Below are 89,506 nucleotides of genomic sequence, written 5' to 3' on the forward strand. Positions count from 1 at the left end.
GATCGATACCTTTTCGATTTGCGAGCTGCGGGGCTGGCTTAGGATCGGACCGATTTCATCCGGCTGCAGCGCAACCCCTTTTTCGCGGGACGCCATTTTATTTTTACGGTCGTCCATAATGTAAACGCTTCCGTTTAAGTCCCCCAAAATATTTTCGATCAGATCCGTCAACGTCTTCTCTTTCACTTGAAACAACACGGTCCCGTAGGGGGCAGCGCTTTTGGCCGGGATTGGAAAAGAGTACGTCAGCATATTATGATGCTCGTTCTTGTTGAACGCAACTTGCTCCGCCGGCCGAACCTCCTCTGTCTCTGACGCATTCAGCATTTGAAAGAACCGTTCCGCCTGATCCTCCCGAAAAGCGTAAATGTCGTTCGTCAACACGCGCGGGGAATATGTCCCGGATGACGTGTAGATCAAATTTTCTCCTCGGTAGTACAGCAGCACCTCATCGGCGATAAGCGTATTCGCTTTGTATTTCCCGAGCTCCTGAATCGCTTCGAGCTCGTGATAACCGTTGCTTTTCAGCAGAAAAGGGGTCAGTCTCGTATCATAGGATATTTTGGCCGCCGTCTGCTCCATCCCTCTCATTTGCAGATCCAGCATGTCCTTCACCTGGTTCAGCTTATTCAGGTTAGACGCCTCGATCTCCTTCTGCAGATTCACGACCGCATTCTGGTACATCACCACCCCGAGAACGATCAAAGGCACGATAAAAACGAACGCATACGACAGCACATAGCGCAGGAAAACTTTAGATTTAGCGGTATCGAACAGATGCCTCATTCCGCCCCCTCCTTCTTTCCGCCATTCACCGGCTCGTTTCGTATCCCGATTATAGCACAGCAAAAGGATTTTTTTGTGCCGGAAGCGGGAAAGCCGTATGATCGCGTGATCAAACGGCTTCATCCCACTTCTTCCTATCTCTTCATGCCATATCGTCACATCTTATCCCGCCGAGCAGCCGAGCTGCCGAACACGCGCCGAATCGCTTCCAGGTAGCCGTACCCGTTCACGGTATCGGGCTCCAGATAGCTCCCCTCCGTCCACTCGTTCCAAGCGTTAATCGTCATGATCGGCGGATTCGTGCGGCCAAGCTCGAGAAAGCTTCTAGCCTGCAGAAGCGCCCGCTCGAACGCTTCGGGCGTATTTCCGCCGAGCATCGGCATGTACGGATAGCCCAGGTTGTCGTACCGGTCGGTTTGAATGGTCCGCGGGCTCGCATCCCATCCCATCGTAACGTTCGGGTAATACGGAAGTTCATAAGCATCCGTAAATTTCTCGTAGTCGGCGACATTTTTCTCTATATACGCCTCGTACGGGGTTACCGGGAATTCGGACATCCGTTGGTGGTGAATCCACACATAGGACGTTATGCTGTCGAAGCCGAGCTGATCCAGCAGCTCGTTCACATTAACGATCTCCTTCTCTCCGGGCAAAATTTGCTGCCCCCATACGACGGCATTAAGATGAAGCTCGCCAAGCCCCGCCGCTTTGACTCTTTCGCGGAAATCGTCGAGCGCCGCCCGAGTCTCCGTTACCCCGCCAAGCCCGCCGATCAGGCTCATGATTTCATAGATCGAAACGTACAAGCCTCCGTTCACCCTCCAATAGGAAGGATGCGTGAAGTACGTGCGAATCATATGCTCCGTCGCTTCCCGGAAAGCCCGTTCCGAAACGGTACCGGAAGCGAGCTTATTCGCAGGCCGGCTGCGCTGCGCGGGGTGAATGTCGACCCAATCGTGGTTGGCCCACATCAGCGAAAATTTCAGCTGCCCGTTATTGGCCGCGCCGAGAAACCCTTCGTCAAGCGCTCGCTGCAGGAAAGGACCGTCCTCGTACCAGTACCAGTCGAAAATAAAGCAATCTACGCCATGCTCGGCGGCAGTCGCTATTTTGCGGGCCATGACGTCCGGATCCGCCTCGTCCTCATAGCCCCAAAGCGGTACTTTGGGCTGCGCATGCCCTTCGAATCGCGGCGTGGCCGCCTTCGCCAGCTCCCATTCCGTCCAGCCCTCCCCATGCCATTTCGCGTTGCGGGAATCCTTGTGATAATTCGGAAAATAATAAACCGCCACTTCGCATGCTTTCGTCATCTGATTGCTCCTCGCTTAGCCCTCTTTTGTTATAATGAATCGAAGACAGGTCCATATAGGTGGATTATAGAGGATGGAAAAGCGCTGCAACATGGTTTGATTTACGATCTCGCTATAATAAAGCTGAGGAGATGACAGGATGTTCTACGCGCTCTCCACCCAAAACCGGCTGGATGTCAAATGGGCGGACAGGCATAAGGGCGATGCCATGTTTTACAGGACTCCCCACGCCAATCCTTATTATAATTTGATCATGGTTACGGAAGGTCCCGTGTACATGAGCGCCGTCGAGGGCAACATGACGCTGCAATCCGGGGAAATTATGCTGCTGGAGCCTTGGGAAGAGCATAGCGGCTGGAAGCCGATCGGCGAAAACAGCGGTTTTTTCTGGCTGCAGTTTGCGGCTGCACCGGCCCTGCCGCGGGTTACCGAATGGACGGAACAAGATATCGACCTCAGAAAAATCTTGGTCGGCAGCGATCTGAGAACCCGAGAGCTCGAGGAAGGCGACAGGCTGCTGCTGCCGAGGAGGTATTTGCCCGCCAAGCAATACGAGCTGCTCAGACTGTTGGAGCAAACCGTGCACGCGCTGAAACATCCGCAGGGTTATTTCCGCTTTCGCGCTTCGCTAGTGCTAGGGCAGTTTTTGGAGCTGCTCGCTGACGACTGGCTTCATCGCAACCATGCGCAAACGTCTCCTCCCGCCTCGTACCTGACTTACCGGAGGCTGCTCGTTCTACTGCACGAACGATTCAGCGACCCCGCCTTGAACAAAGCAGCCATGGAAAAAACACTGGACCGGAATGCCGAATACTTAAGTCATGTATTCCGGCAATTCGCAGGGATGACGATCGTGGAATACGTACAGCTCCTCCGTCTTCAGCTGGCCAAGCATCTGCTCCGCTCCAGCGGCAAGCCGATCCAGGACATCGCCCGCGAAGCCGGCTTCGCGGATCCGTTCTATTTCAGCCGCTTGTTCAAAAAAAGCGAACGGGTAACGCCGACGCAATACAGAGACGGAGCTCAGCCGGATAATCCGCAGCCATAGTCTTCGCCGCTCCGACGCACCGCACGCACACAGCTTTTCGCTGCATCTCGGCAATTCGCATACTTCAGTGCTCGCGAATACCCGGGAAATCTCTTTTAACGGCTAGGCCGCATCATATATTCAAATATGATCGGATTACACCGATATAAATAGTAATGTCTTATTCGGGAAAAGGCATGCCTCTTGCCCGGGACAGCGAATGTGCAAACCTACGATGGGGTGATGAGCGTGTCGGAAAAATTGCAGCAAATATTAGATACGATGGAAACATACCAGAAAGCGATGGCTGAGGAATCGATCATCGTCGTTACGGACCGGGAGAAATTCGTCGGTTACCTGCCGATGCGAGGAGTGGAAGTGAATATTCCGCTCGGCGCCCCTCTTACCGCCGTCAAAAATTCGATTACCGAAAAAGCGCTGCTCGAGGAGCGGACGTTTCAAGAGGAAAGAGGGCCGGAAACGTTCGGATTTCCGTATGTGGCTACGGCTACGCCGATCTGGGAAAACGGCAGCGTTGTCGGCGTTTTGACCATTTCGACCACCATCGAGAAAGCGAATGCGCTGCGCAGCATTTCGACGCAATTGGCGGCATCCGCCGAGGAAATGACGGCGACAACGGACCAGCTGTCCGTAGCCTCCTCCGAAATGGCGACGGAAGTCCACAAGCTGGCTGCCGATTCGATGAACATGCTGCAGGAAATCGACAAAATCCGGTCGGTGAGCCAAATCGTTAGAGACGTGTCGGATCAATCCCATCTCCTCGGCTTAAACGCCGCGATTGAAGCTGCACGCGCAGGCGAGCAAGGACGCGGTTTTTCCGTCGTCGCCAGCGAAATCCGCAAAATGGCCGAGCAAAGCAAAAACTCGGTCGCTGCGATCGACGGCGAGCTCGACCGTATCGAGCAAGCGATCAAGCAGATGAACAAATCGATCCAAGGCATTACCGCCAAATTCCAGGAGCACGCCGCAAGCATTCAGGAGCTGCAGGCCGCATTCGAGCATATCAGCGCAACGGCGGACGAAATTTTATCGGCGTCCACATCGGATAGGTAGCTTGTAGACAAACGAAAAACCTCCTTTCGCCAAGCTTAGCGGAACGGAGGTTTTTGTACTTTTTATCATTCGTGAATCCGCACGTCTATAATTCGCTGGAAGCTTCAGGTTAACGCCTTCAGAATCCGTCAAAAACCCGACGAAGTTCCTTTATCGCCCGTTACATTTCCTTTCGGTTTAACGCGGCCAACTCGTTAATGACCCGGATTAAATCTTCCGTCTGCTTTTCGGAAAATGTCGTAATTTCAAGGCTGTCCATTTCCCGTTCGAAATCCCGGAACCGAATCGTTATCCCGTTATTGGTATGGTTGTATTCTCCCCCATCGATGTCTTCCTTAAGAATATCGATAAATTTCTTCTTAAGGGGCACCAGGCTGTTCGCGTTCTGCTCGAATATCGAGACCTGCTCGGAGCTGATCGTGAGGAAGCCCTGAAAAGCGTATTCCCGGTACTTAAAAACCAGCAACCGAAAAATTTGCTCCGTTCCGGACATATGCCCGGCGCCGCCGCTTCCCGCTCCGATCCGCCCTGCGGCTCTAAGCCTCCCGGGAATGCCCCTCCCGCCAAGCTTGTTGTTGATTTGGTGAAGCAGCTTAATGACCTCGGCAAAACCGATTAAAAGCATGCCGGCAATGAAGCCGCCCATCCACCACGGGAGTGCGGCGAACATGACGAATCCGGAAAAAAACATGTTGGCGGTCGAGCCGACGACAATACCGATGCCGAAAGACAGGACTATGACAATAATGCCGATGACGAATAAAATAGATGCTACATGATTTTTATCCTCGTTCAAGCAGTGTCCTCTCCCTCCATTGTCTCGCACCAATGTTACCACATATACCCATATTATCCTATACTAGAGAGTGGGTCCGATCCGGAAGCTGTTCAAGCAGACGGCCGGCATACCGCCGGGCATATACGGAGCATGGGAGCAAAAGGACTCAGAACGGCTTCGCCAACATCAAATAAAGCACAGCCAGGGGGATGACGATGACAAGCGTGCCGAAAACATCCCAGGTCCGGGACGCTTTCCGGTACGCCGCCGTCAAAGCGCCGGCCGTTTCCGATACGGCCGTTTCCTTTATCATCTTCCGCTGCGCGGGAATCAAAACGGCCATCCAAATCAGTCCGCTCGCCACGAACAACGCTTCGGAAGCCGTCATCCAGTTTAGTTCGGTCAATGGATATCCTCTTCGCGACGCCATAATATGCCCGGTTGCGATCAGCATCACGACGCCGGGCAGCGTAAAAAAGTAGTCTGCCGTCATGACGTTTCGGGCCACACGGTGCAAATGGGCCAAATCTTTCCCTCGCTCCGCCGATACTTTCCAGAACGCGGCCGTTATGATGTTGCCAAGAAACAATACGGCGCCCAACACATGAAGAAACAACAGCATTTTCATCATTGCTCTCCCCTTTCGAATGAATCGAGCATGCGGATGCACTCCAGCATGGCGTCTCGTTGCCCCTTATGATATTGCAAGCCTACGGTCAAAGAGAGCAGCTGATGCTTCGGCATTTGCAGGCGATAAGCGTCATGCAGATTCTGTAGCTTCGCAAGCTTTGCCTCATGCTGCCCGATGCTTTGCTCCATCCAGTTCCGTAATTCGCCGTCCCCTGCCTTGTCTCCAAAAAACAGCCTCATGCAAATATCGGAACGAACGCTGTCCGCGTCTACCGGCTGCTCAAAATATTGCGCGAGAACCTCTCTTCCCGCATCCGTAATCGAAAACTCGTTCTTATTCGGCCGATCCTGCTGGACGATCGTTCGTTTTTCGATACACCCTTCCTTTTCCAGGTTTTTCAATGTCGGATAAACGCTCCCGTAGCTTCCGTCGAAAAAAAACGAAATGGCGCCTTCGAACTCTTTCTTGATTTCATATCCGGTCATCGGCCGCTTGCTAAGAAGGGCGAGCGCGACATATTTGGCCTGCAGCTGCATGTTCGGAGCCCCTTTCGATTCGATTCATATAATCATTATTTATATTCATAATGTTAATATAAAATTCCCATTATGTGCAACCATTATTTTGCAACGACAAAAAGCCCCGCGTCATGACGACACGGAAGCTTTGCCCGGCAATTTGTCCGTTTGAAACCTGCATGTTCAACCTGATACCGCCGCTCGGCTGTTGTCCGCCTTGTAATAATTTCATTTTCGTCAAATTTTGCAGAGCTGACCGTGATGGATGCGGGACGTTTCCACCTGAACTGTAGCGTGGCCAATGCCGAAGTCGTCTTCGAGCAAGTGCAAGGCCTGGTGCAAAATTTCCTGGCTGTCCGCCGCATCGTCGACCAGCAGGTGGCACGTCATAGCGACCATTCCCGAGGTGATCGTCCAAATGTGCAAATCGTGCACGTCCCGAACCCCTTGCAGCTGAACGAGCGAACGTTTGACTTCATCATGGTCGACATCGGCAGGCGTGCCTTCCATCAACACGTGGATTGAGGACGATAGCACGCCCCACGCCCCTTTCAAAATAAGCAGCGCGACAAGAACGCTGATGATCGGATCCGCCGCGTACCAGCCCGTCAGCATCATGACGAGGCCTGCCGCAATCGCGCCGACCGAGCCGAGGGCGTCCCCCAGCACGTGAAGATAGGCGCTTCTGACGTTGATGTTATTGTTAACATCGCCTTTGCGCGTAAGCTGCCAGGCACTGGCGAGATTGGCCAGCAGGCCGACTGCGGCGATCGCCATCATCGAGCCGCTTGCGACAGCCGGAGGCTCCATGAATCTTTGGACCGCCTCGTAAACGATAAAGCCGGCAATGGCGAAAAGCGTTACGGCATTAAACAGCGCCGCCAATATTTCGAAGCGATGATTGCCGTACGATTTGCGGGGCGTAGCGGCTTTGGCGGCCGCTATCATCGCCAGCAGGCTGAGCAGAAGAGAGCTTGCATCGCTCAGCATATGTCCGCTATCGGATAAAAGCGCAAGGCTGTTCGTCCAGAGGCCGCCGAAAAACTCCAGCACCATGACGACGCTCGTAATGGAAAGTGCTACGATCAGCCCTTTCTTGTTGCCGTCCCGCACGAAATCATGCGCATGATTATGGCCATGGTGACCGTGTGAATGGCCGTGTCCGCTGTGGCTGTGGCTGTGGCTATGATTATGGTTATCATGATTGCGGTTGCGATGATCGTTGACTATCTGATCGTTATTTCCCATGAGGGCATCCTCCTCGACGACTTGTTTCTAATGCAGCTGCATGACCCGGAAACAGCTTTTCAAATTATCATATGAGCAAATGTTCATATGTATATTATGGATTATTTTTGATCTTCTTGTCAATAACCAATCTTTTTTTATTATTCCCTTGGACGTTTTTTTCATCGTCATGGATTAGTTTGTTCGTTTACTGCCTACCCTATCGATGTTATACTACACTAAAATTCAATAATACATTTTGCAGAAATATGTCGAACTATCTCCTTAATCCTAAAAACTGCTATGAGTTGGAAGGTGTGATTGTGGAGACTCCAAAGGGCGAAACGATTATTCTGATTCCATCGCTTGAGCCGGATGAGAGGTTGTTAACGTATGTTCAGCAATTGCGACATTATGGACTGAGAAACATTATCATCGTGGACGACGGCTCCGGCGAGAAATACCAGCCGATTTTCCGGGAGCTCGGCAAGAACGGCTGCGTGCTGCTGCGGCATACGGAGAATAAGGGAAAGGGATCTGCACTAAAGACGGGCTTTCGGTACATTAAACGGCAGTTCGACGAGATAGCCTGCGTGATAACGGCAGATTCGGACGGACAGCACGCTGCGGAGGATGTATATCGGCTTGCCGAAGAAGCGAAACGCCGTCCCGGCGCGCTGCTTCTCGGAGTAAGAAACTTTAGCGAGGGGGGAATACCGCCCAAGTCCTTGCTCGGCAACCGGATTACCTCCTTTATTTTTGCCATGCTGTACGGCAAGCGGCTGTCGGATACCCAGACAGGGCTTCGCGCTTTCGGCCCGCAATTGCTTGCATTTATGCAAGATGTTCGAGGCTCCCGGTTCGAATACGAGCTGCAGATGCTTATTTCCTGTATCCGGTCGGGCATACCGATTCATACGCTGCCGATTCAAGTCATTTATGAAAACGGAAATGCGGGGACTCATTTCAAAGCGATCCGGGACAGCGCCCGGGTGATGAGTGTTCTATTCTCCAATTTCATGCAATTTATTTTCTCTTCGATTGCCGGTGCGGTAGTCGATTTAGGAATCGCATGGCTTTTGATCGATTTATTGCGGCCGATGTTGGGCCAACAAGACTATTTAAGGATTCTATTGGCGACGGTCATCGCGAGAATCATTTCCATTATGGTGAATTATTTGCTGAATAAGCACTTTGTATTCCGGCAAGAGGATAGCCGGGGAAGTTTATGGCGTTATTTGACGCTATGCGCGCTAGTGATATTACTTTCAAGCACAGGGGTTTATTTGATCCATACCATTTTCTTCATCAGCGAGAAAATAGCGAAACTCATCTGCGACGCCCTGCTGTTCCTGCTAAGTTTTCAGATGCAGCGGCGGTGGGTATTTGCAGCAAGGAGGCAGCGGCTATAGTGCAGAACGAAAAACGGCAAAATATTTTGTTTGTCGTCACGGTGATCCTGATGTCCGTTTATTTGCTTTGGCGTTTGATTTTTACGCTGCCGTGGGATCAGGGTGTTTTGAATATGGTTTTCGGCATCCTGCTGATTGCGGCTGAAACGGTAACCGTGCTGACTACCTTTGAATTGTTTTTTCAGAAGATGCAAAAGAAACGTACGCTTCTCGACTTCCCGAACGTTCCGCCGGAGCATTATCCGGACGTAGACGTATTCATTGCCACGCACAATGAACCGGTCGATCTATTGTATAAAACCGTCAATGCCTGTACGTTTATGGATTATCCGGACAAGCGGAAGGTTCATATTTATTTGTGCGACGACGGAGGGCGGCCCGAGGTAGAGGAGCTTGCCAAACAGTTTGGCGTCGGGTATCTTGGTTTTCCCGGAAACACGGAGGCCAAGTCCGGCAATCTGAATAATGCGCTGAACAAAACCGCTTCCCCGCTTATTGCAACCTTCGATGCCGACATGATTCCGCAGCATACCTTTTTGATGAAAACCGTTCCGTATTTCCTGCTCTCCGAGTTTATCAAGGACAACGGGGAATGGCGGCTTCGCAGAGAGGATGAACGGGACGACAAATTCAAGCTCGGTCTGGTTCAAACCCCTCAGAGCTTCTACAATCCGGATTTATTTCAATTTAACCTTTATGCGGAACAAGGCATTCCTAACGAGCAGGATTTCTTCTCAAGAGAGGTTAATATTTTGCGCAATGCCTCCAATTCGGTGGCTTATACAGGAAGCAACACGGTCATTTCCCGGAAGGTGATGGAGGAAATCGGCGGTTTCCCGCTGAGAACGATCACCGAGGATTTTGAAACGAGCATCCGTTTGCAGCAAGCGGGTTATATTACTTATGCAACCCAGGAGGTGCAGGCCGCAGGACTGACCACGACAACGGTCCCGAGCATGATTAAGCAGCGCATCCGCTGGGCAAGAGGCATTCTTCAAAGCTTGCAAAATACCCGCGCCATCATTTCCAAGAAACTTCCCTTCTGGTCGAGAATTACCTATTTAAGCAGCTTTTTGTACTGGTGGTCTTTTTTTAACCGGCTGATTTTCATTTTGGCCCCCATTTTATTTGCGCTATTCGATTTCCAGATTGTAAATACCGGCTTTATGGAAATTTTAATCTTTTGGCTTCCGGCCTATTTCTGCTACAGTATGTCGATGCGTTATCTATCCAGCAATATTCGAAACCAGCGCTGGAGTCAAATTATCGATACGATTTTTATGCCGTATCTGATTGTGCCTGTCTTCCTGGAAACCTTGGGCATCCGTGAAAAAACATTCAAGGTTACTAACAAAAACAAAGCCGCCGGCCGAAAATGGTTGACCTCCCTGTTGTATGCACTTCCGCATATCTTCCTTCTTCTTCTTTCGATTGCGGCGCTGGTACGGTTTGTGAGCGGCAAATACGGCTTGGCTCTTTTCTACAGCAGTATCATCGTTTTTTGGCTCGTTCATAATATGATTGCTTTATGTTATGCCCTGTTCTTCATGATCGGCCGCCGCGCATATCGCGAGACGGAGCGTATTCGGGCGCAAGAGGATGTAACGATCCGCAGCCAAGCTAACGATCTGCAATACAGTGCCCGGACCGTTGACGTATCGGAGCACGGCATTGCCCTGTATGTCGCACAACCCATGTACATGCCGCCGCAAACTACGCTCAATTTGACAGTGAAAAACGAGCGCTATGAGGCGAATCTCGATGCGGTCATCGTTTATGTGAAAAAGGACGGAGAAGGCTGGCGTTACTCGGCAACGGTTGAGCCGATCAACGAAACGGACAAACGCCAATACATGCAAATCATCTATGACCGGAAGCACTCTTTGCCCGAGCAGATGAATCTTTGGGATACGGCTTATGACGATATGATTCGTAATGTGAAAAGGCGCATTATCCAGCCGCTCTCGTATCAGAGAAAAATGCCGCGGATTTCGCTCGAATGTCCGGTCGTTTTTACAAATGGCGATAGCTGTACGCTGCGCAGCTTCAATTTCCTTTTCTTTTCCGCCTCCGGCTTCAAGGGCGATACGACGACCGGGACTTTTGTTACTTTTTATACGAAAAGTAATATTGAAGTCATTTTGCAGCATACGAGAAGAACTAGAGCCCGTCGTCACGAGCTGCTTCTCTCGGTCGTGAATATTGACGATATTGTGGAGCGCGGCCTTATCGATCAGATGCTGAAGGATTTGATCCATTCGCATTCCGAGAGCGCTTAAGAGGATTAGGAGAGATAAGAGATGCCGACCATCCTGCAACTTTTGACGGGAGCCCTGTTGTTATCCTCCTGTCTGGGTTATATGCTGCTTGTTAGAAAAGCATTGTCGCTGGACTGGGAGTTTATCCCCGTATTCGTGTTTTCATCTATAGCCTGCATTATTTTTTTGGGCGGTTTGGCGGGGCAGCTTTTTACGGTCAGCCTTGCCGTTATGATTTTGGGTCTGCTGGCGTTAGCTGCGATCGCGGTTCTCCGGGTGCGCCAAAGGGCTTATACATTTCGTTTTGCTTTTTCCGTCTACCTGTTTTCATTTTTGGCAGGAAGCCTTATTTTTCTTCTGCTTCTGTTTCAGAACAAATTGACACACTACGATAATTTTTCCCATTGGGCGATCGTGTTGAAGGTGATGTTAAGTACGGATGCTTTTCCGACGCCTTCTTCCAATCTCATTGATTTTAAAAATTATCCGCTCGGCGTCTCGTCCTTTCTTTATTATGTATGCCGTTTTGCGGGACATGCCGAGTCCATGATGTTATTCGCGCAAGGGCTGCTCATTTTTTCTTGTTTTTATGCCATGTTTGGCATCGTTTCCGAGAAGAAGCGTTTTCTTCTGTATGCTTTCCTTGGGTTGGGCCTTTCCGTTCTTTCTTTTTTTAATATGACGATCCGCATCACCAATCTGCTGGTCGACTTCTTGCTCCCGATTTATACGCTGGCAATCTTCGCGGTTGTTTATCGGTATCGAAACGAGATCAAACGGGCATGTATCGTCGTACTCCCGCTTGCGGGGCTGCTGACTGTGATGAAAAGCACCGGTATTATTTTTGCGGCAATCGGGTTGATCTTCTTGATCTACACATGGCTGACTCATTGGAGTAAGCCCGGCTGGAAACATGCGCTTGCCGTTGCCGGGATGCTCTGCGGCGCATTGCTGCCTTACTTCGGCTGGAGTTGGCGTATGGCGACCGTCTTTCAGGGGATAAAGAACAAATTCGACGTTTCTTCCTCCGGTCTTCAAAGTATGGAGGCGGGAAAAACCGCGGAGCAAATGCATGACATTATTTCGCTTTTTCTGAGGTCCAGCATCGATCTTACGACAAGGCCGGCGATCGGGATTGCCGTCTTCCATCTCGCAGCGATCGCCGCTTCCGTTTTTGCGGCTGTTGTGTTGAAGAAGAAATGGAACCTGTGGAAAGCGCTGATTGCCCTTGATATCGTTTTATTGTTGTATTATGCGGGGATTTTGGGGTTGTACCTCTACTCCATGCCGCTGGATGAGGCGATTTGGCTGGCAGGCTTTGAGCGTTATGTTTCGAGTATCGTGGTACTTTTTGCCGGCGGTCTGGCGCTTTGCGCTGCGGTGGATCTGGAGCGTTCCTTTCATTATAAAATCGGCGAAGTGCCCGACTATCGTTCCTTCAAAAACGTAAAAACGAAAGGCTTCTATCAAAAAGGAGTTATGGCCTGTGTGGCGATTGCCGCCACTTTGCTGCTATCGGAATATAACGGCATCTTTTCCATTGCAAAAAGCTACGAAACTACGCTTCCGTACAAAGTGCATTCGGTTACCGGCGACCGGTGGTACAAAAGCGGCGAAGAAGACAAAGCCAAGTATCTTTTTTACGCCTCGGACACCGATCAGCAGGTGACGAACTATTACATGCAATATATCGGGAAGTATTTCTTGTATGCCCCTAAGGTGGACGGGATTTGTTTGTTCTATGAGGACAACATGGATAATCTTTTGAGCGGCTACGATTATTTGGTCGTCGTGGAGAGCGATTCCGACGGGAAACGGTTGTTGAAAAAGCACTACGGCGTTGACATGCAGGAGGGCATCTATAAAATTACACGCTCCGGGGAGCAAGTCGTTCTTACTTGGCTTTGAGGTTATTATCGGATAAACAGCTTCACCGTCCTTTTAAGGACAAGCGCGTATACAGACATGTAGAGCCGCTTCCGCAATATACTTTGCTCATAAATTGAATAAGACTCTTGATTCACTCCCTTCCTGCTGGAAGGAAGAGCAAATCAAGAGTCTTTCGTAATCGAGCCTACGCTTCGCTTAATTCGATGATCGTATGAATATGCACCTTCGGAATCGTAAAGGCGATTCCGTCCTCGCGCCGCTCCACGGCGAGCGCTTCGTTCTCCGGCTGCACAACGGCCCGGCTAAGCGACTTGTCGCGGATGTGCACTCGGATATCATGCACCGGCGTGATATTCTCGATCGGGTTATAATAAGCCGTGCTTTTTTCTCCGGCATGGATGCTTTGGAAATTGATGATGTGCAAATACGTTTTACCGTTCTTGCGCATGACGTTCGTCTCGATATGCGTCGGCGCAGTTACTTCGGCATACTTCGTATAGTATTTGCCAAGCAGGTTAGTCACGATTCGCCGCACCCAAAAATGATTGGAATGCCAATACGAGCTAAATACCGGAGCGGCGATATAAAGTGCCGTTCCGTTTCCGAACTTGTTCGCGCTGATCCCCGGGAAGTCACTGACGTTGCCGCCCGGCGGAATCGGATGCCGGAAGGCGCGGTTAGGCGCCGGCACCGTAAGCGGCCATTGGATGCTGCTCAGCGTCTCGGCCGTCGTCGGCACCGTTTTGACGAATGGCGCTTCGACAAGCTGCGGGATGCGGGCGATGCCCTGCCACAATTCCTCGTGCTCGGTCAAATAGCCGAACTCGTAAGGCGAGCGCTCCAGGTAACGGACGCCCAGCAGGTTGGACAGCAGCAGATTTTGCCGCTCCTTGTTGAACGTCGCCGCTCCGGCCGCCAGCAAAAGCCCCCCGGCCGCCACGAACGCCTCGAGCCGCGAAACCGATTCCGCCGAAAGCTCGACCGTTTCGGGCAGAACGACGACGCGATAACCGCTCAAGTCCGGGAAATTGTCGTTATAATAAATATCGAATTGGTGATGGCCTTCGAGCAGCATTTTGGCTGCGCCGAACGTCGCCGCATCGTCTTTGTCGTGGTACCAGTTGTTCGTGTTGTTCGCGATCAGCGCCACTTCCCGAACGCTCTCGGCGCGGGTGCAAAACCGCTCGCGCTCCTCGACGAAACCGAACGCCTCGCCGATGATGTCGTAAACGCCCGCCTGCAGCGTGCCGTCAGGCAGCATCTGGTCGCCGATATTGATAATGCCGCCGTTCGCCATAATTGTTGCGAACTCATACTTCAGCTGCTCCGCCGTTTTGCAAGACATGAGTCCCCAGCCTTCGGTAAAACGCACCGTCATGATTTGGACGGGAACGTCCAGCGTACGCGCAAAACGAGCGCGTATCGAATGATTGTGGAACGAACCGGTAGCGGAAGGCTGCGATTCCCACAAGCCGTAATCGCTCGTCGCGTTGACGGAAGCGGGCTCTCCCATCCGCCATGCGCCGTTGCAATTAACGAGCACGTGCGGACGGATGCGTTTGATCGTCGAAGCGATCTCTTCCATGCAGCGCGCCGCCGAGTCGATACCGAAGCGAATGACGGTTTCGCGCTCGGTTTCGAGCAGCTCCGGCGTAAGCGCCCGGCCGTATTCCTCAGCGAATTTCTTTTTGCAGTATGAACAGAAGCAATAATGATTGTGCAAATACGGAATGTCCAGCAAATAACCGTCCATCTCGTACTTTTCCGTTATTTCCTTGATCTGCGGAATGACAAGCTCTTCGCGGTACGGGCTGTTGATGCACGGCAGCTCCCATACGGTTCCTTCCGCTCCGCGCACTTTGCCATGCTCGTCCACTTGATACCAGTCCGGATTGTCGAGCACGGCCTTCGCATCGGTTCCCAGCGAGTAATAAGCGATAACCTTGATGTCATGCTTATGCGCTTCCTCCAGCACCTCGCCGAAAAAATCCTCCTTCAGCCCGCTATGCTTATGCCCGACCGTGTTGTCGTAAAACGCGTTGCCGAAATGGCATTTGGTAAACACGCCGATGACGTTGACCTTCGCTTCGACGAATTGCGCGACGAACGACTTTGCGTCGAAGTTTTTGATCGCATCCCGCGGAAACTCGGGCATATGAAAATCGACGTGCACCTGCCGCATCCGGTCCCAAAACCAGCTATCTTTCTTCATCATTTACCTCCTGTTCAAAAGCTAGCAAAAGCCCAGCTTCAAATCTGTAAAACTTATGACAAACATTCCTGATTCACAGGCACGTAGAACGAAAACCAATGCTCAGGTCTGCACCTGATCGTGTACCGGACGCTTGTCGGCGTCATTCCGGTACGGAGAAGCCGCGCTAACTGGAAAACCTGCAGCTTATTTCGGCTTTAAAGCCTGACAAAGCGTTCTAACTGGAAAAACTACATGTAAATTTGGTCCTTTTTGCTTATTCGGGCATTTTCCGCAAAATTAACGGGAGTTTTTCCATTTAAATAGCTAAATCAACGAGATTCCCGAAAAATAACTGGAGTTTTTCCAGCTAGCAACAACCTTCACGCTTCGATAGCGCTGCAAACAGCGGCGCGCAGCTCCCCGCGCGCGGCTGTTTGCCTCATAACGGCGCCGGTCACCTTGCTTACCTCTCGACGCTTGCCCGCTTCTTCAAGCCGAGCCGCTCAAGCTGCTCCTCCGGCGCATCGAGCTCCAGCAGCTTGCTGACGAGCGCGCGCTGCATGTCGACAAGCTTGTCCGGCCGTTCCTCCGCCAAGTTGGCGTACTCGTTCGGGTCGGACCGCTTGTCGCTCAGCCAGGTCGGCGTTTGCCATGACGGGCAATCCACCGTACGCCGTCCGTTCTCGTAAGGACCGAGATCGTACGGAATGAATTTCGCTATGCTGTGGCCGTACCAATACAACGGCTTATTCTCAGGCACAGGCGATTGGTGCAAAATCCAATCCCCGTCCGTAATCGTTACGCTGCGCCCGAACATGCCGCAAATCGCATAACTGCGCGTCGTCGCGCCCGAATCGCGCAGCACCGGCAGCAAATCGACGCCGTGGCGCTCAGGCGGACAAGGACGTCCCGCAGCCCCAAGCACCGTCGGATAAATATCGACGAGCTGCACGAGCTGGCTGCGCCGTTCGCCTTGGCCGTACTGCGGATGCGCGACGATGAACGGAATATGTCCGCAAGCGTCGTGCTGATGCGTCTGCAGCTTGCCGATGCGGCCGTGGTCGCCGTTGTACGTGCCGTGGTCCGAGGTGAAAATAATCATCGTGTCGTCCCACAACCCAAGCTCGTCGAGCTTATCGAGCAGCTTGCCGAGCCATTTGTCGGTCAGCACGACCATCGCGGCATACCTTGCCTGCACATGGCGCAGCTGCTCTGGCGTAAAGTGATTGTCCCATTTGTCGTAAGGCACCATCGACTTCCAACCGTCCACATCGTACCCGCGAGGATCGAACATTTTAAGGATATCCTCGGGCGGATCCCAAGGCTCATGCGGGTCGAAGCAATCGATATGGAGGTAGAAATCCTTATGCGTCCGGTTCTTATCGAGCCAGTCGGCCGCTTGCGTAAATACCTGCGCGCAGAAGTAATCCTCTTCCGTCTTCCGCGTCAAATGCACGTTGCGGTGATGGCGCTCCACCTTATGATCCGCGTCGTCCGGACACGGAAACTCGACCGGGTCGGTTCGCCAGGCGTCGGCTTCATGGCCTCGCACAAACTCGAAGCCGGTGTAACCCATATGGTAGTTGCCCGCGCCCTGCTCCCACAGGTGAAAATGGTCGGTCACCATATAGCTGACCGGATATCCTTGCCGAAGCTGCCACGTCAGCGACTGATTCGGCGGACCCGACACCTGCCGCGGCAGGTCGAGATCGTTATCCTCAAGCGGGCCCCAGCCGCGCTCGAGAAATTCGTAACGTCCCGTATAAATATCCCGGCGGGCCGGCATGCAAGGCGTCGAACCGCCCCATGCGCGGTCGAAAGTCGTTCCCCGCTTCGCAAGCCTGTCCATATTCGGCGTCGGTACGACCCAATCCGGCTGCTCCGCGCTCATCACTTGATTGAGCGGCCGCCCATGGTGATAGGGTCCGCAATGATCGACACGCAGCGTGTCGCAAACGATAACGATGCTGTTCATCCGTTGTTTTCCCTCCCGGTCATGTTGATCCGCATAATAGCCCGTTTAAGCGACGCCCCCTGCCCGCTGCCGGCGAGCGGCGGCGGACAGGGGGCGTCGGAGCTGTTACGGCCTGCGGGCTGTCAGGTCTAGCGGTCAAACCCATTATTTTTTCGAACCGTATTGATTGTCTTTCGTCCAGTCGTTCGCTTTCATCTGATCGGCCATGTCTTTCTTCAGCGTATTTTGCATTTCGGTCGTGAACTTATCGATCGTCACCGAATTTTCAAGATACAGCTGGCCGATACGTACGAGATCCTCGTTCAGCTTTTTGCTGATATGAGCCGCGTAGAAGTTGACCAAAATCCGGTCGCCGACGAACTGGAAGCCTTTCAAGTGATCCGGCAGATTGACGTTGACGAGCGTAGTCGCCGTGTACATTTTGTTCCCCATGATCGTTGCGACTTCAGGCGAGGACAAATATTTGAGGAAGTCTACGGACGCCTCCAGCTTGTCCCCGGTTACCTTCTTCGGAATCGTAAATACCATGTCCGGATAGCCGCCCAGCTCGTAGAACTTCTCGGCCGCATTCGGATTTTCGTTCTTCGTCAAGTAAGGCAGCGCGAACGTGCCGTACTCGAATTTGCGCGCCTTCGAATCCTGGATCGTCTTCAGCTCGAAGTTGCCCGCCATCACCATCGCCACGTCGCCGCGGATAAACATCTCTTTGGCGGTGTCGCCGTTCATCCCGTTATAACCTTTGGCCCAGTACTGCGACCAGTCTTTGATGATCGGCATCATCGCGTTCCAATCCGCCGATTCCAGGTTGATGGCGCCTTGGTCGACCGCTCCCGCGATTTCGTTCAGCTCCAGCTGGCGGTTCGCATTCCAGTCGAACGATTTCACCTTCTCGGCGGACAGCTGATTCGTCATCAGGTTGACGACCCACAAGAGGTGGTTGTCGCCCGGCTTCGAGTTGGCAAAAGCGAACGGCGTCACGCCTGCCGCTTTCAGCTTTTTCTGGACATCGATGAATTCGGTCCATGTTTTCGGTATTTCCAGATTGTTTTTCTTGAACAGGTCTTGGTTATAAAAAACGCGGATCGCCAGCGTTTGCAGCGCGACTCCCGAAAGCTTGCCGGAGATCGGGTTTTTCATTTCGTTGAGAATAGTCGGCGTGAACGTGTCTTTCCATACTTTATTGTCCGTGTACGGATTCGGCTTGTCATATTCGCTCGTCAGGTCGACCAGCAGGTCCTTATTCAAGTCTTCATGCGTCCACGTATAACGGCTAGGCACGATTTCCGGGGCGGTGCCCCCGATCAAGCCTGTCGTCAGCCATGTGCGGAACGCGTCGCCGTCATTCGGTGTGTAGTCGAGTTTGATTTTGACGTTCGGCTTTTTCTTGGCGTAGCCGTCGACAATTTCCTGCCATACCGCTTTGATTTCTTCCTGCTTCGGCGTTTCTACGGCAAACGTCAGGTTGACCGTTTTATCGCCGCTTCCCGCCGCTCCGCTATCCGATTTGTTGTCCTCCGTTTTCGCCGTGCCGCAAGCGGCCAGCACGACGGATAATGCCATCGTCAGCGTCAAGCCTTTGGAGACAAATCCTTTTTTCTCATTGAACATGCGATAACACCCCTCTTGTATGATGGATAAAACAAGGCAAGCATCTATCCTACCCTTTCACGGCCCCCGATGTAATCCCGGAGATGAAAGGCTTGGTAGCAACCATGAACAAAGCCAAAAGCGGAATGGAAGAAATGATGTAACCCGCCAGCTTGACGCTGACGCCTTGATCCATATTGCCGGTTACGGTGCTGAGCGCGAGAATGACCGGTTTCACGCTGTCTCCGGTCGTCGATACGAGCGGCCAAATGTAGTTGTTCCAGCCGGACAGGAAGTTGATGATCGAAACCGTCGCGATGACCGGCATCGACAGCGGCAGCACGATCCGCCAAAAAATTTGCAGCTCTCCCGCCCCTTCCGTCTCGGCCGCTTCCAGCAGACTGCGCGGCAGCCCTTCGAAAAACGTCCGCATGAGGAACGTCGCCATCGAAGCGCCGAACGCCATCGGCGGAAAAATTTGACCCTGGTACGTATTCAGCATACCGAGCTTTTGCACGAGCAGAAACTGCGGGATGAGAATCAGAAAGCCGGGCACCATCATCAGCGAAAGGATGAGCATGAACAGCACGTTTTTGCCCGGATACGAGAACCGCATGAACGAATAACCCGCCAGCGAAGAGATGAACAGAACGCCGGCCACGATGCAGCTCGAGATGAAAATCGTATTTAAAATATAGGGCCCGGTCTGCTTGAAGGCGGACACGTAGTTGTCGAAATGAAGCGGAAAACCGATACCCCAGAAGTTTAAAATCATTTGCTCGGTATATTTGAAAGAACTGACGATCAGCATATAGAAAGGGAACAATGTCAGTCCGAGCAGTATGACAAGCACCGCGTAATGCGGTACGGCAGCCATCGTTTTGCGCATGGGAGTAGTCCCTCCTTTCTAATCGATCGTTTCGGTATTTTTGACGAACCGGTTGTTCGCCCAAGTGAGCAGCAGCAGGAACAGGAACAAGATCAGGCCGATTGCCGAAGCGTAGCCCATTTTACTATACGAGAAGCCTTGCAGGTACAAATATAGCGCCGGCGTCATCGTTGACTGGCCGGGACCGCCGTTCGTCAGGACGAGAATATTTTCGAAGCTTTGGATTTGCTGGATGATCGTCAGCACCATAACGAGCTTCATCTGGCTGCGCACGAGCGGCAGCTCCAAATGGATGAAACGCTGCCAAACGGTCATGCCGTCCAGCTTGGCCACCTCGAACAGCTCGCTCGAAATGCCCATGAGTCCGGCCAAATAAATCAGGAAGGTAATGCCGCCGATCCATGGAAAGTTGACGAAAATGACCGACCAAATCGCCGTTTTGCTCTCGCCTAACCAGGCATGCGTCCACGATTCGAGCCCGATCCGTTCAAGCAGCTCGTTCAGCACCCCGTAGTCCCCTGCGAAAATCCACTGCCACGTCAAATAGATGACGATGCTCGGAATGACGAGCGGAATGACGAACCAGAGCTTGAACACGTTTTGCAGCCTTTTGCCCTTGACGTGAAATACGAGCACCGCGGCAAGCAGCGGAACGGTCAACTGAATGATGACCCCGGATCCGGTAAAAATCAGGATGTTTTTAAGCGAAGCGTAAAACGTCTTGTCCTTGAACAATTCGACGAAATTGTCGAGTCCGATGAACGTTTTGACATTGGCGCCGTTCCATTCGTAAAATGACATGATCAGCGCCTGAAAAAATGGGATGTACTTGAATGTCGCTAGGACGGCAAACACCGGGAGCAGAAAAGCATAGCCCTTCCAATGTTTGCGAAAAATTCGTGATGCGGCCGCAGCCATGGCTTGACCCCCCGTCTATCGTTTTCGGTAACGTTGATTGTTATAGTTATTACTGTACGTGAAAACGTTTTACGTGACGAGGTGACATTCTTTGAAGCTAAGGGGGTACATTTTTTGACGCCCGGTATTGCTGGCTTCTTGCCGGCGTTTCGCGCGAAAAAATAAACGTTCATGCCCGCCGGGCTGCTGACTGCGGTGAACTTTTGCAGATTGTGAAGTCGTTTCTTTTGCGATATGTATTTTGAGAAACCGTAATTTAGCCCGTTCATCGGGTTCCTATAAGCCCGTTATAAATAGCCTGTCCGCTATAGGTTGCGAAAGGCGAACGTATGCTATACTTAAAGACACTTTCAACTAGTCGGAGGGGGAACGGACATGAATGTGCTCGTCGTGGACGACCAACGGCTGTCCCGCGCAGGCATCGTTAAAATGATCGAATGGGAGCGCCTCGGCTTGACTTTGGCAGGGGAGTCGGCGAACGGACGGGACGCGCTGGAGCGGATCGGGGACGTGGAGGCCGACATCGTCATTACCGACGTGCGCATGCCGGTCATGAGCGGACTCGAGCTGATCGAGAAGGCGAAGGAGCAGTATCCCGGCCTTTCGTACGTCGTTATAAGCGGCTACGACGATTACTCGTATGTGCGCAAATCGATTCAGCTGACCGTAGCCGATTATTTGCTGAAGCCGGTCGACCCGCAGGAGCTGAATGCGCTGCTGGAAAAAATCGTTCGGCGGCACGAGGAACAAAGTCTGCAGGCGGAGGCGGATTTGCGCAGGTGGCGCGAGCGGTTTTTTCATTTTTTGATTGAAGGCGTTTACGAGCAGGATGAAGCGCAGCTGCTGGAGGAATTCGCCGAAATCCGCTTTGCCGAGGCCGACAGCCGGTTCGTGGCGGCCGTGTTCGAAAGCGCGCTGGACAAGCAGGCGGTTTATGAAGCGCTCCGCCCGCTGGAGGCGCGAATGGCCGTCTGCGTGCTTCGCACGCGCGGCGTTTATGTGCTGCTGGCGGCGGCTCCGGCGCTGTCGGCGGACGAAGTCGCCGATATGCTGGGGCGGCTGGCGGCAGCGGGCGCTTATGCGGCGACGCCTGGCGGCGCTGGCGAGGACGGCAGGCTCCGCGAGGCTGCCGGCGAGAGCGCGAGCAGCAGTCCGACGACGGGGAGCGGCAGTGGCGCGACGGGAACGACGGACGGCGGGCTTCGCGAGGTTGCCGGCGAGGAAGCGAGCGGCAGTCCGGCGACGGGAACGGCTGGCGGCGGCGTTGTTTTGGCGACCGACGGAGAGCCGGCGCTGCGGCGGATCGGAGTCGGCACGGTGGCCCACGGCGTCGCCAGGGTACGCGAGTCGGTCGGCAAGGCGTTCGACGCCTACACGATCCTGACGAGCCGGCCGGCCGGCGGCGAAGTGGAGCCCGCCGCCACCTACGAGCGGCTCGAGTCGGAGGCGGCGAACCTCATCCCGCTCAGCGCGGCCTGGGAGCAGGAGTGGGCGCTCCATCTCCGCCAGGGCAACCGCGACGCGGCGCTCGGCAAGCTCGCCGATCTGCTGCGCGACGGCACGTCCGCCCATCCCGACGTCGCGGACAGCACGTACCATTACGTGCTGCTGCGCGGCGCTCGCGAGCTGTACGAATCCGGCCTCATCCGCGAGCCGGATTTCCTCGAGGCATGCCGCATTGCGCGTTCTTTGCCGGCGGTCGTATCGCCGGAGGAAAAGCAGCGGACGGTAACGGACTTTTTCCTCAGCCGCCTGAAGTCGCCCGAGGACGAGCAAGGTCTCGAGACGCGTCAAGCGGTGGAGAAAGCGCGGGCCTATATCGACGCGCATTTTTGCGAGACGATCAACCTGTCGGAGCTGGCCCAGCGCAGCTATATGAGTCCCGGCTACTTCAGCTCGCTGTTCCGCCAGTATACGGGCAGCAACTTTCTCGAATACGTCACGAACCTTCGCATCGAACGCGCCAAGGAGCTGCTGGCCGCCGATCCGGAACGCAAAATCGGAGACGTCGCGCTGCTTTGCGGTTATCAGGATATCAAATATTTTCGCAAGCTGTTCAAGCGCCATACCGGCATTACGCCGCTCAGCTTTAAGGAGGACGCGGCCCGGTGATCGGCAAAATCGTCCGCAGCGTCAGCCGCAGCATTCATCAGAAGCTGCTGCTCTCTTACTTCGTCGTTATTTTACTCCCGCTGCTCCTGATCGGCAGCATTTTGTTCGTCTCGATGCTGGCGATTACGGAGCGGCAAACGCTCGACAACCGGGCGCTCGAAATGAAGCTCGTATCGCAGCAGCTTCAAGCGTACACGGATCAGCTCGAGCTGTACTCGCGGGTCATCTACACCGGCGAGCTGCAGCAGTTGCTCAATGCCGGGCCGCCCGGCGACCCGATCGCTTTTACGCGCTGGAAAAGCGCCTTGTTTCAGCAGTTCGAGGAATGGTACGGGTATATGAATATCAAGGCGGCCATCCAAAATGTAACGATCGTGCTCCCCAACGGAACGGAGATCGCCAAGGAATCAATCTATCTGCCGGATACGCGGCTGGCGAACGAGCTCTGGTACCGGAACGCCGTATCACGGCAGGGCGAGGTCGTCATCGCCGGCCCTTTTGTCCGGCCTTTCGCGAACCCGCAAACGGTCGCTTCGCCCCATACGTTCTCGCTCGTCCGCAAAATCAACAATACGATTGGCAGCTCGGACCTCGGCGGCATCGTCGTCGATATCAATGTCATGGACATCGCCCGGCTCATGACAAGCTTGAATTTGCGCAACATGACCATCCTCAATGCGAACGATTCGGTCGTTTACACCGATCGCAAAGAGGAAATCGGACAAGTTTGGCCTCACGGGGCGAAGCTGCTAAGCGGAAAGCCCGGCTGGATCGACTTGGACGGAGAGCGGATGTTCGTGAACACGGCGGAGCTTCCGGCAACGGGCTGGCGCTTCGTCAGTCTTGACCCGCTCAGCTCGCTGTCCGCCTATTCCGTAGCCTTCCGCAACGTCACGGTAGGCGTCGGTCTTGTCGGCATGCTTATCGCACTCGTTATCTCGACCTTCATCGCCGGACGCATCACGAAGCCGCTGCGCACCCTGCAGCAGAACATGAAGCAGGTGCAGGCGGGGCGCTTCGATATCCGGCTGGACGTCACCCGTTCGGATGAAGTCGGCCAGCTGACGCAAAGCTTCAATCAGATGACCGACCGGGTCGAAACGCTGGTCAACGACGTTTACAAAGCCGAGATTATCCGCAAGGAAGCGCAGCTTAAGGCGCTGCATTCGCAGATTAACCCGCACTTTTTGTACAATACGCTCGACTCGATGAACGCCATCGCGGTGCTGGAGAACGTTCCTTTGCTGTCCCGGATGTCCCGAATGCTTGCGGATATGTTCCGCTACAGCATTTCGCAGGGCGAGCAGGTCGTTCCGCTGGGCGAGGAGCTGAACCAGGTGAAGCGGTACGTCGAAATTCAGCAGATTCGCTACGACTACAAGTTCAGCTTGTTTCTGTCGGTACCTGATAAGCTGCTGGATTACCGCATTCCGAAGCTCACGCTGCAGCCGATCGTAGAGAACGCCGTCTATCACGGTCTCGAAATGATTCCCGACGAAGGCATCATCGCTATAACCGCATACGAGACGGCTGAGGGAGTCGTCATCGAGGTGTTCGACAACGGCGGCGGCATGCCGGAGGAAGAGCTGAACCGTATCCGCCAAAGCATGCGGGAGCCGATCGACTATGCCGATCATCTCGGTCTCGCCAACGTGCTTGAGCGGTTGCAGCTGCATTACGGCGGCGAGTATGGCATTTCGCTTGACAGCATCCACGGCAGGGGTACGAACGTCGTTTACTGGCTGCCGAAGATGGCGTCGCCGGAGCGGAGCTCTTGACGGACGGTCTTTTGTTTGGCGGAGGTGCCCGCGTCATTGGAAACTATACCGTACGCTAGGTGCAAAACCCCGTGTGTTAAAGAAAACGGCAAATATCCCTAACCATCTCGTCGTAATGGTTAGGGATATTTGTGTTACACCGTATTAGAGGCTATCATGAACAGCTAAGCGCTTATCCGTTCGACTGCAGCTGGAAAACCGGGCGGTTTTCCCCCACGATCGTCCCGTTTCCGTTCGCAAAATGCTTCGGACAAAGCTTGTACAGACGCTCGATCGTATCCTTCCGGTCGTAGTTCAGCTGCTCCAAAATCGAAGCGACGATCATCGGCCATTTATCCTCAGAGCCGTCCATCACTTTGAGTGCGAACGCCATCCGTTCCTTGCGCAAGCCTACGCAGTAAACGCCTTTCGCTCCGCCCTTCGCGACGATGTTGTCGTCCATCAGCAGCGCCGAGCAGATCATATCCGTGCCCGATACCATCTCGAAATGCTCGTTCATAAGCGGCGTGATCTGTTCCACGGCTTTGCGCGTCGCCTCGTCGGCGATCAATTCCGGACGGGCCAGCTTCAAATACCCCTTCGCCAAATTAGACAGCGGAATCGCAAAAACCGGGAATCCGCAGCCATCGATACCGATATGAATTTGCTCGGCCGGCACTTCCGTCAGCATGGCCAGCGTTTCCAAAATCTCCTTTTGCACCGGATGATTCGGATCGGCGTAACCTTCCAGCGGATAGCCTTTACTTTTGCAATACGCCAAAATGCCGAGATGCTTGCCGGAGCAGTTGTGATATAGGCGACGCTCCTTCTGCCCTTCCGAAACTACTGCGTCCCGTGCTTTCGCGTTTAGCGGATAAGACGGACAGCAGACGAGATCGTCCTCCGTAACGCCGATTTTACCGAGCATCGACTCCAGCACCTCGACGTGAAACGACTCGCATCGGTGGGAAGCGGTTTGAATCGCCATCTCTTTGCCGGTAAAGCCGAATTTCTCCCCGGTATTGTAGCGGAACGAAGGAATGGCTTGAAACGGCTTCGCGGACGAACGCAAATAGGTCATATGATGCGGGTTTCCCGTTTGGTACTGCACCTCGCCGGAATACGAAACGACGCAAACATGTCCCCAATATTCGCACTCCACCAGCCCGCCCCGGCGTTCCTCGATTAACAGCTCGCTCTTGCTCATGATGTGATCCTCCCAGGTCGTTATTAAAAATACAAAGATAAACGACTTCGCCGTCCTAAACGCTTTCGAAGAAAGCGGCTTCGCAAGCATAAGCTAAGGACAGGCGCGTTTACCGCAGGTCTAGAGCCACTTCCACGACATACTTTCTGCCCTGAAATAACGTTATTTCATTCATCAGTGGTGCCGCGAAACGGCATCGAAGTCTGCCCTGAAATAACGTTATTTCATTCATCAGTGGTGCCGCGAAACGGCATCGAAGTCTGATAGACGGATAAAACGGTTTCGTTTCGCATTGCACGAACCCCGGCGCCCGGAGTTTCGCTGCAAGACGGCGGTCGGTCTACCGCATGCGTGCCGGCCCCGCCGGCTTACGCCTTCGCGACGATGCTTGCCGCCGCTTGCAGCCGTTCGGGATCGATCGTCTGCAGCGCGTCTCCTTGCAGCCGCACGCCGGTCCCCATATGCACTTCGCTTACGCCGGTTTCGCGAATGAACGATGCCAGCGTATCGACGTTCAGCCCGCTGCCTGCAAGCAGCGTAATCGACCGCTCTTTGCATAGCTTGTCCAATTTTTGGATTTGCACTACGGCATCCAAAGCGCTCGGTTTTCCGCCCGAGGTCAAAATACGGCGAATTTGCGGATACCCTCCGAGCACATGAAGAGCCGCTTCCTGGTCGGTCGCTTCGTCGAACGCGCGATGGAAGGTTACCGATAACCCTTCCGCTGCTTCCAAAAGACGCTTAAGTGCAGGCTCGTCGACTTCCCGTCCTGCCGTAAGCGTTCCGAGCACGATGCCCGCCGCTCCAAGCTTGCCGATTGCGCGAATATCCGCAAGCATCGTTTGGAGATCGTCTTCGTCATAGCAAAAAGAGTTCGCGTGCGGTCTCACCATAACGTGAACCGGTATACGAACGGCTCCCAATACGCGCTCGATAAGCCCTATGCTTGGCGTAACGCCGCCTTCCCGGATGCCCGAAATGAGCTCGATCCGGTGCGCGCCGTTCGCTTCGGCCAGCTTCGCGTCCGCGACGCTCGTTGCGATTACTTCCAGCAGCATAACGATTCCTTCTTTCCGGAGTGAATTTCCGCGGGCCCGGCCTTCACGCCGAACTGCCCGTTATAGCGTCATAAAATATATATGGCGTACGTTTAGCCTGCCTGCGCAGTCTTCCGCCGATCTACCTTGTGACGACTGCATTCTACCATAAGCGCGCATGAAATAAAAATGGAAAATCACAAAAAACGCAATCGGCCTCCCGATCGTCATGACGGGCGGTCATTGCGTTTCGAGGCCGGACTCTTTCTTTTGCGCCATCAAAGCGTCCAGATGATACGTGACGATGCGGGTAATATCGTCCGGCTTCACAAGCTCCGGGCGCATAACCCCATGAACGACGAGCCCGTCCACCAGCGCATGCAGCCGCATGGCTTCGAGCTTCGGATCGATGCCGGGCTTCGCCAGCTTCAGCTCGATCGCCGAGTCCACGATATGCCGGAAAAAGGCGAAAAGCGAATCGTGTACCTCATCGCTAAGCAAACGAAGCTTTGGATGCGCAAGCGAGTTTCCCGTAAAAGCAAGCCAAACCTCGCATTCGGCTAGCCGCTCTTCGTCCAGCGGGACCAACTCCCCGATAATCGTCTCCATATCGGTGCGGGGATCCCCGCTTAGTGCCATCCCCTTCATTCTTTTTGTGACCCGTTCGGAAACAAGCCGCATCGAAAAAGCAAGCAGCTCGGACTGCGTTACAAAATAGTGCCGCAGCGAGCCGAGCGACATCCCGGCTTCCTCTGCGACCCTGCGCACGGAAACTCCCTCCAGCCCATCGCGCCGTATGATGCGCCAAGCCGCTTCCGCAAGCTGTTCCCGACGTTGATCGTGATCTACAATTTTCGGCATGTTAATAGTTTAGCATGGATTGTTTTTTTAATACAGAAGTGCTAAAATAACTTCGATCTTTATAATACATTTGTATTATTAAAACTCTAATCCGGGACGCCCGAAGTTTCTCACTGAAGAAGCGACGCCCGCAACAAAGCATTTCTTAAGTTTCAAGCAACCCTTAGCACGTTGTCGCGCTGTTGGCGCTAGGTGACGACGCTGCCGTTTTTGCTGCACGATCAAGGTCCCGTCCACAAGGGAACTCTCTCCGTCGGCCCCGCTGGTCGCCCTAACGCCCTAAATCGTCTTTCTCAAGGAGTGTCGCTTATGATAACCGCATTTATAATCGGCTGTGAAATCGGGTTTTGGCTGTTCGTCATCGCCGGCCTCGTGTGCCGCTACCCGCTGCGCAAGAAACGGCTCGGCGCGCTGCTGTTGTTCTGTACACCGTTAGTCGATTTGATTCTCATCATCGCGACCGTCGCCGATTTGCGAAGCGGCGCCGTCGCCACAACGGTTCACGGCATCGCCGCGATCTACATCGGCGTCTCCGTCGCCTACGGGCACCGAATGATTCAATGGGCGGACGTCCGGTTCGCGCACCGTTTCGCCGGCGGCCCCAAGCCGCTCCCCAAGCCCAAGTACGGCTCGGAGCATGCAAGCTACGAGCGCCGCATGTGGCTTCTGCACCTTATCGCATGGGGGATCGGCTGCCTTGTTTTGTACGCCATGATCTTGATTGTAGGCGATGCAAGCCGAACCGAAAGCCTGATGGGCACGCTGCGGCTGTGGTCGGTCATCGTCGGCATCGACTTCCTCTACAGCTTCAGCTTCACGCTGTGGCCGCGAAAGGCAAAAGCGTAAAAAGACACTGCGAGCCGGCCGTTTTAATACTAAGATGAGGCAATAGTGCCCTATGCGTACCCGCATTTTGAATGCGGGTCCTTTCATGAAGAGGAAGAAAAAATATATATGGTTTTTCATATACACTCATCGAGAAGCCTGTATGGAGTAAATTGAATTCGGTTTTTCTTATACAGATGTCGAGAAACGTGCGTTTGAAGAAAATGTATTCAATTTTTCTTATATATTTATCGAGAAACCCGCTAATAGAGCCAAATATATGCGATTTTTCGTATTCATACATCGTAAACCAACGTATGGGCAAATGCAGGAGGGTTTTGTGAAAATCCGGTGCTGCTCTTTCAGCTGCGTTTGATATCCTTCCAAACTCTACTTTCAGCCCCCTATCCAGCCTATCGCTCCTTCTCGTAAATCAAAAAAAGAAGCCTCCCAACTCGCTCCGCTTGCACAGCGAGTTGGGGGCTTCTTTGAACTTTTCCGCACCGCGTGCGCCTCCCGGCGCGCGGTGCCATCGCGGCACGCGGTGCTCGGTCACACGTCGGCGGTCAAACCTCCTGCGTCAACTTGCGGCGACTGCGACGTCGCCGAATGCCGCCTGCCCCAATGGCTGCGAAGAGCTGCCCGTAGAACTCGCACCGCGCAGCTCACAGCTTCACGGCGCTGCATTGCATGCGGCTGCCGGCCGCATACAGCCGCCTTACACGGCAGCCGCAGCCTTCTCCGGAAGCGGTTCGCTCCGGAATTGATGCTCGTACAGCCGCGCATACAACGGGCAGCGCGCGAGCAGTTCGGCATGCCTCCCTTGGTCGACGACGCGCCCCGACTCGAGGACGACGATCCTATCCGCGTTCAGGATCGTCGAGAGCCGATGCGCGATCATTAGCGTCGTCCTCCCGGCGGCAAGCCTCGCGAGCGCTTCCTGCACGAGCTGCTCGCTCTCGCCGTCGAGCGCGCTCGTCGCTTCGTCAAGCAGCAGCACCGGCGCGTCCCAGAGCAGCGCGCGCGCTATGGCGAGCCGCTGCCGCTGGCCGCCGGACAGCTTGCCTCCGCGCTCGCCGACCTCCGTGTCGTAGCCTTCGGGCAGCGACATAATAAAATCATGCGCATTCGCATGTTTTGCCGCCGCAATGAGTTCCGTCTCCGCAGCTTCCGGCTTGGCGTACAGCAGATTATCCCGTATGCTGCCGCTGAACAAATACGTATCCTGCGGAACATAACCGAGCCGAGCGGTCAATTCGGAGCGTCCGATCGTTTTCACATCGCAGCCGTCCATTGCAACGTAACCCGACTCGGGCGTATAAAAGCCGAGAAGAAGGTGGAACAGCGTCGTTTTCCCGGCGCCGCTCGGACCGACTAACGCGACGGTTTGGCCAGCAGGCACGTCGAACGAGCAGTTGTCCAGCACCTGGGCCGAATCTGCGGACTCCCCGTAGCGAAAGCTTACCCGCTCGAAACGAATACCCTCGAGCAGCGGCTTCTGGCGTGTCCGCTGCGGGAGCTCGCCGGTTTCCGGCTTGGCGTCGAGCAGCTCGAATATTCGCTCCGACGCGGCCAGCGAGCGCTGCATCGCATTCCACACGCCCGACAGCCCGGACAAAGGCGAAACAAGCTGACGCAGCAGCATGACGAACCCCATCAATGTGCCGACGGTTAATTTGCCTTGCGCGATGAAAATCGAACCGACGCCAAGACTAAAAAGGAACAATGCCGTCCCGAAGGAAGAGCTGCCCGCTCTGTAAAAGCTGAAAGCCTTCGCTTCCTTCTGCTCCAGCTTATACAAGCGCTCCGTATCCCGCTCGTAGCGTTCCGCAAACTGCCGCCCAAGCGCGAACGTCCGCACGATCAGCTGTCCGGCGATCGTATCGGCGACAAAGCCGGTCAGCCGTCCAAGCTCGTTTTGCACCGTTCTGCCGTTCCGTCGCAGCCAGTTCCCCATCAGCGAGCCGGCCCCCAATGCGAGCGGACCAAGCAGCAAGCAAAGCAGGGCGAGCTGCCAATTGAGCGTAAACAAATAAACGAGCGCCATTCCCGCCATCAGCGGCATTTGAATGAGCGCCAGCAAGCTGTAGCCCATTGCGTTTTCCATCGCTTGAAGGTCGTTCGTCAGCCGCGACAGCAGATCGCCGGAATGCCGCTCCGAGTAGAAACGGACAGGCTGCTTCAACAAATGGCGGTAAACGTCGTTGCTCAGCATTTTCCTCACTTTATTCACGGTCATAGCTTGCAGGTATGAATTTGCGAAGATCGTCAGTCCGCTCACGGCCACGAACACTGCTCCGACCGCAAGCAGCAGCTTGAGCCGGCCCATGTCTGCGGCGACGGCAGCATCCGTAACGTGCATGATCAGCCAGGCAAAAAACAGCGAACTGCCTATGTCCAAGAATAAAATGAGGAACAGTGCCGCATACATCCAGCCATGCCGCTTCACATACGGGAGCAGCCGGAAAAGCGGACGATACGATTCGTATAAGCGAAGTATCGCCTTCACCTCCCGGCCCGATTATCCGAAGCTCTGCGTTTGGCAGGCCTCCATCGTTTGTAGGCGAGAACCAGCCGCAGCAGCCGCCACATCCGGGGGACGCGGACCGTCAATACGCCCCACATCCGCGGAAGCAGGCCTTCCATGCGAATCATCCGCCGCGGAGCCGTCCGTATGAGCGTCAGCTTGCCGATAATTTGCTGCGAACGAATCGGTTCGTCCGGAAATTTATTCGTATCGCCTTTGCACACGTAGTAATTTTCGCCCTGTTTGCTGTACTGCGATAAATAGCGATGACCGACAAGATGGCCATCCTTGGTAACGAACAGCAGCACGTCGCCTTTGCGGACGGTATCCGGCACTACGGGCTCGAAGCGGCAAAGATCGCCTTCACGGATCAAAGGATACATGCTGTCGCCGACCGAGGCAATTTCCAGAAACCCCTGCTTTCTGAGATGCTGGGACAAAAGCTGCGTCTCGATCGCTCTCGCTCTAGCCGGCATGCTCGATCAATTCGGCGATTTCCAGCTCCGCGAGGAATAGCTTGACATCCTGCAAAGCGATCTCTTCGCTGATGTCGTAGCGCTCCTGCAGCTTCCTGGCGAGCGACATCACGTCCCCGTCTTCCTTCAGCTCTGCCCAGATAAAGCCGCCCACCTCGTTCATTTTGGTCACCGTCAGCTTTGCGGTATTCATCACGATCCACTCCTCGCCGACCGCGACCGCTTCCATTTGCATCGTCCGTTTATACATGGTTGTTGTGTTCATATTCATGATATCTTCTCCCAGAACGTATTGTTTTTTTGAAAATGCAGCTCGTAAACGGGCACCGTCACTACCATTTCGCGCAGCATGCCGAGCACCTTGCTCGTTTCCTTCGCATCGTGCGCCCAGAAAAACACTTTATCCAGCAAATGCATGATGCCTTCCGACGAGCGGATTTGCTTGCGCTCCACCTGGCTCGACTGAATAAGCAGATGAATGCCGCCCAGCCGGCAGATGCGCCCCTCGTACATGGACATCAGCTCGCTTCGAAATGGCGAATCGTAAACGAGTATGCCGTCCGGCGTTATTTTGACCAGGGATGCTTCGTCGGATAAAAGCGGACGCGGAGCGGAAAGCTTGGCCACCGTCGACTTGCCCGCGCCGGATTGCCCTGCGAACAAATACGCCTGGCCGTCCTCAATGACGCATGACGAATGGATCATCAGCCCCCAGCCGATATGTACGATATACGCGCAATACAAATTCATAAAAGCATGCTTGAGAGAAAGCTCATTGTAAGCGACGATGTTCGCCGTCCGGTAAGAGGCGTCGGTTTCGATCCGGTAGTCAAGGCGGTTGTAGATGATGGTGCTGCCTTCTGTCGTAATCGTGACGGCATAATCCGGCGACGGTTCGCCATAGCCCAGCTCGGCATCCACGACGAGGTCGGCGGTCAGCACGCTTTCCGCGTCTGCCCGGCATTTCTCGAACATTTGATTGAGCGCTGCGACGATCGCTTCCGATTCGGTGCGGACGATCGCCGTGTGCTCGCCGATTTCCGTTTTGAGTATATGCATAATCGATATCCTCTTTCTTTATAGGTTCTTATATAGGACAGATTGAACGGTATGCGCGGCATCCGGGCATTTCCGTCCTCTGAGGTTTCTTTTTTCGGCTCGTGATTATAAAAAAAGGACGTTTCGTGCAGCAGGTGTCGGAGTGGACAAGGGACGCCCGGAAACATTCCATTTCGGACATCCCTCATGAGCCTATGATCGAAATTAGCTTCGCTATTACGCGGCGCTCCCGTCATGCGGAAACCAAGGAGCTTTGCGGTCCAGGCACTTCATCCATCCAATGTGTTTGGCCGGAAGTATTAACTCCAGAAATTCCCACCCGGTCCGCCGCCATCTCCGCCGCCGTTATCGTTGCCCGACGCCTTCGTTTCGAAGCTCACCTTCTGATGAGACAATACGCTAGGTGGTGCATATGGTTTTTTTGTCATTTCGTTCACCTCCGACTCTTGATTGAATGAGGACCACATGCCCATAATATGATACATATTGTATCGTGTCAAGCAGATAAAACAGAAAAATTAGACGTTTTGTATCGAATATTTTAAAAAGCACTCCTCTTTTTTTGCAATTTTTGGACTATTTCGACTTATCCGGCTCTCCCGAACGTCCGGGTGGTGCAGCAGAGCCTGACGGGTAATGGAGCTTTCTAAGCTTACGAGCATCGCTTTCAACATAAGGCGCGTGCCATACACCGCGCACTCTTATGTTTACTGTAATGCTGCCGGCACCATGTCATGATAGGTTGTTCTTCTCTAACAGCTGCCACAGCCGTTATTTCGATGAAATCGGGTGTTTTGAAACCCTCCTCGACTGATCGCGCAAAAAAGCTACCCTCCACACGGCCTCCCGTGTGAAAGATAGCTTCGCTTATCCGGCGGCGGCGTTCACCCGCAGCCCTTTATTTCGACCGCTCCGCGACGAAATCGGCCAGCAGCCGCGCGCCGTAGCCCGTCGGGCCTTCAACGACGTAGCCGCTCGTTGAGCCGGCATCCATCGGTCCGGCCATATCGACGTGCGCCCATTTCGTTCCGGCCTCGACAAAACGGCGCAGGAACAATGCAGCCGTAATCGCGCCGGCGTACGCGACGCCCGTAATGTTGCAGAGATCGGCGTATTGGCTTTTCAGCAGATCGTCGTACTCGTCTTCAAGCGGCATCGGCCATACGCGCTCCCCGCTCTTCAAGCCGAGGGTCTGCAATACGTCGGCCATATCGTCTGTTCCCCAAACGCCGGCCATTTTATTGCCCAGCGCGGATACGCATGCTCCCGTCAACGTAGCGATGTCGACGATTTGCTCGGCGCCGAGCTTGCATGCGCGAATCAAGGCGTCGGCGAGCACGAGCCGCCCTTCCGCATCCGTATTGCCGACTTGAACCGTCAGGCCGTTAGCGTAGCGGATCACTTCGCCTGGCAGCATGGATGCGCCGTCCGGCATGTTTTCGGCCGTCGCGACGAACACGACGACGTTCGCTTGCAGCTTGCTTTTCACAATGATGTCGAGCGCGCCGATTACGGCAGCCGAGCCGCCCATGTCGATGCGCATGTCGCTCAGATTGCGGCCCGACTTCAGGCTGATTCCGCCGGTATCGAACGTGATGCCCTTGCCGACAAGCGCGATAAGCGGCTTCGAAGGGTCGGAGCAATAACGCATCTCGATGAGCGCCGGCGGGTATTTGCTGCCTTTGCCGACGGCGATCAGGCCGTTCATTTGATGCTCCTCAAGCCGCTCCCCCTTGAACACGTCCACCTGGACCGGCGTATCCTTAAAACGCTCGATGACCCTTTCCACCATGTCCCCGGGACGAAGGAAGTTCGGCGGCTCGTTGCCGAGATCGCGGGCAAGCTTCGTACCCTCGGCGCGAATTGAGCCAAGAAGCAGCGCTTCTTCCAGCTCCTGCGAAGCCGTCAGCAGAAGCTCGACGGTTTCGGTGTGGCGCTGTTTTTTCTTCGACTTGTATTTATCGAACGCGTATGTCCCCAGCAGCCAGCCCTCGACCCAAGCTGTCGCGGCTTCCGCTTCGCTGATCTTGCTGCCGATTACTCCGGAGAGCATGCTGAAATCGATCGCCGCCGAAGCCGCCTGCTCCTTCTCGACCGCACGGCCCGCGACGCCTGCCGCAGCGCGGATTTGGTCGAGGCCCAGCTTCGCTTCGTCCCCCAGTCCGATCAGCAGCTTATGCGATTCGGACTCACGCCCGTAAAGCCATGTCAGCGCGCCTTTGTCGCCCGCATGCTCCTTCAGCTCGTAGCCGCCCAATTGCTTAACCGGCAAATTGCCTTTGCTTACCGCATATACCGTCACTTTCGCAGCGGATGTTGAAGTTAACGTAAATTTCATTTGGTCTCATTCCTTTTAGTCAAGATAAAGTCATGCCAACTCCCCTTAATCGTACCATATCGCGGCGGAAAGTTCATGCCGGACAAGACCGGCTGGACGTTCAGGCCCTTCTTCAAAATTTCTTCAGAATTCCTTTATTTTTTCCTTCGCTCATTCTGCAGAATGTTTCGATACGATAGTTGCATCGAGTCGAAGGGAGCGAGTCACCGCCATGATTAAATCTATGCAAGAGCAGCTGCTGTTTCTATATAAATTCATGCGTGCGCCGAGACAAATCGGCAGCGTCGCGCCGAGCTCCGCATTTCTGGCCAGGAAAATGCTTGAGCCCGTTCCTTGGAACCGGGTCAGGAGCGTCGCAGAGCTAGGGGCGGGAACCGGCGCCATAACCAAACATCTGGCTAAGACGCTTCATAAAGAAACGAAGGTGCTGTTATTCGAAAAAGACCATCAGCTGCGCGGTCAATTATCCGCCCGTTATAAAAACTTCGCCTGTTATGCCGACGCGTGCAGCATGGAGCCGGCCTTGCGGAGAGAAGGAATCGAAAGTCTCGATTGCATCCTGAGCGGACTTCCCTTTTTTAATTTTCCGCCGGAGCTGCGCGAGCAGCTGATGCACCAGATCGAAACGTCTCTGAAGCCGGGCGGCTTGTTCATCGCCTTCCAGTATTCGCAGCAGATGCGAAAGCGGCTCAGCCAACAATTCGAGATCGAACGCATTCATTTTGTCCCGCTCAACGTCCCGCCCGCTTTCGTATACGTCTGCCGTAAAAAGGGGGCTGCGGATGGACACTAAGAGCGACGCCCGGTCGAAGTTTGCCGCCTATTCCCCGCTGCTGTGGCTGCTTGCGATTCCGGTGTTGAACGTATTTTACGGACTGCTGAATAACGGCGGCGGCGATGTCGGCAATCTGATGACCGATTTGGACAATCTGATCCCTTTCGTCCCTGTGTTTATTATTCCTTATTTGATCTGGTATCCGTTCATATTCGGCATGTTCGTCGTCTTTTTCGCGAAGGATAGAACCGTCTACTACCGCAGCTTGATTGCCTTGTGCGCCGGGCTTATCTCCTGTTACCTAATTTATGCGGCGTATCAGACGACTGTGCCCAGACCTTTCTTGCACGACGCCGGCTGGCTGACCGGGCTTGTGAAGTTCGTCTACGCGACCGACAAACCGTTCAACTGCTTTCCGAGCATTCATGTCCTGACCAGCTATATCGTGCTGAAAGCATCGTACCGCTGCCGGTTCGGGCGATTGGCGCGAGCGGCGATTTTCACGGCTTCGTGGAGCATCATTATCTCCACTTTGTTCGTGAAGCAGCATGCGCTGCTCGACGTCGCCGCGGCCGTCATCCTGGCGGAAGCGCTTGTTTTCGCCGTGAAGCTAACCCGTTTCGATAAACGCAAAGCGCCAAAGGAGGCTCGCGCGCATGAACTATGAATGGCTGCTGTCGCTCCTTGAGCAATTCGGCTATGCGGCGTTATTTTTTGCGCTGTGGCTCGGTATCGTCGGTATGCCGATCCCCGACGAGGTCATCGTCATGACAGGCGGCGCCGTTACCGTCAACGCGCTTTTGCATCCGATTCCGGCCTTCGTTCTGACGTATTTGGGCGTCGTGTCCGGTTTATCGCTCGGTTACGTGCTCGGCCGGTACTTGGGAACACCCGTTTTGACGCGATTGCGCCGCAAGAAAAAAATGGAGAAATATTTGCATTTTTCGGAGACGCTTGTTCAAAAATATGGTAGTTTTGCAATAGGCATCAGTTATTTTTTTCCTATCGTCAGGCATGTCATGCCTTATGTGGTCGGCGTGCACAACATGTCCTTCAAACGGTACGCCCTTTTCTCCTATACGACCGGGCTGGTCTGGACGTTCCTCTTCTTCACCGTCGGACGTTACGCGGGCAATCATGTCGAAGAAATCGGCATGCTGCTTTACGAGTACGGCTTGCGTTTGCTCTGGCTGCCGTTCGTGCTTTTTGCCGTATGGGCGATAATCCGCTATTCTTACAAGGATAAACGGCTTCGCCGTTCTTAAGTAAAGGACTGGCGGGTTTACCGAGGTTTTAGCTGCTTTCGAACAATACAAACCTGGGAGTGATCCGGCTTGACCATTAACGTTCTCGTCGCCGACGACGATCCGGAAATCCGCGACGTCATTCGCATTTACCTGCAAAACGAAGGCTACCGCGTCCGGGAAGCGGAGGACGGCGTTCAAGCACTCGAGCTGCTGCGCCGCGAGCCGGTCGATTTAATCATTCTGGACGTCATGATGCCGAATATGGACGGGATCAGAGCTTGCTTCAAGATCAGGGAAATGACGAAAATCCCGATCATCATGCTCTCCGCCAAAAGCGAGGATATCGATAAAATTACGGGGCTTACGACCGGAGCGGACGATTATGTCGCCAAACCGTTCAATCCGCTGGAGCTTGTCGCAAGAGCAAAGGCGCAGCTTCGCAGGATGACGTTCGCCGGCACGGCCGAGCAGCAGGCCAAACCCTCCGATGACAACGTACTGGAAATCGACGATCTGGTCATCAATAAAAGCAAGCACCTCGTAACGGTACGCGGCCGGGAGGCGTCTCTGACGCCGATCGAGTTTGCCATACTTGAGCTGCTTGCAGCCCATCGCGGGCAAGTGTTTAATGTCGAGCAGATTTATAAGAACGTCTGGAAGGAAGACAAATTTTTATCCGACAATACGGTGATGGTCCACGTGCGCAACATTCGCGAGAAGATCGAAGACAATCCGCGCGAGCCGCGTTTGATCAAAACGGTTTGGGGAGTGGGATACAAAGTTGAATAGAGACTTCTTGTCCCTCTTGAACTGGAAGAAGAGCATCCGCCTGCGCCTGCTGGGATCGCTTCTGTTCAGCCTTATCGCCTCGTTTTTCGGGACGGCCTTGATCAACGAAAATTTGGGGTTTTCCATCGTCAATATGCTTTGGGGCATTTTATTGCCGGATATCATCCTGCCGAAGCTTGTCGGCGCGACCTTTTCCTTGCTCTCGTTTTTATTTTTCTTCTTGCTTATCTTTTTCTTCCTGATGCGACATATCGTCCGTCAAATGAGGACGCTCGCCGACGGCCTCATGGCGCTAGCCAAGGGAGATCTCGATTACCGCGTGCCTCTGTCCGGCCAAGACGAGCTGGGCGAGGTCGCGCAAAACATCAATTACATGGCCGAGCAGCTTCAGAGCATGATGAGAAGAGAGCGCCAGATCGAAACGTCCAAAATGGAGCTGATCACCCACGTATCCCATGATTTGCGGACGCCGCTCACGAGCATCATCGGTTATTTGAACCTGCTCAAAAACGACGATTATCAGGATCTCGACGAGCATAAACGGTATATCAACAACGCCTTCAACAAAACCCAGCAAATGAAAAAGCTGATCGACGATCTGTTCGAGTATACCCGTCTGACCAGCGGCGACGCCACCCTCTCCTTCCATAAAATCGACCTCGGCAGTCTGCTGGAGCAGATCATCACCGAGTTCGAGCCGATCGCTCAGGAGCTTTCCATTACGGTCAAAAGGGACTGGGAGCAAACGCCTTTCCCGGCCCATGTAGATGTCGAAAAACTGGTGCGGGCGATCGACAACCTGCTCATGAACGCGCTCAAGTTTTCCTTGAAGCCCGGCGACATTACGGTACGGCTTGCCGAGCGGGGCGATTGTATCGTGCTTGCGGTCGAAAACCGGGGAAAACCGATTACCGAGGACCAGGAGAAGCTTTTATTCGAGCGTTTCTATAAGGCGGAGCCTTCCAGGCGCGACCGCGACATGCCTTCGGGCGCAGGACTGGGCTTATCGATCGCCCGGTATATCGTCGAGCTGCATGGGGGAAAAATCGGGCTGAAGCATGCGAACGGACATTTCACCTTTTTTATCGAGCTGCCCAAAGCGGCGCAAATTACAAAGTACAATGGGAGCGATGATAAACTATGAATACGAACGCCTTGGAACGCAGCAAAATCCGGGATATCGCATTGGCCGAGGAGGGCCGGCTCAAAATCGAATGGGCAAACGCGCATATGCCCGTCCTGAATCGGATCAAGGAACGATTCGCAATCGAGCAGCCTTTTAAAGGATTAAAGGTTGCCATATCGCTTCATTTGGAAGCGAAAACCGCTTGCCTTGCGAAGGCCGTTCAAGCAGGCGGCGCGGAAGTGACGATTACCGGCAGCAACCCTTTGTCCACCCAAGACGACGTCTGTGCGGCACTCGTTGCGGACGGCATTACCGTCTTCGCCAAATATAATCCGGACCCTCGGGAGTATAAACGGCTGATGCTCGACACGATCGAAACGGAGCCGGATTTAATCATCGACGACGGCGGCGATTTGGTAGGCATTTTGCATGCGGAACGCCGCGATTTGCTTGGTAAGGTACGCGGCGGGGCAGAAGAAACGACGACGGGCATTTTGCGGTTGAAGGCGCTGGAAAAGGAAGGCCGGCTCACGTTTCCTATGATTGCGGTGAACGATGCGTTCTGCAAATATTTGTTCGACAACCGGTACGGGACGGGGCAGTCGGTCTGGGACGGGCTCAACCGGACGACCAATCTTGTCGCAGCGGGCAAAATCGTCGTCGTGGCCGGCTACGGCTGGTGCGGCAAAGGCGTTGCCATGCGGGCCAAAGGCTTGGGAGCGAAAGTTGTCGTTACGGAAACGGATGCCATCAAAGCGGTTGAGGCATACATGGACGGTTTCGAAGTCATGCCTATGCAGGAAGCGGCGAAAATCGGCGATATTTTCGTCACGGTAACCGGCAATAAGGATGTCATATGCGGAAAGCATTATTTGATGATGAAGGACGGGGCCATCCTGACGAATGCCGGCCATTTCGATGTGGAAGTCAATGTGAAGGATCTCGAGGACATCGCCGTCTCGCACCGTACCGTCAGGAAAAATATCGTGGAGTACACGTTTATCGACGGTCGCAGCGTTTATTTGCTGGCGGAAGGGAGGCTCGTCAACTTGGCGGCGGGCGACGGCCATCCGGCGGAAATTATGGATATGACGTTCGCGCTCCAGGCGATGTCGTTGAAATATGTGAACGAGCAGTATCAAAGTCTCGGCGGCAAAGTCGTCAACGTACCGTTCGAGCTGGACGAACAGGTGGCTCTCTATAAGCTGGAATCGCTGGGCATTGAGATCGACCGGCTTACAGGGGAACAGCAAGCTTATTTGGCGAGCTGGGCGGAGCATTAATCTTTCATTTTTGACGGAGTACGAGCCGAAAAAAACCTCCAACCCCGCGTGAGGCAGCGGTTTTGGAGGTTTTTTTCTTATTCAAGACACTCTCGTGCGGCAATGCCGTCTAGGAAAAATATTACGATTCCTTATCCCAGTTCGGCAAGCGCATCGGACAGGCTTACGTCGCCGCTTGCGACTTCGTCGATCCTTTTGGCGAACGTGTTCAGCATGAACAGGAACAGCGCCAAAATTTCCATGATTTCGTCCCGGCGCAGCTTCTCTGCGTAAGAAGCGCTATGAACGTACCGGTAGTACATTTCCCCGTCCTCTTTGACGCTGAAATGTCCGATCGCCAAACGGCAGTTGATCGCAAGCAGCAGCTTGCCCACATCGTCCGCGAGCTCCGGCCTGATATCGCATGGAATCGTCGTGTAGATCTGAAGCAGCTGGATATAGGATAAATCGTCCTCATCCAGAGGCACGAAGCTGAAGTTGATGAAACGATCTCTATTCTTATGATCCTTCTCGATTGCCGCAAGCAGCACGTTAAGCGGAATCTCCTCCGACTTCTCGACAATCGTCGCCGGATAACCCGCCTGCTCCAAATCGCGCTTCAAAAAACCGAACTCGGCCAAATGCCGGGCATGCACCGCTTCGGGTACCATTCGCTTCGCTCCCTTCTGTCTGGCCTCTTTTGACTAAGTTAAAAACATGTATGGGAGTATCCATTACATTCCGAAAGGGATTGCCTTGCCGCTTCAGACATCTTGTTTTGCATTTCTATTATTGGATGGGTTCGGTAGGAAGAAACGCAAAGCCAAAACTCGCTGCAAGGTTATTCCCTTTCTCCATTTCATTTTCCTTTATATAGCGCTATATTACCCCTAGCGCGTCTTTTCTAAACCGCCGCAGTTGCAGGCGGCGATCACCGCCCTGACTGACGCGCTACTCGCGCTTCTTCATCGCCTCGACAAGCAAATCGCGCTGCTTGCTCGGATCGCCGTTGAGCCTGTACAGCGCTTTCGGGCTGCAGCCGCCTGCGGTAATGAAGTTTTCGACGTGCTGATACTGCTGCTTGACGCCTTCGCTGCCGTCGAACTCCGGAAGCTCCGAAATCATGCTCATGATGACGTCCGCATCCTTCACCCGCTTCGCATGTTTCTTGTCCGACGATTTCTCCGCATCGAACACCGCCTTCGTGATGCCCCATGCCCCCGCCTTGGCCGCCCTGTCGCGTCCGGCCTGCTTCACGGTGCGGGCAATGCTCATCGAGACGCCCGCTCCGGCGGCTATGGCTTTCAGCGGCAGGCCGACCTTCGCGCCGACACCGGAAAGCGTCGCGATCTCGCCGGCGATGTTGACCATGTTCAAGCCGACTTGTATGCCTGCGCGAACGAGCTTCTTGTTGTTGATCTCCTTCATCGTTCTAGCCAGCTCGTATTCCCTGATGTCGTTAAGCTCCTGCTGCTCGTCGTCCGTTATGGAAGCCGACCCTTTCAGCGCATCACGGCGCACGCCCAGCTTATCCATATGAACGCCTTTATTGCCGGTCCAAAGCGTTCTGCCGCGCACCTGAAGCTTGCTTTCTTCTTTAATATAGCTGCTGTTCGCATACTTTTTCTTAAAATCGCGTTTGATTTGCGTCATCCGGTAGTTGTTGATCGTCGACTTGATCATTTCATATACCTTCAACGTAATCTCGATCCCGCTGATCGCAATGCCGATAGCCGGAATGGCCGTCCCCAATGCCCCCGTTCCGAGCTTGAGAATGTCAAGAATCGATTTGACCGTCTTCACGACCGACTGCGCGGACTGCAAAGCGTGCCCGACAGCCGAGAGTGTGCCCCGAACAACCTCGTCCGCCGTAATGCCTTCCGTGCTGAACCCTTCCTTGAACATATCGTAAATATCTTTAACCGTGAAGAACGCTTCCTTGATCGCGCCGATCGCATCGCCGACCGAGCCCGACCAATCGGATACCGCCTCCGAAGCGCCGATGCCGTCTTCTTTGCCGGACACCTTGGCGCCGCCGTCAATCATCCCGGCTATGCCGTCAAACATACCATGTGCGCTTTCCACGCCTTCAGCGCTTGCTCCGCCGATGGCTTCCGCTTTCTCGCCCGTCGTCATCGTCGTGCTCCGGTAAGCGGAAACCCCTTTCTTCATGGCCATCAAACCGCCCAAGCCGCCCCCGAGAAACCCGGTAACCGAGCCTGCTACGCCGACTTTATCGCTGTCCGACCCCAGCTTGTCGTTATTCTCTTTTTTGCCCAGCTCTTCGAGCTCGTCCGACGTATCTCCAAGCGTATCGGTAACGTATCCGACCCCTTCGCCCGTCTGCTCGGCCGCGCCGTCAAGACCTTCATCCTCGAGGTCAGAGGCTTGTCCCCCGACAGAGCCGGTGCTCGTTTTATTCGCATGCAGCTTCCCGCGCATGTTGGCGAGCGTCGCCGTCTCCTTGACCTTCTCCTTGCGGACGAAGCCGGTAATGCCTTCATGCTCGATCATTTCCCACTTGCCGGTTTCGTCCTGTATTTCCTTGTCATCGAATTTCGTCCGGTAGCCGATTTTCTTGCCGACCGTCTTATTTTCATCGACCTTGTAAAGCTTCGTGTTCCCCGTCGGATCCGCCGGATCGTTATCTTCCGTATATCCCCGCATATGAGCTCCCATAAAGGAAGACATGAGCGCTTCCTTCATCTGTACGGCCGCTCCGCTGCCCGCGCCAGGCTGAGCTTTGCCAGCTCCGGAACGGTCCGTCAGCTGCCGCGCGTAACGCTGCGTAGCTTGGTTCCCGTACGTTTGCTGCAGCGCCAGCAGCGCGCCAGGCGCCAGACCGTTCCGCCTGCCGTCGCCCGTTTGCTCTTGTGCGCCCATCGAAGCTTGCGCCGGGGACATTGCATGCATGGATCCAGTGCTCCGGTTCCGTCTTCCGGGAGCTTTCATCTCAGCCATCCTTCAGGCTCCTTTCTTGAAGGAAGCTCCGCCCCCTCCGCCAGCATCGTCATTTCCACAACGTTCCTATTAGTTCTAGTGTACTGGATTAATCAGGGAGTGTGAAGCTTTTTGTCGCAGCTTGTCGGATAATCACTTGCGCTTTGCAGACCCCGCAGCCGGCGCTGCGCCAAGCTTCTCCCGCTCCGCTTTGGTCAAGCTGCGAACGACAAGCCCGTACGATTGATCGATCATATCGAGCAGCTCTTGCTCAGGCACCGAGCCGTCTACGGTCACCGTATTCCAGTGCCTTTTGTTCAAATGATAGCCCGGCTTCACCGCTTCGTATTGCGCGCGCAGCAAATCGGCCTCGAATGGGTCGCATTTGAGCGATATCGAGGCTGCGCCGTCTTCGGAGATGAGCGCGAACATTTTACCGCCCACCTTCATAACGGAGGGCTCCGGTCCAAACGGAAAATCCTCGACCGCCCCCGTTCTCGTCAAACAATATCGGATCAGCTCCTGCTTATTCATCCACCGTTCCTCCTCTTATCAATACGATATGCTAACAGTCGCTTGCGCCGGGCCTCCATCCTGTCAGTTGGCTCCACTCGCTTGCTCTTCTCATGATCGTCCAGATAACGGGTCCCTTCTCCTCCACATACTTCTCACGCTCGTCCTTGTACAGGCCGGCCAGCCTGTATTTTTCTGCGGTATATACGGCGCGGTCGCTGGGGTTTTCCCTTAAATAGTCGCGGAACAAAAGGGCGAATTGCTCGGACCAGCTGCCGCTTTCCCTTACGTGGATATGCGTGCGCCTGCCTCCAGGCGATTCACGGAAATACCGTTTCGTTCGATCGGGATTGGCGGCCCTATGCACAAACCCTGCGTTTTCGAGCGGCGTCCGATATTCGCTTACCGGTTCCAGCCGCTTTACGGACACTTGGATGTCGATGACCGGCTTGGCGTCAAGCCCGATGACCGAGGTCGAGCCGATATGGTCGATACGGACGGCCAGCCCGCCCAAAGCTTGCCGCAGCACGCCGCCTACCCTGGCGAATTCGCGCGGCCAGTCTTCCTCGTAAGGAACGATAACGATCGGTTCCGCCATTCGGGACGCTCCTTTCCGCTGCTTTTATATGCTGAATATATTCTATCTTATCAGGATTCGGGGCATAACTCTATTTGTTCCGGATCGCGGCAGCATCACGTTTATGTATTCAAAATGCCGAAACATGTTATCGCCGAAACGCGTCTAATAGTTGATTGATCAAACTGAGGATATTACAAAACCGCACGACTCTATAACCGATCTGAAGCTCCGGCCTCTTCTCCAAAAAAGAAAGGTGGTTTTTATGGCGAAACTGATCTATTCGATAATGGTGCTCGTTTTTTTGGCTGCATGCGGGCAGCCTCAGAGTCAGGCTCAGCAGCAACCGGCACAGCCGTCCGCAGCGGACGGAATCGCGATGGCTTCGCATTCGGACAGCAGCGAGAATCCGTCAACCGGGAATGCTGCCTTGCAAGCGGACGAACTAAACGACATCAACAAAAAACTCTCCGCCGGCATGGAAGAGCTGGAACGGAAGCATCCGGTTAAATTTCTGGGAGTAGGCAGCGGGGGCGATCATATTCTGGTCATGATCCGGAGAGCCGGCGATTTCGAGAAACCGCTGACCGAGGCTGAAATCGGCGCCTTCAAGCAATCGCTGTATGCCATTGCCGACAAGGAGTTTCCATTGAAGCTCGATGTCGGCGCTTGCTGTGATCGCGAAGCCGGTATAGCGGGGAAAATCAAAAAGATAGAGGACGGGCGGGTTTTAGTCCTAGACGACCATAAAAAGAACGGGAACACCGATGATCCGTATGCGGCTTGGATCAAGCTGACCGATGACGGAAAAATCGTCCGCTCGGACGGCAGCGGGGATGTGCCTTTTGAAGCTTTGGCCGAAGGCATTAAAGTAAAGGCCTGGTTTACCGGGATCATGCTGGAGTCCTACCCGGGGCAAACCTCAGCTCTTAAAATCGAGCTTCAATGACCTGCCGCCGGTTTCCGGCTTGGGGAGTCGTTTGAGCGCAACACGGGAAAACGCCTAAACCTGCAGCGGTATAGTCATACTTAGGGAATAGCGGTATTCAACTCCTATACTATAGATTTAAGAGATTTCGCCTACTAATCCGAACATTCATGGCTTAAGATGGAACCTTTATACCGCTGATGACTTGTGTCCTGGAAAACTAGTACGGTAAAAGCTGCTGCTACTAAGGCAAGTCTCACTATTTCTCACCGAAAACCCGTGTTCTAGGGGCATAATGAGGCAAAGGCAACTATTCGTGAGGCTAGCCTTACTATGTCTCACCGAAAACCCGTGTTCTAGGGGCATAATGAGGCAAAGGCAACTCTTCGTGAGGCTAGCCTTACTATTTCTCACCGAAAACCCGTGTTCTAGGGACATAATGAGGCAAAGGCAACTATTCGTGAGGCTAGCCTTACTATTTCTCACCGAAAACCCGTGTTCGGACGAGTTAGTGAGGCAAACGAAATTGATAGTTGCGTTTGCCTCACTAACGCGCCAGAACGAGCATTTTACCGGTGAAATAGTGCGGATAGCCTCATTAACAATAAGGTTTTCTCCATTACGCGTACGGTCCATTCATAATATTAATGATATCCGTGTTTGCTTTCGTAACCGGTCTTCATCAATCCCTAGTTTTAGACTTGATCACGCATTAGTCCGTGCTGAGGTAGAGCAATACGGAATTGTCAAACGCGAGGTATTCCCAACCGTACCTGTCAGCGTGGAATACTCCCTTACCGAAAGCGGCAGGGAGTTCGGGAGCATCCTCTTGCAGATGAAGCATTGGGGAGACAAATGGATGACGGAGCCTTTGCGGCATGCCGGCGATTCCCATTCCCGATGACGGTTTCGTTAGAACAGCAGCAAAAAGAAGCTTCCAGCTCCACTTTGACAGTGGATCTGAAAGCTTCTTTTCATTTTTGGCGCCGGTCGATCCCCATCACTTCCGAGACAAGCGCTTCGATCAGCGGCGCACTTTTACCGTTCTCGTCTCGCTCGACGTCATGCCGGCCTCGTTGACCAGCTCGCATCGGTACTCGTACGTGCCCGCCTGTCTGCCTTGAATCGCCGTCATGGCGGATTGCGCTTGCGGTGACCGGTCGGACAGCGTTTGCGTGTCGATGAGAACGCCGTTCTCGTACAAACGGTACGTCGTCCCGTTCGTTCCCCACCACATATTCATGCTGACGCTGAAATTTCCGTCCCCGTCCCAATTATCGTCCGAAAGCACCGGCTTGCCCGGCGCCGCATCCTTCACACGCACGGTCAGAACGTCGCTTCGCGTCGTCCCGAACGCATTCGTAAGCTCCGCCACATAACGGTACGTGCCGTTTGACTTATACGTAACGGACGTTACAGTCGATTGGGCGTCCGGCGAACGGTCGGCCAGCGTTTGCGTATCGATCAGGACGTCGTTTTCGTACAGCTTGTAGATCGTGCCGTTATTGCCCCACCACAGGTTCATCTTCACCTGGTAGCTGCCGTCCAAGAGGCCCGTATCATGGCCGTTATCGTCCGACAGCACGGGCTTGCCCGGCGCTCCTCCCGCGCTCGATCCGATATTGTTCACGACGGCCGTCGCCGTGCCGCGATTACCCGCTTCATCGACGAACTCGAAAGTAAAGCTTCCGTTCGCCAGGAACGTAAAGCTGTTCGCTCCTCCGTTGTTCGTAATCGTGACAGGCTCGCTAGGCGTAATCGTCGCGATGACGGGTTGATTCGTCGGAGCAGTCGTACTGTAAGCCACTGCAGCAGTAGGCACTGTCATATCGATATGAAAGGCAATCGTCTTCTCTAATTCCACATGACCCGCTTGATCGGTTGAACGGTACAGCAAGCGGTGCTCGCCGTCCTGAGCGACGATAATCGGGTTCGCATACGGCTGCCATGTGCTGCCGTTATCCAGGCTGAATTCGGTTGCTGCGACGCCCGACCAGGCATCCGAAGCCGACAGCGTTACCGTTACGGGCTGAACGTACTTGTTCCGCAGTCCGTCAGGCTGTGCCGGCGAAACGGACGCTGTCGTAACAGGAGGCGTCATATCGATATCCAGCCTCGACAGGTTGGCGGCCTCTTCATTGCCGGCGTTATCCGTCGACCGGTATTCGATGCTGTACCTGCCGTCCTGGTCGAACGACAATGGTGCGGAGTAGGGCTGCCAAGACGTCCCGCCGTCCAAACTATAAACGGTGGCTGCAACGCCCGATTTGTCATCCGCAGCAATCAAGCTTGCTTTCACGCCGGTGACATACCAGTCGTTCCGTTTTGTCCCTTCCAGCTGGACGACGGTTGTCGGAGGCGTATCGTCGGTGACGATCCACTGCATGGCGCGAAACTTGGAAGTCTGCTTGCCGTCGCCAATTCCTCCTCCCCACTCGATATATCCTTTCCGACCGTTGCCGTCATTGTCGTTGACGAGCATGGAGAAGCTGATGACCCCGTTCTTCTCCGCTTTGATCGGCGTTAACTCCGACCAGGGGAGCGCCAATTCATAAATCGTGTACTTCTGGTTTTCGTCCCTCGATATTTGCAGATTGCCATTCGTCACCGCTCCTTTCGCAACCCCCGGAGGCGTAATCCAGCGATATATTTGCGGCCCCTCCGGCGTTTGTGAAATACCGTACTCGTACCAGTACTGGCTTTCTCCCGGAAGACCGCTTGAAACGGCAAACTGCACGCTGTCGTTCTTCCAAATATCCGCTTCCGCAAACGGCGACGACAGCGTATCGTCCTTGATCCTTGCGGTAAGATACATATGGCTGGAATCGTAGTTCAGCCAAACGCTGCCGCTTAAATCTCCGGCTCCCTGATAGCCGGTCATTTTTACCGTCCCCTTGGACAGGTCGATCGTGGACGGAGCGGCGGAAGTTTCCGGATCCAGCGATCCGTCTACGATGACCGACCCTTGTATGATTGGATTGAATTCGGCCGTTCCTTCATACGTAAACGGATCGAACCCGTCGAAATAAACCGTTACCTTGATCACGCTGCTTGCGCCGAGGCCGAAGCCGGTAAGCGGTATGTCTACAGAGGCGGACGAGTCTGCCGAAATCGTAGCGTTCAGCTCCTTCGTGCCCGATTGCGTCCCGAACCGCCACTCCACTTTCTGCACCTGCAAAGCATTCGATTGAGACTCGTTTTTGATCCCGACCAAAAGCGACTTGCTCATCGTTCCGAGATCGGTAATAACGGGACGAACCTTCACTTCATAAGGCTGCAGTGCCGAAGCCGAGCTTCGGATCAGTCCGATTGTGTCGCTCCCTTTCTTCAGTACACCCGTTACAGAACGGGTTCCAGGCTCGTTAGCGTTCGGCACGCCGATCTTTTGAACGGTCTTTTGCCCGCTCCCGGTCGTGATCGGATAAGTCCCGCCTTCCACGTTCAGGCTAAAATCGAAGGCGGCGGACGTCGTATTGTCGGTTACCAACTCGAAAGCCATCGAGTCGCCGACCCGAGCGGGCTCTCCGCGCAAGGCAAACGTCGAATCTTTCACGATTTCGGCAATTTCCCCTTCTACGAAATACGGTTCATCGCTTAACGTCACGAACACATTGCCGTTAAACGGCGTGTAGGTATGCGAATTCCCCATCATATCCGTTATTTGAATCGGATTTGCTGTACGAATAGCAACCGGGATCGTCGAACCGGCGGACCACAAAGTTCTTACCTCTGCGCCATCCCTGTCAAAAACGTAGCTTCGGATGTCGCTATCCGTGGACTCCCGGCTTACGAAGCGCGCACCGGCAAGCGCTCTCGTCATGGTTGCGAAAGATACATATGCCGGCTTAGGCGTGTAGGCGCCCAGTTTATCGTTCGGATGACGAATAATGCCGAAATTATCTTCGTTATAATCGATTTTAACGCCGTCGTTCATAAAATCGTACCACATGACTTGCTCGATACCGCTGGCGATCGAAACGACATAACCGCGAATCAGGTAGTTTGCCTGCGTCCTTTCATCTACGCCGCGATTGTCAAACTCCGTCGGCCAACCGAACTCGGATATCCAGAGCGGTTTCAATTGCCCGTTATTGTATTTGCGAATCAAGTCCTGCACGCTTTTGATATTGGCTTCGAGCAACTCCGGTGCTCCGGGATATACATAAGGATGAATGGAAATACCATCCAAATACTGCATGCCCCCGAGCTGAAATACTTTTTCCATCCAGACCAGATCGATCCCCATTACCATGCCTATGACCGGCAAGTCGGGATGGGCGGCCTTGACCGTTTCATACGTTTTTTTCAGCAGCGGAAAATAATATTCCGGTTTCGAGTCCGCCGGTCCGGTTCCTCTGTCCCCGAAGCCTCCGTCGAATTCATTGTAAACTTCGACGGCATCGAGTTGACCGTCGTAATAATCCGCATACGCTTTCACATAATTGGCGAATCCTTCACGGCCTTCGTCCGTGTAAGGCGTGCTGTTGTTATCGTACAAAGGGTTGTTGAATCCGGTCATGAGCGTGAAATCGAAATGCTTGTCATTCAGCATCGTCATGTATCTGTCAGGCAAAGGCGTGAAGGAGTATACGCCCTTTTGCTTTTCAATGCCGTTCCACTCGATGCCGTCTCTGACCATTTGGATACCGGCAGCTTTCATCATATTGATGACATCGGCTGTAGATGCCGCCGGGATGCGGTGCGTATGGGCGGCTATCCCAAACGGAGAAGGTTCATTTCCCGCTTCGGCCAGGGGAGAAAGCACAGCGAATGGCGTTTTTATTAAAATCGGATCGCTGCCGGCCAACTCCGCCTTGATGTGCAGCGTGAAATAACCGAAATCGGAAAATGGAACCGATAAAAAAGCTTCATTTTGAACCGAAGGCACCACGCCCTCCGATACAAAGGCTCCCTCGTAATCATAGACGGCCCATGTTACGGCAGGCCTCGCGGTACTTACCTTAAATTGAATCGGCTCGCCATCCATAAAAATGTTGCCCGGACGAACCTGAACCAATTTCGTAGCCGGCGTCTCCGCGGTCGCGTACGGTCCGTCATTGCTCCATTTATTCAGAGCATTTCCGGCCTCGACCTTAAACGTAACCTTCTGGCCGACCTGCAGCCCCGTCACCGCGTAGGAGGTTACCGATGCGTCGACTGTCGCGAGGACAGTTCCGTTTCGATACAAGGTATAACCGGTTACACCCGCAGTGTCTTCCGCCGATGACCAGTCCAGCTGCAGCCCCGTTTCGGTAATATTCGAAACATTTAGGGTGCCGCCGTTCGGCCAAACTGGAGAGCCGGCGTTCACCCTGTCGGCGGAAAGCTCCAGATAAGGACGGTTAACCGCATTTTCCCTGCTGTTGACCGACACGGCATGGCCTTGGGCGGCCTGTTCTACGAGCGCAAAGCCGGCCGTTCCGTCAAGCGCCGCTTGCCGTTTTACAAAGGCGGTCACGTCATATTCATGCCAGCCGGCGGTTTTGCCCACATTGACGCTGCCGATATAATGATCGATGTCGGGCTTGCTGTTCCAGTTTACCGCGTTTTCCTGCCACGAATCGTTCTCCATACCGTACGCCTGCATGCCGATCGTCGAATTCTCATTGTCGAAGGCGTATACCTTTAGCTTGGCTGAGCCGATCTCGCCCGAGAACGACTGCAAATCGTATTTCATGTAAGCCTGCCGATTTAAGTTGATGTCCGCATCGTACTTTTTGACAGCGAGCGTAACCGAAGAACCGTAATTATTGTTGGCGCCTGACCCGCCGTTGACATAAGTATCCGCGACAGGCGGTAATACCGTCCGGTTTGGACCCGGCATCGTCATAGTAACGTATGGCCCGTCGTTGCTCCATTGATTCGAAGCGTTCCCGGCCTCCACCTTGAACGTATATTTCTTGTCGGCCTGCAGGCCCGTCACCGTGTAGGAAGTCGCCGTTCCGGCCACCGTACCGACAACGCTGCCGTTCTGATAAACGGTATAGCCGGTCACGCCCGCCGGATCTGTCACCGCAGTCCAATTCAACTGCAGGCTCGTTGCGCTTGCACTCGATATGCGCACATTGCTTCCACCGGACCAGTTGGGGGCGTTTCCATTCATTCGTTCAGGGGACAGCTCCAGATAGGGGGGATTCGCCGTGTTTTCCCTGCTGTTGATCGACACGGCATGACCTTTGGCCGCTTGCTCGACAAGCGCGAAGCTGGCTTTCCGGTCAAGCGCCATTTGGCTTTTGACGAAGGCGGTCACGTCAATTTCATACCAGCCCGCTGTCTTGCCCACGTTGATATTGGCGATATAGTGCTCGAAGCCGGGTTTGGTATTCCACGTCGCCGTATTTTCCTTCCATGTGTCGTCCTCCATGCCATACACCTGTACGCCAATCGTCGAATTTTCGGAATCGACGGCGTACACTTTCAATTTGGCCGAGCCGATCTCCCCGGCAAACGAGCTCAAATCGTACTTCATATACGCCTGCCGGTTCAAGTTGCCGTCGACGTCGTAATTTTTGACAAGGAGCTGACTCGAGGATCCGTAATTATTATTCGCAGCGCCCCCCGCATTCACGTAGGTATCTTCGATCGGATTCAATTGCACGGCAGCCGGACTAAGAGACTGAGTCGCCGCGGAGTCCGCGGCGAAAACCTGCGTGTTATCGTTCCATCGAGGGACAAAGGGCAAAACAAGACTATGGAGCAGTACTGCCGTCAAGGATAATCCCAAGATGCGAATGCCTGTTTTCGATCGCATGTTTCTGAACATTCCTCTCACCCCAAACGTTTTATTTAATGAACTCAACTTCTTTCGCAGCAGCATACATCCGCCCTTTGAAGGAGCAACTCGCCGGGACTTTCTCGACGAGTTGCCCTGAATTCCGAACAAGGCCCTTCGAAAACTTTTCGCAAGAGCTTTCATGCTCTTTCGGCTTGCACCGAATGATTAACATGCAGACGGGAGGCGACTTGCCGATCAGCCCGCCCGAAGGTGCAAATTATCGACCGTCACTTTACTTTCACAATCTTCGTTTCACTCGATGTGATTCCCGCTTCGTTAACAAGCTCGCACCGGTACACATACGTGCCCGCCTGTCTGCCTTGGATCGCCGTCACGGCGGATTGCGCTTGCGGCGTACGGTCGGACAACGTTTGCGTATCGATGAGAACGCCGTTCTCGTACAAACGGTACGTCGTCCCGTTCGTTCCCCACCACATATTCATGCTGACGCTGAAATTTCCGTCCCCGTCCCAGTTATCGTCCGACAGTACGGGCTTGCCCGGCGCCGCATCCTTCACGCGTACGGTCAGTACGTCGCTTCGCGTCGTCCCGAACGCGTTCGTAAGCTCCGCAACATAACGGTACGTGCCGTTCGTTTTATGCGTAATGGACGTTACGGCCGATTGGGCGTTCGGCGAACGGTCGGCAAGCAGCTGCGTGTCGATCAGGACGTCGTTCTCGTAGAGCTTGTAGATCGCACCGTTATTCCCCCACCACAGGTTCATCTTCACCTGGTAGCTGCCATCCATGAGCCCCGTATCGTGGCCGTTATCGTCCGATAGCGCAGGCTTGCCCGGCGCCCCGCCCGCGCTTGAAACGATATTGTTCACGACAGCCGTCGCCGAACCCGAATTGCCCGCTTCATCGGCGAATTCGAAAGTAAAGCTTCCGTTCGCGAGGAACATAAAGGCATTCGCTCCCCCGTTGTTCGTAATCGTCACCGGCTCGCTAGGCGTAATCGTCGCGACGACGGCTTGATTCGTTTGCGCGGTTATGCTGTAAGAAATCGAGGCAGTCGGCGCCGTCCGGTCTATGCGGAACGCGGTCGTCTGCACCGTTTCCATATTGCCTGCCTGATCGGTCGAGCGATATGCGATACTGTAGCTCCCGTCCTGCTCGAACGTCAGAGGCGCCTCGTAAGGCAGCCAAGTCGTCCCGCCGTCCAAGCTGTACGAAGTGGATGCGACGCCGGATTCGTCATCCGTCGCGCTCAAGCTTGCCTGAACGCCCGTCACGTACCATCCGTTCCGCTGCGTTCCTTCCAGTGCCGCGACAGTCGCCGGCGGCGTAATGTCGGCTCTGCCCCCGGCGTCCATCAATACGATGGCCCGGTATTGCGTCGGATCCTTGGCGCTGCCGATTCCGCTCCCCCACTCGATATAGCCGTCGCGGCTTCCGGCATCGTTCTCGTTGACGAGCATCGAGAAGCTGATGACGTTTCCTGCTGCCGGCTTCATCGGCTCGAGCTCTCTCCAGGGCATTTTTAACCGGTACTTCGTTACCTTCCGTTCTTCGTCCCGGATTACATCGAGATCGATGTCGCCGTTGTCGTGAATGCCGAGCGGAATGCCCTGCGGCGCGTTGTAAAAGTAAATCTGCGGCCCCTGCGCCGTAAGCGAAACGCCGATTTCATAATTGTAGGTAACGGTCCCGGGAATCCCTCCAGCCATACCGAATTGGATGCTGTCATTCTTGTAAATCTCCTGGCCGACAAAAGGATATTGGAAGGCGTCGTCTACGATATCCGCATCCAAATAAAAGTTCGTCTCGTCCCAGGACAGCTCGAAGCTTCCGCTTATATCATCCGGCCCCATGTAGGCGTCCGCCTTGATCCGGTTCGTCCCGGAGCTGAGATCGATGGCAACCGGATCGGCGGTGCCCCCTCTATAAACCACACGGTTAAAGTCGATGGAGCTGACGACATGAACGGGATCGTAACCTTCCAATACGACGGTGATATCCAGCGGGTAGGACTTTCCTTCCGCAAAGCCCGGCAGCGGGATGGACTCCGTTAAAACGGTGGAAGGAGCAATCGTTCTCGACGCGGCCGTGCCGCTTAATTCGCCGACGGACCAATCGATTCCGCTCAATACAATTGGCGTTTCGACCGCATGATTCTCGACGATCACTTGTACCGAAGGCGCTTCGCCGGGTACGGACGAAAGGAATGGCTTCACGTTGACCGCAAAAGGTTTTTGGAACGGAATGTCCGCATACACCATGCCGATCGGATGTCCGGCTGCGGAAACGAGCTTTCCGCGCACCGATACGACGCCCTCCCGATCCAAACCGGGAACGCGGATCGCAAGCGTCTGTCCCGTTCCCGCCGCCGCCTCGAACGGATAGATCTCTCCGTTTAATTCGAGCGTACCGGACAAGGAACTGTCCGCCGCATTAGCGACAGTCAGCTTCAGCTTGCCGTCCTCATTGACAAGCGACGCCTCGCCGGTCAACACGAAGGTTAAATCCTCATCGATCCCTTCAATCGGGCCGTGAATGTAAACCGCTTCGCCGTTCAAGGTCATATACACCTTGCCTTGTATGGGGGTGTAAACGGTCTCGTTGCCCATCAAATCGACGATGCGGATCGGGGCTTGCGCGCGAATGACGACAGGCGTGGGCTCTACCGCCCAGGCGACGCGAACCTCCTCGCTGCCTTTCTTAAACAAATAGTGATAATAAGAACCTGTCGCAGAAAGGTCGGCGTCGAAATCGGCTTCCGACAATTGCCGGATCATCACGGCATAAGCCGTGAAGGCGGGCTTCGGCGTATAAGCGCCGAGCCGGTCGGCTTTATTGCGAATAAGGCCGAAGTTATCCTCGTTATGCGCAGGGTTCGTTCCATCGTTCATGAAGTCGTACCAGTAAATTTTCTCGACGCCGTTCGCCAGAGAAAGGACGTAGCTGCGAACCAAATTGTCAGCCGACTTCTTCTCGCTTACGCCCGAAAGCGTATTATGCGTCGGCCAGCCGATTTCCGTAAGCCAGATCGGCTTCGTTTGTCCGCCATTGTACTTTTTGACAAGATCGTTTACGTCCTTGAACGATTTCACAATCATTTCGGGATCCTTCGGGTACACATACGGATGAATGGCGATCGTATCCATATAGTTCACGCCGCCCAGCTTCATGACGGATTCCAGCCAGGATAAAGGAACGCCCGCCGTCGACATGCCGGAAACGATCGTATCCGGATGCGAGGCTTTAACGGTTTCGTACGTTTTTTTCAAAAGCGGGTAATAGTATTCCGGCTTCGAATCCGCCGGTCCCGTACCGCGGTCGCCGAAGCCGATATTGAATTCGTTATACACTTCCACTTGCTTCAAAAACCGGGTGTATTCTGGCGAGGCCGGATCCGCTCCGTTATAAGCGTCCAGAACGGCCTTCGCATGATTGGCAAAGCCTTCTCTGCCTTCATCCGTATAGGGCGTGCTGTTCGCATCGTAGAACGGATTGGTATAGGCTAGCACCCAGAGCTGATCGAGCGCTTTTTCGCGAAAATCGTTGAAATACTCCGCCGCTACGGGAGATGCCGGAACCGTATAAACGCCCTTTTGTTTCTCCACGGAGTTCCATTCGGACGCTTCTCTCACATTTTTGATCCCGGCTTTGGCGATGAGGTCCGTCAAGTCCGGAATCCACCCTTTGGGAGCCCAAGTCAGATGCGTATTGACGCCGAACGGAGAATCGGCGATTTGACTGACGTCATACGGCGTCAAGACGGTGAAGGTCGTTTCCAGCGTGATCGGGTCGCGGTTCGCCGCTTCGGCCGCAGCCTCCAGCGTAAAATAGCCGCGCAGCGATGCCGGAAACGCGATCAGCGCTTCTCCGTTAAGGGGGGCTGCGACGCCGGAAGCCACCTGCGAGCCCCACACATCCTTGATCGTCCAGGAGACGGAGGTTCTGCCCGTCAGGAGCTTCATGCTCAACTCCTCGCTGCTTAAGTAAACGTTGCCGAGCTGGGACGGAGCGAACTTCGTCTCCCGGGTGCCCGCAGTGGCGAACGGACCGTCAGTACTCCATTTGCCGGCTTTTCCGGCCTCCAGCTTAATCGTATACGGCTTGCCTACGGCCAGCCCGGTTACCGTATAAGCGGTTGTGCTGCCGCTCACCGTACCCGCAAGTACGCCATTCGCGTACACGTTATACGTTTCCGCCCCGGCTGCGGGCGTCCAGTTAACGCCGATTTCGTCTTCTCCTTCATGCATAACCGTAACGCTGGAAGAGCTGCCCCATGCAGGAGCATCCGGATTCGTTCTGGATTTGGAAATTTGCAGATACGGCTTGTTGGCGGCATTTTCTTTGCTGTTTATGATCACGTTAATGCCGTTCTGTACGTTCTGGCTGATCAGGAAGCTTGCAGCTTTACCGGCTGCAGCCTGCCCCTTGACATAGGCGGTTGCGTCGAGCGCAAACCATTTTGGCGTCCGGTCCGCCGTAAACGATTGCAAAAAGTCGCGGGCCTCCGGTTTCGTATTCCAGGTTGCAGCGGCTTCGGTCCATTGTTCGGGCGACGCGCTGAACAGCTCATTCGTCACCGTCGTCCCGCCTCCGTCATTCGTTACCGCATAGACGTACAATACAGCCGAGCCGATATCCTCAATCGCGGAGCCAAGATCGAATTTAAGCAAGCTCTCCCGCGTCAAATCCACAGCGTTTTTCTTGACCAGCAGCGACGCGTCGCTGCCGTAATTCATATCCGCTTTGGTGCCGGCATTGACGTAGGTATCATCCGTCGGGAACAGCTTTTGCTCCGTAACGGGAACAGTTACCTGGATGCCCGGACCGTCGGTCGACCAACGGAAAGCGGGATCTGCGGCTTCGACCCGAAAATCGTAGGTTTCGCCGGGAATTAGAGAAGCCGCTTCATAACTGTTGACCGTCCCCGGGACGCTGCCAAGCTGTACGCCATTCGCATAGATCCGGTACGAGAATATGCCCGAAACATCTTGGGCAGGGGACCAATCCAGCCTCACGGAAGTCGGGCCTGATAGAACGCCCGATAGCTGCGCCCCCTCCGGCCAAACCGGCGGCTCCGTGTCCGCCGCGCCTGCAGGTGTATACGTGATGGTCAAGTAAGGCTTGTTGCTTGCTTCCATGCTGTGGAAACTAACGAAGCAATTGGCCAAGCTTGAGTCAACCAGCGCAATGCTCGCCGTCTGATCCGCCAATTGTCCGGAGGCGACGTATGCCGTTACGTCCGCGGCATACCAGTCAGCCGGCTTGTTGTTCAGCATCGTGATCGGACCTGCAACCGCGTTTCCTTTGACGGGACTTGCATTCCATGTGATCTCCGTTCCCGTCCATGCATCGTCCGCTACCCCGTAAACCGCAAGGTTTACCGGCTTGCCTCCCGGCTGCGCGCCGTCGGTTACGGCACCATACAGATTAAGGCTTGCTCCGGTAATGACTCCCGGAACACCGCTTAGGTCGAATTTGATAAACGCTTCCCGCTTATCGACCGCATTCGTACCGGAATAGTTTTTAACCTGAAGCGCGGCCGGCGTCGTGGCTCCAAACTTCGTGTTGGCATTGGAGCCTCCTCTGACGAACGCATCGTCGGACGCATATACGCGGACTGTTACCGGCGTCTGCGTTTCGGCGGACGGCCCGGCGAGCTCTCCGGCGGACGCTGCGACGGCGCGATGCGAAACGCCTCCGAATAGGCTTGTGAAAGCCATGACCAAACAAAGCAGACCTGCGATTCTCCTTCCGGCATACCGATGAAAAATTGCATGTAGACTCAACTTGGATCCTCCTTTTTACATGTATTGGTCAACGATTTGTTGTAAGCGTTTACATATGGGGTCGAAGCTGCTCTATGGAAGAAAATCAGCTTCCAACAAATACGTAACACACTCTCGGTGGTCGGGCGTATTTCATCGCTGCATGCAAACACGGAAGTCGCAATGGTTATGCAACGAACGGTGCACTTCGTGTAGGAAACCTCATTGTTTTCAGGCTGCCCTCACTATTCCAAAGGTAAAATGCTCGTTCCCGCCCTCTAGTTAGACAAACGCAACTATTCATTTCGTTTGGCTCACTACTAGTTGCGTTTGCCTCATTACCTCAAGAAAACAAGGATTTTCTATTTGAAATAGTGAAGTTTGCCTCATGAATAGTAATCTTTTCCTCATTATGGGAATCACTATCCCTTGCACGATCAAATTACTAGTCCGCTCACACCGACAAGCTTTCCCAAGTCTCCAGCCTGACGGCGGCTCTAAGCACCGTCAATCGTGAAGCAGAACGGCGCGATTGGCCGGTTTTCTCACAAGCGTCAGCTGGAGCGGCTCCTCCGGCGTCGTCAGCTTCGCTTGCACCGCATGCTCCTGCAGGCCGAGCGAAGCTTCCGGCAGCTTCGCGCCTTGCTCCGAAAGCGATAAAGCGAAGACAAACAAGGCTTCCTCCAAAGCGTGAAAGTCTATTTCCTTCGCTTCCCCTTCGTACAGCACGAAGTCGAGCCAAGCGTCCGAACCGTCCGAAGCCGTCTCCCAGCGGAACGGACCGAAGCCGTCCATCGCTCCGTACAAGCCTTGCACCGACAACGTCTTCCGCCCGAGCACCGCTTGGAACGAATCCTCGTCCAGCCGCTTCCACTCCGGCGCAGAGCCTGAGCAGCCGATCTCGATCCGGATCCGTAAATCGGAGGCTTTCATGCGGCCATGGATCGGATCCAAATTGACGTGCGTATCTCCTCCGTCCAGGGCGAACTGGATTCCGTACAGTACGGCTGCTTTCTTCTGCCCGCCTTTAAAAACCGCCGAGCAGAAATCGTAGCCGTCATGCAGTACCCGCAGACGCACATAACCTCGCTCGCCTTCACCCGTGCGGACATAAGCCAGCAAATTCCGGCACTGGTTCCACATGACATTGTGGTTGAACGATCCGATCGAATAATCCGCTGTCATGTAAGTATAGGACGTCCGTGTCCGAAATTCGGGATACGGAGGAAGCTCCTGCTGCAGCTCCCGTTCGCCGATGCTTGTAAACAGCCCGAACAGCCGGGACGGGCAGGCTACACCTTGGCCGTACCATTCGGGATCGTATGTAAACTCTTCCTCGCTTACGATCGGCACTTCGCCTCCGCAAGCCATATGCAGGAAGGACAGATGCTCAGGTGCAAGAAACGTATGATACGATCTGGCGTGCGGGCCGGACCACTGCTTAAGCGAAGGATGGAAGTGCTCGGCAATCATTTGCCAGGTCGTATCCAGCAGCTCGTTCGTTAAGCGCTTCACCTCCTCCGACCTCGTATAAGTCGCGAGCGCTGACAGTTCCTGAATGGCGACTGTGCTGTAGACCGGGCTGTTATATTCCAGAAACGCTCCCGTTTGCATCGAATAGTCGTACAGCCGCTTCAATCTCGCCAAGCCGTACTCCGCATAGGCCCGCTCCTCCAGCACCTCCCCGGCAATGATCGTCACGAATGCGCCCATGATCGCGATATTCGTGTAATCCGGGCCGACATTCCGCCTGATGATCGCCTCGCAGCTGTTGCGAACGGCTTGCCGGGTCGACTGCGCCAGCTCATCCGAAAGCCCATCCCCATGCCTGATCAAGATCAGCAGCAAGCGCTTACCGATAAAATCGGCCCAATTCCAGTCCGGCGGCGACATCTTCTCGAGCGGCTCCTCCCAGAACCACGACCAGATGCCGAAGGTCGGGGAGGCTGGATCCCCGTCCTGGAGCGAAACCATATTCCGCAGAATGGCAAGCGCCCGCTCCCGATACCGCTCTTCGCCGCTGTCCAGAACGGCCAGCGCGTAGTCAAGCGATTCTTTGGTGGAGTGAACGAAGTCAGCTTCCTTAATCGTCGTATGGTATCCCGGACTCGAAAACGGCCTGCGGAACATGCCGATTTCCTCATTGTAGTTCCGATGCTTCTCTGCGAGCGCTTCCTTGAAATGGGAAAACCACTTGGCTTCCGCTTCTAATACGCTTTTGTATGTCATGCTGGATGTCATCATCGCACCTCGTTTGTCGAAACCGCCGGAGGGGCTTCCTCCGGGCCCGGTCAGGCACCGGAACAAGCCCCTCCCCAGGGCGTGTCTGAATACTCACTCAGGGTCATCTTTCACCGCCTTTTCGCCCTATGCTGCGTTCCGTTTGCTTGACGTACCCCCCGGTACGCCTTCACAAACGCGCCTTGCCTAGAACGAAAATTCGGCAAAATCTGTTCCCTTCGGAGTATTCAGACAAGCCCTAAACGGTTCTGAATGTATACTCGGTTATTTCAAGTTGCTTTTATTTTTGTCATACCATTCCTGCGCCAGCTTCTCCACATTGTCCCCGCCGAGCCGCTTCCATTCCTTCCGCAGCTCGTTCATTCCCTCCTCGGGCGACATCGACTTGCCTCCCGTAATCACCTTCGCTTCGATCTGCTGAGCAATCGGGTTGAAGGTTGCGATCAGTTGAGTCAGCTCTGGGAAATCCGGGCTGAACGGAATATCTCTGCGGTATTTGTTTTTGAGCGCCAGCTCCAAGGATGTCCCTCTTAGTTTGGCGTAGGTTTGGGAAATCTCGTCCTTGGCCGCCATCGCAGGGAACTGCTCCGGTTTTAGAACCGAATCCATGACGATCGGGTATTCCAAAGCGTACGCGAGCTCCTTTTTGATCTTTTCCTGATCAGTCTTTTGTCTGACGCCGTCAACCATCTTAAAGTGAACATTCTCCTCGCCGTATTTGAGCGTTACCCAGCCGTCCTTCAGCATCCAGTCGATAAACTGGATCGCAGACTTGATCTGCTCTTCCTTCATCTTGCTGTTGAAGGCGGTAAAGATGCTAGGCGGCGCTTCCTGGTACAAACCGCTTTTGCCGTACTTGGAGCTGACCGATTCCAGCGGCACCATTTGCGCTTTCGGATCGTTCTTGACCAGTTCGCGGTATTGCGCCTCTATATCCCAGTTACCTAAATAAATGCCCGCCTTGCCGGTCGTCAACAGCTGTGTGGACCGCTGGAAATTCGTATCCGTAATATATTCCTTATCGATGAGTCCTTCGTCAAAGAGCTGCTTCTGGAATGCCAGAGAATCCGCGTACCTATCGAGCGTTCTGCCAAATTTCAGCTTGCCGTCCTCCACGTACCATTGGTTTTCGCTAGTGAAAAACAGGGAGCGGTAAATGCTGCTGGAAGCGTTGCTTAACGCGATCGGCACGGTATCCGGCTTGCCGTTGCCGTCCGGATCCGCGTCCTTGAATTTGCGGGCAACCTCTATTAATTCCTCCACCGTAGTCGGCGCCTTAAGGCCCAGCTTATCCAGCCAGTCCTGGCGAATCCACATGCCGTGGTTCGCGACCGTTTCGCGTGCAAACGAGATTGCGTACACTTGACCGTTAAAGTTCAAGTAGGGCTTCAGCTCGGGATGCTTCTCCAGATACGCTTTGTACGTCGTACTGTATTTCTCGATATAATCGCCGATCGGTTGAATCGCGCCCTGATTGGCCAACTGACTGATGTAATTCCGGTCATATTCCCAGATCAGATCCGGCGCCTCGCCGGATGCGATAAGGGCGTTTAGCTTCGGCTGCGCCTGGTTACGGGTAACGGGAACCCATTTGACGTTGACCGGCGCCTTCTCGTTAATCCATTTCGTCCACCGGTTGCTCTCATAGGTCCCTTCATCCGTCGCTACCGTGCCGCGGTCGAACATCGAGACGCTGATCTCCTTCTTCGGCCCGGCGCTTGCGCTTGGGCTTGCCGCTCCGGAGGAAGCGCCGGGGGAGCCGCTTGGCTGCTCCTTGGAAGAACCGCCGTCTCCGCATGCGGCAAGCATCGTCATCGCCATCGTGGCGGCGAGCACCGCTTTTCCTGCGTGTTTCATTTTGTTCATCGTTTCATCCCCTTAATCGATTGTTGGTTCATGCCGGGAAGAATTGCCGCCATGCTGTCTGCTCTTGTCTTCTGCCGCCCCGCTCCTCATTCCCGAACTTCTCTATATCAAGAGCCGAAGCCCTGTGATATCCGGCTTTCAGCCCTTGACGGAGCCGATCAGTACGCCTTTGACGAAATATTTCTGGAGAAACGGATAGACGCAGAGGATCGGCGTGACTGCAATGACGACGGCAGCCGCTTTGATACCCTCCGGAGTCAAAAGGATTTGCTCCTCCGCATTGTTAAGCAGGTTGTCATCCACCTTGCTGACCATCTGATACAGCTTTACCATTAGAGTCAGCTTGCTCGATTGGGTAATATAGAGCATGACGTTGAAGTAGCTGTTCCACCAGCCGACGGCGTAAAATAAAGACAGCGCGGCCAATATCGGCTTGCATAAAGGCATGTAAATTTGCAGCAAAATCCGCCAATCGCCCGCCCCGTCGATCGACGCGGACTCTTCGATCTCTTCGGGCAGCCCTTCCATGAATGTTTTCATAACAAACATGTTATACGTGCTGATCAATCCGGGCAGCCAGACCGCCCAATAGGAGTTCATCAGTCCGAGCGTCTTCATCAAAATAAAGTTCGGAATCATGCCGGCGACGAACAGCATCGTAATCGTGATGAACACGAGCAGCCCGCTTCGGCCGTACAGTCTTCTTCTGGACAAAGGATACGCCGCCAAAATCGTCATGACCATATTCAGCAGCGTCCCGACGACCGTAACGAGGACGGTGTTGGTCATCGCCTTGAACAGCTGCCCGTCGTCGAATAGCCGCTCGTAGGCGACGGTATTGAATTCGACGGGCCATAAGAAAACCTCGCCCGACGTAATCGCCCTTGTGCTGCTCAGCGATGCCGAAATCTCGTACCAGAAAGGAAACAACGTCAGCAGCGACATGAAGGCAAGAATAATGTAAGCGCTTGCCGACACGATCCGGTGCGAAGCTTTTTCTCGTGAACGCCCGGTCTTCTTGCCGGCATTCGGCAGTATCGTATGGGAATTTCGATTCGTCTTATTCATCGCCTACCACAGCCCCCGTTCCCCGGATACTCGGATGAGCCGGTTGACGCCAAGGACGAGAATCAAGCCGATCACCGACTGGAACAAGCCAATCGCCGTCGTATAGCTGTAGCTCATGTTTTGCAGCCCTACCCGATAAACGTACGTGCTGATGACGTCGGCTACATCCAGAACGGAATTGTTCTGAAGGACGAGCGTCTGCTCGAGTCCCACGTCCATCATTTGCCCCATTCTCAGAATGAGAAGGATCGCGATCGTCCCCCGGATGCCGGGCAGCGTGATGTGCCAAATTTGCCGCAGCTTGCCGGCGCCGTCAATTTTCGCCGCTTCGTAAAGCTGCGGATCGATCGAGGCCATAGCGGCGAGGTACAAGATCGTGCCCCAGCCCGCTTCCCGCCAAATACCCGAAATCGTATAAGCGATCGGCCACCAGAACGAATCGGCCATGAAGTATACGGCTTCTCCGCCCGTCAGCTTTTTCAGGACCAGATTGACGACTCCCGTACTAGGCGACAGCGCCGCGACGACGATGCTGCCGAGCACCGCCCAGGACATGAAATGCGGGATGTACAGCATATTTTGCACGATGCGCTTGTACCAGTTTCTGCGTACCTCATTTAAAAGAAGCGCCAGAACGATCGGCACGGGAAACCCGAAGACGAGACTGTACACGTTCAGAACCAATGTATTTCTTAAAATTCTCCAAAAATCCGGGCTGGCGAAAATCATCCGAAAATGCTTAAGGCCAACCCACTCGCTGCCGAAAACGCCGTCTGCAAACCTATAGTTTTTAAATGCAATGATTTCTCCGGCGACCGGAACGTATTTGAATAGAAAATAAAAACAAACGACGGGCAAAAGCATCAAGTATAAATGTTTATCCCGCGCCATTCTTCTCCAGGCCTTCCGCCTGGCTGTTCGTGGTCCTGCCGTTTGCGTCCCGGTCCGCCATTCCGTCTGACCCATCGCTTCCGTAGCCGGGATTCTTCCCTTCATAACGCCTCACCCTTCCGTAGCCCGCCATGCCAAGCTTGTCGTGCGGTACGATTTTGATTGTATGGAAAGGAGGAGGCAGTACGAAAGAGACGCGTTATATGCTAGGTGTCTTTTCTTGCAAAACGGCAGGTTACATTTCTTATGGTAGGTGAACTTATTTGTTATAAAAGGCCGAAGCGCCTACTCCGGCGCGGCTTTTGAGGCGAGCACCCAATCCCGGTATTCGGTTGGCGTCATGCCCGTATACTTCTTGAACGCCCTCAGGAAGCTTCGCGTATTCGTATAGCCGACCCCTTCCGCGATGTCGTTGATCTTCCGGTTCTTGTCGGCGAGCAGCTCTTTGGAGGCATTGATGCGGATTTCGATCAGGTAGTCGATGAAGTTTTTCTCCGTGTGCTCTTTGAAAAGCTTGCTGATATAAGTCGGGCTCAGCTCGAAGTTGTCGGCTAGCCGGTCGAGCGAAAAATCGCTCTCCGCATAATGCTCTTCGATATAGGCGAGCATTTTCTCGATCGCTTTGTTGCTGCCCCGCTGCATGCGCTTGTCCTCGACCTTCTTCGCCATTTGCCCGAGTACGTCCAGCACGATCCGTTCGGCCTCCTGCCAGTTGTTGCAGCGGTTTATTTTTTCGTGGAGGTTGCCCATGCCCGCAAGCGTTTCCTCCGTATCGATGCCCGTAGCCGCAACCGCCTGCAGCGATTTCATGACCAGCTCGTAGGATAGCTGCCGGATCAATTCGGGCGGCAAGCCGCCTCCGACCGCCTCCTGGAATAAAAGCGACACATAGTCGTTCAGCTTGCCGTGCTCCGTCTGCCGCAAAGCGTCCACGATCCGGTCCGTCATCTTGATGATGCGGTAGTAGTCCTGATTGTCGGTGCCGATCAAATCTTCTACGGAAATGACGGAATGGCTGCCGATCACCATCCGGTACTCGAGCGCCCGCTGCGATTCGTCGTACGATTTGGGGATGTCCTTCATGTCTCTGTAGCATCTGCCGACGCCTGCCGTAACCAGCAAACCGAACTGACGCTTCATAATGTCCAAAATATGCTCAAGAATCGCAAGCGCGCGAAGATGGTTTTGCTCCTCATCGCCCTCCGCAAAGCTGAAAATGATCGCTGCGGAGCCCGAGCCCAAATCGACGGCGACGCCCGCGTTCTCCATATTGATCACTTCCTCCGCTACATTGCACAACGCATAAGCGTAAAGCGTCTCGTCCTTGGGACTGATGCCGTCCTCCCTGGCGAACTCCGCCGTGCAAACGACGAACATTTCCGGGTAAAAACGGACGCCGGTAAATTCCAGCTGCCTGCTTACCGCCGCATAATCCGTCCGGTAGCCCGTCAGCATATCCATGACGATCCGCCACTTGAGTACGGGCTTCGAATCGCGGACATGCTTCTCCAGCAGCTCGCGGTCCGTAAACATTTGATCGAACACCGTCTCCAAATAGCCGAGACCGCCGGCCTGTCCCGGCTGTGCCGGCCGGAACGCGCCCGACATTTTGCCTGCCAGCCTGTCGAGCGGCTTGAAGGTTCGCCGATTGACGTAGAACAAAACGGACAGCGCCAGCACGACCATAACGCCGGCAATCGCGAGCATCAGGTTGCGCACCGATTCCAGCGGCTGGTACAGCTGGGTTTGCGGGATGACGCTGACGATCCGCCAGCCCGTATAGTCGGACGTCGTATAAAAGACGGACAGCTTGGCCCCATCCGTTTTTGCCGTAAAGTGCCCGCTTCCTTCGGAGCCCAATATCCGTTTGATGTAGGGAACGTCGTTCAGGCTTTTATATAATTGGGATTTGTCGTCATGCGTGACGATGCTCCCTTTATCGTCGATGATAAATGTATGCCCGCTTTGCCGGCCGCCCTCGTAAACGTCATTAATCATGCTGTACAGTACGTCTTCTCCAATGTTGACGGCGACAAGCCCCTTCCGGTAACCGGGGCTGCTGATCAGCGGATAAGGGCGGATAAGCGTGACGGCATCCTGTTCGTTGGCCCCGTCCCAAACCTTGTGGGTCGTAATCCATTTGGAGTATCCGTCCATGTCGATATAGTCCGCAAGCCAATTTTCCTGCGATTCATTCCGCTGGAGGAACGTTTTATCGGTCATGACGTCGCCGCTCACATGCGAATAAACGAAGACGGAAGAAAATTGCTCGTTGGCGTGCACAATCGTTTTGATTTTGTTCGATAACCCGAAGAAATTCGCGTATTTTTGCGAGGGGTCGTCATAGCTGTCATACATGAAGTAGACGTACTCCAGCTCCTGCGACAGGTTGAGCAAATCTCTCTCCGTCGTGCGGAACACGATTTCCATTTTATCGTCGATCTGCTTGAGGAGCGCGATGTGGGTGTTTTTCAAATCCTGCTCCAGACGGCCTACCGTTCCGAAATAAGACAAACCGAAGGTTAGAAAAATGATGGCGATGAAGATCGATCCGTAAATGACCATGACCTTTCCGGAAATGCTAAACCGCATGGAATCCCCCCTGCTAACGCTGATCGTATCGAGAATTTCACTATATCATTCTATGGAGGCATGAAAATACTAATATTTGCAAAATGAGGCTATACCAAAAAATCCCCTCTTGTCGGCAAACTCCATCTTTTGGGGACAGAATTGGCAGACAAGAAGGGAAACGCGCGATGAACCTCCCCTACTTACGCTTCGCTTAGAAGTAGGGGTTTCTTACCAGCCATACCGTTATCCTCTGCAAGCAAATAGGTTGGCTACTTGCTTTCGCTTTACGCGGAAATCTAACGGCATGGTTCCGTAAGCAACACTTTTGCAAGTGGGTGGGTACTCACCTTCTACTACTTCTCGCTCGACTACGCGATACGTAGATACTTGATCGTTTGCGTTTTGCCCAAATACCGGATTTCTCCATGCAGATACTTAGACAATATGCCTTTGCTCCCGTGTACATCCCGATGTTCCCGATAGCCGCAGGAACAGCTGTAGATTCTTGCAGAAGACTTCTTCCTTCTGCCGCAATAAGGACATTGTTGACTCGTATAGCTCTCGTCAATCGCTTTGATGCTTGTTCCGTGTTCTTCAAGCTTATAGGCCAGCTGCTTCCGGATTTTTCCGAAACTCCAGTTAGACAGCTTTTGACTCACGATCTTTCGCTTCGTCTTTTTCGTATGGCGCTGCACGCCTTCCACTTCGCCGATCACCACTTCTTTGACATCGCTTTCCACGCACCACTGCACGAATTGCTTTGTCGTTTTGTGGATCACATCCTGCAATTGACGCTCGCTTTTGCCGAGGATGTATGTTTTCGCTCGTTTGTATTTCTTCCATTGCCGGCTGCCCTTCTTGCATTTGCTCATCAGCTTCTGGAGCTCGGCCAGTTTCTTGTTCCGGAGCCGATGGATGCTTCTTGCTTTCCTTCCCGTAATCACGATCGACTGGTTTGCGGTCGTCGTTGCCGCAATCGAATGGATTTCGCCCAGATCCACGCCTGCAACTTCGCGGCCCTCGTTAACCGCAGCCGCTTTCCCGTCGTCATAACTCATGGACACCATCAGTTTTCGGTTAAATACCAGTTCAATTTCTTTGATCGCGGCATACGGGGAACGAGGATCGTAATCGGCTGCTGCCGCTTGCCGTTCTGGATCCCTAGACTCAAGGTTATCTCATTACCCTCTATTTTGAACGATTGGTCTACCCATTTGGTGTTGAAGTGCTTCTTGTTTTTGTAGGGGTATTTGGGATTCATCCCTTGGTTTTTCGCTTGTTTGGCACTATCTCTGGCAAACAGATATTTGTGGCAAACCGCCTGTACGGACTGGGAGTGCAAAGGGAATTGTTTCTTCAATGCCGCTTGAAGTGCCGTCTTTCCGATCCATTTCCCATTGTGCTGCAGAGAATAGTTTTTGGCGACGATCAGACACTGGTTCCAAATTTCCGCCGAAATCCGGTTGCATGCAAACAGCCGATCCAGATCGACTTTTGAAGCTTGAAACGCAGTTTTGATACATCGGATCAAGCTCTATCCTCCTCCTTCCCTTGATTTTCGATGTATGGTTTCAACACTTCCAAAGGCGCGCCGCCCACCGTGATCAGGAAGTACTTTTGTGACCCGAAGCTTTTGTTTGTACCCGTTGGAGCCACCCTCTCTTCTTTGGGAGAGCACCCGCTGTTCGTTCTCAATCGAATCTCCATTTTGCGCGGGTACATCGGGATAGTCCGCAGAATTGGTCGTGTAGCTCTGCACCGGATTTTTTCGGCTCTTGAACTTCCGGTACCCGATACGCTTATCCTGGAAAAAATGCCGTAAGGCCGGCTTCAGATTCAACTCCGCAATGCATAAGGCAAGGCTGTCTACTTCGCAAAGATAGGGGATTCCGTCTTGAACGCTGCCGGTGACTTTTGCCGCTTCGGTCGTTCAACATCCGTTTGATCCCATTCGGACTTGGTCTTGCATTCCGCCAACATCTGATTGTAGAGAAACCGGACGCAGCCAACTGTTTGACGAATCATCGTCTCTTGCTCTCGGATGTAGGATAGATGCGGAAACGATAAGCCTTATTCAAGCACTCACCCCCATAAGCAGATTATACCACAAAAAAGGGAATGCACGTTCCTGTTTTTGCAAGAAAAACAAATCGAAATGCACAGATTCATCCCCCACCTACACGCTCACTACGTGAGTATGTCTCGGCTCTTAAGTTAAACCAGACTCGTCATACCGCCGCCCTTGGCTTCTATGATGGCCCCGCCGGCTTCGAGCCAGATCGAAGCATAAGAAGGATTGTAAACGAAATCCATCGCAGCCGAAAACTGAAGGCGCTTAAAGCCTTTCAAATATTCCACGATTTCCATGTTCGTCGCGTACCAAATATCTTCTCGCCCGCCGGCCGACTCGCAAAATCTCTCGATAAGCTCCCAGCTATTGTCGTTATCGAACTCGTAGCTGTGTCCCCATACATACAGCATATAGAGGTGCTGCCTTGTCTTCAGCTGCTTGAACGTCTCCGTCAGCTCCAGCAGATTCCTATTATGATGGCATGTCGGGTTCCACTCCATCAAATCGTCCGGCATGCGGAAGTCGCCGTGGCTATTGACCGTTCTGGCGTATTCGATGCCTAGATACGGAAGGATCTCTTTGATCTCCCGGTTGAAGGAGCCGTTGGGGTAAGAAAAACCTCTGACGGGATAATTCGCGATGCGCTCCAGCGCCTTGCGGTCTTCCGAAATCTCCGAGACGAGCTGCTCCCTTGCGCATCTGGCTATAGTCGGATGTTTAACCGTATGTGCCGCGATTTCATGCCCCCGGTAAAGCTCCGCCGCTTCTTCCAGCGTTAAACGATCGTTCCCCCCGGCCAAGCCCGAGTTGAGATGGAAAGTTCCTTTTATGCCATGCTCGTTAAAAATCCGGACAAGCCTTCTATCGGCCGTCCTTCCGTCATCATAGCTTGCGGTCAGCACTTTATGCTTCCCTTCGGGAAACGTCAGCAGCACGTTCGTCATGTTATCCTCCTCGATTTGAGAGCGCGAGCGACAGCAAAATAAGCGTCAGCCCTTGCCCGTATAACGTCGGGTAGCACGGAATCTCATCGTAGGCCGCAACGCTCGGCATAACCGGCGTCCCTCCGGATACGCCTTGAACCGTCCCGTCCGAACCGATTTGCGCCATTACGCCCTTCAGCGCCCGATCTATCGCTTCCTTATAGGTATCATCCAGCCAGCCGAGCTTGATCCCGGCCAGCCATCCTGCGGCAATCCCCGCGCTTCCGGACGTTTCCGGATAAAATCCCGGCTGATCCATCACCGTAGCCCACATGCCTTCGGCGCCCTGATCACGCAGCAGTCCCTCCGCCAGCTTCCGGTAACGATCTGCGATTTCGTCTGAAGCCGGAAGCAGAGAAGCGATTTCCCCGGCAATCCAAGGACAGGCCAGCACGACCCATGCATTGGCTCGCGTCCAGCGGGCCGCGGACATATGATTCCGCTCCGCACAATTCCAGCCGTGGAACAACACCCCGGTTTCCGGATCCTGAAGCAAACGCAGATGGACAAGCAGCTGGAACTCCGCTTCCTTCGCATATTTGCTTTCGCCGGTCAGCTTCGCCAGGCGGGCCATAAACAGCACGGCCATAAACAAGGTGTCCGCCCATACTTGCTCGGGGAAGCTGGCATTTTCCGTAACCGTATGCTCGAAGGCGCCTTCCCTCGTGCGCGGCGCTTCCGTCAGCATCCAATCGCCGATCTGCAGCGCCTTCTCCAAATACCAGCCATCCCCCGTACGCCGGTAAAGCTCCGGAAATATCGCGTACGGCGCCATGGAATTGATAACTTTCGCCTGCTCGCTCAAATGCTTATTGCGTTCCACCCATTCCTGCAAATAACCGATCGCTTCTTGTTTTCCCACCAGCTCGGCATAAGCGAGAATCGAGACGACTCCGACGCCCGGCACCCAGTCCCAGCTATCCATATTCATGCCCCAGTCGGTTGCGGATCCGTCTACCATCCGGCGATAAACGCGTTCCGCAGCTGCCGCGAGTTCGTTATTTCCGTTCATATGCCCAATCCCCTCCAAGTTTCTTTCCTGCCATACTCCTTATAATGTAACGGATAAGAGTCCTGGCGACTTGGCCGTTTGTTCGGCGTTTATGGGGATTTTTCCGGAATATGATGCCGGTTAACGAACCCGTTGTGATAAAATAACGTTACCGATCGTCATTCCGTTTGGAAGGAGGCAGCATACCATGAGCTCACGCGGCATTTCCTCCCGCTATCAGTTGGACGCCGTAACGAATCGTTTTTTGGACGATTTTCCCGTCCATTGCCATTTTCGAAACGGTATGATCGGCCAAAGCGAAATGCATGCCCACCGGGGCTACGAGCTGTATTTCTGCCTGGAGGGCGACGGCAAGCTCTTGGTCGAAGACCGCGTCTACTCCTTGCAGCCGGGCGCCTTCGCGATCATGAAGCCGCACGTCCTTCACTTGGCTCGCGTCATCGGGACGAAGCCCTTGCACCGTGTCGTGCTGTCGATTGACGAGCGGTATGCGCTTTCCGCCTTCGACAACTCGCCCGGAATCGGCGACTGCGTGCGTGCCCTGTTTACGGAGCCGCAGCTTCCTTCCTCCTGCTGGCTGTTGCCGGCGGTAAAGGCGGAGGCGATCCGAGATGTTTTGCTTCGGCTAACCCGGGAGCTCTCCGACAAACCGCTCTATTACGAAGCGGCTATTCACCATCTGCTTGCCGAATTGTTCGTTGCGCTTGCGCGGGAGCAGCTTAGTCCCCCGGCCGCAGACGAAACGGATCATGTAACGTTTCATTTGGCGGAGCGCATTTTGCAGTATTTGGCCGCGCACTATGCCGAATCGATCGAGGTCAGCCGCTTGCATGAACGGTTCAACGTTTCCCGGTCCCATATGTACGATCATTTTAAACAAGCTACCGGTCATTCCTTGAACCGTTATTTGACGATCTACCGGATCAATCAGGCCAAACGGCTGCTCCTGGACACGCCGCTCTCCGTAACCGAGATCGCTTCCGCCGCCGGCTTCGGCGACCTTTCGCATTTCTTCCACACCTTCAAATCGGAAACCGGCCGAACGCCGAACGCCTACCGCAAGAGGACTGGAAAAAATTAGGGCGTGTCTGAAAACTCCGACGGGAGCAGATTTTGCCGAATTTTTGTTCCTCCATTAGCAAGGTTAGCTACGCTTTACCTTGCTGATTCCGCTACGGTAAACGCCACCGCCCAAAGAAGGGCTGAAACGTTTATCCTGGCAGGCAAGGCGCGGTTGTGAAGGCGTACCGGGGGTACGTCAAGCAAACGGAATGCAGCATAGAGCGAAAAGGCGGTGAAAGATGCCCCTGAGCGAGTATTCAGACACGCCCTAGCCGCCTAAATCCAGTTTTGGACTTTAGAGCGGCTAGTGTCAAGCATTACTTTAATTTGATATTTCCGGAAAAAGGCGCGCCGACCGTTTGGAATGCCGCTACTCCCGTCGTACGATTCGGAAACCCTTACGGATAAAACCATTCCCGTTCGATGACAGCCACAACCAAATCCATTCCCGTCCGTTTGAACGGCAGCGTCTTGTCGTCTTCCGTTATTTGCGGATCTTCGACCTTCGTATAGGTAAGAAACGCCTTTCCTGACGGGGTAATCATACAGTTTACATTCATGAATTCATACGGCCCCGTTTCGATATCGCCTACCCGGCGCCATGTGCCGCCTCCGTCTTGTGACAAAGCAGCCGTAAGCGGGGTGCGAAGCCCGTAATGGTGTCTGCCGGGATCATAATCGCTGCCGTTATAGAACAATACCAAGTCTTTGGTGCCCGGGATTCGTCTGATACAAGTACACGACTCAGGCGCCTTTAAACCGGAGGTTTGCGGAAGTGACCATGTTTCGCCGACATTATCCGAATAGGATAAAAAGACCGCCCCCAGCTGAGTCCGCAGCGACATGACGAGCCGTCCGTCGCCAAGCTCCGCTACGGATGCTTCCATCGCGCCCCGCATCGGCAAATCGACCGTTCCGCCAGCCTGCCTCCAGCTATGCCCTTCGTCGTCGCTCAGAAAGCAGCCGACCGTATTATGCTGGCTTCCCTGATGTCCCGTTCCGAAGTGATAGGGTAACAGCAGCCGTCCGCCGCTCAAAACGTTCATATGATTGGCGCCGCCTTGAAGCCATTGTCCTTCGCTTCGTTCCCAAACGCAGCCCGCTTCCCGCCACGTCTCTCCCTCGTCGGACGAACGGAATAGACACATAGTGGAACTGCTGCCTCCCTCGTGCCCGCGAAGACAATGAAGCAGCAGATCGCCGGAAGGCAGCCGGGATATACCGGGCGCTTGCACGTTATGATCGCCGGGCCGTACATCGACGAGCAGCGCTTCGTCCCCCCATGAGACGCCGCCGTCCTTCGAACGTTTCGCATAGATGCGGCAGAGGCCAAAATCGCTTCCGCCCTCGGCGCCGTCCTCGTATTTGTGCCAAACCAGAAGCAAGCGCCCGTCTTTCAGCTCCACGATGCCGGCGGTATCGTTGCGAGGGTTTCCCGCACCGGCTTCGGCTGCAAGAACATGCTTGATTTTTGCGTTCGACATGATTTCTCTCCTCAGCTTCCCTCAATCGGCAGGCAGGATGGATTTCGAGTCTCCCCCTCCTGCCTCGAGCAGTAAGATTACATTAAAATTTCAGTTTGAATTCATAGAAGTCTTTCGTAAAGAACGCCTTCGTTTTATTATCCTGGTACCATTTGGCAAACCATTCTTCAATGTTTTTGCCGTTATTTTTGTCCCAGACGCTTTTCGCTTCCTGTAACGCTTGGTCGATCGTACTGGAGTTTCCGGAAATGATCGACTTGGTCCAAATATCCCCGATGTTTTTCGTCGCATTGTTAAAAGAAGTTTGCAGCTCGCTCGGCATTGCCGGGACATGCTCCGGGTGCGTAAAGTCCGGCATCGGACGTTTCTCGTCCAAGTAAATGTCGTATGCCTGCTTCATAAGCTCCAAGTATTGCTTTTCCACCGGGTCGTTCGGATTCAACGTTGCCTGGAATTGACCGCATGAACCTTCCACGATGGGGGAGAAGAGCATCGTATAGGCTGCCGAGTATTTGATTTTCGGATCGGTTTTGGCCTTATCGACGAACTGCTGGCAGTTATTCGCGCCGATGTTCCAGTCTTCGCCCTTGATGCCGTATTTTAACGTTTGACCCGTTTCCTTCGCTGCCATAAAGTCGACGTATTTCATGACGGCTTCCGGATTTTTCGCATCCGCATTGATCATGCCGGTAATTTGAACCGGATTGGCCAAAATAGGGCTGAACTTCCCGAATTCGGTTTCGGGAAGCGCGATGACCTGCAGCTCCGCATTGGGATCCGCTTTTTTCAACGCTTTAAACGTTTCGACATCGGATTGATGAACGCTCGAGCCCCACGCTCCGATTTTTCCGGCGATGATTTCCTGGGCGTACAACCCCATGTACCCGGAGCCTTTTTTGGTTAAATAATCTTTGTCGATCAAACCTTCATCATACAGCTGCTTCTTGAAGGCGGCGGCTCCTTTTGCCCGGTCCCAGTCCCAAACCATTTTATCTCCGGAGATGACCCAGCCTACGTTCCCGAACATGCTGTCGAGCACTTGAATCGAACGGGAGCCCATATCGAAAGCGATCGTGTCCTTTTTTCCGTTTCCGTCCGGATCGTTGTCGCGAAACGCTTTCAATACCTGAATAAGCTCATCGGCTGTCTGGGGAACCTGCAGATTCAGCTTTTTCAGCCAATCGGCCCTCAGCATCAAAACATTATGCGGCCGCAAGCCATTAATTCGGCCGAATCCGTACATTTTTCCGTCGGGCATGGTAGCGGCTTTTTGCAGTGCCGGATATTGTTTCAGCAGCTCTTTATATGTTGTGCTATGCTTCTCGATCAGTTCATCGACGGGAAGAATCAGCTTTTGGTCATACAATTGATTGCGGAACGGCCCGCTGAACTCCTGGATCAAATCGGGAGCCGAGCCCGAGGCAAATAACGTATTGAATTTTTGCACCGACTCCGTTCTCGGGACGGAGATGACTTTAATGTTGGCCGGGCCGTTCTCGGACATCCAAGTCACCCAGCGGTTCTTCTCGATCGTGCCTTCCTCGGGAGGCGTAACGCCGGCATCGTAAGCGGAAATCGTAATCTCGGGTTTCGGTTTATCCTTGTCGTTTGTCGTCGGGCTTACGCCTTCGTTCGGCGACTCCTTCGCACATCCGGCAATACCGACGGCAAGCATGCAGCTGCCGATCAATGCCATTTTCATCGTATTTTTCCTATTCATCTAGCGACCTCCTGGACATCTTTTTTTTTGGTGAATCATTTGGGCGAAAATAGTCAACCTTTGACCGCGCCGATTAACACCCCCTTCACGAAATGCTTTTGAAGAAGCGGATAGACGGCAATCATCGGAATCAGCATGACGACCATGCCGGCGGAACGAATGGACTCGGGCGTCAGCATCTGCCGGTCTTCCTCCTGTATGTTTTGAAGCTCGTTCATCAGGTTGGATTGCGAGACCATTTGCTGGATGAGTACGGAAAGATTGTACTTGCTCGTATCGTTAATATAGATGAGCACATTCATAAACGAGTTCCAATGGCTGACGCCGTAGAACAAAGCCAGCGTGGCCAGCACCGGAGCGGATAACGGCAGGACGATCTGTACGGCCAGTCTCCATTCCCCGCAGCCGTCTATACGCGCCGAATTTTCCAGCTCCTCCGGAATATTCTCGAAAAATGTTTTCATAATCAGCATGTTGTACGCGCTCACCAATGCGGGAAGCCACAAGGCCCAGTACGAGTCGATGATCCCTAACGATTTGACCAATAAATAGCTCGGAATGAGACCGCCGGAGAAAAGCATCGTAAATACGATCAGCAGCGTCATGAAGCGCCGGCCGATAAATATTTTCTTGGAGAGCGGATACGCGGCCAAAATCGTAAACAGCATATTAAGCGCCACTCCCACAACGGTAATGATCACGCTATTGATAAAAGCGGAGGGTACGCGTGTCCCCTTAATCAGCGCCTCGTAAGAATCCCAGCTGAATCCCACGGGCCATAAAAATACGTCCCCAGCCAAAATGGCATGATTGCTGCTGAAGGAGAGCGAGATGATATAAAGCAGAGGAAACAGCGCGCTTAACGCCCAACCCCCTAGCAGCAGTGCGTTTACGCCGTAAAAAACTTTTTCCCCTAGCGTCGGTTTCATGATAGCCTCCCGTTAGAACAATCCTTGATCGAATTTGCGAGCCATTGCGTTAGCGCCGAGCACCAGAACGAGACCGATCACCGACTCGAACAGCCCGACCGCTGCGGTAAAACTGAATTGCCCGCCCTGGAGTCCCACCCGGTAAACGTAAGTGGAGATAACATCCGATATTTGCGAAACAGCAGGATTGGACAACATGTAAACTTTGTCGAAGCCCACATCGATCAGCTTGCCCATCTGCAGAATGAACATCACGACGATCGTCGAACGAATTCCCGGCAGCGTAATATGCCAAATTTGTTTCCACTTCGGGGCTCCGTCCATGGCAGCGGCTTCGTATAAGCTCGGATCCACGGAAGATAACGCCGCCAAGTATATGATTGCGGAAAATCCGGCTTCCTGCCAAACGCCCGAACCGAAATAGACCCCAAGCCAGGTCGGAATCTTATAGAGGAAAGGAATCGGTTCATCCCGTCCCAGAAGCGTCTGCGCCAACTCGTTCACCGCCCCGCCCGAGGAAAAAACCGTGATCACGATGCCGGTGACGATAACCATGGAAAGAAAATGCGGCAAATAGATGAGCGTCTGGACGATCTTCTTGTACCACCGTTTGCGAATTTCATTCAGAAGAACGGCCAGGAGAATCGGAAACGGAAAGCCGATCGCGAAGCCGACTACGCTGATTACGATCGTATTTCGAAGCACCTTCATAAAATCCGGACTGCTCCAAAGCATTTCGAAATGCTTGAATCCCGCCCAAGGACTGTTCCAGATGCCCTCCCGGAAATGGTAATCCTTAAAGGCAATGACGATCCCCCCCATCGGCAAATATTTGAATAGGATGAAGTAAATCAGGACCGGCAAAAACATCACCCATAGAGGGACATTGGACTTCCATAGCCTGATTCGCCCGGGATTCGTACGTGCTCCCTTTTTCGCAGCAGCGACTGCTGATCTCATTATGTCTGCTCCTTTACTTGATCGTCTGCGGATTTGTACTCACTATACGGAAAGGGGGACGTTTCGCACAATATACACGTTTTTTCTATGTAGATCGGACAAAAAAAGGCTTCGCTCCGGCCTTCCGGAGGAGCGTCCGAAAGCCGAAAGAAGCCGCATAAACATATTTTTACCGGATAGATCGGCCGGGAGAATTAGCCTTCCGCCGATATTTTCCTAAACTCGCCGGGCGTAAGTCCCGTCGTTTTCTTGAACGCTCGAATAAACGAAATGGCGTGAACATAACCGACCTTGGCCGATATGCTCTGCACAGTGTCTTGCGTATCCCTCAGCAGCTGCTTCGCTTTTTCGACCCGGGTTGCGATCAAATAATCCGTAATATTGACCCCGATCTCTTCCTTGAAAATCCGGCTCAAAAAACTGGGGTTTATTTGAAAACGATCGCCCAGCTCCGTTAACGACATATCGGGATCCTCATATCGCTCGTCCAAATAGCTCCTGACTTTGTAGATCAATGCCGTTTGGGAATTTCCGTCTTTTCGTTTATTCATTGCTTCGAATATTTCATTCATTTCTTTATAAAAAGATTGGTACAGCTCCCTCTCCGTCTCCACCGGCTCCATCATTTCATTCAAACGGCCAAGTCCGTTCTTCCAAATGGTTTTAAGATCGGATGACGTCTCTCCCATTTCACGGTCAACGGAAAACAAGACGAGGTTGAGCATGTTGAGCACGTTATCTTTGGAGGCATTCGATTCCGTAGTCTGATGGACGAATTCGTCGAGTATGCCCGACCACCGGGGATCTCCCTGCCGGAACGTCTGGGCGATCGCCCGCAGCGTCTGCGGCTGGACGACCAATTCCTCTTCGTTTATGTGATGGATGCTTTCCGAGACGATTACCCGGTTGCTGCCTAACTTGAATTTCATTTTGACCGATTTCAAGGCGGATTCGTAGGAATCGGCGATATCCTCAATCTCTTGCACCGGCATTCCGACCCCGATGGTGATTGTGAAATCCAAATTTTCGCGTACCCAGTCGGATATTTCCTGCGAAATAACTTCCGCCTTCGAATCCAACTTTTTGCAGCGAAACAAAACGGCCATTTGATTCCCCTGCAGCCATTCCGCCCATATCTGCATGTCATGCTTTTGCGAAACTTCCCGGAATACGCATTCGACCGCATATTTCAACAAATATTGGTCTCTTTTATTGTACGTCGCCGCAAATTTGGCGTAGTGGTCGATTTCAACCAAAGCGATGCAAGAAGGGTACCGTTCTTCCGCCATTCCGGCGATCCATTCATCGTTTCGGTCCGCATTTCCTTCAAGCAGTTCAAGAAGCAATTTCCTTTGACGATACTTCTTATTTTCTTCTCTATGGAGCTGCTGATAATCGAACTGGTCTATCAGTTGATCGATCGCGGCTTCGATCACGTCAAATTCGCCGTGCTTTTCATTTCCGAGGAGCTTCAGCCTTTTTTGCGCTTTGAATTGCTCCAGCCGGCCTGTCAACGCTTCGATCGGCTTGTAGTTTCTTCGGGTAACGACGTATATCCAATAGGCGCCGAAAGCGATGGCGAACACCCATGACGCGAAGCAAATATAGAAAATGGCCGAACTGAAGCCGTAAACCTTGTCATTGTTGATGGAGCTATGCATACTCCACCCTGTATATTCTGACGAAACGACAAAAGAATGGCGGTTTTTCTCTATCTTCCCTGCCGCATCGGCGGTTTCTCGAATGGAAGCGATGGATGCGTTGTTCATATCGACGAAGTCCAGAAGACTGTACTGGGCGTTGGCCATCTGCTCGATCATCGACTGAATGGCATAAGGACGGACATTTACTACTATCAGTCCTTGTCCTCCGGATATCGTCGGGACTTTACTTGTCAGCGTCACGACTTTGCGGATTATTTTTTCATTCGAGTACACGTTTATTTCCGAAACTTCCCGTAAATCGGACCACTTCGACTTGGGCGGATTGCGCAATGTCTGCATAAGGAATTCTTTGTCCGGAAATTGCTCCAAGGAAATCCTTTCGTCACGGGTTAACACGATATTATCTCGATAACGGTACAAGTAAAGCGAATCGATCAAAGGCGTCGCATGGATGATATTACGGATTCGGTCGCTCATTTCGAGAGAATCCAAATACTTATTCGTCTCCTTGGCGGGATCGAAAAATTTATCGAAGGCTACGTTGTTAAGGATCTCCTTCAAAATCAATTGATCGATAGAGCGCAGCGCATCGTCGACGCTCGACAGCATCTGCTTCGTCGCAACCTCATTTACCCGCTTGGCTTCATTCCCGATCGTCAAACGTACGGAAACGATGGAAATGATTACGACGACGGATGAAGCTATAAAAAAGACGGGAAGATAGGAAAAAAGCAGCCGATAGTACCATTGTTTACGCATTCGAACGCACCTTTTTCCGATAGTGGTTGTTCAAAAAGTCATCTTATGTTTTGAACACGCAAGGATAGCAGCCGAAGGGGAAGCGGCATCGTCCGCTAGGGCGTGTCTGGAAACTCCGAGGGTAGCAGATTTTGCTGAATTTTCGTTCCTCCATTAGCAAGGTTAGCTACGCTTTACCTTGCTGATTCCGCTACGGTAAACGCCACCGCCCAAAGATGGGCTGAATCGTTTATCCTGGCATGCAAGGCGCGTTTGGGAAGGCGTACCGGGGGTCGGCCTGCGCAAACGGAACGAAGCAGGGGGCGAAAAGGCAGTGAAGGATGCCCGTGAGTGGGTTTTCAGACACGCCCTAGACAAGAATAGCACACCTGCGGTGTGCTACGGGAACTATCAACGTGTCATAAATGTTTCCAAATAGTCGATCCGCTCCGCAAACAGCCGTATTTGCAGCCGTTCTTCCTCCGTCAGCTGTTGAATCGGTTTTCTCGGCAGTCCGACCTCTATTCCTTGCAGCTTCAAAATTTCCCTTTCGAACGCGATGAAATCGTAGTTTACCAATTCGGCGATGACGCGGTTCGCTTTCGCTTGCAGCACGCGGGCTTCGTCCAGCTTCCCCTCCTGGAATTTCCGGTAAAGCTCGACGAATAATTCCGGCATAATATTGTACGTACTCCCGATCGCGCCGCAGCAGCCGACGGCGAGCCCCGCCAGCAAGCATTCGTCCGGCCCGTTGAACACGCGAAAGTCCGGTCCGCATGCTTCCAGCAGCTGCTGAAGCTCGAACGTGTCTTTGGACGTAAACTTGACTCCTACAATGTTGTTCTCCTTCGAAAGCTCCTCGTAGAAACGCACTGTCGATTGCACGCCCGTCATTGCCGGAAAATGATAGATGATGAGCGGAATGTCCGCTGCGTTCGCGATGTCGAGATAATGACCGCGAACTTGCTCTTGACCATGCTTATAATAAAAAGGCGCTACAGACGATACCGCGTCTGCACCAGCGCGCGCGGCATGCTTCGTCAGCTTTATGCAGGTGGCCGTATCCATCGCTCCGACGTGGGCAATAACGGGTACGCTTCCTTGTACCTCGTCCGCAACGATCTCGAGAAACCGTTCGCGTTCGCTTGCGGACTGCAGAAAGCCTTCCCCGGTACTGCCGCTTAAGTAAAAGCCGTCTACCTGTTTTTGCAGCAGATGACGGACGAGCTTACGGGTCGCCGGTTCGCTGATCTCCCCCATGTCGTCGTAAGGCGTAATCAATGCGGGAATAATCCCTTTGAATTTGTCCAATGCCCATGCCATATTTCCGCCACTCCTGTCGCGATCCCGCCTGAAGAAGACGGGGTGATTTTGTCTATAGATGTTCAGTCCGGGAGCTCCGATTTTACCACTCGCCGGAATTACCGTACTTCCGCTTAACTTGAATGCCGAATTGACCGGCCGCATGATCGATTGCCTGAAGAAGCTCCAATGCCGGCTTGCCCGATGATCCTCTGGCTGCAGGTATAAGCGTTTCGCATTCATTGTCGTCCATGAACCGCGCGGCCTCCAGCAAACGCATCTCGTCTTCCTTCGGAATCGTTATAAAACCGTGTTTGTCCGCATGAATAAGCTGACCCGGCTTAACGGCGCAGCCGAATACTTCAACCTCGCAATTCCAGCGGACCGGCGCGCTGTATGCGTGACCGACGCATAATCTGCGGGCCAAAGCCTTGAAGCCGGCATTGGTCATTTCCTCGACATCGCGGATCCCGCCGTCCGTGATTGTGCCGATGCAGCCCAGTGCACGATGAATATTGCTATTCACCTCTCCCCAAAATGCGCCGATCACTCTAGGGGCATCCAAATCCTGTACAACGACGATTTTGGGCCCGGGTATGCCGGCAACATATTCGCGATATTCATTCCACGCATTCGGATTAGTTTTCGGGTGGGAGGAGTTGCTCGGTTCGATTTGCACGGTTACGGCATAACCGATCATCGCCCCCATCTGCGGCATATAATCCCGCGTCTCCTCCATATTGAATCCTTGCGTAATGTCATGCTTCGTTATCGCTTCCCATCCATTGTAAATAGTCGGCGTATTCCATCTTTTCAACTTAAGCAGCTCGCTGTGAGCCAGGCGCTGTTCGCTCATTGCCGATACCCGCTCCCTTCTTTTGCATATCTATATAATCAGCACAAAAGATTCAGAAGGCACGTTCCCCTGCACAAGAACATACATGGCCTGCTTCAAACATCTTGTTTTGCGTTTCCTCTATTGGATAGGCCTTCGGATTGTCGAAACGCAAAGCCAAAACTCGCCTGCCATGGTTGTTTCTTGCTCCGTTTCACTACGCCTTTCCATGTTATTTGTGCCGAATATATAGATCATAGCCGCGTTTTTCTTCGGATACGTTCCAGATTTTCTCGATTCCTCTCATTTTTTTCGATATACTGAAATAACCCCTTCGTTAAGAAGGCTTAGCGAGGAACCCCGGAACGTATAAAAGATTATGGGGGTACGATCATGCCATCCGTCATCCCTTCCGTGCTCACGGATTACCCGAACAAAGACCGTTTTCCTTTCTATCTCGTCAAAAAAGTGAATAACAAGGTGCCGCCTCATCGGCACGACTTCCTGGAGCTCGGTCTAGTCGTCGAAGGACGCGGAAGCGAAATGGTTAACGGGACGCTGCACGCTTTGGAGCCGGGAACGATAACCTTTCTGCTCCCTTATCAGATTCATGAGCTTCAGGCGGCAAAAGATTCGCAGCTTCTGCTGTACGTTTGCAATTTCGATATGGGGCTGCTGCTGAATGCGCCGTATCGTGAATTCGGGCAGTGCTTGCTGCGTGAGGACGAGGGTGAAACGGCGCCTTTTGTCCAGCTTCATCCCGAACAATTCCGCGAAATGCTTGGTTTATTCGACCGGATGCAGACGGAATACAATCGGAATGAACGGTGGAAGCCGCTTGTTTTGACATCCATGCTGTTCGAGATACTCGCTTTGTTCGACCGCATACGCTGCCGCCAAAATCAATCCGCTGCTGCCGGCCGGAGCCCGAACGACTCCGCGATTTGGGAAATCATCCACTACATTCACCAGCATTACCGGGAACCGTTGACGCTTGCCGAGCTTGCGAAGCTGTTTCACTTCAGCGTGCCGAATTTAAGCATGCTGCTGAAGCGCCATCTCGGGACCAGCTTCATCGAATTCATTCATGAGCTGCGAATACGCCAAGCATGCAGCCTGCTCCAATCCAGTCACATGGCGATTACCGATATTGCGCTGGAAGTCGGCTTCCGTTCGTTCGCAAGCTTCTCCCGCGTGTTCAACCATCAGAAAGGCGTCTCCCCCTCCGTATACCGGAAAAAATGGAGCGAGAGGCCGCAAGCCGACCTGTAACGGCAGGATTCTTATCCGCATGCGATCGACCGGCCTGACGTCCCCGCCATCATGCGGCGAAACACCGTGCGCCTGGAGCTGCGCGGCATACCGGAGCAGCGCGATCCTTACCCTTTCACGCTGCCGGCGGTCAAGCCCTCCACGAGAAATTTCTGAATGATCGAAAACAATACGATGATCGGCAGCACAATAATGACGCCGCTCGCCAAAATCCCGCCCCAATTCGTTTGGCCCATGCTGTCCATGACCTCGGCGATGCCGACCTGGACCGTCTTGGCGTCCAGCGAATTGGTGAAGATGAGCGAGTACTGATAATCGTTCCATCCCAGAATAAAGCTGTACAAGCAAACCGCCACCAGTCCCGGCATCGCAAGCGGCACGATGATGCGGCTTAACGTCTGGAATTTCGTCGCGCCGTCGATCAGAGCCGCCTCTTCGAGATCGATCGGGATGACCTTGAAAAATCCGCTCATGATCCATACCCCGACCGGTATCGTCATCGTGCCGTATATAAGCACCAGCAGCGTCTTCGTATTTAACAGCGCGAGAGCCGATGCGACCTTGTACCAAGGAATCATAATGATCGGCCCTTGAATCATTTGCGCCAATACAAGCAGCGCGAGAATCAGGCCGATGCCGGGCACCCGGTATCTGGCCAAGCCATATCCGCTGATACAGGCGATTATTCCGGTAAGCAGGGCGGTGACGGAGCAGGCAATCGCGGAGTTGGCCAGCAGCTTGCCCAGCTGCATCCCGCTTTTGCCCAGCGCCCATGCGTAATGTTCAAATGTAAGAGGGTCGATGATCCATGTCGGCGTCGCCGCGAAGATGGCTTCCTTCTCCTTAAACGTCGTATCCAGCAGCCACATAAAAGGGAGCAGCGTAAACGCCATCAATACGAATAGACTTGCGTATTTCCAAGTTCTCGCCCAGTTGGTTTCTTTCATGGTTCACCTCATGTGTTATCTTTGCCGAACAAGCCGGCGTACGCGGCGATAATCGCCAGCACGAACAGCATCGACAGCGTGCCGACGGCGGCTCCCTTGCCGAGATCCAAATAAACGAATGCTTGCGTGTACAGATATGTAGGCAAAATGCTGGTCGCATAACCGGGGCCGCCGTTCGTAAGCGCCCAAATCATCTCGAATTTGGTCCAGGAGCCGATGATCGACACCATGCCGGTGACATACATAATCGGCTTCAGAAGCGGCAGCGTAACGAAGCGGAACCGCTGCCAGGCCGTAGCCCCATCGATATGGGCCGCTTCCTTCATCTCGCCCGATATGCCCTGCAAGCCGGAAAGCATCATGAGCGTAATGTACGGGAAGCCTTTCCACGTCGAAGTGAGAAGAAGCGCCGGCCATACCCAGAAGGCGTCGCCTAACCAAACGATGTTGTCCTGAAGCACATGCAGCAGCTTCAAATATTCGTTCATCAGTCCGTATTGCCCGTCATAAATCCACTTCCATACGATGCCGACGATGACGACCGGCGAAACCCAGGGAACCATAAGGAGCCCGCGCCACAATCCCCTCAGCCGCAGCTTCCGGTTCAGAAGCACCGCGGCCGGTACGGCGAGCAAGAACTGAAGGATCATGGAGCCGAATACCCATAGTATGCTGTTGCGGAAAATACTCCAGAAATGATCGTCCGCCGTCAGCAAATCCTTGTAGTTGCCGAGTCCCGCGAATGTCATCCCCTTGCCGTGCAGCAGCGAGTAATCGAAAAAGCTGAGCCGGATCGTTTCAAACAGCGGATAAAATTGAAAAATAACGATGTATAACACAACTGGCGACAGCAGCAAATAGCCGAAAGTCATCTGTTTGCGCTGCGTCCGGGTAAAGGTTGCGCTTTTCACTTGCCGTCCTCCCGTCCGAACCGGCGAACGCCGGGAGCGAGCCGGCTCCAGCTTGTGCAAGCGCAGCTCTTTTCCCTATGGCAATCGCGCGTCGATCGATTTATTTGCTTTTATACTTGTCCTTCACTTTGTCGATGCCGTCCTTGATCGCCTGATAGGCTTCCTCGGTTGACATTTTATCCAGCAGGTATTTGGCCATCTGCTCCTGGAAGATCGTTTCCATCTCGGGTTGTCCCACGATCGTAGCCATTTGAACGCCGTTCTTGGCTAAAATGCCGTTCATATCCTGCAAAATACGCTTGTGGCCGTCGATCGATTTAGGGAATACCGCTTCCGCTTTTTTGACGATATCGTCCAAGCTGGCGTTTTTGACGGCCGTTACGTTGATCGTGGCGGCCTGCGTCGTGTTGAATTCCGGCGACGACCATTCTTCGATCAGCCTCCATACGACTTCTTTATTTTTGCTGCCCTTGAACATGCCGACCCCTACGCTGGATACGGGAGCTTGCGCTTTGTCGCCGGAAGGCCCCTTCGGATAAGCGATCGCCCGGGTCACCTTAAGAATCTCAGGATTGATGCTGTACGCATTAGCGGAAAAATACGTCCCAGCCGGCGTCATGCCCACTTCTTCGTTACTGAACGCCCGGAACGCCTCTGGGGCTCCCCAGGTCGTATGCGCTTTCGGCTGGTACGGCTCGAGCTTCTTGAAATGCTCCAGCGTTTCCAGGTACTTCTTCTTCGCCGCTTCGCTCGTATCGTTAAGCAGCAGCCCGTTGCTGTAGCCGGCCGTGAACGGACCGCGGAAGGCAAAGCGGGCGACGCCGAGCGGATAGCCGTAGCCGTATTTGCCGTCCTTCGTCATAAGCTGGGCGGCCTTCTCCACGTCAGCCCACGTTTGAAGCTCCTCCAGCTTCATCCCGGCGTTGTTCAGCATTTTTTCGTTGACCATCAGGGTGAAGGAATTGGCCAGACTCGGGATGGAGTAAATGCTGTCGCCGACCATCGAATATTCCAGCGTCCCCGGAAGGAAGTCTTCTTTCTTCAAAGCGGTTCCCTTCCTGCCGATGTAAGGAGAGAGATCCTCCAAGCCGTTCATCTGCACCAAATTCGTTACGTCCTGCGTCATCGTCATATCCGGAAAATCGTTCGAGGCAAGCATGACGGACAGCTTCTTCTCCATGTCCTGCCACGACAAGTACATGTATTCGATGTTGACGCCCGGATATTTCTCTTTCATCTTCGATTTGAACTGCTCGGCCAGCACTTTCTCGGCCTCGGACGTCCCCGGGAAAATAAAGCGGATATCCGCCTTCACCGTCTTCCAGTCCACGGTGCCCAGCGTCGGTTCCGCCGTCTTTTTCTCTCCCGAGCCGCCGCAGCCCGCCAGCAGCACGCTTAGCGACAAAGCCGCAGCCATCGCGGAAACCCCATATTTTCTGAACCGCTGCATCGTTACCCCTCCTTGCGATTTTGGAACAAATTCATCGTAACGGATAAGCGAACGGCGCAACAAGGAGACAATATCAAGATTTGGCGGACTAAATTTAGAGGATGCCGCGATCCCCTTCCGCCTGTTCCAGCTACGTTTTATAATAAAAGCCAGCCGGAAAATCCCTGTTCACAAGGAGAACTTATGCTTTCTTTCACAAAGCTGCAAACCAAGATGCTTGTCTCCTTTCTGACTCTTGTCCTGATACCCGTCATCGCGATCGGCACCTTCTCTTATTTGATTGCGACGCGGTTTCTGGAGAAGCAGACGACGCAAAATCAAGCGCAAACCGTGCGGCTGACAGCCGGCAATATTAAAGGCATGCTCGACGATGCGACCGACCTGTCCTCTTATATCGTGCAGAATGAAACGATCCAAACGCTGCTCAGCCAGCCTTCTCCTTCCGGGGGCGCCGACCCGCAAAAGACGATTTATAATGTTTTGAACAATTTGAAGCAGGCCAAAACGTATATTTCCTTCCTCATCATGTATGGGGAGAACGATTTGCTGTTCCGCGACTTTTCGCAATACTACCGGCAGGTCGTGCCTTACGGGGAGTTCAAGGAATCCCCGCTTTACGTCGCCACGGCTGCGCGCAGCGGCGAGCCGCACTGGGATTATTCGGGGGCTCCGCTGTTTATTTTCGGCCAAAATTACGACGACATCATTCTGAACAGGCAGATCGTCAGCATGTACGATACGGACAAAAAACTCGGCATGTTCTTCCTCGGCGTAAAGCGGGATGCGATGAAAAGCCTCATACAGGACGTGCAGATCAACCAGACGACGAATTTGCTGTTGTTCGACGACAATTACCATCTGATCGCCAGCAAATTCGACGATATCGCCGTGAGCAACCGGCTGAAGGACAATGTCGGTGAAATTAAACGGCTGCAGCGGACGGACGAAACGTTCGAGTACGCGATCGGCAAAAAAACGTATTTAGCCGCCAGCAGCTTCATCGAGCCGTACGGTTGGACCGTCGTCAGCCTGACGCCGATGGAAGACATCCGCAGACAGCACGGCATCATGCTTGGTATGACCGTCGCGTTGTCGCTATCGCTTATTCTTATAGCGGTTGCGCTTTCCGTCGTGCTCTCGCGGGGGATCACGTCCCCGATCAAGCGGCTGCTCAAGTCGATGAACAGCTTCAAGCTCGGACAGCCGCACCCCGAGCTGGCCGTCCGATCGCGGGACGAAATCGGGCATCTGACGCAAAAGTACAACGAAATGGTGCATGATTTGAACGACCTGATCGAGAAGGTGTACATCAGCCAGACGAATCAGCGCATGATCGAGCTGCGGACGCTGCAGGCGCAAATCGAGCCGCATTTTTTGTACAACACGCTCGATTACATTTTTTTCAACGCCAAAATCAACGGGGACGACCGAACCGCGCAAGTGGTTCATTCCCTCAGCGAGTTGTTTCGGCTCTCGCTCAACAAGGGCGAGGACTTCTACAAGCTGGAGAACGAGATCAAGCAGATCCAGGCATATGTCAACATCCAGCATGCGCGGTTTCCGAACCGGTTCGTTCCCCTATTCGATATCGACCCTGCGATCGGCGGTTACTACACGATGAAGCTGCTGCTCCAGCCTGTCGTCGAAAATGCGATTTTACACGCTTTCGAGCCTTCGGCATACCGGCAAGGGCTCTTGTCGATCAGAGGCCATATTGCGGACGATGCGATCGTATGGACCGTGCAGGATAACGGCTGCGGCATGAGCGCGGAGCAGGTGGAGCTGCTGCTGCACATTCCTGCGCGCAGCAAGGGAGGATACGGGCTGCGCAATGTGAACGAGCGGCTGCAGATGATGTTCGGTCCCGCTTTCGCCCTGCAAATCGCCAGCAGCCCCGGCGCCGGGACGATCGTGACCGTACGCATCCCGATCATCGAAGACGAAGAGCAATGGAGGCGCCTCTATGAAAATCATGGCCATCGATGACGAAATTATCGTGACAACAGGGCTCCGCGTTTTGCTTCCATGGGAGGAATACGGCTTCGAATGGCTGCCGCCGGCGGAGAACGGCGCCCAGGCGCTGGAACAGATGAAGCTGGCCCGGCCGGACGTCATTCTCGTCGATTGCCGAATGCCCGTAATGGGAGGCCTCGAGCTGCTGACGGAAATCCATAAGAGGCAATGGCCGATCAAATCGGTCATTTTGAGCGGGCATGATGAATTCGACTATGCCCGGCAGGCGCTTCAGTTGGGCGCCTCCGATTATTTGCTGAAGCCCCCGGATACGGACAAGCTGCGCACCGTGATGATGAAGCTGAAGGCGGAGTGGGAGCAGGAAAACCGGCATAATCGGCAGCAGAAGGAAAATTTGCCGGTGCTTCGCGAACGGTTCGTCAGAAGCTTGCTTGAGGGCGCCAAGGTCAGCGAGCCGCTGTTCGCGGAAAAAACGTCCTCCCTCGGCGTACCGCTTAGTCTTCAGCCGTTCCGGGTCATTTTGCTGCAGATCGGGCAGGATCCGGAAGCGCCGCGCCTTTATCCATACGATGGCGAACAGCTGATGAAATTCGCGATCGAAAATATTATCGACGAAACGTTAAGGCATTGGGAGCAAAAGTGTATGATCTGGGATCAGCCGGACCGCGTTGCCGTCATCGCGCAAATCCCGGGTTCGATCGATGCCTTGCGCGGAGATTTGCTGCAAACGGCGGCCAACATCAGGCAAACCTTGCGGTACATCGTCACCGCCGGGGTGGGGGCGGCCTGCGAACGGCTGGCGAAGGACGGCAAAGCGGCCTACGACCAAGCGAAAACGGCGCTGGAGTACCAGTATTACACCGGACCCGGCGAGGTTATTTTTATCGAGGAGATTGATTGGGAAACGTCGGCCAAGACGGCGCAGGGCCAATCGGCCGGACGGGCTCCGGACGAGCTTTACGCTTCGGCTGCGCACGAACGGCTGTGCATGGCGCTGAAGATCGGGAACGACTTGGAGCTGGAAGCGTGGCTGCAGTCGTTTTTCGCCGGCTTTCACGAACGCGAGATGCCCGTCCAGTTGACCAAGACGGAAAGCCTGCAAGCCATGATGTCGGCCGCCAATGTCATCGCGGAGCTGCATCCGAAGCTTCAGCCGGGCCAGCTGCTCACCTCCGCGCACATCCAGTCGGTTTTTACGGCCGCAACTCTCGAGACTTTGCACGGCATATGCGGCTCCTTTCTCCGCGAGCTGCTGAAGCTCACCGTGGACATGCGCAAATCGGGCAAGCATCACGTTATCGAGGCGGCGAAGGCGATACTGGATACCCGGTATGACAGCAACCTCTCCTTGGAAAGCGTCGCCAGAGAGGTTTACGTGTCGCCGGTGTACCTCAGCTTTCTGTTCAAACAGGTGGAGGGCGTGAACGTCACCGACTACGTCACGCATGTCCGCATCGAGAAAGCGAAGCAGCTGCTGCTCGCCACCAATCTCAAAACCTATGAGATCGCCAGCCGGATCGGTTATCAGGACGAAAAATATTTTAGCCGGCTTTTCAAGAAAAAAGTCGGTCTCACCCCCTCCGTGTTTCGCCAGCAGGGGTAGTAGGTCAGCCGGACACCGCCTTGTCATGGAACCAGTAAATTCTCAACCGCTATTTCTGCCGGATCAGTTTCATACCTGGATTAACACCGCTAAGGGACGGTTCCCAAAGGCCTCTCATTACACGGTCGTGTAACTGGAAAAACTACATCTATTTCCCTGTAATCACGGCTTTTGATGCAAATAGATGGAAAATATGCAGGTAATCTTATTCGATTCGGCCATTATTGAAGAAAACTAAAAAGTTAACTGTAGTTTTTCCATGTAAATGCTATTTTTTCAGCTTTTAAGCTAAATTAACTGTAGTTTTTCCATTAAGACCAAGGCATCCGCATGAACGGGGTTGTCCTGAAAGTCATTCTCTTATTTTCATGCTCTGCTTAAAGAGCTAATGAGTCAAGGATAGACGGCTTCGCCGTCCTGAACGCTTTCGAAGAAAGCGATTTCGTTAGCATAAGCTCGGACGCGCGCGTTTACCGTTGAAATATAAGCACTTGGTAGGTGAAACATATAAATTCTTATATTTGAACAAATAAGCTTCCAACGCCACTTTCGCAGGAGGCCACTGACAAACTAATGATTTTTCAGTGAGTTCCAGTAGCGGGTACAAAAAATGCGACA

64 protein-coding genes and 4 pseudogenes (1 of these 68 running past the window's edge) are annotated in these 89,506 nt (G+C 53.7%); 20 read left to right on the forward strand and 48 right to left on the reverse strand.

From position 1 onward, the window contains the following. Positions 1-786 carry the 5' end (the start) of an AraC family transcriptional regulator gene (locus DQG23_RS29170; protein ID WP_158560749.1) on the reverse strand. 1,485 nt of this gene lie to the left of the window's left edge, so 786 of the gene's 2,271 nt are visible here — the first part of the coding sequence; its start codon is at positions 784-786; the stop codon falls past the left edge of the window. Between the two features lie 155 nt (positions 787-941). After that, positions 942-2,096, reverse strand: a complete 1,155-nt coding sequence (locus tag DQG23_RS29175; protein ID WP_113034576.1) for a glycosyltransferase WbsX family protein — start codon at positions 2,094-2,096, stop codon at positions 942-944. A 139-nt stretch (positions 2,097-2,235) separates the two neighbouring features. On the opposite strand from DQG23_RS29175, the gene DQG23_RS29180 reads away from it, so the two are divergent. Together DQG23_RS29180 and DQG23_RS29185 are read left to right on the forward strand one after the other, a co-directional pair. Then, positions 2,236-3,144: an AraC family transcriptional regulator gene (locus DQG23_RS29180; RefSeq protein ID WP_113034577.1), complete on the forward strand. Its 909-nt coding sequence runs from the start codon at positions 2,236-2,238 to the stop codon at positions 3,142-3,144. Positions 3,145-3,372: 228 nt separating this feature from the next. Then, entirely contained in the window at positions 3,373-4,197 is an 825-nt protein-coding gene (locus DQG23_RS29185; protein WP_158560750.1) for a methyl-accepting chemotaxis protein, read from the forward strand. A 160-nt stretch (positions 4,198-4,357) separates the two neighbouring features. On the opposite strand, the gene DQG23_RS29190 is transcribed toward DQG23_RS29185, so the two are convergent. From DQG23_RS29190 to DQG23_RS29205, 4 genes are all read right to left on the reverse strand, one after another. Beyond that, on the reverse strand, positions 4,358-4,993 hold the full coding sequence (locus DQG23_RS29190) for a hypothetical protein (protein WP_113034579.1): 636 nt from the start codon (positions 4,991-4,993) through the stop codon (positions 4,358-4,360). Between the two features lie 148 nt (positions 4,994-5,141). Then, the gene (locus DQG23_RS29195; RefSeq protein WP_238178092.1) at positions 5,142-5,606 is read right to left on the reverse strand and encodes a DUF2269 family protein; all 465 of its coding nucleotides are present in this window, start codon (positions 5,604-5,606) and stop codon (positions 5,142-5,144) included. After that, positions 5,603-6,142 carry a PadR family transcriptional regulator gene (locus tag DQG23_RS29200; protein ID WP_113034581.1) on the reverse strand — a complete coding sequence of 180 codons (540 nt, stop codon included), beginning with the start codon at positions 6,140-6,142 and terminating at the stop codon, positions 5,603-5,605. Before DQG23_RS29200 ends, DQG23_RS29195 begins: the two co-directional genes overlap by 4 nt. A 219-nt stretch (positions 6,143-6,361) precedes the next feature. Then, positions 6,362-7,372, reverse strand: coding sequence for a cation diffusion facilitator family transporter (locus DQG23_RS29205; protein ID WP_113034582.1), 1,011 nt, complete (start codon positions 7,370-7,372; stop codon positions 6,362-6,364). A 302-nt stretch (positions 7,373-7,674) separates the two neighbouring features. Here DQG23_RS29205 and DQG23_RS29210 point away from each other — a divergent pair, with 302 nt between their 5' ends. Genes DQG23_RS29210 through DQG23_RS29220 form a run of 3 tightly spaced genes read left to right on the forward strand, consistent with a single transcriptional unit; the run spans position 7,675 to position 12,929 of the window. Beyond that, the gene (locus tag DQG23_RS29210; protein ID WP_158560751.1) at positions 7,675-8,763 is read left to right on the forward strand and encodes a bifunctional glycosyltransferase family 2/GtrA family protein; all 1,089 of its coding nucleotides are present in this window, start codon (positions 7,675-7,677) and stop codon (positions 8,761-8,763) included. After that, a complete protein-coding gene (locus DQG23_RS29215) occupies positions 8,763-11,042 on the forward strand; it encodes a glycosyltransferase family 2 protein (protein ID WP_113034584.1) in 2,280 nt (759 codons plus the stop codon). The genes DQG23_RS29210 and DQG23_RS29215 overlap by 1 nt, the downstream gene beginning before the upstream one ends. Before the next feature lie 21 nt (positions 11,043-11,063). After that, positions 11,064-12,929 carry a hypothetical protein gene (locus DQG23_RS29220; protein WP_113034585.1) on the forward strand — a complete coding sequence of 622 codons (1,866 nt, stop codon included), beginning with the start codon at positions 11,064-11,066 and terminating at the stop codon, positions 12,927-12,929. A 166-nt stretch (positions 12,930-13,095) separates the two neighbouring features. On the opposite strand, the gene DQG23_RS29225 is transcribed toward DQG23_RS29220, so the two are convergent. From DQG23_RS29225 to DQG23_RS29245, 5 genes are all read right to left on the reverse strand, one after another. Further along, the gene (locus DQG23_RS29225; protein ID WP_158560752.1) at positions 13,096-15,123 is read right to left on the reverse strand and encodes a family 10 glycosylhydrolase; all 2,028 of its coding nucleotides are present in this window, start codon (positions 15,121-15,123) and stop codon (positions 13,096-13,098) included. A gap of 445 nt (positions 15,124-15,568) precedes the next feature. Continuing rightward, positions 15,569-17,080 carry a sulfatase gene (locus tag DQG23_RS29230; RefSeq protein WP_113034587.1) on the reverse strand — a complete coding sequence of 504 codons (1,512 nt, stop codon included), beginning with the start codon at positions 17,078-17,080 and terminating at the stop codon, positions 15,569-15,571. 144 nt (positions 17,081-17,224) lie between these two features. Further along, on the reverse strand, positions 17,225-18,688 hold the full coding sequence (locus DQG23_RS29235) for an ABC transporter substrate-binding protein (RefSeq protein ID WP_113034588.1): 1,464 nt from the start codon (positions 18,686-18,688) through the stop codon (positions 17,225-17,227). A gap of 49 nt (positions 18,689-18,737) precedes the next feature. After that, positions 18,738-19,556: a carbohydrate ABC transporter permease gene (locus DQG23_RS29240; RefSeq protein WP_113034589.1), complete on the reverse strand. Its 819-nt coding sequence runs from the start codon at positions 19,554-19,556 to the stop codon at positions 18,738-18,740. Positions 19,557-19,574: 18 nt separating this feature from the next. Then, positions 19,575-20,474, reverse strand: coding sequence for a carbohydrate ABC transporter permease (locus tag DQG23_RS29245; RefSeq protein ID WP_113034590.1), 900 nt, complete (start codon positions 20,472-20,474; stop codon positions 19,575-19,577). A gap of 375 nt (positions 20,475-20,849) precedes the next feature. Between DQG23_RS29245 and DQG23_RS29250 the strand changes: the two genes are divergently transcribed. Next, positions 20,850-22,586 carry a response regulator gene (locus DQG23_RS29250; RefSeq protein WP_113034591.1) on the forward strand — a complete coding sequence of 579 codons (1,737 nt, stop codon included), beginning with the start codon at positions 20,850-20,852 and terminating at the stop codon, positions 22,584-22,586. Beyond that, on the forward strand, positions 22,583-24,364 hold the full coding sequence (locus DQG23_RS29255; RefSeq protein WP_113034592.1) for a cache domain-containing sensor histidine kinase: 1,782 nt from the start codon (positions 22,583-22,585) through the stop codon (positions 24,362-24,364). The genes DQG23_RS29250 and DQG23_RS29255 overlap by 4 nt, the downstream gene beginning before the upstream one ends. A 172-nt stretch (positions 24,365-24,536) precedes the next feature. On the opposite strand, the gene DQG23_RS29260 is transcribed toward DQG23_RS29255, so the two are convergent. The 3 genes from DQG23_RS29260 to DQG23_RS29270 all read right to left on the reverse strand — a co-directional run bounded on the left by DQG23_RS29260 (position 24,537) and on the right by DQG23_RS29270 (position 27,448). Then, positions 24,537-25,550, reverse strand: coding sequence for an asparaginase (locus tag DQG23_RS29260; RefSeq protein WP_113034593.1), 1,014 nt, complete (start codon positions 25,548-25,550; stop codon positions 24,537-24,539). 368 nt (positions 25,551-25,918) lie between these two features. Continuing rightward, the gene (locus DQG23_RS29265) at positions 25,919-26,608 is read right to left on the reverse strand and encodes a copper homeostasis protein CutC (protein WP_113034594.1); all 690 of its coding nucleotides are present in this window, start codon (positions 26,606-26,608) and stop codon (positions 25,919-25,921) included. A gap of 219 nt (positions 26,609-26,827) precedes the next feature. Beyond that, a complete protein-coding gene (locus tag DQG23_RS29270; protein ID WP_113034595.1) occupies positions 26,828-27,448 on the reverse strand; it encodes a TetR/AcrR family transcriptional regulator in 621 nt (206 codons plus the stop codon). Positions 27,449-27,757: 309 nt separating this feature from the next. On the opposite strand from DQG23_RS29270, the gene DQG23_RS29275 reads away from it, so the two are divergent. Then, positions 27,758-28,294, forward strand: coding sequence for a hypothetical protein (locus tag DQG23_RS29275; protein ID WP_113034596.1), 537 nt, complete (start codon positions 27,758-27,760; stop codon positions 28,292-28,294). Positions 28,295-28,991: 697 nt separating this feature from the next. Here the strand turns inward: DQG23_RS29275 and DQG23_RS29280 are convergent. The 6 genes from DQG23_RS29280 to DQG23_RS29300 form a co-directional block, all read right to left on the reverse strand. After that, a complete protein-coding gene (locus tag DQG23_RS29280; protein ID WP_113034597.1) occupies positions 28,992-30,782 on the reverse strand; it encodes an ABC transporter ATP-binding protein in 1,791 nt (596 codons plus the stop codon). Beyond that, positions 30,779-31,276 carry a signal peptidase I gene (locus DQG23_RS29285; RefSeq protein ID WP_113034598.1) on the reverse strand — a complete coding sequence of 166 codons (498 nt, stop codon included), beginning with the start codon at positions 31,274-31,276 and terminating at the stop codon, positions 30,779-30,781. The genes DQG23_RS29280 and DQG23_RS29285 overlap by 4 nt, the downstream gene beginning before the upstream one ends. Beyond that, a complete protein-coding gene (locus DQG23_RS29290; protein WP_113034599.1) occupies positions 31,266-31,547 on the reverse strand; it encodes a PqqD family protein in 282 nt (93 codons plus the stop codon). The genes DQG23_RS29285 and DQG23_RS29290 overlap by 11 nt, the downstream gene beginning before the upstream one ends. Continuing rightward, entirely contained in the window at positions 31,544-32,335 is a 792-nt protein-coding gene (locus tag DQG23_RS29295) for a hypothetical protein (RefSeq protein ID WP_113034600.1), read from the reverse strand. The genes DQG23_RS29290 and DQG23_RS29295 overlap by 4 nt, the downstream gene beginning before the upstream one ends. 299 nt (positions 32,336-32,634) lie before the next feature. Then, entirely contained in the window at positions 32,635-32,763 is a 129-nt protein-coding gene (locus DQG23_RS43485) for a hypothetical protein (protein ID WP_272949075.1), read from the reverse strand. 470 nt (positions 32,764-33,233) lie between these two features. Continuing rightward, positions 33,234-34,673, reverse strand: coding sequence for a leucyl aminopeptidase family protein (locus DQG23_RS29300; RefSeq protein ID WP_113034601.1), 1,440 nt, complete (start codon positions 34,671-34,673; stop codon positions 33,234-33,236). Between the two features lie 211 nt (positions 34,674-34,884). On the opposite strand from DQG23_RS29300, the gene DQG23_RS29305 reads away from it, so the two are divergent. The 6 genes from DQG23_RS29305 (at position 34,885) to DQG23_RS29330 (ending at position 39,893) form a co-directional block, all read left to right on the forward strand. Continuing rightward, the gene (locus tag DQG23_RS29305) at positions 34,885-35,466 is read left to right on the forward strand and encodes a class I SAM-dependent methyltransferase (protein WP_113034602.1); all 582 of its coding nucleotides are present in this window, start codon (positions 34,885-34,887) and stop codon (positions 35,464-35,466) included. After that, positions 35,456-36,115, forward strand: a complete 660-nt coding sequence (locus DQG23_RS29310; RefSeq protein WP_113034603.1) for a phosphatase PAP2 family protein — start codon at positions 35,456-35,458, stop codon at positions 36,113-36,115. The genes DQG23_RS29305 and DQG23_RS29310 overlap by 11 nt, the downstream gene beginning before the upstream one ends. Further along, positions 36,105-36,713 (forward strand): DedA family protein, encoded by a 609-nt coding sequence (locus DQG23_RS29315; RefSeq protein ID WP_113034604.1) that lies wholly within the window; start codon positions 36,105-36,107, stop codon positions 36,711-36,713. Before DQG23_RS29310 ends, DQG23_RS29315 begins: the two co-directional genes overlap by 11 nt. Before the next feature lie 69 nt (positions 36,714-36,782). Beyond that, positions 36,783-37,484: a response regulator transcription factor gene (locus DQG23_RS29320; protein ID WP_113034605.1), complete on the forward strand. Its 702-nt coding sequence runs from the start codon at positions 36,783-36,785 to the stop codon at positions 37,482-37,484. Continuing rightward, entirely contained in the window at positions 37,477-38,628 is a 1,152-nt protein-coding gene (locus tag DQG23_RS29325) for a sensor histidine kinase (protein WP_238178094.1), read from the forward strand. The genes DQG23_RS29320 and DQG23_RS29325 overlap by 8 nt, the downstream gene beginning before the upstream one ends. Further along, positions 38,625-39,893 carry an adenosylhomocysteinase gene (locus tag DQG23_RS29330; protein ID WP_113034606.1) on the forward strand — a complete coding sequence of 423 codons (1,269 nt, stop codon included), beginning with the start codon at positions 38,625-38,627 and terminating at the stop codon, positions 39,891-39,893. Before DQG23_RS29325 ends, DQG23_RS29330 begins: the two co-directional genes overlap by 4 nt. A gap of 131 nt (positions 39,894-40,024) precedes the next feature. Here the strand turns inward: DQG23_RS29330 and DQG23_RS29335 are convergent, their stop codons facing one another. The 4 genes from DQG23_RS29335 to DQG23_RS29350 form a co-directional block, all read right to left on the reverse strand. Further along, positions 40,025-40,543, reverse strand: a complete 519-nt coding sequence (locus DQG23_RS29335) for a YbjN domain-containing protein (RefSeq protein ID WP_113034607.1) — start codon at positions 40,541-40,543, stop codon at positions 40,025-40,027. Between the two features lie 280 nt (positions 40,544-40,823). Further along, positions 40,824-42,833: a hypothetical protein gene (locus DQG23_RS29340; RefSeq protein ID WP_113034608.1), complete on the reverse strand. Its 2,010-nt coding sequence runs from the start codon at positions 42,831-42,833 to the stop codon at positions 40,824-40,826. 132 nt (positions 42,834-42,965) lie between these two features. Continuing rightward, on the reverse strand, positions 42,966-43,346 hold the full coding sequence (locus tag DQG23_RS29345; RefSeq protein WP_113034609.1) for an MmcQ/YjbR family DNA-binding protein: 381 nt from the start codon (positions 43,344-43,346) through the stop codon (positions 42,966-42,968). Positions 43,347-43,377: 31 nt separating this feature from the next. Continuing rightward, the gene (locus DQG23_RS29350) at positions 43,378-43,923 is read right to left on the reverse strand and encodes a GrpB family protein (RefSeq protein ID WP_113034610.1); all 546 of its coding nucleotides are present in this window, start codon (positions 43,921-43,923) and stop codon (positions 43,378-43,380) included. Between the two features lie 244 nt (positions 43,924-44,167). Between DQG23_RS29350 and DQG23_RS29355 the strand changes: the two genes are divergently transcribed. Both DQG23_RS29355 and DQG23_RS43490 read left to right on the forward strand, forming a co-directional pair. Continuing rightward, on the forward strand, positions 44,168-44,851 hold the full coding sequence (locus DQG23_RS29355) for a DUF3221 domain-containing protein (RefSeq protein ID WP_113034611.1): 684 nt from the start codon (positions 44,168-44,170) through the stop codon (positions 44,849-44,851). Positions 44,852-45,269: 418 nt separating this feature from the next. Next, complete coding sequence (locus DQG23_RS43490; RefSeq protein ID WP_113034638.1) at positions 45,270-45,734, forward strand: winged helix-turn-helix transcriptional regulator; 465 nt, start codon at positions 45,270-45,272, stop codon at positions 45,732-45,734. 120 nt (positions 45,735-45,854) lie between these two features. Here the strand turns inward: DQG23_RS43490 and DQG23_RS43965 are convergent. The 14 genes and pseudogenes from DQG23_RS43965 to DQG23_RS29415 all read right to left on the reverse strand — a co-directional run. Continuing rightward, positions 45,855-46,418: pseudogene (locus tag DQG23_RS43965) on the reverse strand (chitinase N-terminal domain-containing protein); the annotation flags it as partial. 255 nt (positions 46,419-46,673) lie between these two features. Next, positions 46,674-51,746: pseudogene (locus DQG23_RS29365) on the reverse strand (CBM96 family carbohydrate-binding protein); the annotation flags it as partial. Between the two features lie 86 nt (positions 51,747-51,832). Next, positions 51,833-52,411, reverse strand: a pseudogene (locus tag DQG23_RS43845) (chitinase N-terminal domain-containing protein); the annotation flags it as partial. A 237-nt stretch (positions 52,412-52,648) separates the two neighbouring features. After that, a pseudogene (locus DQG23_RS29370) lies at positions 52,649-57,286 on the reverse strand (CBM96 family carbohydrate-binding protein); the annotation flags it as partial. Between the two features lie 552 nt (positions 57,287-57,838). Beyond that, positions 57,839-59,572 carry a hypothetical protein gene (locus DQG23_RS29375; protein ID WP_113034614.1) on the reverse strand — a complete coding sequence of 578 codons (1,734 nt, stop codon included), beginning with the start codon at positions 59,570-59,572 and terminating at the stop codon, positions 57,839-57,841. Between the two features lie 264 nt (positions 59,573-59,836). Next, positions 59,837-61,438: an extracellular solute-binding protein gene (locus DQG23_RS29380; RefSeq protein WP_238178095.1), complete on the reverse strand. Its 1,602-nt coding sequence runs from the start codon at positions 61,436-61,438 to the stop codon at positions 59,837-59,839. Positions 61,439-61,576: 138 nt separating this feature from the next. Beyond that, on the reverse strand, positions 61,577-62,506 hold the full coding sequence (locus DQG23_RS29385; protein WP_192894654.1) for a carbohydrate ABC transporter permease: 930 nt from the start codon (positions 62,504-62,506) through the stop codon (positions 61,577-61,579). A 3-nt stretch (positions 62,507-62,509) separates the two neighbouring features. Next, positions 62,510-63,502 carry an ABC transporter permease gene (locus DQG23_RS29390; RefSeq protein ID WP_238178096.1) on the reverse strand — a complete coding sequence of 331 codons (993 nt, stop codon included), beginning with the start codon at positions 63,500-63,502 and terminating at the stop codon, positions 62,510-62,512. Positions 63,503-63,682: 180 nt separating this feature from the next. Then, complete coding sequence (locus tag DQG23_RS29395; RefSeq protein WP_113034615.1) at positions 63,683-65,989, reverse strand: helix-turn-helix domain-containing protein; 2,307 nt, start codon at positions 65,987-65,989, stop codon at positions 63,683-63,685. 350 nt (positions 65,990-66,339) lie between these two features. After that, entirely contained in the window at positions 66,340-67,029 is a 690-nt protein-coding gene (locus DQG23_RS43125; protein WP_238178097.1) for an RNA-guided endonuclease InsQ/TnpB family protein, read from the reverse strand. Positions 67,030-67,037: 8 nt separating this feature from the next. After that, positions 67,038-67,502, reverse strand: a complete 465-nt coding sequence (locus DQG23_RS43130; protein ID WP_238178098.1) for a transposase — start codon at positions 67,500-67,502, stop codon at positions 67,038-67,040. A 335-nt stretch (positions 67,503-67,837) separates the two neighbouring features. Continuing rightward, positions 67,838-67,996: a helix-turn-helix domain-containing protein gene (locus DQG23_RS29405; RefSeq protein WP_113034616.1), complete on the reverse strand. Its 159-nt coding sequence runs from the start codon at positions 67,994-67,996 to the stop codon at positions 67,838-67,840. A 189-nt stretch (positions 67,997-68,185) separates the two neighbouring features. Next, entirely contained in the window at positions 68,186-68,986 is an 801-nt protein-coding gene (locus tag DQG23_RS29410; protein ID WP_113034617.1) for a polysaccharide deacetylase family protein, read from the reverse strand. A gap of 1 nt (position 68,987) precedes the next feature. Then, positions 68,988-70,037 carry a glycoside hydrolase family 88/105 protein gene (locus DQG23_RS29415; RefSeq protein WP_113034618.1) on the reverse strand — a complete coding sequence of 350 codons (1,050 nt, stop codon included), beginning with the start codon at positions 70,035-70,037 and terminating at the stop codon, positions 68,988-68,990. 187 nt (positions 70,038-70,224) lie between these two features. Between DQG23_RS29415 and DQG23_RS29420 the strand changes: the two genes are divergently transcribed. Next, positions 70,225-71,118 carry an AraC family transcriptional regulator gene (locus tag DQG23_RS29420; RefSeq protein ID WP_113034619.1) on the forward strand — a complete coding sequence of 298 codons (894 nt, stop codon included), beginning with the start codon at positions 70,225-70,227 and terminating at the stop codon, positions 71,116-71,118. Between the two features lie 379 nt (positions 71,119-71,497). On the opposite strand, the gene DQG23_RS29425 is transcribed toward DQG23_RS29420, so the two are convergent. From DQG23_RS29425 to DQG23_RS29455, 7 genes are all read right to left on the reverse strand, one after another. Further along, positions 71,498-72,583 (reverse strand): sialidase family protein, encoded by a 1,086-nt coding sequence (locus DQG23_RS29425; protein WP_113034620.1) that lies wholly within the window; start codon positions 72,581-72,583, stop codon positions 71,498-71,500. Between the two features lie 82 nt (positions 72,584-72,665). Further along, positions 72,666-74,303 (reverse strand): extracellular solute-binding protein, encoded by a 1,638-nt coding sequence (locus DQG23_RS29430; protein WP_113034621.1) that lies wholly within the window; start codon positions 74,301-74,303, stop codon positions 72,666-72,668. Positions 74,304-74,356: 53 nt separating this feature from the next. After that, positions 74,357-75,232: a carbohydrate ABC transporter permease gene (locus DQG23_RS29435; protein ID WP_113034622.1), complete on the reverse strand. Its 876-nt coding sequence runs from the start codon at positions 75,230-75,232 to the stop codon at positions 74,357-74,359. A gap of 12 nt (positions 75,233-75,244) precedes the next feature. Further along, positions 75,245-76,192, reverse strand: coding sequence for an ABC transporter permease (locus DQG23_RS29440; RefSeq protein WP_113034623.1), 948 nt, complete (start codon positions 76,190-76,192; stop codon positions 75,245-75,247). Positions 76,193-76,386: 194 nt separating this feature from the next. Continuing rightward, positions 76,387-78,615, reverse strand: coding sequence for a helix-turn-helix domain-containing protein (locus DQG23_RS29445; RefSeq protein ID WP_113034624.1), 2,229 nt, complete (start codon positions 78,613-78,615; stop codon positions 76,387-76,389). 390 nt (positions 78,616-79,005) lie between these two features. Beyond that, positions 79,006-79,917, reverse strand: a complete 912-nt coding sequence (locus DQG23_RS29450; protein WP_158560754.1) for an N-acetylneuraminate lyase — start codon at positions 79,915-79,917, stop codon at positions 79,006-79,008. 82 nt (positions 79,918-79,999) lie between these two features. After that, complete coding sequence (locus tag DQG23_RS29455) at positions 80,000-80,752, reverse strand: RraA family protein (RefSeq protein WP_113034626.1); 753 nt, start codon at positions 80,750-80,752, stop codon at positions 80,000-80,002. A 372-nt stretch (positions 80,753-81,124) separates the two neighbouring features. On the opposite strand from DQG23_RS29455, the gene DQG23_RS29460 reads away from it, so the two are divergent. Beyond that, positions 81,125-82,003, forward strand: a complete 879-nt coding sequence (locus tag DQG23_RS29460; protein ID WP_113034627.1) for an AraC family transcriptional regulator — start codon at positions 81,125-81,127, stop codon at positions 82,001-82,003. Between the two features lie 107 nt (positions 82,004-82,110). Here the strand turns inward: DQG23_RS29460 and DQG23_RS29465 are convergent, their stop codons facing one another. The 3 genes from DQG23_RS29465 to DQG23_RS29475 form a co-directional block, all read right to left on the reverse strand. Continuing rightward, positions 82,111-82,950, reverse strand: a complete 840-nt coding sequence (locus DQG23_RS29465) for a carbohydrate ABC transporter permease (RefSeq protein WP_113034628.1) — start codon at positions 82,948-82,950, stop codon at positions 82,111-82,113. Between the two features lie 8 nt (positions 82,951-82,958). Continuing rightward, positions 82,959-83,861 (reverse strand): carbohydrate ABC transporter permease, encoded by a 903-nt coding sequence (locus DQG23_RS29470; protein WP_113034629.1) that lies wholly within the window; start codon positions 83,859-83,861, stop codon positions 82,959-82,961. 100 nt (positions 83,862-83,961) lie between these two features. Next, on the reverse strand, positions 83,962-85,311 hold the full coding sequence (locus tag DQG23_RS29475) for an ABC transporter substrate-binding protein (protein WP_113034630.1): 1,350 nt from the start codon (positions 85,309-85,311) through the stop codon (positions 83,962-83,964). 183 nt (positions 85,312-85,494) lie between these two features. Here DQG23_RS29475 and DQG23_RS29480 point away from each other — a divergent pair, with 183 nt between their 5' ends. After that, positions 85,495-87,297 (forward strand): sensor histidine kinase, encoded by a 1,803-nt coding sequence (locus tag DQG23_RS29480; protein ID WP_113034631.1) that lies wholly within the window; start codon positions 85,495-85,497, stop codon positions 87,295-87,297. Then, positions 87,275-88,888 (forward strand): response regulator transcription factor, encoded by a 1,614-nt coding sequence (locus DQG23_RS29485; RefSeq protein ID WP_113034632.1) that lies wholly within the window; start codon positions 87,275-87,277, stop codon positions 88,886-88,888. The genes DQG23_RS29480 and DQG23_RS29485 overlap by 23 nt, the downstream gene beginning before the upstream one ends. Positions 88,889-89,506 lie beyond the last annotated feature (618 nt).

This window comes from Paenibacillus contaminans (genome assembly GCF_003285015.1).
Lineage (GTDB): Bacteria > Bacillota > Bacilli > Paenibacillales > NBRC-103111 > Paenibacillus_V > Paenibacillus_V contaminans.

Excerpts from the sequence above, each read along its gene's own strand:
- DQG23_RS29390 (WP_238178096.1), bottom strand. The coding sequence starts at position 63,502 with ATGAAGGGAAGAATCCCGGCTACGGAAGCGATGGGTCAGACGGAATGG.
- DQG23_RS29270 (WP_113034595.1), bottom strand. The coding sequence starts at position 27,448 with ATGCCGAAAATTGTAGATCACGATCAACGTCGGGAACAGCTTGCGGAA.
- DQG23_RS29225 (WP_158560752.1), bottom strand. The coding sequence starts at position 15,123 with ATGAAGAAAGATAGCTGGTTTTGGGACCGGATGCGGCAGGTGCACGTC.
- DQG23_RS29275 (WP_113034596.1), top strand. The coding sequence starts at position 27,758 with ATGATAACCGCATTTATAATCGGCTGTGAAATCGGGTTTTGGCTGTTC.
- DQG23_RS29460 (WP_113034627.1), top strand. The coding sequence starts at position 81,125 with ATGCCATCCGTCATCCCTTCCGTGCTCACGGATTACCCGAACAAAGAC.
- DQG23_RS29465 (WP_113034628.1), bottom strand. The coding sequence starts at position 82,950 with ATGAAAGAAACCAACTGGGCGAGAACTTGGAAATACGCAAGTCTATTC.
- DQG23_RS29240 (WP_113034589.1), bottom strand. The coding sequence starts at position 19,556 with ATGCGCAAAACGATGGCTGCCGTACCGCATTACGCGGTGCTTGTCATA.
- DQG23_RS29330 (WP_113034606.1), top strand. The coding sequence starts at position 38,625 with ATGAATACGAACGCCTTGGAACGCAGCAAAATCCGGGATATCGCATTG.
- DQG23_RS29485 (WP_113034632.1), top strand. The coding sequence starts at position 87,275 with ATGAAAATCATGGCCATCGATGACGAAATTATCGTGACAACAGGGCTC.
- DQG23_RS29305 (WP_113034602.1), top strand. The coding sequence starts at position 34,885 with ATGATTAAATCTATGCAAGAGCAGCTGCTGTTTCTATATAAATTCATG.
- DQG23_RS43490 (WP_113034638.1), top strand. The coding sequence starts at position 45,270 with ATGAGGCAAAGGCAACTATTCGTGAGGCTAGCCTTACTATTTCTCACC.
- DQG23_RS29175 (WP_113034576.1), bottom strand. The coding sequence starts at position 2,096 with ATGACGAAAGCATGCGAAGTGGCGGTTTATTATTTTCCGAATTATCAC.
- DQG23_RS29315 (WP_113034604.1), top strand. The coding sequence starts at position 36,105 with ATGAACTATGAATGGCTGCTGTCGCTCCTTGAGCAATTCGGCTATGCG.
- DQG23_RS29435 (WP_113034622.1), bottom strand. The coding sequence starts at position 75,232 with ATGAAACCGACGCTAGGGGAAAAAGTTTTTTACGGCGTAAACGCACTG.
- DQG23_RS29265 (WP_113034594.1), bottom strand. The coding sequence starts at position 26,608 with ATGCTGCTGGAAGTAATCGCAACGAGCGTCGCGGACGCGAAGCTGGCC.
- DQG23_RS29350 (WP_113034610.1), bottom strand. The coding sequence starts at position 43,923 with ATGGCGGAACCGATCGTTATCGTTCCTTACGAGGAAGACTGGCCGCGC.
- DQG23_RS29310 (WP_113034603.1), top strand. The coding sequence starts at position 35,456 with ATGGACACTAAGAGCGACGCCCGGTCGAAGTTTGCCGCCTATTCCCCG.
- DQG23_RS29385 (WP_192894654.1), bottom strand. The coding sequence starts at position 62,506 with ATGAATAAGACGAATCGAAATTCCCATACGATACTGCCGAATGCCGGC.
- DQG23_RS29355 (WP_113034611.1), top strand. The coding sequence starts at position 44,168 with ATGGCGAAACTGATCTATTCGATAATGGTGCTCGTTTTTTTGGCTGCA.
- DQG23_RS29425 (WP_113034620.1), bottom strand. The coding sequence starts at position 72,583 with ATGTCGAACGCAAAAATCAAGCATGTTCTTGCAGCCGAAGCCGGTGCG.
- DQG23_RS29285 (WP_113034598.1), bottom strand. The coding sequence starts at position 31,276 with ATGCCGGCTAGAGCGAGAGCGATCGAGACGCAGCTTTTGTCCCAGCAT.
- DQG23_RS29455 (WP_113034626.1), bottom strand. The coding sequence starts at position 80,752 with ATGAGCGAACAGCGCCTGGCTCACAGCGAGCTGCTTAAGTTGAAAAGA.
- DQG23_RS29300 (WP_113034601.1), bottom strand. The coding sequence starts at position 34,673 with ATGAAATTTACGTTAACTTCAACATCCGCTGCGAAAGTGACGGTATAT.
- DQG23_RS29195 (WP_238178092.1), bottom strand. The coding sequence starts at position 5,606 with ATGATGAAAATGCTGTTGTTTCTTCATGTGTTGGGCGCCGTATTGTTT.
- DQG23_RS29345 (WP_113034609.1), bottom strand. The coding sequence starts at position 43,346 with ATGAATAAGCAGGAGCTGATCCGATATTGTTTGACGAGAACGGGGGCG.
- DQG23_RS29430 (WP_113034621.1), bottom strand. The coding sequence starts at position 74,303 with ATGAATAGGAAAAATACGATGAAAATGGCATTGATCGGCAGCTGCATG.
- DQG23_RS29375 (WP_113034614.1), bottom strand. The coding sequence starts at position 59,572 with ATGACATCCAGCATGACATACAAAAGCGTATTAGAAGCGGAAGCCAAG.
- DQG23_RS29235 (WP_113034588.1), bottom strand. The coding sequence starts at position 18,688 with ATGTTCAATGAGAAAAAAGGATTTGTCTCCAAAGGCTTGACGCTGACG.
- DQG23_RS43125 (WP_238178097.1), bottom strand. The coding sequence starts at position 67,029 with ATGAGTTATGACGACGGGAAAGCGGCTGCGGTTAACGAGGGCCGCGAA.
- DQG23_RS29405 (WP_113034616.1), bottom strand. The coding sequence starts at position 67,996 with ATGATTCGTCAAACAGTTGGCTGCGTCCGGTTTCTCTACAATCAGATG.
- DQG23_RS29250 (WP_113034591.1), top strand. The coding sequence starts at position 20,850 with ATGAATGTGCTCGTCGTGGACGACCAACGGCTGTCCCGCGCAGGCATC.
- DQG23_RS29420 (WP_113034619.1), top strand. The coding sequence starts at position 70,225 with ATGAGCTCACGCGGCATTTCCTCCCGCTATCAGTTGGACGCCGTAACG.
- DQG23_RS29220 (WP_113034585.1), top strand. The coding sequence starts at position 11,064 with ATGCCGACCATCCTGCAACTTTTGACGGGAGCCCTGTTGTTATCCTCC.
- DQG23_RS29415 (WP_113034618.1), bottom strand. The coding sequence starts at position 70,037 with ATGAACGGAAATAACGAACTCGCGGCAGCTGCGGAACGCGTTTATCGC.
- DQG23_RS29445 (WP_113034624.1), bottom strand. The coding sequence starts at position 78,615 with ATGCGTAAACAATGGTACTATCGGCTGCTTTTTTCCTATCTTCCCGTC.
- DQG23_RS29180 (WP_113034577.1), top strand. The coding sequence starts at position 2,236 with ATGTTCTACGCGCTCTCCACCCAAAACCGGCTGGATGTCAAATGGGCG.
- DQG23_RS29450 (WP_158560754.1), bottom strand. The coding sequence starts at position 79,917 with ATGGCATGGGCATTGGACAAATTCAAAGGGATTATTCCCGCATTGATT.
- DQG23_RS29340 (WP_113034608.1), bottom strand. The coding sequence starts at position 42,833 with ATGGCTGAGATGAAAGCTCCCGGAAGACGGAACCGGAGCACTGGATCC.
- DQG23_RS29200 (WP_113034581.1), bottom strand. The coding sequence starts at position 6,142 with ATGCAGCTGCAGGCCAAATATGTCGCGCTCGCCCTTCTTAGCAAGCGG.
- DQG23_RS29480 (WP_113034631.1), top strand. The coding sequence starts at position 85,495 with ATGCTTTCTTTCACAAAGCTGCAAACCAAGATGCTTGTCTCCTTTCTG.
- DQG23_RS29410 (WP_113034617.1), bottom strand. The coding sequence starts at position 68,986 with ATGACGAACGTGCTGCTGACGTTTCCCGAAGGGAAGCATAAAGTGCTG.
- DQG23_RS29440 (WP_113034623.1), bottom strand. The coding sequence starts at position 76,192 with ATGAGATCAGCAGTCGCTGCTGCGAAAAAGGGAGCACGTACGAATCCC.
- DQG23_RS29230 (WP_113034587.1), bottom strand. The coding sequence starts at position 17,080 with ATGAACAGCATCGTTATCGTTTGCGACACGCTGCGTGTCGATCATTGC.
- DQG23_RS29335 (WP_113034607.1), bottom strand. The coding sequence starts at position 40,543 with ATGGTACCCGAAGCGGTGCATGCCCGGCATTTGGCCGAGTTCGGTTTT.
- DQG23_RS29395 (WP_113034615.1), bottom strand. The coding sequence starts at position 65,989 with ATGCGGTTTAGCATTTCCGGAAAGGTCATGGTCATTTACGGATCGATC.
- DQG23_RS29380 (WP_238178095.1), bottom strand. The coding sequence starts at position 61,438 with ATGAACAAAATGAAACACGCAGGAAAAGCGGTGCTCGCCGCCACGATG.
- DQG23_RS29260 (WP_113034593.1), bottom strand. The coding sequence starts at position 25,550 with ATGAGCAAGAGCGAGCTGTTAATCGAGGAACGCCGGGGCGGGCTGGTG.
- DQG23_RS29205 (WP_113034582.1), bottom strand. The coding sequence starts at position 7,372 with ATGGGAAATAACGATCAGATAGTCAACGATCATCGCAACCGCAATCAT.
- DQG23_RS43485 (WP_272949075.1), bottom strand. The coding sequence starts at position 32,763 with ATGACAAAAAAACCATATGCACCACCTAGCGTATTGTCTCATCAGAAG.
- DQG23_RS29245 (WP_113034590.1), bottom strand. The coding sequence starts at position 20,474 with ATGGCTGCGGCCGCATCACGAATTTTTCGCAAACATTGGAAGGGCTAT.
- DQG23_RS29290 (WP_113034599.1), bottom strand. The coding sequence starts at position 31,547 with ATGAATATGAACACAACAACCATGTATAAACGGACGATGCAAATGGAA.
- DQG23_RS29475 (WP_113034630.1), bottom strand. The coding sequence starts at position 85,311 with ATGCAGCGGTTCAGAAAATATGGGGTTTCCGCGATGGCTGCGGCTTTG.
- DQG23_RS29295 (WP_113034600.1), bottom strand. The coding sequence starts at position 32,335 with ATGCATATACTCAAAACGGAAATCGGCGAGCACACGGCGATCGTCCGC.